Here is a 112,503-nt window from a genome sequence, read left to right on the forward strand (position 1 = left end):
CCGGCGGTGCCCGGGTGTTCGGCGCGCAGGCCGCGCTGTGGGCACCGCTGTGGGTGCTGGAGCGGGCCGTGACCTCATGGCTCGCCGTGGGCTGGCGCTTGGCGGGCGGCGTGCCGTATTCCGGCCGACGGCTGCGGAGCGCGGCCAGCAGCCCGGCATCACTGCAGCGGCGGTTCAGCCACTTCAACGCTTCGATAGGAGAAATGTATGACGAGCCAGGAACCGACCGAGATCGTCGTCTGCCCCGACGGGCCGCTGCTGGTGCGCGGTGACTTTGACCTTGTGGACGGCGACGGCGAGGCGGTGCCCCGTACGCGGGAGACGGTCGCCCTGTGCCGCTGCGGCGCGTCGGGCATCAAACCGTACTGCGACGGAACGCACAAGCTGATCGCGGCGAGGCGGAAGGCCGCGCAGTAGCGCGGTCGTGCGGCGCCGTAACGCGGTGGTGCGGCACCGCCGCTGAGGGGGCGTAATGCCTGACGAAGTCAACGACGACGCCGACGCGCCGTCCCGGCCGGTCGACGGTCCGCGCGAAGAGCGCTTCCTGGGCGGGCGGGACCTGACCCGGTGGAACACGCCACCGGGCAGGTTTTTGGCACGCGGGATGCACCGCCTCAGCAGCATCCTGGGTCCACACGCCGCGTTGATCCTCACGCTGGCCGCCGGGGCGCTGGTCGCCGTGCTGCTCACCGTCGCGTCGACCGAGATCTACGAGGCGGTGACCGACGAAGACGGCGTTGCCGAATTCGATCAGCCGGTCCTGGACGCTGCACAAACCGTCCGGTCACCCTGGCTCAATACGGCGGTGACCGCGTTCACGAACATCGGCGGGCCCATCGGCATGCCGATCCTCGCGTTGCTGGTCATGGGTATCCTGACCTTCCGCCGGCGGTCCTGGACACCGGCCATCCTGATCACCACCGCCGCCGCCGGGTCGCTGTTAATGACGGTTGCCGCCAAGCAGTTTATCGGACGGGCCCGGCCGCCGCTGCGGGAGGCGGTGCCGCCGTTCGAATATTCGGCGTCCTTTCCCAGCGGGCACTCCCTCAACGCGGTCGTCATCGCCGGCGTGGTGGCCTACCTGCTCATCCTGCGCCAGGCCAAGCGGCGGTCGAAGATCCTCACCGTCGGCGCCGCTGCCCTGTTCGCGGTGGCCATGGGATTGAGCAGGGTCTTTCTGGGCCACCACTGGTTCACCGATGTCCTGGTCGCCTGGACCCTCGGTGCCGCGTGGCTGGTGCTGGTCATCACCGCCCACCGCCTCTACCTGACCGTTTGGCACCGCGGGGGTGCACGGGGTCCCGCCCAGAGGAGATCCCCGCCGGCGGCACCCTAGGGCGGCACCCTGGGCAGATGCCCTCAGGCGGGTTCGACCGGGACACCTGCACGGTTGCCGAGCACCCCGCCGGCGAGTGGGCGCGGATAGTCTGGAAGTCCCGACGTCCAAGGAGATGCCCATGAGTTCCGTCCTCCCCACCCTGCTCACCAGCACCGGCCTGCTCGGCGGTTTCAAGACCGGCCAGGCGACCAAGAACCGCCCGCTGGCCGGCGCCGTGCTGGCCGCCGCGGGGGCCGGAGCCTTCGCGATGTGGCAGCGCAACGCCGGCACCGGGCGGGCGGCGGCACTGACCGGTGGCTATCTGGCGGCCTTTGGCGTGTCCCATCCGCTGGCCAAGAAGATCGGCGCCTGGCCGGCGGTGTATACGGTGACGGCGGCGACGGCGCTGGCTTCGCTGGTCTTCGGCCGCAAGCGCTGACCGCCACCGGCGCGCGGGCCACCAAGGCTCTATTCCGAAGCCGCGGCTCGGTTCCCCGGCGCCGTGGTTTATTGCGTACGACTGCGCTCGGTTCCCGAACGGTGGTTTATCGCCCGGGCGTCATGCCGCCGGCAGGTCCCAGTACAACCGGCCGGCTTCGGTTCGCGCACCCGCCGCCGGCTCGTGCAATGATTTCTTGCCGCCGGGCAGCAGGTGCACGACCTCGAAGGCGTGCAGCAGCACCAGGACGTCCGAGATGATCCGGCGGTGGCAGCGCCACCACACGCTCTCGCTGCACATGATCGCCACGTCGGCGGCCTCGGCGTCGGTCAGCAGGCGTCCCAGTCCCTTGGCGAATTCCGGGGTGCGGGTGTAGGCGGCATAGGCCCGGAACGCAGCGACTTGCCACCAACTGTCCGGCTCAGGCTCGCCGGCGGGAATCCGCCGTCGGCCGCCCAAGTCTTCTTCCCAGCGGTAGCCGAGGCCCGCGGTCGGAAGCCATTCGGCGAGCGCGTCGCGACCCATGTCCGGATGCTTGCGGCTGCCCGGGAACCGGCGGACATCGACGACCTTCTGCACGCCGGCGCCGTGGAGCAGTTCGGCCAGCTCTTCGGGCGTGCTGGTGCCGTGACCGACCGTGAACAACCGGCGATGTACGTCCTGTGCCATCTGCGAATCCGAATTAACGCGGGGCAGAACCGTTCTTGCGGCTCACGCGGGTGCGGTAGCGCAGCTGGATGATGCGGGCTGCCCCGGCGGCGGCGACAAAGATTCCCCCGGCGACCGACGCCACGAACAGCGCCAGCCCCAGTGCGACTTGCCCCTCGAAGCCGAAATAGCGCAGCAGGACCTGGTCCTGGTTCTGCGCGATGAACACAATCAGCAGCACCAGCAAGAGCAGTGCAACGACCACCGACGTCCAGATCATCCCCAGCCGGGTGCCTTGTTGCCTCGCCTCGCGCCCGTCAAGCGCGTCCCGGCCTGTCCCGCCGGTTTTGGGCCCAAGATCGCCGGATTTGCCCTGCCCGGAGCCACCGGACGGCCCCGCTCCCGATCGGCCGGTGTGGGTACCCCCGGCTTCGGCTCCGTCCCGTCCCGTGCCCTGCGGATTGGAAGTCATTGCTGTCCTGCCTTTCGCCGCGGCGCCTTTTCCCTCAGCGTAGACGATGCATCAGCGCAGCAACACCGGCGTCAAACCGCAAACACGTCGTGCGCCACGACTTCGTGCACTTCGATCTGCCCACCTGGCAACTTCCAGTCATCAGGGGACGGCCTGCCGCACGGCCGCCCATTCAAGGTCCGCTGCCGGCCCTTGCTACTCCGCGAGGTTGCTGCGCAACAACTTGAAAAAGCGCTTCTGGTAGTCCGGCCATTCGTCGCTCACCAGGACGCGTTCAATCCCCTGCCGGACCCACTCGGCGTCCCAGTAGCCCAGCTTCACCAACTGCGGCAGCAGAACCGACAGCTTGCGGTTCTCCCAGGGATTGCCCTCATCGAACTGCATGGCGCTGGCACCTTTGATTCCCGGTACGTGGAACAGTTCCTTGAGCGTCACGTCGATTAATCCCGGCCGCGCCCGCAGGAACTTGAGAAAGTCGATGGCTTCAACCTGCGTCTGGCTCAACAGCAGGAGCATCGCACCTCGGTGCGCCGGGGCCGGCACGAGGCCGTCGCGGACCCAGTCGAACATCGCGTCAATACCGCGGTTGCGGTCCCAGCCTTTGGGATTGCGCAGATAGCGGGCAGCCCATGCCTCGACGAACAGGTCAAGGTGGCCCGGAAACAACACCGGCGGCACGTCGCGCGCAACTTTTAAGTCGGTGTAGGACAGGTCGGCGGACCGCTCGGCGCCGATGCAGGCCATGTGGGCGATGTCCGCGGCGGCCCAATGGTCGGGCTTCAGCAGGCCCTGCCACCACCCGTCCGGCGAGCGCTCGCCGGTCGGCTCTGCCGAGACCACCGTCCGGAACCTCCGGACCATCGACTTCTGGCGCCGCTTTTCGCTGTCCGGCATGGCTGCCGCGTAGCCAAGGACCCCGGCGCGATCACCGGCGCCCAGCAAGTCGAACAGCGGGTTGTCGGCGGCCGGCACCGGCCCGGGATCGGTCATACCGCCAATCTAACCCGGCGGGCCCCGCAGCCCGGCTTTCCGGCATGATCGGCACCTCGGCGGCTCGCTCGCCGGGCATGGCCCGTGGGGCCGGGCCCTGGACCCGCCCCGTTGGTTGTACGTTCCTGCCACCCCATAGGCTGGCATCATGGACTCCCCTATCCAAAGCTATCTCCGCGCCCTGCACGCCGAGCTCGCCGGCCTCAAGGACGGCAAGCCGTACGGCGGGATTCCCGCGATGGCCGGCGCGGACCCGGACAACTTCGCCATCTGCCTGGCCACCGTGGACGGCTATGTGTACGAGGTCGGCGATTCGAACGAAGAGTTCACCATCCAGTCCATATCCAAGCCCTTCACGTACGGGCTCGCGCTCTCCGACCTCGGCCTCGACGCCGTGGACCAGAAGGTGGACGTAGAGCCGTCGGGCAACGCCTTCAACGAGATCTCCCTGGCTCCGGGCACCGGCCGCCCGGCCAACGCGATGATCAATGCCGGGGCACTGACCGCCACCTCCCTGATCAAGGGCAGCGGCGGCAAGACCGGTTTCCGCCGCATCCTCGAGCACTATTCCGCCTTCGCCGGCCGCGACCTGTCGGTCAGCGAACGCACGTTCCAGTCGGAGGCGCGGCACGGCTACCGCAACCGGGCGCTGGCCCACCTGCTGCGCTCCTTCGAGATCATCGAGCAGGATCCGGACCCGGTGGCCGAGGACTACTTCCGGCAGTGCTCGGTGCTCGTCACCTGCCGCGATCTCTCGGTCATGGCGGCCACCCTGGCCAACGGCGGCACCAACCCGCTCACCGGAAAACAGGTGCTGGACCTGGAGGTGGAGGAACGGGTCCTCTCCGTGATGGCTACCTGCGGCATGTACGACGACGCCGGTGCCTGGCTCTCGGACGTGGGCATGCCGGCGAAGTCCGGGGTCGGCGGCGGCCTGCTCGCGGTGCTGCCGGGCCAGTTGGGCCTGGCCGTTTATTCGCCGCCGCTGGACGACCACGGCAGCAGCGTGCGCGGCGTGGCGGCCAGCCGGCGGATCTCGCACGACATGGGGCTGCACTTCGTCCGGGCCGCGCGCACCGGCCGCAACGCCATCCGCGCCAGCTACGACATCACCGACGCCCCGTCCGGGATCCGCCGCAACGACGAGGCCGCCGAGGTGCTGCGCGCCAACGGGCACCGCGCCCGCGTCATCGAGCTGAACGGCGACCTGCTGTTCGCCGGCACGGAATCCATGGTGCGCGAGGTCAGCGACCTGGACGATTCCGTGGAACTCGTCATCCTGGACATGCGCCGGGTGGACGAAACCGCCCCGGTCGCCCTGGACATGCTGGAGCAGCTTCGCGCCTCGCTCGCGGACGCCGGGCGCGAACTGGTGATGATCGACGGCGAGGGCGCCTTGGCCCAGCGGTTCGAGGAATCCGGGCGGCCGGTGCCGTCGTTCGCCACCCGCAGCACCGCCGTCGAATTCGCCGAAAACCGGCTGATCGCCGGATACGGCGATCAGCTCTGTATGCCCGCCACCGTGGATGTGGCCGACTCCCCTGCGCTCAGCCCGCTCGACCGGGAGGACTCCGCCGCGCTCGCGGAGCTGATGGAAGAGCGCAGCTATGACGACGGCGAGCTCATCCGCCGGGTTGGCCAGCGCTTCGCCGGCGTCTATTTCATCCTGTCCGGCCGCGTCACCACCACCTCCACCGGGCCGGAGAACATCAGGGTCAAACTCACCACCCTCAGCGCCGGCATGACGTTCGGCGAAATGGCGCTGGGCAGCGCGGACCGGCAGGAAACCACCGTGCGCGCCGATGGCCCGGTTCGGGTCAAGCTCCTCCCGGCCGAAACCATGAACCGGCTGGAGAGCGAAAACCCGCGCCTCGCCGTCGAGCTCTGGAAAGCCCTGACCCGCGACGCGTACGCACACGTGGACCGCTACATGCGCGAAACGGCCGTGCGCATCCGCGACTGACGGCTCAGAACGGGTACTGCGCGTGCCCGTTCTGCTGGATGGTGATCCAGCGCTCCTCAGTGAACGAATTGATGCCGGCCTGCCCGCCGAACTTTCCGTAGCCCGACTCCTGGATGCCGCCGAACGGGGCCATCGGTTCATCCAGCACCGGCTGGTCGTTAACGTGGCCAATGCCGGTCTTGAGCCGCTGCGCCACCTCGATGCCCTCGGCCAGGTTCTCCGTGATGACACCGGAGGTAAGGCCGTAGTGCGTGTCGTTCGCCAGCCTCACCGCCTGTTCCGGGCCGTCCACCTCCATCACCGTGGTCGCCGAACCGAAGATCTCCTCGTCGTAGATCCGCATCTCCTCGGTGATCCCGGAGAGCACCGTCGCGGGCACCACGGCCTGGGCAGCCTTCCCGCCGCCGGCCAGCACCGTCGCGCCCTTGGACACGGCGTCGTCGATCAATGCATACTGCCGGTCCGCCGCGGCCTGCGTGACCTGCGGGCCTATCACCGTGTCCTGCTTCCTCGGGTCCCCGGTGGGCAGCGTGGCGACCTTCTCCGCGAAGCGGCTCGAGAACTCCTCGGAAATGCTGCGGTCCACGATCACGCGATCCACGGACATGCAGATCTGCCCGGCGTTCATGAACGAGCCGAAGGTCGCCGCCTGCACGGCGTAGTCGACGTCGGCGTCCTTGAGCACCACCAGGGAGTTTTTGCCGCCGAGCTCAAGCACCGCAGGCTTCAGGTTCTGCGCAGCCAGCGTTCCGACGATGCGTCCCACCTTGGTGGAACCGGTGAAGTTCACGTTGCGCACGCGGGGGTCGGAGATCAGGGTGCTCACCACCTCGTTCGCGTCCGCCCGGTCATTCGTGATGACGTTCAGCACTCCGGCGGGCAGGCCCGCATCCAGCAACGCGTCGGCCAGGAACAGGCCGCAGGAAAGGGGCGCGTCCTCGCTGGGCTTGAGCACCACGGTGTTTCCCACGGCCATCGGGATGGCCATGGCCCGCATGCCCAGGATGAAGGGCGCGTTCCACGGAGACAGCGCCGCCACCACGCCGTAGGGCTGCCGGACGGAGAACGAGAATTTGCCGGGCAGGTCGGTGGCCAGCACGTCGCCGCGCGGCGCGGTGGTGGCCGCGGCGGCCGAGCGCAGGATGTTGGCGGCCAGCTGGACGTTGAACCCGGCCCAGACCGCCACGCCGCCCACCTCGCCGGCCATCAACTCGATGCCCTGCTGCATCCGTTCTTCGAACAAATCTGCAGCTTTTAGGAAAATCTTTGCCCGCTGGGTGGGAGGCGTAGCGGCCCAATCGTCGAAGGCCGCCGACGCCGCGTCGACCGCTCGCGTGACATCTTCCGGCCCGGCGGCAGCGACGGTCGCGAAGGGTTCGCCCGTGTAGGGGCCGATGTCCTCGGTGGTCTTGCCGGAGGCTGCCGGGACGTGCTCGCCGTTGATGATCAACTCACGCGTGATGGGCATGGCGCTCATTCCTTTCCGAAGTGGCTGGGCCACGCCGCCGGCCACAGCCGAAGCGCCGGCCGTCCCCGCGGCCCGGATAAGGCGGAGCCTACTCCCGCCGCCGTGCCCGGACAATGGCACGGACGCGGATGAGGATCGCCGGCAGAGGATCGCCGGCAGCCGAACGGGCCGGCCACGTTATAAGTGAAACCGTTTAAGTAGGTCGGTTATTACCGTTTTACGAAAGTGTTTGTGAGCCGCATCATGGGATTCAGGTTCCGCCGGCACCACAGGCGGAAAGACTTCCGAGGAGCTCGACCCATGACCCATTCCCTCAAGCCGCACGTCGTCACGCTGGGCACCGCGGGCGGTCCCCGCTGGTGGACCGGTGAGAATGCAGGCCGCCGGACCGGCATCGCCACCGCCGTCGTCGTCGGCGATGCCGTCTATCTGGTGGACGCCGGCAACGGCGTCGGACGCCAGCTGATGAAAGCAGGCCTGCAGGTTTCGTCGTTGCGCGGGATTTTCCTGACCCACCTGCATTCCGACCACACGATCGATCTGGCCGGGCTGGCCATCTTCGGATTGTTCACCCTCACGCCCGGACAGCGGAGCATCCGCATTCTGGGACCCGGCGACCGGGGAGAATTGCCGCCGGCTTCACCCCGCGCCACGGTTCCGCCGTCGCCCGTTTTCCCGCAATTGCCGACGCCGGGCACCCGGGACATGTTCCACCACCTGATGCAGGCGTACGCCACCGACCTCAACGACCGGGTCATCGACGCCCTGCGCCCCTCGCCGCTGGACTATTTCGTGGCCGAAGACATCGTGGTCCCCGACGCGATCGGCTACCACCCGAACCAGAACCCGACGCCGGCCGGCATGGAGCCGTTCGAGATCTACCGCGATGAGCTGGTCACCGTGACAGCGACCCTGGTGGAGCACCCGCCCGTGGCACCCGCCTTCGCCTTCCGGTTCGACACGGCCGAAGGGTCGGTCACGATCTCCGGCGACACCGCCCCCTGCCAGAACCTGGTGCGGCTGGCCCGCGGCACCGACCTGCTCCTGCACGAGGCCATCGACTTCGACTGGGTGCAGCGGGCGTACGGCAGCATCGATTCCGACGAAGCCCGGGCCTCAATGGACCACCACCGCAGGTCCCACACCTCGCCGCAGGACGCCGTCGCGATCGCGCGGCAGGCCGGCGCCCGCACCTTGGCGCTGCACCACCTGGTGCCGGGAACCACTCCGGACGCCGTCTGGCAGGCACACGGCAAGGACTTCAGCGGCACGTTCCTGATCCCCGACGATCTGGACGTTATCTCCTTCTCTTCCAGCGACCCGGAAGCCACCGGAGTCGCCGATCATGACGAAATGGCGGTTGCACCATGAGCAATAACACGACGACGGCGTCGGCCCCTGCGGCGAACGACAGGCAGCCCGGGGACCTGAAGGTCCCCAGCCTCAACACCCCGGAGATGCGGCGCATCCTGGCGTCCAGCTTCCTGGGCAGTGCCATCGAATTCTACGATTTCATCCTCTACGCCACCGCGGCGGCGCTGGTTTTCAACACGGTGTTCTTCGTGAACCTGGACCCCGCGGTGGGGATCTTCGCCTCCTTCGCCACGCTGGCGGTCGGCTACATCGCCCGGCCGCTCGGCGGGATCATCTTCGGCCACTTCGGTGACCGGCTGGGGCGCAAGGGCGTGCTGATCACCTCCATGGTGCTCATGGGCGTGGCCACTACCCTGATCGGCCTGCTGCCGACCACGGCGCAGATAGGCATGGCCGCTCCGTTGGCGCTGATCGTCCTGCGCATCGTCCAGGGCTTGGCCGTCGGGGGCGAGTGGGGCGGTGCCATGCTGATGGGCCTGGAACACGCGCCGAAGGAACGCCGCGGGTTCGCGGCCAGTTTCGCCAACATGGGAGGTCCCGCCGGTGCGGTGTTGGCCACCCTGGCGGTTTCGGCCGTGTCCGTGCTGCCGGACGAGCAGTTCCTGACCTGGGGCTGGCGGCTGCCGTTCCTGATCAGCATCGTCCTGGTGGGCATTGGCCTGATCGTGCGCCTCAAGGTCGCCGAGTCCCCGCTGTTCCTTGCACTGGAGGACAAGGCCGAGGAGAAAAAGATCCCGATTCTCGAGGTGCTGACGAAGTACCCGAAGAACGTGATCATGGGCACGCTGGTGGGGATGAGCTCCTACACCGTCCAGGGCCTGATGACCGTCTGGGCCATCTCCTATGTGGTGGACGAGGTCGGCCTGGACCGGACGAGCGTCCTCAACGTCAAAGCGTTGGGCGCGGCGCTGACCGTCGTCGCCATCTGGTTTGCGGCCCGGCACAGCGACAAGCTCGGCCGCCGGCCCGTGATGCTGATCGGCATCGCCGCCGGCGCGGTACTGGCCTTCCCCATCATGTGGATGCTGGAGCTCGGGACGCTGTGGCTGTTCGCGATCGGGCTGTTCCTGGCCAACGGCGTCATCCAGGGCACGATCTTCGGACCGTTCGGGGCGTTCACCGCCGAGCTGTTCCCGACCCGGATGCGCTACACCGGCGCCTCGCTGGTCTACCAGCTCTCCTCGACGCTGGGCGCAGGTTTTACCCCCATGATCGCCAGCGGGCTGGTGCTGGCGGCCGGCGGCGAGCTGTGGCTGGTGGCGACAGTCTGGGCCGGCGCGTTCGTCCTCGCAGGGCTGTGCATCCTGGCGATCAAGGAAGGAAAGGACCAGGACCTGACCGCGGAGAACATGTAGTTCCTCCAGCCGTGCCGTAACCGGCATGCGGCGGCCGTTGCCCGGGGCAGCGGCCGCCGTCGCGGTTAAGCGGGATCACGCCGTCGGGTGTTCATCCCAGCCGCTCGCCGCAGCGCCGCCAGGGTGGGTCACGCCGTCGTGTGCTCATCCCATCCGCTCGCCGCAGCGCCGCCGACCTCTGCGCAAAAGTCCAGGAATGCCCGCAGCCTGAGGCTGGGCCGGGTGACGCTGGCGTAGGCCACACAGACATCGCTGTGGCCGACCGGCCCGTCGATTTCCACCGTGGCCAGGGGAAGCCCGTCGTAGCTGTAATTGCCCGGCGGCCTCTGCACCAGCACGGTGTAGCCGAGGCCGCGCGCCACCATGCCCCGCACCGCCTCAAAACTTGACGAACGCCAGGCGATCTTCGGATCCAGCCCGGACAGCCGCAGATTGACCAACTGGTTATCGCGCACGGTGGGGATGTCCAGCGAGACGAAGTCTTCTTCGGCCAGCTCGGCGAGCCGGACGCTTTTGCGCGAAGCCAGCGGGTGGCTTGCAGCAAGCAGGACGTAGGGCCGGCCTTCCTTGACGGTGCGGGCCTGCACGCCGGGCAAGAGGTGCCGCGTATGGGTCAACACCGCATCCAAATAGCCCTCTTGCATCCGGTGCTGCAGCTCGGCGGCCTCGCCTTCCTCCATGGTCACGGTGAGGCGCGGATGCGGCTTGATGAACCGTTCGCTGATCACCGGAACCCAGAAGGCGGACAGGGTGCTGTAACAGCCGATGGCCAGCGGGCCGACCAACCCCTGCTGGCGCTCGATGATGCTGTTCTGCACGTCGTCGGCGTGCCGGACCAGGCTCCGGACGTCGCGCAGGAACTGCTGCCCGACGCCGGTCAGGGCGATTCCGCGGGACCGGTGCCGCACCATCAGCTGCGCGCCGACGATCCGCTCCAGCTCTGTCAGCGCCTGGGACATCGCCGCCTGTGAGATGTGGCTGGCGGCGGCGGCGGCCGAGATTGAGCCGTGGTCAGCGACTGCAACAAAGTACTGCAGCTGTTTAAGCGTGAAGTCCACCACTCTGCCAGCGTACAAGTTAGCCCGCAGCGACTGCTTAATCGGCCGATTGTTGCGCCCGATGTATCGTGACGGACGCGTGCAACGGCCGCCTGGGGGTTGCTCGCTCCTGACCGCAAGATGGCTCTCAGGTTATCCACAGGTAAATTTCAGGGCTTGGACAGTTACCGAACCGTTATGTAATGTTTTCAGCACGTCGGCGATCATGCGCCGATGTCCTCGGAGGGTATTGCCTAGCTCTGCCAGCCTTTCCGAGTTCGTTCGCTAGACATCTGGCAGAGGCGGGGGACCCACATTCTGGGCCCCTCTTGGGGCTCTTGGGGTTAAGTCGTACGGAGTGCTTACCGCGCTGCCGCACGGCCGGGTGACTCCCACCCGAACCCGACAGCTTACCTCGCAGGCATTGGGAGAGGTATCTTCTTGCTGCTCAAAAACAATCGCGCACGCCACCGTGCCACCCCGGTCCGCAACACCACCGTGGCCGGTCTGTCCCAGGCTGTCTCGTCCCGCGCCGGAACCGTCGGCCGCGGCGCCGCCGTCGTCACAGCCGCCGGTGGTTTGATGCTGGGTGCCGGCCTGCCGGCCAATGCCGCCGCCGATGTCACGGTCCCGACCTACGGCGCTGCCAATGCAACGGACACCGTTGCCGCCCCGGCCAACGCCGGTTTCGAGGTGGAGCGCGCTTCCGTTACCAGCTCGGCCGCCGACGCCGGTGCCGCTACCGGTGCCACCACCCACACCGTGGTCGCGGGCGACACCGTGGGCACGATTGCCGCCCAGTACGGCAAGAATGTGCAGGACGTGCTGGCCATCAACGGCCTCGGCGCGTACTCCATCATCTACCCGGGCGACCAGATCGCGCTGACCGGATCCGCACAGTCCGGTGGCGGACAGGCAGCGCAGGGCGGCGGCGGAGCCGCTACGACCCTGGCTGCGTCGACCGACGCCGCTACTGTCTCGCTGGCCAGCGCCGACATCAAGCCGGCCTCCACCGGCGGCAACCAGAGCATCGTGGACATCGCCCTGTCCGCCCAGGGCACGCCCTACGTCTGGGGCGGCACCTCCACGGCAGGCTGGGACTGCTCCGGCTTCACCCAGTGGGTCTACGCCCAGGCCGGCGTGGACCTCCCCCGCCTCAGCCAGCACCAGGGCGGCGCCCTGACCCCGACCAGCAACCCGCAGCCGGGCGACCTGGTGGTGCAGAACGGCGGCGGCCACGTGGGCATCTACCTGGGCGGCGGCAAAATGATCAGCGCCCTGAACCCAAGCCAGGGCACCATGGTGCACGACGTGAACGCCATGCCCGTTACCGGTTACTACACGATGTAACCACCCCCAAAACTCCTGGACCGGCTATTCCCCCAACGGCCGGTCCGGGATCACAGGGAAGCCTCGTCGGCCTTGCGCCGGCGGGGCTTCTCCTCTTTTAACCCGTAAGCGCGACTTTCCCTCCACTTCAACTACGGCGGGAGTGCTCCTCTTAGAGGGGACCGGTGGGGGAACCATCCGCGCGCACCCCTCCCCCACAGATGCCGGTTCCCGCCCGGCGGCGAGCACCGGCGTCGTTGTTTATTCGAGGTTGACCGCCGGGAATAGGAGTCAGCGGGGGCAGGTTAAGCTGTTACTCCGCCTGCGCCCGGCCTTCTTGGGCTGTTTCCGGCCGCCCCCAACAGCACGATTTCCACGCGAGGATCTCCCCGTGAATAAAAATATGTCGACGAACAGAGCCTCGGCACGGCCCGGACCCGCCCGCGGCAGCGGGCTGACGGCTGATGAGTCGCGCCGGAACCGCCGCGTGATTGGCATCCTGTTGATGTCTGCGTTCGTGGTGGTCCTGAACGAGACCATCATGTCCGTGGCGCTGACCGACCTGATGGACGACCTGGGCATCAGCGCCCGCGCGGCGCAGTGGCTGACCACGGCGTTCATGCTGACCATGGCCGTGGTCATCCCGGTGACCGGATTCCTTTTGCAGCGTTTCACCACGCGCCAGGTTTTCACCGCTTCGATGGCGCTGTTCTCCGCGGGAACGCTGCTGGCCGCGCTGGCTCCGGGGTTCGAGGTGCTGCTGGTGGCCCGCGTGGTCCAGGCGTCGGGCACCGCGATCATGATGCCGCTGCTGATGACCACGCTGATGAACCTGGTGCCGGCCGAGGACCGCGGCAAAACGATGGGCAACGTCTCGATTGTCATATCAGTGGCGCCGGCCATCGGCCCGACCATCTCCGGCATCATCCTCAACACCTTGTCCTGGCGCTGGATGTTCTGGCTGGTGCTGCCGATCGCGCTGGCCATGCTGGCGGTCGGCAACCGGCGGATCCAGAACGTGACCGAGCCCCGGCCGGTGCCGCTGGACCTGCCGTCCGTGGCGCTCTCCGCCATCGGCTTCGGCGGGCTGATCTACGGCCTCAGCCAGGTCGGCGCCGGGCACGGAACAACGACGGCGGGGCCGGGCACGGGTGCCGCCATGTGGGTTGCATTTGCGGCCGGCGGCGTGGGGCTGCTGGTATTCCTGCTCCGTCAGGTTCGGCTGCAGCGCTCGGACAGGGCGTTGCTGGACCTGCGGACCTTCCGCTCCGGCAACTTCTCCGTGTCCGTCGGGCTGATGGCTGTCAGCATGGCCGCACTGTTCGGCACCATCATTCTGCTCCCTATATATATGCAGCAGGTTCTGGGGCTCGAGCCGCTGCAGGTCGGGCTGATGCTGCTGCCGGGCGGGCTGCTGATGGGCCTGCTCGCCCCGGCCGTCGGCCGGCTCTATGACAAGTTCGGCCCGAGGGTGCTGCTGGTGCCGGGAACGGCGGTGGTCAGCACCGTGCTCTGGTTCTTCTCTACGGTCAGCGAGGACACCGCCGCGCTGACGCTGCTGGCGGCGCACATCGTGCTCAGCGTGGGCCTGGCGCTGCTGTTCACGCCGCTGTTTTCCGCTGGTCTCGGGTCGGTGCGGCGGCAGCTGTACTCGCACGGAAGCGCCGTCATCGGCACGGTGCAGCAAGTGGCCGGGGCAGCGGGCACCGCCATGTTCGTCACCGTCATGTCCATGCAGGCGGCCGTTCTTTCCGCCGAAGGTGCGGCAACGACGACCGCGGTGGCAGGCGGAGTGCGGATGGCTTTCCTGGCCGGAGCCCTCATCTCCATCGTGGCCGTGGCGGCGGCGTTCTTCATCCGGAAACCGGTGGAGGAGCCCGCCGGCGAACCGGCTTCAGTGGAGGGCGCGCCGGTCGCCCGCTGACGACGGGGTTTGGGCGGGCCCGGGAGGGCGGGCCGGTCGCGCGCTGACGGTGCTTGCGGAGCCCAGCTGCACATAGCCGGCCGAGCTCCTTCCACCCCAGCCGGTCGAGATCCGGTTGCTTGAGCCGTTGATGTCGGGACTGCACACATCGAGATCGCTTGACTCTCGACGCCCGTGCCTGAGCACCCATCCACTTCTTCTCCACAGCCAGCCCCGCGCGCTTGCTCATCCACATGCCGACCCTTGGTTCCCCTACCCTGTTCGAGGGCTTCATAGGCTGTATTTATGGCGATCGAGGTGCTGGATGAGGCTGCGGGGGCAGGGCAGGACGATTCCGTCCTGCTGGCCCGGATCCGCGCCGAGGTCAGCGAACTGAATAATCGCCTTCGGAACGACGGGCTGACACGCAGTACCAAGTCGGTGGCCCGGACGGCGGCAGAGGTTGAAGAGCTGGCCAACATTGTTGGTCAAACCCAGCTGATTCTGGCGGGCATCATCAAAGAGCAAAACATCGCCGCCGTTGGGGAAACAGACAAGCCTCATGACCCCGAGGCACCGAATCATCGTATGCGCGGCGCCTACAAATCGAACGAAGACTATCTGCGGGCGAAGTTGGGCATTGCCCGGCAGGAGGCTGCACGACGCTTCCAACTCGCGGAAGCCACCGAAGTCCGCCCAGCGCCCCCGGGTAAGCCTGTTGTGTCGCCCAGGCTGCCGGTGCTCGCCCGTGCAATGGATGATGGAATGGTCTCTGGTCAGGCCGCAACCCTGATCCGAAGGGCTGTCGATGGGCTGCGTCGCACCGCCGAGCCGGAGCAGCTCCGCAAGATGGAAGAGGCACTGGTTCAGCATGCCTCCGATTACGACACCGACTCGCTCAGGCTGCTGATCCGGCATTGGGAAGGCGGCCTCAACCCAGCCGGCGCCGATCTCGGGCCAGCCGAGCTCAAAGCACGCCAGGGCCTGTTCTATCGCGGGCGGCGCAATGGCCTACATTGCTACGAAATCAACGCCACCGACGAACAGAATGAAGTTCTTGCAACCGTCTACAACACCGCCACCAACCCTCGTTTGAGGGAAGGGACGGCCACGGCCGGGGCAGTAGGATTTGACGCGGTTGACGCACCAAATGCGGCCTCCCGATTGAACGGCGCTTCCGATAACGACGACGAGGTCTTAACCCCGGACACGGATGCTCGAGACAGCGGAGCGGATGCTTTAGTTGATGCGACGGTAGAGGACGGGCGTACCCGGCAGCAGAAGCAGCTCGACGGCCTCATTGGTGCCTGCAAAATCGCTCTCACCACGGATCTTCTACCAGCGGCCGGCGGTCGACGGCCGCAACTGCTGGTCACCATCGACTACAAGGATTTGGCCTCCGAAGTCGGACGTCCGGGAACCAGCATCTTCTCCGGGCCGCTGAGCGCCAAGGCAATACGGCGGATAGCTTGCGATGCCGACATCATCCCGGTGATCTTCTCCGGCAGGGGTGCGGTTCTGGATGTCGGCCAGTCCCAGCGGTTGTTTCCGAAGTACATGCGGCTGGCCATCATCGCCAGGGATGGAGGTTGTGCCTTCCCCGGCTGTACTGCGCCCTCTCCCTGGACCGAAGTGCATCACATCCAGTGGTTTGAAAAGGGTGGTCCGACCTCTGTCGACAATGGCGTTTTGGTCTGCGGGCACCACCACCATTTGCTGCATCAGGGAGATTGGCGGGTCACCGTGAGCAAGGGCGTGCCTTGGTTCCTACCGCCGCTCAGCGTCGACCCGGCTCAAAGGCCGCTCCGCAACCACGTGTGGTTGAAAGACGCGCCGCTGCCCGAACGCCTGCCGGAGCCGGCCGAAGTAGGTTTAGAACCCTGTCGGTCCGGCAGCCCTCCCCCGGACGGAGGCCCATTAGACCCTGACGCGACGGTCCGCAGGACGCCGTTCGGCCACTTAGGTCCGCCGAAGGTCCCGATGCAGTCGGAACTCGATATCGGGGCGGACAGCGCCGCGGGAGCCACGGCGCCGCCCGGCAGAAGTTCCAGTCCATTTGACGGTTGGCCGGCCCAGCCTGAAACGCCGCCGTTCTGAAAGCGGCGTTCCCGCCGGTCCCCCGGCTGCCCTGGCGCCCCACAGGCTTTCCCATTCCGCGCAAGAGCGGTTTGGGAGTGGTCAGTTGGTTGCCTAACTACCCCGCGCCGTTGTTGTCGCAGGCTTGCTGCATGGAGGCCAGGGCGTCGGCCGGGATCTGGTCGCCGGACTCGGCGATCTGCGACATCGGCCCTGTGATCTCCGCGGGAACACCGGCTGCGTCGGCGGCAGAAACCAGACCAGCGAGCATCTCCTGTTCATTTTCACCGATGCTGCCGTCCTGAATCGGGGCACACACCTGCTTGACTGCTTCCCCGACCGCTGCGTTGGCCAAGTTGGACGCGGCCTGGTTCACGGCCTCGGAAGCGGAATTGGCGGCCTGGTCGACGGCGTCGGAGGCGGCCTGTTCGACCTGCGCGCAGCCGGTGGCAAGCAGGGCGACGAGTGGCAGCATGAGCAAGGCGGAGTTTCGGCGAATCACCCTGCAACTTTACTATGCCGCGGTAGCGTTCCCGATAACGCGTCCGCGTCGCCGGGCCGTTCTCTAGCGGTACGCCGTGGACTTGTCGGTCGCGCCGGGCCGTCCCTAGCGGTCCGCCGTGAACTCGCCGGCCGCGACGGGCCGTCCCTGTGGTTCTTCATGGATTCTTCCGGTGTACTGCGTAGGCCTAGCGCGGATTTCACCGGCAGAAGCCCTACGCGATGGGGCAATCCCAGCGCCCGGAAGATGGCCGATCCGGGCCGGCCAGAAATAGACAAGAACGCAGCAGTTCGGCCGATCTATGGCTACGCCTGGCGGTCATACGGTAGCCAGGCCGCACTCCCGGGCCTTCCGCCCGTCAAAGGTAGTCAGCCAGCGGGGCCGTGGCTACGCTGGCAAAGAGGCACAACCTCACGGAGGAATCCAGATGGGCTTTGACCAGTACCACGAACCCGCCGCAGAGCTCTCCGCCGAGACGCGGACCTTTGCGCGTATGTGCGCCAACCTGACAGAGGAGGCCGAGGCCATCGGCTGGTACGCACAACGGATGTCGCTGGAGAAGGACCCGGAATCGGTCGCCATCATGGAGGATTCCCTGGCGGAGGAGTTCAAGCACTTCAGCATGGACCTGGAGTTTCTCCTGCGCAGGAAACCGAAATGGCGCCAGATCGCCCGGGGCACCCTCTTTCAGGACGGCGACATTGTGGCCAACGGCGGGGCGGCCGAGGCAGCAACGGCTGCCGGCACCGCTGCGGGCACCGACGAAACTGCAGTCCCTGCATCCGGGCCGGTGGGCCGCTCTCCGTCGGGTGCGGCACGTCGTACGGACCCTCGCCGGTGGCGAGCCGGTTCTGATTCGTCCCTGGGAATCGGCAGCCTCAAGGAGGACTTCTCATGACCATGGATCACCTGCTGCGCGAGCACGCCCCCATCTCCGACGGTGGTTGGGCGCTGCTGGACCGGGAGGCCAGGGAGCGGCTCACCGTTGCGCTCGGGGCCCGCAAAATGGTGGATTTCGCTGGTCCATTCGGCTGGGAGTATTCGGCGACAAACCTTGGCCGCACCGAAAGCATCACGGGTCCGGCCCTGGCCGACGGCGTGGCGACGCGACGGCGCGGGGTGCTGCCCCTGGTGGAGATGCGCGCACCGTTCAAGGTTTCGCGGCTGGAACTGCTTGACCATGACCGGGGTGCGGCCGATGTGGACCTCACGGACCTGGCCGAGGCAGCAATGCAGATTGCCATTGCGGAGAACGCGGCCGTATTCCATGGCTGGCGCCAGGTGGGCATTGAGGGGGTCACGAGCGCGACCCCGCATTCGCCGGTGCCCCGCGTGACTGACTTCAATGACTACCCCAAGCGTGTTGCCAAGGCCGTCTCGGCGCTGCTCCAGGCCGGCATTGGAGGTCCGTTCGGCCTGGCCCTCGGCCCCGGACACTACACCGCCGTGGTGGAGGCGACCGAGCGGGGCGGGTATCTGCTGTCCGAGCACCTGCGCAAGTTGCTGGGCGGTCCGATTGTCTGGGCGCCGGGAGTCCGCGGGGCCATCGTGATGAGCCTGCGCGGCGGCGATTTCCTGTTCGAATCGGGCCAGGACCTCTCGGTGGGCTACGACCGGCATGATGAAGAGTTCGTCTACCTGTACATCGAGCAGTCCTTCAGTTTCCGGGTGGCCACGCCGGAAGCCGGTATCCATCTCACCGGCAGCGACGGCTAAGACGGCGGAATCGGAGGGCCGGGCTCGCGGCGGCCTAACCAGCGGACCAACCCGCCGAACGCACGTCAACGGGGAGCCAGCGCGGCGACGAGCAGCCACCGAATCAGGCCGGGCGACGGCTGGGCGCCGTCACCGTCAAGGACGCCGGCCATTGGCCGCCACCTGACTCCGTGCCTAGATTGGGATGGACGACACCGAAAGGAACCTTATGTCACGCATTGCCATTTTCGGGGGCCACGGGAAGGTCGCGCTGCACCTGTCCCGCATCCTCACCGCGCAGGGCCATGAAGTCAGCTCCATCATCCGCAATCCGGACCACGTCGCCGATGTCCGGGAAACGGGTGCGGTGCCGGTGATCGCCGACGTCGAGAAGACAACCACCGACGACCTGACAGACCGACTGCGCGGCCACGACGCCGTCGTCTGGTCGGCCGGCGCTGGCGGAGGCAATCCAGCCCGGACCTATGCAGTCGACCGGGACGCGGCCATCCGGTCGATGGACGCAGCCGTGGCGGCCGGGGTGCAGCGCTACATCATGGTGTCTTATCTGGGCGCCGGCAAGAACCACGGCGTGCCGGAGGACAACGCGTTCTTCCCCTACGCCGATGCCAAGGCCGCCGCGGACGACTACTTGAAGTCCACATCACTGGACTGGACGATCCTGGGGCCGAGCTCGTTGACGTTGCAGCCCGCGACCGGGAAGATCCAAGCCGGACCGGGTACTCCTGGCGGTGAAGTGAGCCGCGAAGACGTTGCCATGGTGGCGGCCGAAGTGCTGGCCGTTCCTGCCACTGCAGGCAAGGTGATCGAGTTCATCAACGGCGGCACGCCGATCCGCGAGGCCGTCCGAAGCGTGTGATTTAACCACAGAACCCCGCGCTGGTCCCAGCGCGGGGTTCGAAAGATTGGGGATTTAGCCTTCGCAGTCGCGGCAGTACTTCTCGCCGTTCTTTTCGCGGGCTACTTGGCTGCGGTGACGGACGAGGAAGCAGGAGCCACAGGTGAATTCGTCCTCACGGGGAGGAACAACCTGAACCACCAGTTCTTCACCGGAGAGGTCGGCACCGGGCAGATCGATGCCCTCGGCGGTGTCCGAGTCTTCGACGTCGATCAGCGCGGTCTTCGCACCACCGGAGCGCTGAGCCTGAAGGGCTTCGAGCGACTCATTATTGTTGTCGTCGTCCTTGTTGCGCGGTGCGTCGTAATCGGTTGCCATGCGGGTTTAAAACTCCTGAAGTTCTCGTTGTTTTGACCTATCTGCGAGCGCCCATCATAGCTGCTGTTCCACAGATTTCAACATCGGTCAACAACGTCTCACACACGGCGATAATTCCCGTGCACCGACGCGGTCCCTTCGGACCCCAAGGCGAATGACATTGCTGTGAGCAGGGCCACTCCAGAAGGCCGAGGGGACCGGGAATCCGTTACAGAATCGCCAGCGGGACGACAGCGGCCGCGGTCGCCACGGCAGCCGCCCAGCACAGCAGGATGACCACCGCGAACCCGGCCAGCCAGAGCGCGGCCGGGACCCCGGTCCGGCGCGCCATGATGAAGGCGTCGGAATTGGCCAGCTGGTGCCGGCGCCGGGTGTGCACGCTCAGCAGATTCAGCCAGTCCCGCACGGCCCCCACCAGGAGCCCGACGCCGATGGCGAGCGTCAGGTGCCCTAGCCACTCCACCGGCGCGAACCACACCAGCAGCTGAGCACCTACCGCCAACCCCACGGCGATGACGACGCCCTCGAGGTTCCGGATGAACAGGAGCGTGGCCAGCAGCAGCAGCGCGCTGACGGACAGGGCGGCACCGGACCAACCGCTGAAGGCGGCCCACACCAGCGCCGCCCCGACCAGCGCGGGCACCGGGTAGCCCCAGAACCCGGTCCAGGCCGCTGATGCCCGGCCCGCCCCGCGGCTGATCATGGCGCCGGACTGGTCGAACCGCAAATGGATTCCGCGCACCAGCCGCCCCGTGGCCAGCGCAGCGAAGGCATGTCCAAGTTCATGGACCGCCGTGACGAACAACCCGAAATACCGCCAGCTTGCTCGGGGCACCGACAACAGCAGCGCCGCGGCCAGGATGACCGCCAGCTCCAGCGCTCCGGCTTGGAGTGGTTCACCGCGCATGAAACCGGCGGTGATCCTGGTCCACCATTCGGCGGCGAATTGCTGCAGCATGTTCCTCGTTTCATCCGTGACTACGCGATATAACTAGACCACATTGCCCGCTGCCCACCACCGGAAAGCCCCATGGACAAGCTGGATTTCAAGAAGGACCAAAAGGAGCTGTACGCCCCGGGCAAGGATTTCCAGCTGGTTACCGTGCCGCCCATGCAGTTCCTGCAGGCGGACGGCCACGGCGATCCGAACACGGCGGACGGGTACCTGCGGGCGGTCGAGGCCCTATACGCAGTGTCCTACACGCTGAAGTTCACCAGCAAGAAGCAACTCGGGCGCGACTATGTCGTCGGCCCGCTGGAAGGCCTCTGGTGGGCGAAGGACATGACCGCCTTCACCCGGCGGGCCAAGGACGAGTGGTCGTGGACGATGATGATCCGCCAGCCTGACTGGCTGCAGCCGGAACACATCGAAGACGCGATGCGGCAGGCGGCAGCCACAAAGGGTCTTCCCTCGGTGGGATCGCTCCGGCACGGATGGCTGGACGAGGGACTAAGCGCCCAGGTCATGCACGTGGGTGCGTACGACGACGAAGGACCGGTCTTGACCCGTCTGAGGGATGAGTTCCTACCGGCCAACGAGTTGGAACCGAACGGGCACCACCACGAGATCTATCTCGGCGACCCGCGCAAGACCGAACCGGCCAAGCTCAGGACGATCCTGCGCCAACCGGTCCGCCGTGCCTAAGTGTTCGGCCACCGCGGCATCCCGTGGGGGTTCGGGACGGCGAGCCGGTGCGGTCCGGCCAGCTGGGGCTTGGGACGGCCAGCCCGTGCGGTCCGGCCAGCTTGGGCTGCTGCCCGCCTCGCACCGTCAGACACGGGACCAAAAGTTGACACTTCAACATAATTGCTGTCAATATTTGATTGAAGCGTCAAGTTATTGATGCTTATCGCTCGTTCCAGACGGCCGATCCTCTGACCATTGAAACGGTGAAAACATCATGACTAACTCCGCTTTGACCACCACTGCACGCACAGTTCTTCGCGTCGTCCTGGGCTTCCTGTTCGTCGCCCACGGCTGGCAGAAGTTCAACGAATGGACCATCGCCGGCACCCAGGCCGCCTTCGGCCAGATGGGCGTCCCGGCCGCCAACATCGCCGCACCGATCGTGGCCGGCCTGGAGCTCGCCGGCGGCATCGCCCTGATCCTCGGCCTGCTGACGCGGCTCGTGGCGGCCCTGTTGACGCTGGACATGCTCGGCGCCCTGGTGCTCGTCCACGCTCCCGCCGGCGTCTTCGTGGACGGCGGCGGCTACGAACTGGTGCTGCTGCTCGGCGCCGCAGCGCTGGCGCTGGCACTGGTTGGCCCCGGCCGGATCTCGGTGGACCGCGCCGTCTTCGGCAAGACCAAGCTGGCCCCCCTGGCTTAAGTTCCCAGGCGGCCCGGCCGAACCTCGCCGGGTAACCCCCGGCACGGGCGGACACCCCAGCGGGCAACCGCCGGAACAGGCGGAAACCGCAACGGGCAACCCCGGATCAAGTGGACGTCCGAACTAAAACGGGCAGGCGCAGCCGAAAGGCTGCACCTGCCCGTTTTTCCTGTCTCCGGCCGCAGCCGTTGGCGCATAACCAGCGCAACCGGTGGTGGCGCAGAACCGGCGCGACCGGTGGCGCAGTTCCGCCGCAGACGCTGGGGCAGGATAGGAGGCGAGCAGCGGGCGGCGGGTTCGTTGTCGGAACACGTCAGGCCGCGTGGCCCCTGTGCACGGCGACCCGCGCCGGGCGTGCAGCGGCGTATAGCGTCAGGCGGCCATCAGAAGCGGCGGCGGCCCGCCTTGAACGCCCGCGCCCAGTTGGCGGCACGCGTCCGCCGGGGCGTGCGGGGCCAGGTCCCGGTTTGCCAAGCCCACAGAAAGCAGATCAGCAGCATCTGCATATTCCTGCCGCGCGCGGCCAACGGGCCGGGAGTCCGATGGCAGGGACTGAAGATGCAGCACAGCCCTTCCTTCGACCGCCGCCATCTCACGGTGAACTGCCGCCAGGAAGGCGGCCAGTCCCGACCCCAGCGACGCACAGACTGCCGCGAGGATCTCAGAGGAGGCCTCCTTACGGCCGCGTTCGATCTCCGAGAGGTACTGGAGTGACACGCCGGCCCGGCTGGCGACGTCGTCGAGGGTGCGCCGCTGGCGACGACGCTCCCTGCGCAGCACCGCCCCATAGACGTCGCGGAGCAAAGGCGGAGGCGCTGAACTTGGACCGCGATGAAGCTTCTGAAGTTCGAGCACGGCGGAACTCCCTTCTGGCTGCTTCCATCGTAGGAAGCGGCGCCGTCGGCGTCAGCAGGGTCTGCTCAGGGCAGAAAGCTTCCCCGTCTGCGTCGGGTCCAACCGCGCGCCCGTCAGGAACCGGCCACGCAGGCCCCGGGGTGCCTTTGCCTTCGGCGCGGCGGCGTGTCCGGCAATTTCAGTCGATCGGCCGCGCGGACCCTTGTAGGGTGGCGGCATGGCACCTCTACGACCTATCGGTTATTGGCTGAAGCTCGTTGACCGGCTGCTCGACGAGCAGTTCATCGAGACCATGGAGGAACACGGCATCACCCGCCGGCAGTGGCAGATGATGAACCTGCTCGCGGACAAGCCATCCACCGCCGACGAGCTCGCGGAAGCCCTAGGGCCTTTCATTCCGGAGGAAGAGGGCGAAGGGCCCCAGGAACCGGTCGAAGAACTTGTGGAAAGCGGCTGGGTCAGCGCCGAGAACGGCCACTATGCGCTGACCGACACCGGGCGGGCCAGCCTGGCCTCCCTCGGTGAGGTGGTCGATCGCACGCGCGCCCGCATGGCGGACGGCATCAGCGAGGAAGAGTACACGGCCACCCTCGACGTGCTGGAGCGGATTGCCCGCAACCTGGGCTGGGAGGGCTAGGCACGACGGCGGCCCATCGCCGTCGTCGTCTCAGCGGAAGTTGGACTCTCCCAGGTAGGGTGCCAGGATCGATCGCTGGCGCTCATTCAGGCGCAGCAGCCGCCCTGTATCCGTGTGGAAGAACGCGAGCGTGGTTTCGGCCAGCACGCACTGCTCGGCGGTTACCGGGTCCATGATCCGGTAGGCGATGGTCAGGCTGGCGCCCTTGATCGCACTGATCCAGACCTCCACGTGGGCCGGGATGTTGCGGTAACTGAGCGGCCGGACGTACTTCACCCGGTGCTCCGCCACCAAAGCCTGGGTGGATTCGGGCAGGTCGGAGAAGACCGGCAAATCCACCTCGAGCCCGGGACCGCCGGTGCCGGCCGGAGGCCCGAACGCGTGGATGCGTGCTTCCTCCAAAATGCGCAGGATTTCCACGTTGTTGATGTGCCCGTAGGCATCCATGTCTCCCCAACGCATCGGCACGTTGCAGGTGAGGCGCTGGGCGGAAGGTGTCTGAGTCATCGCCCGATTCACTTTACCGGCCGTTTAGGCTGGGGAAACCGTTTGGCATTCCGCATGGTGAACCCTATAGTGGGAGGGCGCCACAGGGTGTGACGCGCAACACAGGTTTCGTGATGAACACATACAAAACAGAAGATACAGCCAGCAGCACTGTGGGATTCGACGTTTGGGTGGACGTCGAACTGCACGTAGATACCGAGTTGGGACTCATCCAGTTCTGCCTCGAGGGGGAACGCGTTCTGGGGTGGTCCGGCGATATTGACGCCATCGCCGCAGCTGCCGCGGATTCCGGCGGCGCCGCCCAGTGGTGCGAAAAATACTCCAAACTCCTGGTGCCGAGTTCACACAAGGGGGCGGGCAACCGCTTCTTCACCGTGGCCCGCATGGACCAGGACAACGACGACGACCGGGACCGGCCGGCGGCCTGACGTCTGGCATGTGACGTAAGGCGGCGCCGCGCCTACCGCGGACTTGGTTACCATGAAGCCGTGCCTACCTCTTCGCCCTCGCCCAGCCCGGAACGCGGCAAACTCGCCGACAAACTGCTCCGCGGCGGCACCGAGCCCGACCCGCGGTTCACGCTGGCCAACGAGCGTACCTTCCTGGCGTGGATCCGCACCTCGCTGGCACTCCTGGCCGGCGGCATCGCGGTGGAGGTCTTCACCGGCGGCGTCTTCGTCCCGGAAATCCGCAAGACCATCGCCATCATCCTCCTGGTCCTGGCCATGGCGATCGGCGGCGGCTCGTTCTTCCGCTGGCTCAACGTCGAGCGGGCCATGCGCCACAAGACTCCCCTGCCGCTGCCGCTGATAGCCCCGATCCTGGCGGTAGGCGGCGGTGTGGTGGCGGCCTTGCTGGTGGTCTTCGTCGTCCTGCGGCCGTCCTGATGCGACGCGCCCGCGCCGTGCCGGAGCCGGAACATCACGACGCCGGCCTGCAGCCCGAACGCACGTCCCTGGCCTGGAGCCGGACCACCCTGGCCATGATCGTGGCGACAGCCATGTTCCTGCGCTGGATGCCGGAATACGGCTGGTTCACCGGGACTCTGGTCGCCGTGGCGCTGTGCACGGCGTTCGGCATCTACATCACGCAGAAACTCCGGTACCGCCGGGCGGTCTCCGGCGTGGCCGACGAGAGGATCCACGCCGACGCCGCCGCTGCCGCCTGGGTTGCCGGCAGCGTGGTGGTGCTCGGCGCGCTCGGGATCTACGCCGTCCTGGCCCTGGACTGAACAACGACGACGGCGCCCCCGTGCTCGCGCGGCGTGATGCCGGGCGCGCGGGCGACTGACGGACGCCCCGGGGTGGTGCACCGCCGCCGCCCATCTCGGCCGGGTGCGCTCAGGCTATGGCGTCGCGGTAGACCCAGCGGCCGTCCTCGCGCACGAAGGTGCTCTTCTCCTGCTGCGTGCGATCCAGGCCGCCCTCGCGGTAGCCGGCTCGGAACTCCACGGTGCCCGCACGGTCGGTTACGCCGCCGCGGACGGTCTTGAGGATTTCCAGTCCGGTCCAGTGCAGCGCGGGGTCCAGCTCGAGCTGCGCGGGCCGCGTTTCCGAATGCCACGTGCGCAGCAGATAGGCGGCATCCCCGGCGACGAACGCCGTGTAGCGCGACCGCATCAGCGCTTCCGCCGTCGGCGGCTCGGCCTCGCCGCGGTGGAACGGCCCACAGCACTCGCCGTAGGCCCGGCCGCTCGGGCACGGGCACGGCGTCGTCGTCGTAAGGGCCGGGGTTCTTGTGTTTCGCATGGTCAGTGGGACAACTGCAGGGCAGCCGCGTAAATGTCCGGCAGGTTGTCGTTCCGGCCGGCTTCGCGCCGGGCCACCCACACCTCGAACGCGACCCGGACCACCGCCGCACAGGTCTCGAACGCCAACCTGATCTGCAGGTCGCTCACCCCGTCGCGGCCGAACCGGTCCATCAGGGCGTCCACCAGCCCGGTTGTCCGGGTGGCATTGTGCTTGAGCATGGCGGCCTTAAGCAGGGGCTCCTTGCGGATGAGCTGGTTGACGAGCAACATGCGGCGGGCCGCCGGAGCGTCGTTGTCCGCATACCCCTGCATCACCTCTTGGTAGACGCGCTCAAGCTCTTCGCGCGGGTTGCCGGCCGGATCGATGGTGAGCAGCCCGGCCTCGAGCGCGGCGTCAAAATCCTGGTGTGCCGGCAGCGCGGCTTCTTCCTTGCTGGTGAAGTACCGGAAAAACGTGCGCTGGGAGATCCCGGCGGCGTGGGCGATGCCGTCCACGGTGGTGGCATCCACGCCGTGTTCCTGGAACAGATGCAGCGCGGCCTCGCTGATTTCCGTCCGGGTCTGGCGCCGCCGCCGCTCCCTTAATCCGGGTGCAGCGACAGGGAGCTCAGCCGTGGTCGGGCCGGGCACATCGGTTCTGGAAGCGCCGCTGGTCGGCGTTTTCTGTGGCATAGCAGCTTCCAAGATACCCCATATTTGAGTATTCGCTGCCAATGTGGCAGTATCTGCCATAATGGCATGAAAGGGCATCAATGAACATTAAAGTTGGCGACACCCTCGTCTATCCCCCGCACGGCGCTGTTACCGTGACCGATCTCCGGACCCGTCCGTTCAAGGACTGCCAGACCAAGTTCGTACAGTTCCGCGCTCATCACGACGGCCTGCTGATCGAACTGCCGCTGGGCAACGCGGAAACGGTCGGCGTACGCAAGGCCATCAGCAAAAAAGGCGTTAAGGAAGTTTTTGCGATCCTGAAGGCGAAGGTGCCGGAGGATCAGGAGAACTGGTCGCGCCGGTTCAAGGCCAACCAGGAAAAGATCAACAGCGGCGACATTTACCGGGTCAGCGAAGTGGTCCGCGACCTCTCGCTGCGGGCCATCGAACGCGGCTCCTCGGCCGGTGAAAAGCACCAGCTCGAACAGGCCATGCGGATCCTGTCCTCGGAGCTTGCGCTGGCCGAAAAGACTGACAATGAAACGGCGCGGGCCATGATCGAAGCCGTTTTCGGCCCGCTGGAGGCCGCCGTTTAACAGGCCGCGCCCGCAGGAACGACGTCCGGGCACTGCCGCTTGACGGCGCCCCGCTCCATCAGGAGCGGGGCACCGTCGTCGTTAGAGGATTCCCAGCGGTGGCCGCCGTCGTCGTTGAAGGGTTCCCAGCCGGGGCGCCGTCGGCGTTAGAGGATTCCCAGCTGCTGAAGCTGGTTCGCCAGGCCTTTCCCGTCGGAGGCGTAGATCCACGGGATGCTGCGCGCGGGTCCCACCGGGCCGTCCTGGGAACGGCCGCCGGCCAGCACCGCTTCGCTCACCGACAGCTGGCGGATGGCGATGGCCGCCACGTGGTCGGGATAACGCAGCGCAAAGCCGGCGTAAATGGCTTCGTCGTGCTGGCCGTCGTCGCCGATCAGCAGCCACTTGATCTTCGGGAATTCTTCGGCCAACCGCCGCAGCTGGTCCACCTTGTGCATCTGACCGCTGCGGAACCAGCGGTCCTTCGTCGGCCCCCAGTCGGTGAGCAGCAGCGCACCGTCCGGGTACATGTTCCGGGACAGGAAACGCGTCAACGTCTGCGCAACGTTCCAGGCACCGGTGGATAGATACAACACCGGGCTGCCCGGATGCTCGCGCGTGACCCGCTCCAGCATCACGGCCATGCCCGGCGTGGCGTTGCGCGCATGTTCATCCAGCACGAACGTGTTCCAGGCCGCGAGCATCGGGCGGGGCAGCGCCGTGACCATGACGGTATCATCGACGTCGGACACCACCCCGAACCGGGTGTCCGGCGGCACCACGTAGACCGCGGCTTCCACCGGTTCAGAGTCCTCGCAGCGCAGCGTGACGGTGTGCCAGCCCGGAGCCAGACTCACCGAAACCTTGGCGTCCACCACTCCGCCGCGGTCGGCCACCACTTGGTGCTCAATGCCGTCGGCGTGGATCACCACCCGCGCGTTGGCCACGGGCGGGCTGATGAAATTGCGCCAGCCGCGGATGCCGTCGGCCACCAGCTTCGAGGGCATGCGGCCGTTGTCGAAGGCACCGGGCCGCGCCATCACTACCCGGGCCAGCACGCGGATCCAGCCGTCGGTGCCGTAGCCGGTAAACGGCATGACGGTGGCCACGTCACCGCGCTGCCGTGCCCGCCGTTCCCGGACCGCCTGCCAGCGGTCTTCAAGGCGCATGCCGATGTGGGCTGCCTTCTCATGGAGATCGTCGCCGTTGCCGGTAAGGGATGCCATGGTCCAAGTCTGTCATGCACACGCTAACCGGCTCGAACCTGCGGCAACGCGCGCCGCCGCGCGCCAACCACAGACCCTCCCGACGGCATCGCGAGCCCGCGGATCCTCCCGGCGGTGCCGGGCGCTCCGCGGGTCTTGCCCGCGTCGGAGCGAACCTGAAGACTGGCCACATGACGTTTGCATCGCGGCACATCAGCATCGCCATCAACCGACCCGTTGGAGAGGTCTACGAGTTCGCCGCCAAACCCGAGAACATGCCGCAGTGGGCCGCCGGACTCAGCTCCTCCATCGGAGTGGTCGACGACGCCTGGGTCGCCGAGACCGACAGTGGACCGGTGCGGGTCACGTTTACCGAGCGCAACGACTTCGGCGTGCTGGACCACTACGTGACCTTGCCGTCGGGCGAAGCTGTCTACAACCCGCTGCGTGTGCTCGGCAACGGCGACGGGACAGAGGTGGTGTTCACCCTCTACCACCGTGACGGCATGGACGAGGCGGCGTTCGAAGCCGATGCCGCCGCCGTGGACCGGGACCTGCACACGCTCAAGAGGCTGCTCGAGGCCTAAACCGCCCCCGGTTCCGGACCACCCGGGCAGCCGCGCCGACAGGACCGGACCGCCCACCGCCGTCGTCATTTTTCCGTGCCGCCGCGGCCAGGCGGACGTAAACTGAAAGCGCTGGTTCTGACGTCAGATGCGCCCCTACCAACAGCCGAGTTGTTACTCGACGAAGTTTCGAACTCATTGTCTGGGAGGAGAAATGACTACCGCATCACCGCATGCGCATCACGCACACGTCTCGCGCGGAAATGTGCGAAATGCCGCGATGACTTCGGGAATTGTTCTCTTGGTGATCGGTGTGCTGGGCTTCATCCCCGGCATCACCATGGAGTACGGAGAAATGGCTTTCGCCAGCGGCTCCGGCGCCATGCTGATCAACGCGTTCCAAGTGTCCATGCTGCTCAACATCGTCTACCTGGTGGTAGGCGTGGTGGGCTACATCATGAGCCGCACCACCAGCGGTGCCCGGGACTTCCTCATGGGAGCCGGCATCCTGTACCTGGCGATGTGGCTGTACGGCCTGATCGTCGGCCCCGGCGAATCAGCGGCCAACTTCCTGTCCACCAATGCAGCCACCACCTGGCTCAACTTCGTCCTTGGCGCCGTGATGCTGGCCCTGGCCATCGCCTACATGGTGCGCCACCGGGACGAGGCGCGCGAAACACGCTAACCGAAGCCGTCCCGCCGGTTTCCGGCGGACGGTTCGCTGCGGACCCCAGTCGACATGACTGGGGTTCGCTGGCTTCCGGGGCCGTCGGATACTGGCTCCGTGACACTCATGATCCTGTGCGGCGTGCTGGTGGCCGCCGGGCTGGCCGCGGTGGCCTTTCGGGGCGGGGAGCGGTTCCAGCCTCCGCCGGGCCGTGACGAGGCCCTGCGTCGGGACGACGGCGCGCTCGTGTTCGACAGCGGCACCCACGAGAACGACGACGGGGCCCTCGTCCTCGAGCGCGGCACCCCCGGGAACGATGAGGGAGCCCTCGTGCACTACGGCACAGGCGTGGACGACGACGGTGTGCTCGTCCTGGACGGCGGCGCCCCCGGGAACGACGACGGGGGGCTCGTGCTCGCAGGCGACACCCACGTGGACGTCGACGCCCAGGTGCCCGAGGGCGGCACCCCCGGGAACGACGACGGAGCGCTTCTGCTTCGCGGCCGCGCCCTGCCGAGCGGCGGCGGTGCACTCCTGGCGCACGTTGCGCGCAGGGTGCTGTGGTGGGCGACAGTGCTGCTGGTCGCCGGCGGGGTGGCCGGGCTGTGCATGGCGGGCGCCGGCGGGCGGTTGATCATGCGCCTGTTGGCGGTGACGTCGCCGGAGGACGACGGAAGGCTGACCGATAACAACCAGACCATCGGAGAGATTAGCCTGGAAGGGACCGGGAGCTTCGTCCTTTTCGGCGTGGCCATCGGCTGCGGGACGGCACTCCTCTACGGCTTGGTGCGGTGGTGGCTGCCGGCCGGCCGGGCCGGCGGAGCGGCCTTCGGGCTGTTGCTGTTATTAGTACTCGGTACCGTGCTTGGGCCGTTGCAGCCGGACAGCCGGGACTTTGAGGTGGTGGGCCCTGGCTGGCTCTCGATCGCGGCCTTCTCCGCGCTGGCCATTGCCCACGGCATGCTCGTCGCGGTGGCCACGGCTTGGCTGTCCCGTCGCCTCCCGCTGCTGCGGACGGCCAAGGACCTGCAATGGTACCTTCCGCTGCTGCTCCTACTGGTCCCGCTGGGCGGCGCCAGCGTGGTGGTCGCGGCCTGGATTGTCGCCGCCGTCGTGGTGGGCTGGGCACTTGCGGCCCTCAGAGTGAAGCTCTTCGCAGACTGGCGCGCCGGGCGGCCTGCGGGCCCGGGACGTCGGGAAGAACTGCTGCAGCGGAGGGTACTGCTGGGCGGACGCATCGCTTTGGTGGTGCTGGCTTCGGCCTGCACGCCCGGTTTCATCATCTCCATGGCCACCATCATTGCGGCCGAGCGCGGGTAGTCCACCTACTGCTGCGGCGGGTTCAGCCGACGGAACGGTGCCGCACCGATTTGCTTCGGCGGGTTCAGCCGACGGCGCCGTGCCGCACCGAAGCTTCGGCGGGTTCAGCCGACGGAACGGTGCCGCACCGATTTGCTTCGGCGGGTTCACCGACGGAACGCCCCAGAGAACAGCACCGCCCCCGCCGGATGGGGAAACGGCGGGGGCGGTGCTGGCCGGCCCGAAGGCCGGCGGCAGGACAGCCCGCCGAACGGAGGCGGCGGGCGTGCCGGGCTTGGGGTTCTAAGCGGCGGCGTTCTGCGGAGTGCGGATGGTGGCGAAGCCTTGTGCCCACAGCACAAGCTGGTCGGCCATCGGGGCCAGCGTTCCGGCATTCTGCTCGGTCGGCTTGAACTCGGAGAAGTTCTCGAAGTCGGTGAACAGCGAGAACATCACCTGGTTGCGGACCACGGCCACCTGCAGCTCGGCCAGCATATTGCGCAGGTGTTCGGCAGCGCGGACGCCGCCCATCGAGCCGTAGGAAACGATGCCGGCAGCCTTGTTGTTGAACTCGACGTTCAGGTAGGACAACGCGTTGGCCAGGGCGGACGAGACCGTGTGGTTGTATTCGTTGGCCACGAAAATGTAGCCGTCAAACTCGCTGATCTTGGCCGACCAGGCCTTGGTGTGGTCGGCCTGGTAGTTCTGGTACGCGGCCGGGTAGGCCTCGTCCAGCAGCGGCAGATTGAAGTCGGCGATGTCGACGACCTCAAAGGTGGCGTCCGTCCGAGCGGCCAGTTCGGCGGCGACCCAGTTGGCGACGGAGTCATTGACCCGGCCGGGGCGCGTGCTGCCGGTGATGATGGCGATCTTAGGGAGGCCGGCGGCGGCTTCGCTGCGAGCGGCCTCGGCCGGCTGGGCGACGGGTGCATCCGTGCGGGGCTCCGCAGCGGAGGCCGCAGGGTTGGCGGCAGACCGGCGGGCGCTGGACTTGCTGAAAAGATTCTTAAACCAGGACATTGCAGCCTTCGATAGATTGCTTGAGCTTTCAACTATCCTATCCGGCCGAAGAATGACATGTCAACAAAGGGCAAGGCTGCCCGCTCCGGGGCACGGGCGAGCGACTGGAATCGCCCTGAATCCGGGCCGGCGCGGCGGAGAAGCGGGCCCCTTCCGGGGTTCCGCAGCCAGGGTACGGGCGTGCCCATAGAAGCCGGCTCCCCAAATAGGGAGCGAGACACGCCTCCGGGCAGCCCTCCCCCGCCAACATGGCGAGACCGAACCCCCACAAGGGCACTCTCTCCCCCATCAGGGAGCGAGCGAACTGCCGGGCGGGCGGACGTGTTCGAAGATGACCGTGGTATTCGTGCCGGCAACCTCGGGGCGGACGCTGAGGTTGTTCGCGACCAGGTCGCGCAGCGCGTTGGAGTCCGCCACGGCGACATGGATCAGGAAGTCGCGGTCGCCGGTCACAAAGAAAATCCCCTCCACCGCGGGCAGGCCTGACAGGAAGTCCTTGAACTGGGTCAGGTTCGACCGCGCGTGCGCCTGCAAGCGGATGGAGATCAGCGCCTGCAGGCCGCGCCCCACGGCCGCAGGGTCCACGTCGGCATGGAAACCGCGGATCACGCCGCGTTCGCGCAGGGAGCGGATCCGGCTCAAGCACGTCGAGGGGGCGATGCCGGCCGCCGCCGCGATCGCGTTGTTGGGGGTTCGGGCGTCGGCTTGGAGCATCTCGACGATCAACCGGTCGATGCGGTCCAGCCCCGAACCCGCAGGAGCCCCGAACGGGCGTCGAAGATCATTCGATTCGACCATGTGATCACCACCACTTTCTGAACTTACTGCCTGTATGCCTCACTCTTACAGAATCTTCTCCTAACGGCTTGAGAAACGGGTAAACATTCTTCAGGATGGGTCCGAGAGAAGAGTCGACCCGAGGAGCACACGATGTACTCTCGCGCACACGCCCCGAGCACCGCCGTCGTCGTGGGTGCAGGCATGGTTGGCTTGGCCACCGCCTGGCATCTGCAGGAACGCGGCGTGGAAGTCACCGTTCTGGACCGATCAGGCGTCGCCGCCGGCGCCTCGTGGGGCAATGCCGGCTGGCTCACGCCCGGCATGGCCATGCCGTTGTCGGACCCGACCATCTGGACCTACGGGCCCAAGGCGCTGGTCGACCCGACGGCGCCGCTGCACATTCCCGCCCGCCTGGACCCGCAGCTGTGGAAGTTCCTGGCCCGCTTCGCGCTGCACGGCACGCAGAAGGCCTGGGACCGGACCATGGCCGCGCTGACGCCGATCGACAAGATGGCGCTGGAGAGCTTCGATGAGCTGACCGATAACGGCGTCGAATCGTGGACGCGCAAGGGACCCTTCATCGTCGGTTTCGAGGCGGAGAAGGAAAGCCGCCACTTTGTCCACGAGCTGGCCAACGTGGAGAAGGCGGGCCAGTCCGTCCCGCTGAGCCGCCTGGACAACCCCCAGGTCAAGGTGCCGCAGCTGTCCGCCGGCGTCTCGACGGTGTTCGAACTGGAAGGCCAGCGGTTCCTTGAGCCCGGCCCGTTCGTCGAGGCCCTTGCCGCATCCGTCGTGGCACGCGGCGGGAAGATCATTTCCGGCGCCGAAGTGCGCTCCCTGCGCCACGGCCACACCGGGATCTCGGTGGAGACCTACGCGCATGAGCCGTTCCACGCCGACGTCGTGGTCCTGGCCACCGGCGCCTGGCTGCCCGATCTCGCCAAGCCGCTGGGTGTTCGCACCATGGTGCAGGCCGGGCGCGGATACTCGTTCAGCGTGGCCACCGACCAGCCGGCCGAGTTCCCCATCTACTTCCCGGCGCGCCGCGTGGCCTGCACCCCGTACCAGGGACGGCTGCGCATCGCCGGAACCATGGAGTTCCGCGGCCCGGACGAACCGCTGCAGACCGGGCGGATCGACGCGATCCTGGCGGCCGTGCGGCCGTTGTTCACCAACATGGACCTGGAGAACCTCGAGGATATTTGGGTCGGCCCGCGCCCGGTCACACCCGACGGGCTGCCGCTGATCGGCGCCACCCGCTCCCCCGGCGTGTACGTGGCCGGCGGGCACGGGATGTGGGGCATCGTGCTGGGCCCGGCGACCGGCAAGCTGCTGGCCGAACAGATTGTCACCGGCCGGGTGCCCGACGAGATCCGGCCGTTCGACCCGCTGCGCTAACCCCCGCGGGCGGCCCGCTGACCGCCCGCTGACAGCTCGCTGGGACGGGACTAATATGGGCGGCACGTGGGGCGCAATGCTCCGCGGGAAGGTGACTGTCATGGAATCGCTCACGGTGCCCGGGTTGGACGCGCGGACCATGGAAGGACTCCGGATCCTGGCCGATACGCACCATCGCTCACCCGAAGCTGAGGCCCGGGCGATCCTCGTGCAGGCAGTCCGTGGGCTGGGCGAGGCGGACGAACTCCTGGCCTCGATCGTCGGCGACGACGATTCGGCCGACGACCGCAAACGCCGGACCGGCCGGCAGTAGGCGGGCCCGTCGCCGCGCGGCCCCCGACCGCGCGGGCAGTCGACGCGCAGGCAGTCGACGCGCTCAAAACCGCGCGCACCGCCGTCGTCGTTGTTAAACAAGCGCTGCCCCGCACCGAAACGGTGCGGGGCAGCGGAGCCTGCGGGAAATCAGCCGCCGAAGAGCGGCGAGACGGAGTTCCACAACTGGTAGACACCGAGGACCACGAACAGCAGGGCACAGATGCCCAGCGCGATGTTCGTGTGCAGGCGGTTGGCCCATTCCTTCGGGATCCGCTTGCCGTTGAGCAGGCCCAGCAGCGTCAGTGCCAGGAACGGCATGAACAACGACCCCAAGGCACCGTACAGCAGGATCAGCGCGATCGGCTTGCCCAGCATGAACAGCAACATGGGCGGGAACGTCAGCCAGAGGACGTAGAACTTGAAGTACTTGCCGCCCACGCGCGTGTCCGGGTGGCCGGACTCCTTCTTGCGCATGTTGCCCCAGAAGTCGGCGAACATCAGGGACACGCCGTTCCAGACGCCGATGATGGAGGAGAAGGAGGCGGCCCAGAAACCGACGAGGAAGCCGGTGCCGACCACGTCTCCGTACTCATCCTTGAGTACCCCGTACAGGTCCAGCAGTCCTTCGTCGCCGGCGCTCAGTGAAACACCCGCGGTGCGGACTACTTCGGCGCCGACAATCAACATGGCGATGACGAAGATGCCGGTCATGACGTAGGCCACGGAGTTGTCGATGCGCATGACGCGCATCCACTTGGGTGTGTGCCAGCCCTTTTCGCGAAGCCAGTAGCCGTAGGCCGCCAGCGTGATGGTGCCGCCCACGCCGCCCGCGAGCGCCAGGGTGTAGAACACCGCGCCCTCTTCCTGCGGGATCATGGGCACCAGGCCGCCGATCATCTCCGGGATGTTGGGCACGGCGATGATGGCCAGCCCGACGACGGTAACGAACATCAGCCCGACGAAGAAGGCGGTGATCTTCTCGAAGGTGGCGTACTTGCCGAACCAGACCATGACAAATCCGGCCAGGCCCATCAGGATCGCCCAGGCCCACAGCGGCAGCACCGGGAACATCGCGGCCAGCGGCAGCGCTGCCGATGACATTGCCGTGGCACCGTAGACGAAGCCCCAGATCATGATGTACGGACCGAAGTACCAGGTGGTCCAGCGGCCCAGCGAGCGCCAGCCCTCGAAGATCGTCTTGCCCGTTGCAAGGGTAAAGCGTCCGGCACCTTCAACCAGGATGATCTTCAGGATGACGCCGACGATCACCGCCCAGAACAGCCCGTAGCCGTACCGGGAGCCCGCCACCAGCGTGGCCACCATGTCCGCGGCGCCGACGCCTGTGGCGGCGACAACGAGACCGGGACCGACGATCTTCCACTTGGCGGGAGCGCCGCCGTCGTTATCCACCCGTGCAGCGGCATCGAGCGTGCCCGGGGCATTGTTCTCAGTGGCCATGAGCCATGTATTCCTTACCGTGATGGAGCTTGTCCGCAGAAAGAGGCGGCAAGAGTGCCGCCCGTCACCGGACCCCGTCTAGTTTCTCACGCGTTCTGAACGCCCGGTCGGTAAATAGCCGAGGGGGCCACTCGCGGAACCGTTCGGCGCAACACAGGCACTCTTCGGCGGGAAAGTGGCGTGCGATTGTGGTCGTTCGCATACCCGCTGCGGTTGGTCGCAGGGGTCGGTGGTGCGGTCCTCAAGGTGCGGTTCTGGGGGCGCGGGCGCTGCGGTTGATCACGGGGGTCGGTGGTGGCGTCGGACGGGGTCGGTCCTCGGGGTGCGGTGCTGGGGGTGCGGGCCGCGGTGTGCTCGGGGTGTGCTGCTCCCGCCCGTGGACGCTGCAGGCCCTAGCGCCGGGCCGGCACCCAAGGGTCGCAGGCTTCAACCGCAAGCCGCCGATAGGCCTCGGCGTTGCCGGACACCACGGTCAGGCAGTGCCTGGAGGCGGTCGCGGCGATCAGCGACTCGACGGCCGGCACGTCTTGAATGGCCAGCGGCGCCCAGGCCTCGGCCACCTGCTGGTCAACCGGCAGGATAAAGGCCGAGAACCGCGCGGTCAGCTCGACCAGCCACGCGTCGGCCTGCCCGGTCAGCGCGGAGTCCTGGGTGCTCAGCGCCCGCAGCTCCCCCAGGGTCAAGGCGGAGATGTAGACCCGGGAGCGGCGGCGCCGCCGCAGGAAGTCGACGACGGCGGGGTCCGGGCTTTCGCGCCTGAGCTCAACCACGACGTCGGTGTCCAGCAGCAGCCCGCGGGCCCGCCGCGGGCCGGAAGCTGCGGTGGGCACCTGCGCGGCCGCGGGAGTCTGAGACGCGGGCGCGGCCGGCGCCTGCGCGGTGGCGTGGGCCTTCGGTCCGGGTCCGGTCTGCGCGGCTGCGTGGGCCTTTGCTGTCGGCACGGTCCGCGTGGTCATTGCGCCGCGGCGATGTCGCGCTGCTGCCCGCGGGGCTGCCGGGCGGCATCCAGCAGGAAGTCTACGAAGGCCTCGCGCGCTGCGGAAACCTGTTCATAGTCGGCCAGGCTCAAGACCTGCAGTTGCGGGGAGTGAGGGATGTCCATGGCAGCCGGCGCCGGGCGCCGCGTCCTTTCGCGTGCTCTTGCCCGCATCGGTAGCCGAGGCTGATGCGGGCCGCTTCGTCATCCGAACCACCCAACGAGCGTGGGGTTGGTATGTGGCCAAGTCGGAGCTTGGCGGCCACAGTTCTTGAAGCTGTTGGCAGTATAGCCAGAGCGGCCGCCAGACCGCCGGAGACCGCGGTCACATCGCGTAACAGGAATCCCGGGCCGGGCGCCCATGCCCCATTCGCGAAAATGTCGGTGCCGGACGGTAGACCTGTAACTGCCGGCAGGCACCGGCTGGTGGCGGGATATCGTTGGGGGGACCCGCCGCCCGCCGGGTTGGCACCTGCGCACCTGTTTAAAGGAGGCACCGTGTTTCTGCTCGACTCCGAAGTCGACGGGGCTGACCGCGACCTGGTCTACACAGCCAGCGACCTCGTCGTCGCCGCCCAGTGCGAGTACCAGCTGCTGCGCAAGCTGGACGAGAAGCTGGGGCGCTCCCCCGTGGCGGATTTTGGCCGCGACGAGATGCTCGAGCGCACGGCGGAGTTGGGCGATCTGCACGAGCACCGGGTCTTGCAGCGCTTCCGCGACACCTTCGGCGCCGGCGTGGCGGAGATTGCCGAGACCCGCAGCTACACGCGGCAGGATTTGCAGGCCAAGCACGACGAGTCGATCGCCGCGCTGCGCTCCGGCTCAGACGTGGTGTTCCAGGCGTCCTTCTTCGACGGCCGGTTCCATGGACGGTCCGATTTCCTGGTCAAAACCCACAACGACGGCGGAGCTGCCGCCTACGCGGTCTATGACACCAAGCTGGCCCGACACGCCAAGGTCACCGCGCTGCTGCAGCTGGCCGCGTACGGGGACCAGCTCCTCCAAGCCGGCATCGCCGTGGCTCCCACCGTGACGCTGGTGCTGGGCGACCGGCGGCACAGCAACCACAGCCTCACCGACCTGCTGCCGGTTTTTCGCGAACGCCGCACCAGGTTCCTCAACCTCGTTACCGCACACCGCGAACAGCCAGACCAGGTCCGTTGGGGGAACGAAAGGGTCACCGCGTGCGGACGCTGCAACTACTGCTCCGAACAGGTTGAGCTGCACCGGGACCTGCTGCTGGTCGCGAACATGAGCACGCTGCGCCGGCGCAAGCTGCGAGCGGCCGGGATCTTCACCATCGACCAATTGGCCGCCCTGGAACTTCCACCCGGTGAACCGAGAGACGGCGCGCTGGCCCGGCTCCGCGACCAGGCACGAATGCAGACCGGCTCCGCCACGCCGGACGGCCGGGTGACCTACCGCAAGGACGGCACGGAACACGAGGTTTCGTACCGTGTGCTGGAGCAGCACACACTGTCCCGCCTGCCTGCGCCCAACCCCGGCGACATCTACTTCGACTTCGAGGGCGACCCGCTGTGGCAGGACGAGGACGGCGAGTGGGGGCTGGAGTACCTTTTCGGCGTGGTGGAAAATGCGCCGGCTGCCGGCACGGCCCCGCCGTTTAAGCCCTTCTGGGCGCACAGCCGCGCCGGCGAACGGCAGGCGCTGGCGGATTTCCTGGAATATGTCTCCGATCGGCGGCGCCGGTATCCGGGGATGCACATTTACCACTACGCCAACTACGAGAAGGCCGCATTACGCCGGCTGTCGCTGCAGCATCTGGTGGGTGAGGAAACCGTGGACGGTTTGCTGCGCGAGGGTATCCTGGTGGACCTCTACGACACGGTCCGGCACAGCCTGCGGATCTCGGAAAACTCCTACAGCATCAAGAAGCTCGAGCCCTTGTACATGGGAGATAACCTGCGGTCCGGCGACGTCAAGGACGCCGGAGCTTCCGTGGTCGCATACGCCCGCTACTGTGCGGCCAGGGACGCCGGCAACGACGCCGAGGCAGAGACGGTCCTGAAAAGCATTGCCGACTACAACGAGTACGACTGCCTCTCCACGCTGGAACTGCGCAATTGGCTCCTGCGGTTGGCGGCCGAACGCGGAGTCGTGCCGGGACGCACGACCACCGCGGCGGCCGCTGCCTCTGCCGCGAGTGGGACGTTGGCCACCGACGACGAACCGCTGCCGCCGGAGGAGCGGCGGCTGCACGACTACGTCGAGGCTGCCGCCGACAGGGCCGCCCGGCGAAACGAAACGCTGTCCGCCGATGAACAGGCCGTCGCCATGGTCGCGGCCGCGGTCGGCTACCACCGGCGGGAAGCGAAGCAGTACTGGTGGGCCCATTTCGACCGGCTCGACGCCCCGCTGGAGGACTGGGCGGATACCCGCGACGTCTTCACCGTGGATTCCGCGCGCGTGGTTTCCGGGTGGGAGAAGCCCACGTCGCGCAGCAACCCGGTCCGCGTGCTGCGGCTCACCGGCAGACTGGCGCCCGGATCCACCATCAAGGAAGGCAGCCTGCTCTGCCGGCTCTACGACCAGCCCTTCCCGGCGTTCCTCTGCGACCAGAACGACGGCGTCAATCACCGCGCGTACTGGTTCGGCGCCGAAGTGCTGGAACTGGGGGCCGACGGCGAGAAGGACACGCTCCTGGTAAAGGAGCGGCTGCCCCGCGGTGCCGACGAGTACAACGAGCCGCCGGTGGCGCTCACACCCGACAAGCCGCTGCCCACCACCTCCATCCGGCAGGCCCTCGCAGACCTCGCCGCTGCGGTTGCCGGCACACTTCCCGGCTTCCCGGCCGAACCGGCGCTGGACCTGCTGCGCCGTCGCCCGCCGCGGCTGGCAACGCTGGCGCGGCTGCCCGAGGTCCAAGACCACCCCGACGGCTACGTGGACGCGATCACCGCCGCCGTCGCCGACCTGGACGATTCCTACCTGGCGGTTCAGGGACCGCCGGGTACCGGCAAGACCTATGTCGGTTCGCACGCCGTCGCCCGGTTGGTGGCCCGGGGCTGGAAGGTCGGCGTCGTCGGCCAGTCGCACGCCGTGGTCGACAACATGCTGCGCGCCGCCATCGAGAAGGCCGGCGTGCCGCCGGAAGTCGTTGCCAAAAAACCCAACGGCGACCACGACCTGCCGTGGACCAACCGGAGTACGGACGATGTGGCCCGGTTGCTCGCCTCCCCCGGGGGCGCGTTGATTGGCGGCACGGCATGGACCATGACGGGGTCTGCCGTCCCGCCGAAGTCGCTGGATCTGCTGGTCATCGACGAAGCCGGTCAGTTCTCGCTGGCCAACACGCTGGCCGTCTCCCGGGCCGCCAGGCGCCTGCTGCTGCTGGGTGATCCGCAGCAGCTGCCCCAGGTGACCCAGGGAACGCATCCGGAACCGGTCGACGAGTCGGCACTCGGGTGGCTCTCTGACGGCCATGCCACGCTGCCGCCGGAGCTGGGCTATTTCCTCGCCCTGAGCTGGCGCATGCACCCGGACCTGTGCCAGGCCGTCTCCGTCCTGGCTTACGAGGGGCGGCTCAAGTCGGCGCCGGCCGCCGCGCTGCGGCGGCTGGAAGGAGCTCCGCCCGGGGTGGAATGCGTGTACGTGAACCACCACGGCAACGCGACGTCGTCGCCCGAAGAAGCCGCCGAGGTACTGGCCCAGGTCCGCCGGCATCTGGGCCTGCCCTGGCGTACGGACGGCACGGCACGGCCGCGCCCCCTGGCCGGAACGGACATCCTCGTGGTGGCACCCTACAACGCCCAGGTCCAGCTGATCCGTTCCGTGCTGGACGGCGCCGGGCTGGCGGAGGTCCGGGTGGGCACGGTGGACAAGTTCCAGGGCCAGGAAGCGCCGGTTGTGATCGTTTCCACCGCGGTGTCCGCCGCGTCCGAGGCGCCGCGCGGAATGGAATTCGTGCTTAACCGGAACCGGAACAACGTGGCTGTCTCGCGCGGGCAGTGGCGGGCGGTTATCGTGCGTTCCCGCGCCCTCACGGACTACCTGCCGGCACGGCCCGCCGGGCTGGAGGAGCTGGGGGCGTTCGCGGGGCTCTGCGACTGCACGAATTGACCTCACCGCGCCCGCTCTCTGGATGTGGAATGTCGTCTCAGGGGTCAAACCGCCCGACAGGCTGCGGATGCGCGGCTACGTCAGTGGCGAAATTCGCTACGGTGCCAGCCTCGGTCATGTTTGAATGAGGATTGGCAGCTTGGCGGGCCAACCACCGGTTGTCCGTGCCGGCTGGAAGTGTGCACTGAGTAGTTTCCGCACAGTAATTCCGACGAGAGGAAGAACATGAGCAAGTACGAACTGCCCCAGCTCGACTACGATTACGCGGCCCTGGAGCCGCACATCTCGGCGAGGATCATGGAGCTGCACCACTCCAAGCACCACGCCACCTACGTGGCCGGCGCGAACACCGCGCTGGAGCAGCTGGCCGACGCCCGCTCAAAGGGCGAATTCGGCAACGTGCCGAAGCTGTCCAAGGACCTGGCCTTCCACCTCGGCGGGCACACCAACCACTCGATTTTCTGGAAGAACCTCTCCCCGGAAGGCGGCGACAAGCCCACCGGCGAACTGGCCTCCGCCATCGATGAGTACTTCGGTTCCTTCGACGCGTTCCGCGGCCACTTCGGCGCCGCAGCGCTGAGCCTGCAGGGCTCGGGCTGGGCCGTGCTGGCCTACGAACCCCTGGGCGGCAACCTGGTCATCGAGCAGCTCTACGACCAGCAGGGCAACATCCCGGTAGGCACCATTCCGCTGCTGATGCTGGACATGTGGGAGCACGCCTTCTACCTCGACTACGTCAACGTCAAGGCCGACTACGTCAAGGCGTTCTGGAACATCGTCAACTGGGCCGACGTCGCAGCCCGCTTCGACTCCGCCCGCTCCGGCGCTTCCTCGCTGATCACCCCGGCCAAGTAACACTGGCCAACCGTGCTCGGGCACGGAGATGACCCAGGCACCGCCGCTGAGCCGGACAACCGGCTCAACGGCGGTGCCTCATCGTTAAAGATGTGTGTCGATGACTTCCTTTGGCCGCCCCGACAGCAGGCTCGTCCTGCGCACGGCGCCGGGCACCAAGCCGACCTAATCGACGGTCAACGACCAGGACTTGTTCGAGGCCGACGGCATCAGCAGCGATGACCAACCGGAACGTTTTTAGCCACGGCAAAGGCCCGGTCGGGGTGGTGACGCTGCGCGGGTGCGCATCGCTGGACCACTCCCGACCGGGCCTTCGTCTTGCTCAGCGGTAGGCGCTCATTCAGTGGCCGACGCTGGCGAGGATCTCCTCGAAGCTTTTGGATTCGACGCCGCCACGGCCGCGCTCGGTTACCGGAGCGCCCTCCACCAGGTCGACCAGTTCGGCGGCCGCCCGGTCCGAGCGCTCCGACAGCCCGCCGGTTCCCGCCTCGCCGGCGCCCCAGTCCTCCGGTGCGGCAAAGACCGTGGTTTGTACCGTGCGGGCACGGAGGTAGCTGAACAGCGGACGGACGGCGTAGTCCAGGGCCAGCGAGTGGCGGGCGCTGCCACCGGTGGCGCCCATCAGCACCGGTTTGCCGGCGAGCGCGCGCGGCTCGACCACATCGAAGAAGGACTTGAACAGCCCGCTGTAGGAGGCGCTGAAGACCGGGGTCACCACGATCAGCGCATCGGCTGCCACGGTTGCCTTGAGCACTTCGTCCAGCTTCGGCGCGGCGTAGCCGGTCACCATGTTGTTGGCGATATCGACGGCGTGGTCACGCAGCTCCACCAGTCGGACCTCGGCCTCGACGCCCTTCAGGCGGAACTGGTCCACGGCAGAGGCAGCCAATTGGTCAGCCAGCATCCGGCTCGAGGACGGAACGCCGAGTCCGGCGGAAATAACAACGATCTTGCGCTCTGACACTGAGACCCTCCTGGTTTGTTCATGCAATCGCATCTAGATGGGTCAACCAAGGCATCGTGAAGATTATTCCGGGGCGAGCCGACGTCGGAGGGCGGGGCGCCACGCTTCGGCGGCGGGCGTCGGCCCGCAAGAAGCACACGAGCCGCCTTCAACGGGCCACAAGAGGTGTTGGACTGCGGGGGCGAGGCTGCCTCAACCCTAGCCAGCCCCCATCCAAGAGGGCTACCGTGGCACCCACCATCCATGACTTCCGCATCAGAGGAATCCCCATGAGCAGCAATCGAGCAGTGGCTTACAAGGAACCCGGCAAGGTCGAAGTGATCGACATCGACTATCCAAGTTTCACGCTCAAGGATGGTCCGGGGGTCCACCCAGACAACGTGGGCCGGCAGGTATCGCACGGAGTCATCCTGCGCACCGTTGCCACCAACATCTGCGGCTCCGACCAGCACATGGTCCGGGGCCGTACTACTGCCCCGAAAAACCTGGTCTTGGGCCATGAAATCACCGGCGAGGTCGTCGACGTCGGCTCCGACGTGGAGTTCATCAAGGTCGGCGACATCGTCTCCGTCCCTTTCAACATCGCGTGCGGACGCTGCCGGAACTGCAAGGAGCGGAAGACCGGCATCTGCCTGAACGTGAATCCGGAGCGCCCGGGCAGCGCCTACGGCTACGTGGACATGGGAGGCTGGGTGGGCGGCCAGGCCGAGTACGTGCTGGTCCCCTACGCCGACTGGAACCTGCTGAAGTTCCCGGACAAGGACCAGGCGCTCGAGAAGATCATGGACCTGACCATGCTCTCCGATATCTTCCCCACCGGCTTCCACGGCGCCGTCACCGCCGGCGTGGGGGTTGGATCCACCGTGTACATTGCCGGCGCCGGCCCCGTGGGGCTGGCCGCTGCGGCCAGTGCCCAGTTGCTCGGCGCCGCCGTCGTGATTGTCGGGGACATGAACGAGGGCCGCCTCGCCCAGGCGCGCAGCTTCGGCTGCGAGACCGTGGACGTCTCCCAGGGCCATCCCAGGGACCAGATCGAACAGCTTTTGGGCGTCCCGGAGGTGGATTGCGGCGTGGACGCGGTGGGTTTCGAGGCCCGCGGGCACGGCAAGGACGCCCAAGAGGCGCCAGCCACCGTGCTGAACTCGCTGATGGAGGTTACTGCGGCCGGCGGGGCGCTGGGCATCCCGGGGCTGTACGTCACCGGCGACCCGGGCGGAATCGACGAGGCCGCGCAGAAGGGCTCGCTCTCGCTCTCGCTGGGCACGGGCTGGGCCAAGTCGCTCTCCTTCACCACGGGGCAGTGCCCGGTGATGAAGTACCACCGCGGCCTGATGATGGCCATCCTGCACGACAGGGTGCAAATAGCGAAGGCCGTGAACGCCACGGCCATCCCCTTGGAGGACGCGCCGAAGGGCTATGCGGAGTTCGACGCCGGTGCCGCCACAAAGTACGTGCTCAACCCCAACGGTTACATCAGCTAGGCCCCGCGACGGGGCCTTGAACCTAGGAGCAAACATGGACACCGTCACCTTGGAAGACGCCCGCCGGGTCATTGCCGCCGCCGAGGCCAAAGCCGCCGACATCGGCCAGCCGATGAACATCGCCGTCGCCGATGCGGGCGGGAACCTGGTCTCGCACGTGCGGATGGACGGGGCGTGGCTGGGCAGCATCGACATCTCGATCAACAAGGCCTTCACCTCGCGGGCGTTCGACATCCAGACCAAGGACCTGGGCGACAACTCGCAGCCGGGCAATCAGTTCTACGGCATCCATGCCAGCAACCACGGCCGCATCATGATTTTCGCCGGCGGCATCCCGCTCTCCCGCGACGGCCAGGTGGTCGGTTCGATCGGCGTCAGCGGCGGCTCCGGGGAGCAGGACCAATCGGTGGCGGAGGCCGGAGCGGCGGCACTCTAGTTTTGGCTCCGGAGCCGGTCAACACCTGATTATCGGCACCGGGCCGCGGACCCGAGTCCGGGTCAGCGCCTGATCGTCGGGACCGGGCCGCCGGCCGGGATTCGGCGTCTGCTCGCCGGGTTTGGCCTGCTGCGCCAGCCGAACTGACCGGTACGCGGCTACATCCGGATGCCTGCCCCTGCTTGTTGCGTTCATCACGGCAGGCCTTCACCGCTTCCGCAGTCTGCGCCGCCACGATCCACTGCTCACTTCCCCGAGAGCAGCACTGCGAAGGCTTGGTGCGCGCCGGGCCGCCAATGCTAACTGGAGGCTGCCCGGCGGAGGCGTTACTCCCGGGCGGGGGTCCGATAACGGCCGGGGAACGGCGTGTAACCTCCGAACACTCCCGGCGCGGGGCCCGGATAACGGCCCGGGAACGGCGTGTAACCTCCGAACACTCCCCGGCGTGTAACTTCCGCTCACTCCCCGGCGCGGGGGCTCCACTAACGGCCCGGGAACGGCGTGCAACCTCCGATCACTCCCCGGTAATCCAGCCGAGTATGCATCCATCTGGAGTTCGCGGCGCTGCCGGGCCGTTAGCGGAGCCCCGCAAGGAATCACCTTAGACCGAGGCACTTCTGGTGACAAGGAACACGGATAACGAATTTGTAACGCCGCGTGTCGCTCCGGTAATTTTGAATTTGTTCCTATCTATCTAGGTAGGCATCCGGTCCGCACGTCTAACCCTGCCAGCGGACCAGAAGAATCGAGCTTTACATCGAAGGCAGGGGCGGAGGAACCACTTACGGTGCTTGGGGGCACCTCGGGGTGAAGTCCTCACCGGCACAGTCCGACACTGAGTTCCGACTGCCGGCAGGACCGAGTGAACTCTCGCTCGAATCCGACAGCTAACTTCGCAGGCGCAAGAGAGGAAACCCTGTGAACAACCCTGTGCGCGGTCGTCGCCGTTCCGACACCCCCACGAATTCCCTGTCCAAGATCTCGCGTTCCGCCCTGGCTAAGATCTCCCGTTCCAGCGAGGGCTCCCCTGCCCGCCGCGAAGGGGAAGCATCCCCGGCGGCCTACTCCCTCGCCCGCAAGACCGGCTTGGCTGCCGTTGCCGCCGGCATCCTGGCCGCGGCAGTGGTCCCGGTGGCCCAAGCCGGCGGCACTACCGACGTAGGTTCCGACCGCGCCTCCGAGCAAAGCCCCGTGCAGATTCAGGCGGCCCAGGAGGCCGAAATCCGCTTTGACCGGGCCAAGGTAGCCAGCAAGGCTACGTCGGAGGAAGCCCAGGTTGCCGCCGAGGCCGCCGAAAAGAAGAAGGCCGACGAAAAGGCGGCGGCCGCCAAGAAGGCTGCAGCCGAGAAGAAGGCGAAGGCCGAAGCTGCGGCCAAGAAGGCTGCAGCGGAGAAGAAGGCAAAGGCCGCGGCCGCAGCCAAGAAGGCCGCCGCAGCCAAGAAGGCCGCCGCAGCCAAGGCGAAGACCGTCGGCTTTGCCACCGGCAAGCTGGCCGCTCCGATCCCGAACATGAACCAGACCTCCGGCTTCGGCTACCGCCAGAACCCGATCACCGGTGCTGCCGGCGAGCTGCACACCGGCATTGACTACGCCATGGCCTGCGGCACCCCTGTCCACGCGGCCGACGGCGGCAAGGTCGTCGAGGCCGGCTGGCAGGTTGGCGGCGGCGGCAACCGCATCGTAATTCAGCACGGCAGCGGCCTGAAGACTACCTACAACCACCTGCAGTCGATCGGCGTTTCGCTGGGCCAGAAGGTGGCCAAGGGCCAGGCCATCGGCCAGCTGGGCACCACCGGCAACTCCACCGGCTGCCACCTGCACTTTGAGGTTGTCAAGGACGGTCAATTGGTGGATCCGGCCGGCTGGCTCTAACCCACCCTTGACGACGGCGGAGCTTCCGCCACCAACGACGGCGATGCCCACCCGGCATCGCCGTCGTCGTTAAGGGCCGGTCAGGCGAAGGGCCTCGACGCCCGGTCCAGGGCGGCGACTTCGTCGGCGGTCAACTCCACGTCCGTGGCGGCCATCAGCTCCGGCAGCTGTTCGGGCGTCCGGGCGCTGGCCAGCGGAGCGGTAATGCCGGGCTTGGTCAGCAGCCAGGCGAGCGCGGTTGTCGTGAGGGAGATGCCGCGCGACTGGGCGACGGTCTCCAACGCGTCGACGACCGCGAAGCCCTCCATCGTGAGGTAATCACGGAGCATGCCGCCGCGCGGGCTGCTGTCGGCGTCATCCGTCGAGTGGTACTTGCCGGACAGGAAACCGGCGGCCAGCGAGTAGTACGGGAACACCGAGAGGTTGTGTTCGCGGGCCAACGGAGCATAGCCCTGTTCGTAGTCTTTGCGGGCCACCAGGTTGTAGTGCGGCTGCAGCGCGACCGGCAGCGCAAAACCGTTCTGCTGGGCGATGTTCATCCACTCGGCGATCCGCTCGGGAGACAGGTTGGACAAACCGATCTGGCGGACCTTGCCCTCCCTCACCAGGGCGTCGAACGCGGCGGCCGCCTCAATCAACGGGGTGCCCTCGTCGTCGTAATGGGCGTAGTACAGGTCGATGTATTCGGTGCCCAGCCGCTGCAGTGAAGCCTCGGCGGCAGCAGCCACGTTCACCGCCGACAGTCCCTGGAGTTCCGGATGACCGCCCACCTTCGTAGCGATGACGACCGATTCGCGGTTTTTCCGTTCGGCCATCCAGCGGCCGATGATCTCCTCGGATTCGCCCCCGCGGTTACCCGGAACCCACGCGGAGTAGCTGTCCGCGGTGTCAATGAAGTCGCCGCCGGCCTCGGTGAAGGCATCCAGCACCTGCTGTGAACCGGACTCGTCCGAGGTCCAGCCGAAGGTGTTGCCGCCCAGAGCGAGCGGGAAGATCTTGATGTCCGAAGTGCCGATCAAGCGCATCGAAGGTCCTTTCAAAGGTAAGGCGCGGCCTTCGCATGCCGCTTACGTTTAACCTAGCAGCGGCGGACGCGTTCCCCGGACGCGGTAACGGCGCCGCCGGGCGGCCGGCGGCCCGCCGGGCAGTACCGTGCTCCCCTAGACTTTACGTATGGCCGACTCGCTGACCCCGCAGCAGCGCAGCGCCAACATGGCCAAAATCCGCGGCAAGAACACCAAACCCGAGCTGTTGGTCCGGAAACTGCTGCATGCCAAGGGATACCGCTACCGCCTGCATGGCAGCGCACGCGGCGGGAAGCTGCCGGGCAAACCGGATCTGGTTTTCGCCGGACGGCGAAAAGTGATTTTCGTCAATGGCTGCTTCTGGCATGCCCATGACTGCAGGGTCGGCCGGCATGCGCCGAAGTCCAATGCCGGCTTCTGGGAAGCCAAGCGGACGCGTACGGCTGCCCGCGACGAAGCCCAACGGTCGGCGCTGCAGGCGGCCGGCTGGCAGGTCCTGACCGTCTGGGAGTGCGAGTTCAAAAAGACCGGCGATCTGGCCGCGCTCGAGGACAAACTGGTCGCTTTCCTCGCCTGAGCCGGCCCACTGGCCAACAGCCCCTCCGCCCGAGGAGAAAACCCGGGGTGGAGAGGCTGTTGGCCGGGCGGCACGCGGCGACGTGGCTGGAGCCCCGCCGGCGTTGCGTCAGAGGTGCGTGGGGGCAAACATCTTCAGCAGTGTCTGGACGACGACGACGTTCGGTCCCTCGGCGGCGAAGCTCTCCCGGAGTGCGGGGCCGACATCCTCCGGCGCCACCCGGCGTGCCGGCACGCCAAAGGCCTGTGCCAGGGCCACGAAGTCCGGCCGCGCCAGTTCCGTTGCCGTCGCCCGGCCGAACGCGCCTTCCATGTATTCGCGCAGGATGCCGTAGCCGCCGTCGTCCACAATCAGCCAGGTGACCGGAAGGTCATGCTGTCGGACGGTGGCCAGCTCGCTAATCGAATACATGGCCGAGCCGTCGCCGGAGACGGCCAGCACGCGTGCGGGCTTTCCCTGGCTGGCCAGGCCGACGCTGCCGCCGATGGCGCCGGGAAAACCGTAGCCCAGGCCGCCGGCGCCCTGCGCCGAGTGGAATTCGCCGTCGCGCGAGTCCCAGCAGCTCCAGGCCCAGTACGCGGAGATGGTCATGTCCCAGAAGGTTTGCATGTCGTCCGGCACGGCCTCGCGGATGTCCGCCATGAAGGTCCGCTCCTTGGCCAGGTCCTGGCTCTCCAGGCGGGCCTGGACCTTGGCCAGGGTGTCTTTGACCAGCTGCTCGGGCGTTTGGCCGTGCCAGTCGGGTCCGTTATCCGGATCGCCGGAGAGGGCAGCGTCCAGCGCCTGCAGTGCCTGGCCGGCGTCGGCGCGGATGCCCAGGGCCGGGCCGTTGGACTCCAGGACGCGGGGTTCGGCGTCGATCTGGATGATCCGGCCCCGCGGTTCCATGGTGAAATAGTTGCTCGTCACTTCACCGAGCGACGAGCCCACGACCAACAGGACGTCCGCATCTTCGAGGAGGTCGGTGACGTACCGGTCCTCGACCCAGGACTGCAGCGAGAGCTCGTGGTTCCACGGGAACGCGCCGTTGCCGCCCGGCGAACAAACCACCGGGGCACGCAGCTTTTCCGCGATGGAGCGCAGCCACGGTTCTGCCTTGCCCCGGCGGGCGCCGCCGCCGGCGATGATCGCCGGCCGCTTGGCCTCGGAGAGCCAGTGCACGGCCTCCTTAACCAGCTCGGTCCGCGGCGGGTTGTCGAATGCCTCGGCCAGCGCGTCCTCCACCGGCGGCACCATGATCGGGTCCAGCAGCACGTTTTGCGGCACCTCCACCCAGACCGGTCCCTGCGGCGACGAGATCGCTTCGGTCCACGCGTCCTGAATGGCCGACGGGATGCCGGACGCGTGCTGGATCAACCGCTGGCTTTTGGTGACGTTGGCCGCCGATGCCTTCTGGTCATCGAGCTGGTGCAGCATGCCCTTGCGGCGCGCGCCCAGACCTTCCAGTGGAATCTGGCTGGCAATGACCACCATCGGCACGCCGGTGGCATAGGCCTCCTGCAGCCCGGCCAACGAGGTCAGGGCGCCGGGGCCGGTGGAGAGGAACAGCACGCCGACCTCGCCGGTGGCACGCGAGAACCCGTCCGCCGCGAAGGCGGAGTTGTTCTCCACCCGGGATGAGACGAAGCGCAACGGCGAACGGGACAACGCGTCGAACAATCCCAAGGCGTGCTGCCCCGGGATCCCGAACACCGTCGTCGCGCCCAACGCGCTGAGGGTTTCGACGACGAGGTCCCCGCCGTTGCGAACGGTCGGTTCGGCCGGTGCCGTGGAGTCGGCTTTGCCTGCTGCTGTCATTCGAAGGACTCCTGATCCGATCCCTTGCCGCCGCCGACTGGCGCGCCCGCGCGCTTCAGCGCCTGGGCGCTGTAGCCGTTGCCGGACCCGCCTGCCGCGGTATCGGCCATCAGCGAGACAAGTTCGTACGCCACGTGGCTGCCGGCAACCCCTGTCATCTCCGCGTGATCATAGGCGGGGGACACTTCCACCACGTCGGCGCCGACGAGGTTCATGCCGCGGAACCCGCGGATGATTTCCAGCAACTCGCGGCTGGTGATCCCGCCGGCCTCCGGGGTGCCGGTGCCGGGTGCGTGGGCCGGATCCAGTACGTCGATGTCGACCGAAATGTAGAGCGGGGTGTCGCCGATCCGGTCGCGCAGCTTAGCCACCACCTCGCGGACGCCCTCGTAGTAAACGTCCGAACTGGTGACGATGCCGAAACCGAAACGATGGTCGTCGTCGAGGTCCTTCTTGCCGTAGAGGGGGCCGCGGGTGCCCACGTGGCAAATGGCCTCGGTGTCCAGGATGCCTTCCTCCACGGCCCGGCGGAACGGAGTGCCATGCGTGTACTCGGCACCGAAGTAGGTGTCCCAGGTATCGAGGTGCGCATCGAAATGCAGCATGGCGACCGGACCGCCGGCACGCTCGGCGGCCGCGCGGAGCAGCGGCAGGGCGATGGTGTGGTCACCGCCGAGGGTGACCAGCTTGGTGCCGGCGGCGGTCAGGTCGAGGGCGTTCTGCTGAATGGTCTCGATGGCTTCGTTGATGTTGAACGGGTTCACGGCCATGTCGCCGGCGTCGGCCACCTGGACCTCTTCGAACGGGCTCAGGTCCCATGCGGGATTGTACGGCCGCAGCAGCCGCGAAGCCTCGCGGACGTGGTTGGCGCCGAAGCGGGCGCCGGGGCGGTAGGACACGCCGGAATCGAAGGGTACGCCGACGACGGCGATGTCCGCCTGCTGCACCTGGTCCAGGCGGGGCAGCCGGGCGAAGGTGGCGGCTCCGGCGTACCGCGGGATGCGGGACGAATCGATCGGGCCAAGATGGCCGTTGGCTTCCACACGTAGCTCTTCCATGGTTCTCCTCTGAGGGGTGCGGGCGGCGGGCTGGGGGTCGGTCATTCGGAGCCGCGGATGGCTGCGTGCCGTACTGGAACGACCGACTGACGGTTGCCTCATGTGCAACATCTGTTGCCTGTGATGTTATTTGTGGTGGGGGTAACAGTCAAGGCCGCGGTCCGGGCGGCAAGGCGGCAGGGCGGCCAACGCGGAACGGCGCGGCGGCTATCGCGGCACGGACGCCACGGCTACACGGCACTGGCGGCTACCGCGGCACGGACGGCAGCGCAACACGGGCACTAGCGCGCGGCCGCCGGGACCAGCGTCCAGGTGACGATGGCCTCTTCGTCGGTCTCGTTTATCCACGTGTGCGGCTCCCGCCCGGAGAAGGAGATGGTGTCACCGGCGTCGAGTTCGTAGCGCTCGGAGGTAAAGACCAGCGTGATTTTGCCGGCGATCACGTGCAGGACATCCACGTCGCAGTCCACGGAGTAGAGATCGGCCTCCCCGCGGCCCCGCGGTTCGATCACGGCACGGATGATTTGCAACCGGCGCTCGTGCCGGGCGGTCAGCAGCTCCTCCTTGATGCCTTCGCCGCCCAGATTGATCCGCGGCCCCTCCCCCGCGCGCGAGACGTGCGTTTCCGGCATCGAGAAGAGGTCACCGATGGAGATGGACAGCACCTGGCACAGGGTGACCAGCGAGGCTACCGACGGCGAAGTCAGGTCGCGCTCCACCCGGCTGAGAAATCCCTTGGTGAGCCCTGTCGAATCTGCCACCTGTTCGATGGTCATGCGCTGACCTTGGCGTGCGGCGCGGATCCGCGAACCTATGGCCACCGGGTCATTGCTGGGCTCGACTGGCAGTGCCTTCACTAATCATCCTTCTCGGTGCAGAGTTGACGGAGGTGGCATGCAGGGGTGGCCGAACCACCCCTGCGGAACCAGCGGCAGCGTGGCCGAGTTGACCTGTGCCGCGTGCCACATTTAGCTTAACACTCAACACTTGTTGCCCCACAGGCAATTTTCGGCATGTGTTCCGCGCTATTCTCCCCTGGAGTCTCCCTTGGACAATCAAATCGTCAACGTCGTGATCGTGGTGGCCTATCTGGCCGCCATGCTGCTCTTCGGATGGTGGGGCAAAAGCCGCACCAAGAACACCAGCGACTATCTGGTGGCCGGCCGCCGTCTCGGCCCCGTCCTCTACACCGGCACGATGGCCGCCGTCGTTCTGGGCGGAGCCTCCACCGTCGGCGGGGTGGGCCTGGGCTACAAGTGGGGCATCTCCGGGATGTGGCTGGTCGTCGCGATCGGCTCGGGCGTGCTGTTGCTGAGCCTGCTCTTCGCCCCGACCCTGCAGAAGTTGAAGATCTACACCGTGGCACAGATGCTCACACTGCGGTACGGCGTGCATGCCACCAAGGTGTCGGGCATCGTTATGCTGGCGTACACGCTCATGCTCTGCGCCACGTCCACCGGGGCGTACGCCACCATCATGGTGGTGCTCTTCGGCTGGGAGCGCTGGCTGTCCATCGCCGTCGGCGGCGCCATTGTGCTGATTTACTCCACGGTCGGCGGCATGTGGTCCATCACGCTGGCCGACATGGCACAGTTCATCATCAAGACTGTCGGCGTCTTCCTGCTGATGCTGCCGTTCACCTGGTCGGCCGCCGGCGGCCTGGACGGCATCCGCTCGCGCGTCGATGCGGAGTTCTTCTCGCTGACCGGCATCGGCGTCCAGACCATCATCACCTACTTCGTGGTCTACACGCTGGGCCTGCTCATCGGTCAGGACATCTGGCAGCGCGTCTTCACCGCCCGCAACCCGGGGGTCGCCCGCTGGGGCGGCGCGACGGCCGGCATCTACTGCATCCTCTACGGAGCCGCCGGCGCCCTGATCGGCATGGCGGCCTCCGTGGCACTGCCGGCCATCGAAGTCGAGGACGACGTCTACGCGGACGTGGCCATGAACCTGCTGCCCATCGGCATCGGCGGCATTGTGCTGGCCGCGGCCGTGGCCGCGATGATGTCGACGGCGTCCGGCTGCCTGATCGCCGCGGCGACGGTGGCCCGCGCCGACGTGGTGCCGTTCGTGGCCTCCTGGTTCGGCAAGCACGTCCATTACGACCACGAGAACACCGAACACGATGTGGCCGGCAACCGGTGGTGGGTCTTCGGCCTGGGTGCTGTCTCCATCCTGCTGGCCATCGTGGTGCAGGACGTGGTCGCCGCGCTGACCATTGCGTACGACATCCTGGTGGGCGGCCTGCTGGTCGCGATCCTGGGCGGCCTGATCTGGAAGCGCGGCACCGGCCTGGGCGCCGCGTGGTCCATGGCGGCCGGCACCATCGTCACGCTGACCACCATGATCGTGCTGGAGATTAACGCCGAGGAACAATATGCCGGCGTTTACGCCAACGAGCCGATCTACTACGGCCTGATCGCCTCCGCGCTGGTCTACGTGGGAGTGTCGCTGCTCACGAAGCCCACCGATGCCGCCGTGCGCCAGGCGTGGGACCGCCGGGTGGCGGGGCAGGCAACGGAGGAAGTCCCGGTCGAGGGCCCCGACGAGGTCGCCACGCGCTGACGCGGTGCGCTGCCACATACGTCTGCTGGCGTGGGCTCTGCCCCGAACGGCAGCTGAGGCTGGCGCCTTGCCCGAACGTCTGCTGACGCTGGTGCCTGGGTCCGGCTAGGAGACGGTGACGGCAGGGCGGTCCTCAAGGGACCGCCCCGACCGGCTACAATGGAGGTTGCGAAGGGGAGTAGCTCCACCGCCGCGCGGTTAACGCGCACTGGGCGTGGAGGCCTGTCGACACACTGGCCAGCGTTAGCGGCCCGGCAGTCCACCTGAGCGCAGGGCAGGTACCGCCTGTTCCGCTGCGCCCGGGCGAGCGAGACCTTCGGTCAGTTGATGGTTAACTGACCGGAGATCGTCGAACCGTCTCCGGTCCGACTCAGGAGCAGCGTGACAACGAGCCCCGATCCAGCCGGCCCCGACCCTATGGACGCCCACACCGACGGCAAGGCATCGCCGTCGAAATCCGACATCCGGCTGTGGCGCCGCTATCTTGCCGACGAACGCGCCGAAGCCGCCATCTACCGCGATCTGGCAAGGCGCCGCGAGGGCGAGGAACGCGAGATCCTGCTGGCCCTGGCCGACGCCGAGGGCCGGCACGAAAAACACTGGCGCGATCTGCTGGGCAAGCATGCCGGACAAAGGCTGCGGCCCTCGTTGCGCCGGACCGTGCTGCGGTTCCTGGCCCGCAGCTTCGGCTCGGTGTTCGTGCTGGCCCTGGCGCAACGGGCCGAGAGCCGCTCCCCCTACGGCAGTGAGCCTGCGGCCACCGAGGCCATGGCCGCCGACGAACTGATTCACGAAGAGGTCATCCGCGGCCTGGCCACCCGCGGCCGAGCCCGGCTCTCCGGCAACTTCCGTGCGGCGGTCTTCGGCGCGAACGACGGACTGGTCTCGAACCTTGCCCTGATCATGGGCATCGGTGCCACCGGGGTCTCCAGTGGATTCATCCTGTTCAGCGGCTTCGCCGGCCTCCTCGCCGGCGCACTGTCCATGGGCGCCGGTGAGTACGTGTCCGTGCGCTCCCAGCGCGAGTTGCTCTCCGCCACCCGCCCCACCCAGATCACCCTGCAGGCAGCGCCGGACCTGGACCTGAACGCGAATGAACTCGTGCTCGTGTACCGTGCGCGGGGCATGACCCAAGAAGCAGCCGAACACCGTGCCGCCGAACGGATGGGCTACCTGGACTGCGACTGCGATCCGAGCCTCTCCCTGCAGCCGCCGGAAACGTACATTAACGATTATCAGGAGATCGGCACCGGCTGGAATGCCGCCCTGTCCAGTTTCCTGTTCTTCTCGAGCGGGGCGCTGATTCCGATCCTGCCCTACATCTTCGGCATGCAGGGTACCGCGGCCGTGGTAGTCGCGCTCGTGCTGGTCGGCGTGGCACTGCTTGTCACCGGCGGAATCGTGGGGCTGCTGTCCGGGGCCTCGCCGCTCAAGCGGGCCCTGCGGCAGCTGGCGATCGGCTTCGGTGCGGCGCTGGCCACCTACCTGCTGGGTTCCTTGTTCGGCACCACAGCGCTCTGACCCCGCTGGCCGCCCGTCCTGTTCACCCGCGGGTTACCGGACAGACCCCTACCGTTTGTCTCACGGCTTGGTTACCCTGAGGCAAGCGGTGCAACGATGCACCGCCGTCCGCCATGCCGAGGGGGACCATGAATTGGCCGCCGACCGAGGGCCCGGGCCATGCGCCGGGCGGGGCCCGGCCTGTGCCGGAAGCCGGGACGGGGCAGGAACCCCGGCGGGTCGCCACCGACGCCGCCGAGCCCCGGAAGCCGCAGCCCGACCAGGGGCAGGTCTGGATCAACCCGACGGCGCGGCCGGCGCGCGCTCCCGTGCAGATGCCCACACTGACACGGGTCCCGCAGGCCCCGGCCGCCCGGAGAGAACCGGACCACCGGGACCCGTCACCGTTCGGCAAATTCATCCTGCTGGCCGCCGCTGCGTCGCTGGCGGCGTGGGCCGTCATCTGGATGGCCCAACCGGGGCCCGCCCCGGCTGTGCAACCCGGCGGGGCCGCCGCCCTGAATGGGGTACCGTTCGATGCCGGCTCCACTCTCAAGGGTCCGGGCCATGGCGGCTTTCCGCCGTCGGGAGTCGACGCCGCGGACGAACCGCTGGGAGTGCCCGCACCCCTCAATGAGGAGAGCAGTTCCTACCGATTCCTGCCCTCGCCGTCCAAGCAGGACTACCTCGCCTACGACCCGTGCCGCCCGATCCGGTATGTGGTCCGCACTGCCGACTCCCCCGCGGGCAACATCGAGCTGGTCCATGAGGCGGTGGACCACGTCTCGGATGCCACCGGCCTGCAGTTCATTTACGAAGGAACCACGACCGAACGGCCCGCCGAGCGGCGCCGGTCCTACCAGCCAGAACGCTACGGCGAGCGCTGGGCGCCGGTGCTGATCGCCTGGTCGGACCCGGAGCAGAGCCCCTCCTTGGCCGGTCCGACCATCGGCTTGGGCGGCAGCGGCTGGGCATCGCGGGGCGGGGTTTCCGCTTACGTATCGGGTCAGATCGAACTGGACACCCCGCAGTTCCGCCAACTGCTGGGTGCCCCCGATGGCAAAGGCGCCGCCCGGGCGATCATCATGCACGAGCTGGGCCACCTGATCGGCCTGGACCACGTTGAGGATCCCAGCCAGCTGATGTACGCGCAGGCCTCGCACGACATCCTCACCTTTGCCGACGGCGACCTCACCGGCCTGGCGTTGCTGGGCCAGGGCGAGTGCGTGCCCGAGCTATAGAACCTCGAGGGCCTGCTCCACGGTGTCCACGAGGTGCACGGATCCCTCCATGGACCGCCCGCGCGCCAGCGCCTGCAGCAACGGCCAGGCAGGCATTTCCTCGGTCCAGTACTTGCGCCCGACCAGCACCATCGGCGCGAGCGCTTCCGGGGTGGCGTAGTAGTTTTCGCAGGCGTCCTGGAAAATTTCCTGCACCGTGCCGCCGGCGCCGGGCAGGAACACGATTCCGCCGTCGCAGCGCTGCAGCAGCACGGCCTCTCGCAGGGCGTTGCCGAAGTACTTGGCGATGTGGGTGGCAAACAGGTTCGGCGGCTCGTGCCCGTAGTGCAGGTGGGGATGCCCAGATTCGCGACGCCGGGTCCGGCTTTGGCGAGCACGTCGGCCGCCGCGCGGGCCCAGTCGGTGACGGACGGCCGGAAGCCGGGGACCCCGGCCAGCCGGTCCAGCGCGTCGGCAAACTCGTCATCGCCGGACGCGGAGAGTCGCGCTCCCAGGTTGGCGGCCTCCATCGCGCCCGGGCCGCCGCCGGTCGCCACGGCATACCCCTCCCTGGCGAGCAGCCTGCCCAGCCGGGCGGCGCCGTCGTAAATGGTGCTGCCCCGCTCGGCAGCGTGCCCGCCCATCACCCCCACCATCCTCCGGCCGGCGAACACGGTGGAGAACAGCGCCTCCATGGCATCGCCGATGGCATGGTCGTGCAGGCTCGCCGCGAGCGTGGAGTCCAGGTCATGGCGGGTGGCGGACCGCGACGACCAGGCGTAGACCTGCGCGTCCAGCGTCCCTTCGTAGGGTCCGGTGTCCAGCCCGCTGTAGAGCTCGGCGGCGGTGTAAACCTGGCCGCGGTACGGGTCGAACGGGACGCCGGGCAGCGTGGGGAAGATCAGCGCGCCGTTGCGGTGAAGCCAGTCCTCGGTGGCGGCCTCGAACGTGCACCCAAGGAACACCGAGCCGGCCGGGTCCATGCTGAGCAGGGCCTCCGTGCGGCCGCTGAGATCCACCGATTGGAAGTGCCAGCCGTTCATCGACGGCGGTCCCCCGTCCGTCGCCGAATGCCGGTCGGGTCGCGGCCCGCGGTCTGGCCTCAGGCCGGCCGGTCCCCCGCCTGGCTGTGGTTCGCCGGATGGCCTCGCATGGCTGGCGGGCCGGCGTCCGCCGTCGCCCGCTGCCCCGGCTCGAGGAGCCTGGGCGACGAGCCGGTCGAAGTGCTCGAGCGACTCAATCTCGACGACGCGCGGTTCCTTGTGCAGTGCCGCTGACGCTCCCATGCAGCCAGCATAACCGTCGACTCGAAGCTGCCCGCGGTGGTCCGGGCGCTACCTGTTGCTGGCTTCGGTTTGGCGCAGGTCCGTGTTCGCCGGCGGGTTGCCCTCGGTCGCGGAGGTGATCGCGAGATTCCCCTCCGAGGCCGCCTCGGCCAGGACGTCCGGCTCCAGCGAGGTGGCCAACGGCTTTTCCACCACGAACATGCACAGCACGGTGGCGGCAATGGCCATCGGCACCATGAACAGGAACAGCGGCATCAGGGCTTCGTTGTAGGACTCGACAATAACGTCGTGTACCGGTGCGGGCAGGCCGGCGACCATGTCCGGCGTCAGCGAGTTCCCGCCTCCGGTGGCCGCGACGGCGGCTGCCGGCAGGCGGTCATTGAGGAGGTTGACCAGGCGGTGGGCGAACAGGCTTCCCACGACGGCCGAGCCGAGCGTGGCGCCGATCTGGCGGAAGAAGTTGTTGGCCGCCGTCGCCGTGCCCACCTGCCGCAGCGGGAAGGAGTTCTGCACGATCAGCACCAGGATCTGCATGTTCAGGCCCAGGCCAAGGCCCAGCAGGCCCAGATAAACGCAGAGCACCCAGACGGGCGTGTCCGCGCGCACGAAGTACATCAGCAGCAGGGCCACAGCCATCACCGCCGAACCGGCCACCGGCATCCACTTGTAACGGCCGGTCCTTGAGACCAGGATTCCGGAGGTCATGGACGACGCGAGCAGCGCGGCCATCATGGGAATCATCAGCATCCCGGCCGCCGTCGCCGACACGCCGGCAGCCATCTGGAAGTAGGTGGGCATGTAGCCGAGGGCCCCGAACATGGCCACGGAGATCAGCAGGCCCGCGATGGTGGTCATAATGAAGTTGCGGTCACGGAACATGGACATGGGAATGATGGGTTCGGCGGTCTTGCGCTCCACCAGCACGAACCCGACGGCGGCCAGCACGGTGCCTGCAATGAGGGCGATGAGCACCGGGTCGGACCAGGCGAAGGTGCTGCCGCCCCAGCTGCTCACCAGGACCAGGCCGGTGGTCGCGGCCGCCATCAGCAGCATGCCCCAGAGGTCGAGCTTCGGCCGCACCTTGACGGGACGGGACTTCAGGAAGAACAGCGCGCCAATCAAGGCCAAGACGCCCACGGGAAGGTTGAACCAGAAGGCCCAGCGCCAGCCCGGTCCCTCGGTGAACCAGCCGCCCAGCAGCGGTCCGACCACGGAGGAGAACGCAAAGACTCCGCCCATGGCGCCCATGTACTTGCCGCGTTCGCGGGCGGGAACCACATCGGCAATGATGGCCTGCGACAGGATCATCAGTCCGCCGCCGCCCAGCCCCTGCACCACACGGGAAGCAATGAGCCAGCCCATGTCCGGCGCCAGGGCGCCGATGACCGAGCCGATCAGGAACATAATGATCGCCGCGACCAGCAGGTATTTGCGGCCGATCTGGTCGCCCAGCTTGCCGTAGATGGGCATCATGACCGTGGCGGCCAGGATGTAGGCGGTGATCACCCAGAGCATCAGGTTGGCGCCGTTGAGCTCGCCCACGATGGTGGGCAGTGCGGTGGCCAGGATGGTCTGGTTCAGGGCGGCCAGCAACATGGCCATCATCAGCGCAACGAATACCAGCAGCAGGTTGCCATGGCTGTGGCCATGGTGCTCCGGCCGGGACGTCGCGGATGCCGGTGGGCGCTGTAGCGCCTGTCGGCTTTCGTTGTTCATTCGGATTCCTTCAGAACTGCGCGCAGCAAGGCCAGGCTGTGTTCCAGGGCCTCGGTCTGCGATTCCAGGGTGGGTTGGGACATGGTTTTTTGCATGGCAAAGCGGATTGCTGCGCCTGCCGTCATGACCAGCATGCGGGCGGCGTCTTCGGCGGTGTACTGCCCGCCGACGGGATGGGCGGCCAGGATTCGTTCAGCGTCCGCAAGCCGGTCGGAGCCGGCGAGCAGTTCGGAGACTGCGGTGGTGACCAATTGCTCCACCTTGACGATGTACTGGACTCGGCGGTGCAGCAGGTGCGGGTGCTTGCGCAGGATCAGGTGGCGGGTGGCATCGTCTCCGCCGTGGATAGAGCGGGTGACCGCCAGCATCAACTTGCCGACTTCGTCCAGCAGATTGGCGTGGACGTCGAATTCGGCCAGCATGGCATCGTCAAGCACCGGCTCGCGCAGGCCCAGCACCGCGTCTTCTTTGCACGTGAAGTAGTTGAAGAAGGTGCGCGGGGAAACTCCGGCGGAGACCGCCACCGCATCCACGGTGACGGCCTCGATTCCGTCTTCCAGAGCCGCTTCCGCCGCGGCGTCATGCAGGGCGGCCCAGCACTCGGCCCGCTTGCGCTCACGCAGGGAATTTAGTTGACTCACCGAACCAGTGTGCCAGCGCTCCCGCTCTTGCACAAGTGCAAACATTCATTCCTGCAAGAATTGGAGCAACGTCACACCGGCAAACGAAGGAGAGGATCGGTGGCATCCGTGGCAGCTCAGCGGTAAGAAAGCAACCAACCGCGCGCTCCTACCGCAGCACCACGGTGCGGTTGCCGTGCAGGATGACCCGGCCCTCGCAGTGCCACTTGACCGCGTTGGTCAGGGCCTTGCACTCGGTGTCGCGGCCGGCGGCGACCAGGTCCTCCGGCCCGAAGGTGTGGTCGACTTCCACCGTCTGCTGGGCGATGATCGGGCCTTCGTCGAGTTCGGCGTTGACGTAGTGCGCGGTGGCCCCCACGGTTTTCACTCCCTTTTCGTAGGCCTGGTGATAGGGCTTGGCCCCCTTGAAGCTGGGCAGGAAGGAGTGATGGATGTTGATGGTGCGCCCGGTCAGCTCGCGGCTCAGGTGGTCGCTGAGGACCTGCATATAGCGGGCCAGCACTACCAGCTCCACGTTGTGGGCATCGATCAGTTGCAGCAGCTCGGCCTCGGCGGCCGGTTTCGTGTCCGGCGTGACCGGCACGTGGTAATACGGGACCTCATGCCATTCCACCAGCCCCTTGTGGTCCAGATGGTTGGACACGACGGCGACAATCTCCACCGGCAGCTCCCCCATCCGGGAGCGGAAGAGCAGGTCGTTCAGGCAGTGCCCGAACTTCGACACCATCACCAGCACCCGCCGCCTGCGGCCCTTGGGTTCCAGCTGCCACGCCATGCCGTACTGCTCGGCCAACGGGGCAAACGCCTCGCGCAGCCGCTCCGTGGAGTTGGTTCCGCCGTTCTCCCCGGCGAAGTCGGTGCGCATGAAGAAATGCCCGGCCCGCCGGTCGTCGAACTGCTTGAGCTCCTGGATGCTCTGGCGGTGCTCGACCAGGAAACCGGAGACCGCGTGGACGATACCCAACCGCTCCGGGCAGTCGAGGGTCAGGATGTGCTCGTGGTGGATCGGCATGGTTGCTACCCCGTTTCGGTCTGGCTTTTCGTGCGGCGGTCTCGTCGGGACTGCCGTGCGGCTGGCGGTTCAGCGCTGGCTGTTCAGCGCTGGCTGTTCAGCATTCGACGACGTTGACGGCCAGGCCGCCGCGCGACGTCTCCTTGTACTTGGACATCATGTCCGCCCCGGTCTCCCGCATGGTCTTGATGGCCATGTCCAGGGACACGCGGTGGTCGCCGTCGCCGGCCAGTGCCAGCCGGGCGGCGTTGATCGCCTTGACGCTGGCGATGGCGTTGCGTTCGATGCAGGGAATCTGCACCAGGCCGCCCACCGGATCACAGGTCAGGCCCAAATTGTGCTCGATTCCGACCTCGGCGGCGTTTTCCACCTGCTCCGGTGTCCCGCCGAGCACCGCGCACAGTGCACCGGCCGCCATCGAGCAAGCTGACCCGACTTCGCCCTGGCAGCCGACCTCGGCCCCGGAAATCGAGGCGTTGGTCTTGAACAGGATGCCTATGGCTGCCGCTGTGAGCAGAAAATCCACCACCGCGTCGTCGTCCGCGCCGGGCACGAACCTGGTGTAGTAGTGCAGCACGGCGGGCAGGATCCCGGCCGCCCCGTTGGTGGGGGCTGTGACGATCCGCCCGCCGGAGGCGTTTTCCTCGTTGACCGCCAGCGCGTACAGGTTGACCCATTCCATCGCCCACAGCGGGTCGGCGTTGGGCGTGCCGTCCGCTGCCCGTGCCTCCTCGGCGGCACGCAGCCTGCGCCGCAGCCCCGGGGCACGCCGGCGGACCAGCAGCGACCCGGGCAGGGTCTCCTCGGTGCGGGTACAGCCGTTTTCCACACACTCCTGCATCACCGCCCAGATGCGCAGGAGGTCCGCCCGCAGTTCGGCTTCGCTGCGCCAGGTGAGTTCGTTGGCCAGCATCACGCCGGCTATCGACGTTCCGGCCTCGCGGCAACGGGCGAGCAGTTCCGCGGCACTGGAGAACGGGTACGGGAGCCGTTCCCCCTCCCCGGCAGAGCTCGCCGCACCGGCGTCGCGCGCGGTGGCGCCGCCGTCGCGCTCCCCCGCCCCGGCGTCGCGCGCAGCCTCTTCCGCCGCACGTTCGGCCTCCTCGGCGGTGACGACGAACCCGCCGCCCACCGAGTAATAGGAGGACGCACGCAGCGGTGAGCCGCCGGCGTCGTACGCCGTGAAGGTCATCCCGTTCGGGTGCGCCGGCAGCGAGCGGCGGCGGTGCAGCACCACGTCGGAAGCAGGGTCGAACTCCACCGGGTGCGTGCCGGCGAGGCTCAGCTTCCGCGCGGCCGCCGCCTCCTGCACCTGCGCGTCCGCGGCATCCGGATCAACGGTTTCCGGGTCCTCGCCCTGCAGGCCCAGGATCACGGCCTTGTCCGACCCGTGGCCGGCCCCGGTGGCACCGAGCGAGCCGAACAGCTCCGACTTCACCCGGGCCACCGACTCCAGCAGCCCGTCCGCGGCCAGTGACGCGGCAAACTGCCGGGCGGCCCGCATGGGGCCCACCGTGTGAGACGACGACGGCCCGATGCCGATCGAAAACAGGTCCAGCGCGCTCAGTGCCATCTCAGTCCACCTCGGGCGAGGCAAACTCCGTCATGGCGTCCAGCAGCCAGCGCGCGGTGTAGTCCGCGAACGAGGCCCGCGGCATGATCCGGTAGACCTGGCCGCCGTCCCGCTCCGCGGTCTGCCACAGCAGCACCGGCACCGGGCCCAGCTGGGTGGTGATCGCCGTGCCCGGACCGAACGCCCGCGGGTGCAGGTCCGCGTGGCAGCCCTTCTCCAGCACCAGCCTGGCCGAGGGTCCGGAAAGTTCCAGCGTGGTGCGGTTCGCGGACAGGTCGACGACGGCGCCCGGCTCCCCGCCGAGCGCGGCGGTCAGGTCAGCCGTGGCGTCCGTGCCTTCGGGGCCGACCAGCAGGAACTCGTCCGGCCCCAGCCACAGGATGGCGGTCGAGTCCGCGCTACCGGAAACCTGGCCGTGGCCGGCCGGCAACGGCAGACCGGCGGCGGCCTCCAGCGCCTTGGCGCCGGCCGATCCGGGCTCCGCCCGCAGGGCGACCATGTTCAGGAACGGGATTTCACGCAGGCTGACGCCGCGTTCGCCGGCCACGGCGCCCTGGCTGATTGCCTCGGTCAGGTGCGCCAGCGGGCTGCGGCGCAGTGCTTCGATGTTGGTCAAGACCTGTTCAGCCATCACGACGGCTCCCTTCGGGGTCGTAGAGTACGGGTTCTGCGATGACGACGTCCACCAGCTGCCCGTTGAGGGGTGCCTGCAGCGTCTCGCCGATGCGGTTGCGGCCGTTTTTGATCAGGGCCAAGCCGAAACTGCGGCCCAGCGCGGCGCTGTGGTAACTGGAGGTCACGTGCCCCTCCATCGGCACCGGCGCCTCGGCCGGCGCGATCCGCGTGCCCTGGTTGACCAGCTGTGCGCCCTCCGGCAGGCGGAACGACTTGTCCACCGGCAGGACCCCGACCAGCTGCTTGCGGTCCTCGCGCAGGTTGTCGGCGCGGGTGTAGGAGCGCTTGCCCACGAAGTCCTTGGCCTTGGAGACCACCCAGTCCATCCCGGCGTCCTGCGGGGTGACCGTGCCGTCCGTGTCCTGGCCGACGATGATGAAGCCCTTCTCGGCGCGCAGCACGTGCATGGTCTCGGTGCCGTACGGGGTGATGTTGAACTCCGCGCCGGCCTCGGCCACGTCTTGCCAGACCTTCAGGCCGTACCAGGAGGACACGTTGATCTCGAACGCCAGCTCGCCGGAGAACGAGATCCGGCAGATGCGGGCCGGGATGCCGGAGGCCAGCGTGGTCTCCCGGAACGCCATGAAGGGGAAGGCGTCGTTGTCCAGGTCCAGCTCGGGCGCCAGCTTGGCGATGACCGCGCGTGACTTCGGGCCCACGACGGCGACGGTGGTGTACTGCTCGGTGACCGAGTTGCACACGACGTCCAGCTCCGGCCATTCGGTCTGCAACCACTCCTCCAGCCAGTCCAGCACCTTGGCGGCACCGCCGGTGGTGGTCGTCATGAAGTAGCGGTCCTCGTCCAGGCGCAGCGTCACGCCGTCGTCGAAGATCATCCCGTCCGGGGTGCACATCAGCCCGTAGCGGCCGAGGCCGGGCTTCAGTTTCTTGAACGCGTTGGTGTACATCCGGTTCAGGAATTCGCCGGCGTCCTTGCCGCGGATCTCGATCTTGCCCAGGGTGGTCGCGTCCATGAAGCCGACGGATTCGCGGACGGCAGCGCATTCGCGCAGCACCGCGGCGTCCATGTCCTCGCCCGGCTGCGGGAAGTACCAGGGCCGCTTCCACTGCCCGACGTCCTCGAACAGCGCGCCGTGGGCGACGTGCCAGGGGTGGATCGAGGTTAGCCGCGCCGGGTCGAAGAGCTCCCCGCGCTGCCGGCCCGCCAGTGCGGCGAATGCCACCGGCGTGTAGGGGGCGCGGTAGGCGGTGGTGCCGATGCTGCCGACGTCCGGGTTGTTTAGCGCCGCGGCGATGACGCCGATGGCGTTGACGCCGGAGGTCTTGCCCTGGTCGTTGGCGGTGCTGATCGATGTGTACCGCTTCACATGCTCCACGCTGCGCATTCCGGCCCCGGTCGAACGCAGCACGTCGGCGACCGTCTGGTCGCGTTGGAAGTCCACGAAGTGGTTCTTCCAGCCGGCGGCCTCGCCGTCGAGGGCGGGAACCAGCCACAGCGGCCGGATCGGGGAGACGGTTTCGGCGGCGGCCGCGGGGACCTGCGGGTCCACGCCGAAGCCGGCACGGGTGGCCGCTTCAGCGCCGGCGGCGGCGCCTTCCCGCAGGCTGCCGGCCAGATCCAGGGTTCCGTTGCAGGCGCCGGCGGTCTGCTGGTCCTTGACCGCGTGGCCGGGCACGAAGGCCGCCAGCTCGTCGTTCCAGGACAGGCGGCGTTCGCGCTGACTGTGCAGGTGCACCACCGGGCTCCAGCCGCCGGAGACGGCCAGCAGGTCCGTCTCGATGGTCTCCGGTTCCCCGGTCAGCTGCCCCTCGTCATCCAGACCGCTGACGACGACGGCGCTGATCCGTCCGCCGTCGTTCCGGCCTTCGGTGTCCACCACGGCACTGCCCGTGATCAGGCGGGTGCCGGCCGCGCGGACCGTCTCGGCCGCGTCGCCGCCGATCTCGGTGCGAGCCTCCACCACGGCGGCTACGGTGATGCCGGCCGCGGACAGGTCGGCGACCAGCTGGTACGCCGAGTCGTTGTTGGTGGCGACGACCACTTCGTTGCCGGCGGCCACCGCGTACCGGTTGAGGTAGCTGCGGACGGCGGAGGCCAGCATGATGCCGGGGCGGTCGTTGTTCGCGAAGACGATGGGACGTTCGTGCGCACCGGTGGCGAGCACCACCTGCTTGGCGCGGACGTGCCAGATGCGCTCGCGGGAGACACCGGCTCCCAGCTCGCCGGCCAAATGGTCGGTGCGGCGCTGGACGGCGACGATGAAGTTGCTGTCGTAGCTGCCGAATGCCGTGGTGCGGGCCAGGTAGGTGAGCTCTTCGGCGGCGGACAACTCGGCGGCGGTCCGGTCCACCCACTCCTGCGCGGGCAGGCCGTCGATGGTCTCGCCGCGGCCCGACAGCAGGGAGCCGCCGGCCTCCGGCTGCTCGTCCATCAGGATCACGCGCGCACCGCTCTTGGCTGCCTCGCGTGCCGCGGCCAGGCCGGCCGGGCCGGCACCGACCACCAGCACGTCGGTATGCACGTACTTGCGGTCGTAGACGGCCTCGTCCGTGCGGGGATCCAGCTGGCCCAGGCCGCTCAGCAGCCTGGCGTCCATGCCGTCCGTCAGCTCCAAAGCCGTCGCCGGCAGCATGGACTCGTCAACGTGCCCGGTGTAGCGGGCACTGACCTTGACCAGGGCGTTGGGCTCTTCCACGCCGGCCGACATGATGCCGCGCGGGCGGCCGAGATAGAGCGAGTCGCCCACCGTGACCTTCCCGGCGGCGAGCAGTGCGGAGGCCAGCGTGTCCCCGGCGTAGCCGGTGTAGGTGTCGCCGTCGAGCGTGAAGTTCAGCGGCTTGTTCCGGTCGATCCGGGCAGCGGCGCCGGCGGGGGCGGCAAGCCGCTGGGACTGGTTGGCGATGTTGCCGGTGGCGGTCATTTCGCTCCTCCTTCGGCCGGCTGGGCCTTGGCACCCGCGAGGCTGCCGAGTTCGATCGGTGGTTTCTCGCCGGGCTTGTACACGGCTTTGAATTCGTAGCTGACGGTGTCGCGCACCGCGTTGAACCAGCGCCTGCAGCCGGTGCTGTGCACCCAGCGTTCGGCGAACAGGCCCTTGGGGTTGGCGCGGTAGAAGAGGAACTTCGCCCATTCCGCGTCGCTCAACTGGTTCGGGTCCGCCGGGTAGGCGACGTGGGCCTGGCCGCCGTAGTGGTATTCGGTCTCGTCGCGCGGCCCGCACCAGGGGCATTCGATCAGAAGCATCTCGGTCTTCCTTCCTAGTGGGCCACGGCGGCGGCGCCGTGTTCGTCGATGAGGTGTCCGGTCTCAAACCGGTCCAAGGCAAATGGCGCGTTCAGCGGGTGCGGTTCGTCCGTGGCGATGGTGTGGGCGAAGGTGTAGCCGGCGCCCGGCGTTCCCTTGAACCCGCCGGTGCCCCAGCCGCAGTTCACGTAGAGCTGGTCGATCGGCGTCTTGGACACGATCGGCGAGGCGTCCATCGTGGTGTCGACGATGCCGCCCCAGGTCCGCAACACGTGGGCGCGGGCGAAGATCGGGAAGAGCTCGACGGCGGCCGCCATCTGTTCCTCGATGACGTGGAAGGCGCCGCGCTGGCCGTAGCCGTTGTAGGTGTCGATGCCCGCGCCCATGACCAGTTCGCCCTTGTGTGCCTGGGAGACGTAGACGTGGACGTGGTTGGACATGACCACCGTGGGGTGGACCGGCTCGTGCAGCTCGGAGACCAGCGCCTGCAGCGGGTGCGACTGGATGGGCAGCTCGAAGCCGGCCAGTTCGGCGAGCACCGAGCTGTGTCCCGCGCCGGCCAGGCCGACCTTGCCGGCGTTGATCCGGCCGCGGCTGGTTTCGACGCCGACAACCCGGTCGCCGTCCTTGAGGAATCCGGTGACCTCGCAGTTTTGGATGATGTCCACGCCCATCTCGTCGCACTTGCGGGCGAAGGCCCAGGCCACGTGGTCGTGCTTGGCGATGCCGGCGCGGGGCTGGTAGGTGGCACCCATGACCGGATAGCGGATGTCGTCCCCGGTGTTGATGATGGGGCACAGTTCCTTGATCTGGTCCGGGGTGATCCACTCGGCATCCACGCCGTTGAGCTGGTTGGCGTTCACCCGGCGGATGCTCTCGCGCACGTCCTGCAGGGTGTGCGCCAGGTTCATCACGCCGCGCTGGGAGAAGAGGAAATCGTATTCCAGTTCCTCCGGCAGCTGCTCCCAGAGTTTGAGCGAGTGCTCGTAGATTCCCGCGCTCTCGTCCCAGAGGTAGTTGGAGCGGATGATCGTGGTGTTGCGGGCCATGTTGCCGCCGGCCAGCCAGCCGCGTTCCAGCACCGCGATGTTGGTCATGCCGTGGTTTTTGGCCAGGTAGTAGGCGGTGGCCAGGCCGTGGCCGCCGCCGCCGACGATCACGGCGTCGTACGAGGATTTCGGCTCCGGATTCCGCCAGAGGAAGTCCGGGTGCTCGGGCAGCAGATCGGCCATTATTCGGCTCCGTTCGGCTCGGCGTTCAGGTTGGGGTAGAGCGGGAACTTCTCCGCCAGCAGGGCCACGCGGCCGCGGAGCTCGGTGAGCAGCTCCTCGTCCGGTGCACGGGTCAGGGCGGCGGCAATGATGTCTGCCACCTCGGTGAATTCGGCGGCGCCAAAGCCGCGGGTGGCCAAGGCAGGGGTGCCGATCCGCAGGCCGGAGGAAACCATCGGCGGGCGCGGATCGAACGGGACCGCGTTGCGGTTGACGGTGATGCCGATGGAGTGCAGCCGGTCCTCGGCCTGCTGGCCGTCCAGTTCCGAGTTGCGCAGGTCCACCAGGACCAGGTGCACGTCGGTGCCGCCGCTGACCAGGCTGATGCCGGCGGCCGCCACGTCGTCGGCCAGCAGCCGCTGGGCCAGCAGCCGCGAGCCCTCGAGGGTCCGCTGCTGGCGGTCCGCGAACTCGTCGGAGGCGGCAAACTTGAAGGCCACGGCCTTGGCTGCCACCACGTGCTCCAGCGGGCCGCCCTGCTGGCCGGGGAACACCGCGGAGTTAATCTTCTTGGCCAGCTCCTGCTTGGACAGGATCACGCCCCCGCGCGGGCCGCCCAGCGTCTTGTGCGTGGTGGTGGTGACGACGTCGGCGTACGGCACCGGGTTCGGGTGCAGTCCGGCGGCCACCAGGCCGGCGAAGTGCGCCATGTCCACCATCAGGTAGGCGCCGACCTCGTCGGCGATCCGCCGGAACTCCGCGAAGTCCAGCTGGCGGGTGTAGGCGGACCAGCCGGCCACGATCAGCTTGGGCTTGTGCTCGACGGCGAGGCGCTCCACCTCTGCCATGTCGATCCGGTGGTCGGACTCCGAGACCCCGTAGGGCACGACGTTGTAGAGCTTGCCGGAGAAGTTGATCTTCATGCCGTGGGTCAGGTGCCCGCCGTGTGCCAGGTTCAGGCCCAGGATGGTGTCTCCCGGGGACAGCAGCGCGAACATGGCCGCGGCGTTGGCCTGGGCACCCGAGTGGGGCTGGACGTTGGCGGCTTCCGCACCGAACAGTGCCTTGACCCGGTCGATGGCCAGCTGCTCGATCACGTCCACGTGCTCGCAGCCGCCATAGTAGCGCCGGCCCGGGTAGCCCTCGGCGTACTTGTTGGTCAGCACCGACCCCTGGGCCTCCATCACCGCGGTGGGGGCGAAGTTTTCCGACGCGATCATCTCCAGCGTGGACTGCTGGCGTTCCAGCTCCCGCGCAATGGCACCGGCCACCTCGGGATCGGCCGCAGCCAATCCGGTTGTCAGCGTGTTCACCATCCGACTTCTCCTTCAAAGAACCTGATCAATCACAACTAATGTTTGACTGATATATCAGAACTGATTGCAATAGTATGGGGGAGATCACACCCCGTCAAGAGGTTCCTTCCGGCATCGAATTCCCGGCCGGCAGGACCCCGACCAGGTCAGCGGACCATTAGGAGCATCATGAGCATCACCGCGGAACCCGATGCCGGAACCGAGCCGCTGTCGCTGGCCGAGCAGGCCTACCGTGCGGTGCGGGACAAGCTGATCATGTTGGATATCCGCCCCGGCGCCCCCATCAATGACGGGCAGCTGGCGGCGGAACTCGGCTTTGGCCGCACTCCGGTGCGCGAGGCCCTGAAGAAACTGGAGGTCGACCACCTGGTCATCTCCTATCCGCGCCGCGGCACCTTCGCCACCATCGTGGACATCACCGAACTGGCCGCTGTGTCGGAACTGCGCCGCGTGCTGGAACCCCTGGCGGCCCGCAAGGCAGCGGAGTCGGCCGGGGAGGCAATGCGCGCAGAACTGTCGCAGCTGGCGCGGGACATCGGGAAGCTCGGCGACGCCCGGCCCGACAAACACGACCTGATGCGTTACGACCTCAGCGTGCACCGCGCCATCTATCGCGCCGCGGGCAATCCCTACCTCGAGGACACCCTGATCAGGCTGGACAACCTGGCCACCCGCATCTGGTGCCTCGTGCTGGATAAGGTGCCGTCCGTCGCCGGCCACATCAGCGAGCACGTGGAACTGCTGGACTCGATTGTCGACGGCGACGCGGACCACGCTGCCGGCCTGGCCCTCGAGCACATCACCGGCTTCGAAAAGGCCATCCGCGCGGTGTTGTAACGCGGGGAAGGTGTCTTTGGCGGAACCGTTCAGCCGCCGATTTCGGCGGGCGAGGGGTTCTTGGCCAGGCGGACCGCCAGGTTGAGCCCGGACATCTTGGGCGTGCCCCGGGGGTCCTCGCCGATGAGGTCGAAAATCTTGCGCAGCCGCTTATGCAGCGTTTGGCGTTCCACGAACAGGATCCGCGCAGTCTCTGCGGAATTGCAGCCGCTCATGAGCCAGGCGTCGAGGGTGTCCAGCAGCCGCGTCCCCCGCTTCCGGTCATAGTCCAACAGCTCGCCGAGCAGTTCCTGGGTGATTCGTCCGGCGACCGGTCCGGAGAGCTCGCGGGCCGCCAGCCGCTCCAGGACAAAGTCCTCGCAGTCGCGGATGTTGCTTTCCAGGTCGTCCGGGGGCCCCACCGCTTGGGTCAGCCTGGCCTCGACCAGGGACGAGTGGGCATGCAAGGGCGTGGCAACCGTCGGCCCGATCGCACCAGCCACCGCCAGGCCGCGGAAGTCCTCACGCAATCCGGCCAGGATTTCCCGCCGCTCCTGGCGCGTGCCGCTGATGCTGAGCTGGACCAGGGCGCACAGGCTCTCGCCGTCCAGATAGGTCCGGGCATCGGGACACCGGTTTTTGAGGATCCTTTCGGCCACTCCGCGTACGCTGGTCAGCCCAATCCGGCGAAACACCATGACGAAGGCCGGTTGTACGGTCGAGAGGCCCGCGGCGGTGCACAACTCGTGGATGTGGGAGGCGCCGGCGCCGCTGATGACGGCCCGCATCAGGGCGGTGTGGGCAATCTGCTGCGCCGTCGGCCTGTGCTGCTGCGACACGGCGAGCGCCAGAATGCCGCCGATCCGCTCTCCCACCGTCTTCAGCAGCTCCGGGGCAACATCCCGGCGGCTTTGCAGCCGCAGGCGCGCCGACACCAGGCTGCCAACGAAAATGTCCGATTCCACATTTACGGAGGTGGGATCGGGCGGGAAGCCGCCAACGAACTCCAAGACGGTCCCGCTGGGGTCCAGCAGCGCCGCCTCGATCCGCAGCGACTGCGAGACAATCTCGATCAGGGGGCTCAGTGCCGGACCGGAAGAAGCCAGGTGTTCCGCCAAGCGCTGCGAGATGGAATCGGCGGTTTGCAGGGCCGTGACATGTTCAGACACGACTTTCCGGTTGACTTCTTCCGCGATCTCCACGAACGGGACCACGCGCCGCAGCTCGATCAGCGGCAGCCCAACCTCTTCGGCTGCCTCCACAAGCTCGGCCGAGAGCGAGCGGCCGGAGCCCGCGGTTTGGATCGCCAAGGCCGTCACATGCCGGGCCGCCAGGCTGCGGATGTACTCGTGTTGTGCGGCGGGCCGGAGGTTTAACAAGGCGTCCCCGCCGCTCAGCAGCAGCTCCTGGCCGCGCAGCAGCGGCGCTATTTCCAAAACTTCGCTCGAATGCACCCATCTGACCTTGCCGCCGGGAATCTGGCTTTTGCCGGCCCGAACCAACGGACTGGCGCGCCGCATCAGTTCAAGCCCAAGCACATCCGACAACATCACGACCATGGATAATCCCGCCTCTGAGCAGCCCGATCCGGTGTAGGGGGGACAGTCCGTCACCCTCCATGCATCTAAGTGGTTACGGTCCGACTATACGCTGTGAGCTGCATCACCTCCTAGTCTGGGTGAAGTCCTGCTCCGCCTCGCGTTGCAAATCGTCAGGAGACCCGCCATGAGCCAGAGATCCGCCACGAAATCCGAACAGGCCACCCAACACGTAGAAGACATCCTGCAGCCGGTTCCCGAATCGGCCCGTACCACCAAGCTGTCAGGCCAGTTCTGGATCTGGGCCGGCGCCAACGTCGCCCCGATCAACTGGATCCTGGGTGCCCTGGGCATCCACCTCGGATTGAGCCTTGCCGATACCCTCACCGTGCTCATTGCCGGCAACGTCATCGGCATGCTTGGCTTCGGCTTCTTCGTAATCCTCGGGCAGCGCACCGGAGCTACCGGCATGTTGCTGGCCCGCGGAGCGTTCGGCCGCAGGGGCGCCTACCTACCCGCAGCCATCCAGGCCGTGATCGCCATCGGATGGTCCGCCGTCAACACGTGGGTCATCCTGGACCTGATCATGGCGCTGTTCGGAATGATCGGCTGGGTTGATCCTGCGGCCACCAACTTGGGGTGGCGCATCGGCACGGCTGCCGTCATCATGTCGATCCAGGTGGCCATTTGCTACCGCGGCTACCGCGCCATTTCCCGCTTCGAGCGGATCACCATGCCGCCCACCGTCCTGGTCCTCATTGCCATGTCGATCGTGGCCTGGACGCAGCTGGACATCGACTGGAGCTACCAGGGACCCGTGGGCGAGGTTCTCACCGGCATGCCGCGGATCGCTGCCATGTCCTCGATCATGACCGCCATCGGCATCGGCTGGGGCATCGGCTGGTTCACCTACGCTCCCGACTACTCCCGCTTCGTGAGCAAGAAGATCCGGCCCGCAAAGCTCTATGTGGTCAGCGTCCTCGGGCAGTTCCTCCCCGTGGTCTGGCTCGGCGTCCTGGGCGCCAGCCTGGCGACAAAGAACGGCACGGCCGATCCCGGCCAGCTGATCGTGGAAAGCTACGGAGCGTTCGCCATTCCGGTGATCCTGCTGGTCATCCACGGACCCATCGCAACCAACATCATCAATATGTACACGTTCGGTGTCGCCACGCAGGCCCTGGACATCCAAATCTCCCGCAAGAAGCTGTCCATCGTCGTCGGTGGCCTGGCAATGGCGGCGGTCATCGGTTTCATGTTCGCGACTGACTTTGCCCACATGCTGCACAACTGGATCATCGCGATTGCAGCGTGGGTCGCGACCTGGGGCGGGATCATGGCCGTTCATTACTTCGTCTTCGAGCGCCACCACAAGAACTTCAGCTACCTCTTCCGCTCGCCGTCCGACACCCAGCTCAAGGCCTTCAACCCGGCGGCTTTCATCGCCTTCTTCGCCGGCATTTTCATGACCTGGATGTGCATGTACGGCTCGGTTCCGGTCCTCCAGGGACCCATCGCGACCGCGGTCGGAGGCATCGATTTCTCGTGGCTGGGCGGGACCATCACCTCGGCCACGGTGTACTTCCTGCTCGGATACTCCCGGTTCCGTTCTCGGATTGCCGCCGGCATTCCGCTCGGCTTGAAGCAGGACAGCTCCGACGAGGAATTCCTGAAGGATCACGGCGACTGCGAAACAGCGTTGGTCGAGGCCGACCATCCCGCAGGCTCCGTTGCCGCGCTGGCACCGGAGGCCCCGGATGCCCCGGAGGACCGCACCCCCGCACCCACGGCCTAGCCGGCGGACCGACGCATCAACATGCGTGGCCGCACCAACCTCAAAGCCACCTTTCCCGCACACAGAAACACCACGAAGGAGATCCAATGACCATCGCCCCCGCCTCCCCCTCCGCCAACAGCGTGTCCGAGCTCGAGCGCCTGAAGGTCCTGCACAACGGTGAGAAGCAGCAGCTGACCTTCTCCGATGCGGAATTCGAACGCCGTCTGGCCGGACTGCGGCAGATTATGGCCGCCAAGGAGCTCGACGCGGTCATCCTGACCAGCTACCACGGCATCAAGTACTACTCGGACTTCCTGTACACGACGTTTGGCCGCAACTACGCCCTGGTCGTCACCGCAGACGACTCGGTCACGGTCACCGCCAACATCGACGCCGGAATGCCGTGGCGCACCAGCTACGGCGAGAACATCGTCTACACGGACTGGAAGCGCGACAACTTCTACTTCGGCCTGCAGGAAGCCCTGCGCCAGCGCGGCGTCAGCGCACGCCGCCTCGGTGTCGAGGACGATGCCCTGCCGCTGATGACCCGCCAGCGCATCCAGGCCGCCTTCGACGGCGCCGAACTGCTCGACGTCTCGCAGGACGCGATGCGCCAGCGGATGATTAAGTCGGCCGAGGAAATCGAGGTCATCAAGCACGGTGCACGGATCGGCGACCTGGGCGGCGAGGCCATCAAGGCGGCCATCCGGGAAGGCATCAGCGAGTACGAAGTGGCACTGATCGGCACCGAGGCCATGGTTCACGAGATTGCCCGCACCTTCCCGCACCGCGAAGTCCGTGACACCTGGGTCTGGTTCCAGTCCGGCATCAACACCGACGGTGCGCACAACTGGGCCACCACCCGAAAGCTGCAGCGTGGGGACATCCTGTCCCTGAACTGCTTCCCGATGACCTCCGGTTACTACACCGCGCTGGAACGGACCCTGTTCCTGGGCGAGCCGGACGAACGCTCGCTCGAGCTGTGGAACATCAACGTAGAGGTGCACCGCCGCGGGCTGGAACTGATCAAGCCCGGCGCCGTCTGCAAGGACATCGCCGCCGAGCTGAACGAGATCTACATCGGCCACGGGCTGCTGGCGAACCGCACGTTCGGGTACGGCCACTCGTTCGGCGTCCTCTCGCACTACTACGGACGCGAGGCAGGCCTGGAACTGCGCGAGGACATCGACACCGTCCTGGAACCGGGCATGGTCGTTTCCATGGAGCCGATGATCACCGTCGCCGACGGCGAACCCGGTGCCGGCGGCTACCGCGAACACGACATCCTCGTCATCGGCGAAGACAGCGTGGAAAACATCACCAAGTTCGGTTTCGGCCCCGAGAACAACATCATCCAGGCCTGACCCGACCTGCCGGGGCGGGGCCGTCCGGTCCCGCCCCGGCAGCACCACCTGCAATCCACCGCTCATCGCGAATGAGCCGCACAACGATCGTTTGGAGCAAGCATGCCTGCCAGCGTGTACATGGAAGAACTCGACGCCTTTACCTATCGGGAACGCATCGCCGACGACAACGCCGTCGTGCTGATCCCGGTCGGCTCCATAGAGCAGCACGGGCCGCATATGCCGCTCAACGTGGATGTTCTCCTGTCTACGGCGTTGGCCGGTGCGACGGCGTCATCCATCGGTGGTGTTGTCGCCGCTCCCGTCGTCTACGGGTACAAGTCCCAGCAACGCTCCGGGGGCGGCAACCACCTCCCCGGCACCACCAGCCTCGACGCCGCGACGGTCATTTCCATCGCCAAGACGCTCACCCTGGAATTTGCCCGGCACGGTGCCCGGAACATTGCCTTCATCAACGGCCATTTCGAGAACTACCAGTTCCTGTACGAAGGCGTCGACCTGGCGCTCCGCGAACTGCACCAAAGCGGCGTCCAGGACGTCAAGGTAGTGCTGCTCTCCTACTGGGACTTCGTTGACGAGCGGACCATCACCGAGCTGTACCCGGATGGCTTCACCGGCTGGGACCTGGAGCACGGCGGCGTGCTGGAAACCTCGCTCATGCTGCACCTCTACCCGGAGCGCGTCCGCATGGACAAGGTCGTCGACGCTCCCCCCGCCGTCCTGCCGAACTACGATGTCCTGCCCGTCAACCCCGAACTGACACCGGCCTCCGGCTGCCTTTCCTCCGCGGCCGAGGCGACCGCCGGCAAGGGCAAAATCCTCCTCGAGCGGGCATCGGCCGGCATGGCTGCCGCCCTGTCCCGCGAATTCTCCCCTGCCGTGGCGCAGGCACGCGCCGCCGACCCTGAATCCGTCGCGGCACTGTAGGACCAGCTTCGCCGTGCGGGCCCACCCCGCCCTGCCGCAATGAGATTATGGTCCTATGGCCGATCCTGAAGAGTTCGACGACGAGGCGTCGCCGGAGAACCTGAACCGCGGCGTGCAGTCTGTGGACCGCGCCATCACCGTGCTCGAGATCCTGGCCCGACGTGGCGCCGCCGGCGTCAGCGACATCGCCGAGGAAATGGGCGTGCACAAGTCCACCGCGTCGCGGCTGCTGGCGTCCCTGGACCAGCGCGGCATGGTGCAGCAGAACAGCGAGCGCGGCAAATACCAGCTCGGCTTTAGCATCCTGCGGCTCGCGAACTCGATCCCGGGGAACCTGAGCCTGGTGCGCGAGGCACGGCCCGTGCTGGAGCGGCTGGCGGAGCAGTACAAGGAAACCGTGAACCTGGCAGTCCTGCGTTCCAACTATGCCGTCAACGTGGACCAGGCGCGGGGCACCTCCACTCTGGCGATGTCCGACTGGATCGGCAGTCTGACGCCCCTCCACGCCACGTCCAGCGGTAAGGTCCTGCTGGCGGGGCTCACCTCCGAAGACCGGCTCAAGATCGTGAAGCAAACCCGGTTGCCGGCGCAGACCGCGAACACGATCACCTCCCGGCAGAAACTGGAAAAGGAGCTGCTCCAGGTCTCCGCCCAGGGCTACGCCGTCGTCAAGGAAGAATTCGAGATCGGCCTGAATTCCATTGCTGTTCCGGTATGGGACCACCTGGGAACCGTTATCGGATCCGTCAGCATTTCGGGCCCGGCCTTCCGGTTCAAGCCCGAGCAGATTGACGGGCTGGTCGAGGACATCAAGCAGGCCGGGCAGGACATTAGCGCCCGGATGGGCTACTCCCGGGACAGCTGACCGCCGCCGGCTACCCAATGACGACGCCGGCGCCCGGCTGTCATTTGACGACGGCGGCGGCGGGCTCTCCGGCCAGTCGGGCCGTGACCCACTCGTGGAACGCGCTGATGTGGTGTTCGCTGGGAACCAGCACGCCGCCGTTGGCGTAGATCTTGGAGCCCATCGCCGGCTGGCAGCGTTCGCACGCGTCGAAGTCCTGCTGGTTCACCCGGTGAAAGAGCTCGACGGAGGCCGTGAGGTCCTTTCCGGCTTCCACCACGCCGGGCATGTACAGCCAGTCGCACTCCACCACTGTCCGGTCCGCGGCCAACGGAAACATCCGGTGGATGATCACGTGGTCCGGCACCAGGTTCAGGAAGACCGTGGGTCTGATGGTCACCGCGTAATAGCGCCGGTCCTGGTCGTCGGCGATGCCCGGAATCCGTTCCAGGCCTTCCGACCCGTCCACCGTGAAGCCCTTAACGTCCTCGCCGAATTCGGCGCCGTGGCCCACAAAATACTGCGCGGCCAGTCCATCGGCGAACTCCGGCAGCACTTCCGTCAGCTCCGGATGGATGGTCGCGCAGTGATAGCACTCCATGAAGTTCTCGATAATCAGCTTCCAGTTGGCCTTCACGTCGTACCTGATCCGCCGGCCCAGGCTGAGGTTGGCGATGTCGTAGCCGTCGATCGCGCCGGCGTCGCCCAGGCGCTCTTCGATCGCCCCCACCACGTCGTCGTCGAACGACGGCGGTTCCTCCGCGAGGCACAACCACACGTAACCCAGGTATTCGCGCACCGGAACATCCATCAACCCGTACTTTTGCCGGTCGATATCGGGCATCTTGGTGAGATTGGGCGCCGCGATGAGCTTGCCATCGAAGTCGTATGTCCAGGCGTGGTAGGGACATTGGAACGCACGTCCCGCCTCACCGCTCTCTTCCATGCAAAGTTTGACGCCGCGGTGCCGGCAGATGTTGTAGTACGCACGGACGGTGCCTTTGCGGTTGCGGGTCACGATGACCGATTCGCGGCCAATCTGGACCGTCCGATAGGCGCCGGCTTTGTCAAGGTCGGCGGACCTGACCGCACAGAACCACATCTGCTCGAAGATGCGTTCCTGCTCGGCCCGAAAGACGTCGTCGTCAACATAGGTATGGCCGGGCAGGGTGGCGATCAGGCTATCCGAAACCATTTCGGCGGTCATGCGAACTCCTTTGAACAGAACTGGCAGCGGGAGAATGGGTGCGTTGCTCAGGATGCGGCGGCGAATTCGGCTGAAAGTACGCCCAGGTGCCGTTCGGCTTCCCGGTTGAGGAATTTGCGCCACCTGGTGAACTGGCGGACCTGGTTGACACCCAGCACGGCAACGGGGTCGGCTCCGGCGTAGTAGACGGCGAGGAAGCTGTTGTCTTCGAGGCAGCCGTGTTCAATTTCAACCCGGTCGTGGCCGTGCACGTGGCCGGCAAACTGAATGCGCGAGCCGTATTGGTCGGACCAGAAATAGGGCGGATTGACCGGCGGCAGGGTCGCGGTGTCCTGCAACAGCGCTGCCACTGCAACGGCAGGTTGCTCCAAGGCCCCGGTCCAGTGCTCAACCCGCTGGTGCGCCCCTGCCCGCGGGTTCCACCAGGCCGCGCAGTCCCCGACGGCCACCACTGAGGAGACGCTGGTGCGGCCCGCCGAGTCGCAGAGCACGCCGTTGCCCAACTCTATTCCGGAGCCGAGCAGCCAGTCGGTGTTCGGTTGCCCGCCGATGCCCACCAAGACGATGTCGGCGGGAAGTTCCCGCCCGTCGTCGAGCACCACGTGGCTGACGTTTCCGCCGCTGGTGCGGAAGGACCGGACAGATGTGCCGCACAGCATCTCCACCCCGCCGGCCGAGTGCAGCCCGGCGACGGCCGCACCCATCTCGACGCCCAGGGCGCCGGACAGTGGGGCAGGAGACCGCTCCACCACGGTGACGTCGAGGCCCGCGTCACGGGCGGTCGAAGCGGTCTCGGCGCCGATGAAGCCTGCCCCGATCACCACCATTTTCCGGCCGGGAAGCAGATGACCGCGGAGCGCACGGGCATCGTCCAACGTGCGGAGGGTGAAAACGTTCGCGCAGCCATCGACTTCGGGGAGTACCCGGGCGGAGGACCCGGTGGCCAGGACCAGTCCGTCCGCGGCGAGGCTCCGTCCGTCGCTGAGCGACACGGTCATCGACTCCGGGTCGAGGCCTATGGCCGTCACACCCAAAATCCATTCCGCGGCCAACTCGTCGTCCCCGTCGACTAATGCCAGGTCCGCCTCCGAGACCCGGCCCGCCAGGAAGTCCTTGGACAGCGGCGGACGGTCGTAGGGCGGATGCACTTCCGCTCCAACGACGATCAGGCGGCCGGCAAAACCTTGGTTCCGTGCCGCCCGGGCCGCAGAAAGCCCGGACAGCGAAGCTCCGATGACAACAAGGGTCTGCATGGATAGGGCCTTTCACAGCATGAGGGTCCACGTTTTCCGAAGAAGCAGCGCCTGACGCAACACGACGCGCTATGTGAAACAGCGTGAAGACGGATTCCGCGTGTGTCAAGGGGTAAGGACCCGCAGAAAAGAATTTCTCCAAACCCTTGACAACGGAATGTGACCCGGCACACTGTTGCCTATCGTGAACGCCGTTGTTCACGACGGAACTTGGCACGCTGTGTCGTTGCGAAAGAAGGCGCCCCCATGCATCAGGCCTGCCCCTTAAGCCAGCTAACCCCCGGCGACGCCATCCGGCTTGACACTTCGCCTCCCATCGCCGTCTTCCACACGGAAGAGGGCGAGCTCTTTGCCATTGACGACACGTGCACCCACCAGGACGCCTCGCTGGCGGACGGCTGGGTAGAGGGCTGCGAAGTCGAGTGCCCGCTGCACGCGTCGAAGTTCAATCTGCGTACCGGCGTCGTTGACGCGCCGCCGGCAAAACTCCCGGTCCGCGTCCACGGTGTCTCCGTCGTGGACGGCATCATCATGGTCCAGGAATCAGAAGAGGCCCCGAATCTCCCGCCCGGCCTGCAGGTCGACGGGTTCGTGTAGCCGGGCCTTCGTCATCCACCAAAGGAACCAGATGTCAGTGAACAACGATCTTGCAGTTGATGATGGCCCACCCGACCACGAGGTGCAGCGGGTGCTGGCCCAGGAGCCCTCCGACAGACCGGCCAATGCGCCGCCGGATCAAGCGGGCACCGAGGAGGACGCCCGGATCCTGGCCGAGCTTCGGGAGAGCGAGAACGAGCAGGCGCTGGCGGGCCGCCAGCGGACGAGCGGAGGCTTGGACAAGACAGTCTTCGCCGTGGCCGGCGCCCTCGCCGTCGCTTTCGTAGCCTGGGGTTTTCTGGCCACCGAGCATCTCGGCACCACCTCGGTCACCGTACTGAACTGGGTGATGGAGAATACCGGTTGGCTCTTCATCCTGCTGGCCTCGCTCTTCGTGGTTTTCGTGCTGTGGCTGGCGATCGGCCGGTTCGGCAACATCCCGCTGTCCAAGGACGGCGAAAAGCCGGAGTTCCGCACCATCTCCTGGATCTCCATGATGTTCGCCGCCGGCATGGGCATCGGCCTGATGTTCTACGGCGTGGCAGAACCGATGTACCACTACATCGCCCCGCCGCCCGGCACCGTGGACGGGCAGACGCCGGAGGCAATCCAGACGGCGATGGCAACCTCGCTGTTCCACTGGACGCTGCACCCGTGGGCGATGTACGCCGTCGTCGGCATCGCCATGGCCTACGGCACCTACCGGCTGGGCCGCAAACAGCTGATCTCGGCAATCTTCACCTCCCTGTTCGGCAGCAAGACGGTGGAGGGACCGGCCGGGAAGTTCATCAACATCCTGGCCATCTTCGCCACCCTCTTCGGCACGGCCGCGTCGCTCGGCCTCGGCGCCCTGCAAATCGGCAGCGGCTTGGCGTTCAACGGGTGGGTGGGCGAGCTGGCCACCGGCGTGCTCGTGGTCATCATCGCCGTGCTCACGGCCTGCTTCATCGCCTCGGCCGTCTCCGGAATCCGCCGCGGCATTCAGTGGCTGGCCAACATCAACATGGTGCTGGCCGTTCTTCTGGCGCTGATCGTGTTCCTTGCCGGCCCCACGCTGTTCATCCTGAACCTGGTGCCGGCCGCCGTCGGGGATTACGCCCGCGACCTGGCCGAGATGGCCTCCCGCACCGAAGCGGTGGGCGACGAGGCGCTGCGCAGCTGGATGTCCGGCTGGACGGTCTTCTACTGGGCCTGGTGGGTGTCCTGGACACCGTTCGTCGGCATGTTCATTGCCCGGATCAGCCGCGGCCGCACCATCCGCCAGTTCGTCACCGGCGTGCTGCTGGTGCCAAGCGTTGTGAGCGTCGCCTGGTTCGCGATCTTCGGCGGCGCCAGCTTTGGAGTGCAGGCCGCGGCAGACGCCACACCGGATACCGGCGACGGGCTGGTCGACATGGTCGACGGCGAACCGACCATCTCCTTCGACGGCGCCCTCTTCGATCTGCTGCAAAACCTGCCGTTGCCGAACATCCTGGCCGGCGCGGTGGCGATCCTGGCGATGGTTCTGGTAGGGATCTTCTTCGTCACGGGCGCCGATTCGGCCTCGCTGGTGATGGCTTCCCTCAGTTCCAACGGGGCCGAAGAGCCCTCCCGCGGCGTCGTGATCTTCTGGGGCGCGCTGACCGGCGGAGTCGCTGCGGTGATGTTGCTGGCCGGCGGGGACCAGCCGGCCGAGGCCCTGAACGGGCTCAAGAACATCACCATCGTGGTCGCGCTGCCGTTCGTCCTGGTGATGCTGCTGATGTGCATTGCGCTGGCCAAGGACCTGCGCCGTGATCCGCTGGCGCTGCGCCGCCGGTTGGCCGACTCCGTCGTGGAACGCGCCATCCGATCCGGGGTGGGCCAGCACGGCGGCAGCAGGTTCGACCTGGTCACCAAACACGAATGCGACGACACCTGTCCCGAAGGGAAGTGCCCGGCAGCTGCTCCACCGCCCGCCTAGGCTGCCCTGCGGCGGGCGGCCGGGGCAACCGGGCCACCCGCCGCACCCCAAACTCGCCGCCCCACAACGCATGACGCACATCTACAACGCATGGCCCCGCATCTCTTGCCCCGCCCTGCTACCTGAAGGAGCATTACCGCATGAGCACTTCCCCGCGCATCGTCATCATCGGAGCAGGGATCGTCGGCGCCAATCTGGCGGACGAACTGGCCGCCCGCGGCCGCACGAACGTGACCGTCCTGGAGCAGGGCCCGCTGCATCTGGCCGGCGGGTCGAGTTCGCACGCACCCGGGCTGGTCTTCCAAACCAATCCGTCCAAGACCATGACCGAATTCGCCCGCTACACCGTGGGCAAAATGCGCTCGCTCTCGGCCGACGGCATCTCCTGCTTCAACCAGGTGGGCGGGCTGGAGGTGGCCACCACGCCCGCCCGGTTCGAGGAGCTCAAGCGCAGGGCCGGCTTCGCCGCCTCCTGGGGCGTGGAGGCCCGGCTGATCGACCCGGATGAATGCGAAAAGCACCATCCGCTGCTGCCGGCCGGCAACGTGCTCGGCGGCCTGCACATCCCCTCCGACGGGCTGGCCCTCGCGGCCCGCGCCGTCCGGCTGCTAATCGCCCGCGCCTCCGCCGCCGGCGTCGAGTTCCGCGGTTCCACCACCGTGACGGGCATTGAGCACGACGGCGGGCGGGTCACCGCGGTGGAGACCGACACCGGGAGGGTGCCCGCCGACGTCGTGGTCTGCTGTGCCGGGTTCTGGGGGCCGAAGATCGGCGCCATGGTCGGCATGACGGTGCCGCTGCTTCCGCTGGCGCACCAGTACGTCAAGACCTCGGCGCTGCCGGCGCTGGCCGGCCGGAACGAACTGCCCAACGGCGCCCGGCTGCCGATCCTGCGCCACCAGGACGCGGACCTGTACTTCCGCGAGCACGGCGACCGGCTGGGCATCGGTTCCTACGCGCACCGGCCCATGCCGGTGGACCTGGACGGGCTTCCGGCTGTCGCGCCGGCGGACGTCTCCGACGACCGCATGCCCTCGCGGCTGGGCTTCACGCCGGCGGACTTCGAACCGTCCTGGCGGGAAAGCCAGCGGCTGCTGCCAGCCCTCCGCGGCGCGGGCATCACCGACGGCTTCAACGGCGTTTTTTCCTTCACCCCCGACGGCGCCCCGGTGATCGGGGAGTCCCCGGACGTCGCCGGTTTTTACCTGGCCGAAGCCGTGTGGGTCACCCATTCGGCGGGAGTGGCCAAGGCGGTTGCAGAGCTGCTGGTGGACGGGCGGTCGCAGACGGACCTGCACGAAGGCGATGTGCGCCGGTTCGAAGACGTGCAGCTGGCCCCGGAATACATCAGCGAGACGTCGCAGCAGAACTTCGTGGAGATCTACGACGTGCTGCACCCGCTGCAACCGCGCGAATCCCCGCGGAACCTGCGCACCAGCCCCTTCTTCGGCCGCCAGCAAGAGCTCGGCGCGGTCTTCCTGGAGTCCGGCGGCTGGGAGCGCCCGCACTGGTACGAGGCCAACGCGGCCCTGCTGGCGACGCTGCCGCAGGACTGGCGGGAACCGGAGCGCGACGCCTGGGCCGCCCGCTACCACTCCCCCATCGCCGCGGCCGAAGCGTGGAAGACGCGCACCGCCGTCGCCATGTACGACATGACGCCGCTGAAGCGGGTGGAGGTGTCCGGGCCGGGCGCCCTGGCCCTGCTGCAGCGGCTGGGCACCGGGCAGCTCAACAAGAAACCCGGGGCGGTGACTTACTGCCTGTTGCTGGATTCCGGCGGCGGCATCCGCAGCGACATCACGGTGGCGCGGCTGGCGCCGGAGCGGTTCCAGGCCGGCATCAACAACAACGCCGACTACGAGTACCTGCGCGGCGAGGCGGCCGCGCAAGCGCAGGCCGACCCGGCCCAGTGGGTCCGGGTCGAGGACATCACCGCCGGCACCTGCTGCATCGGGCTCTGGGGGCCCTTTGCGCGCGGCGTGATGGCCAAGGTCAGCAGCGACGACTTCAGCAACGACTCGCTCAAGTACTTCCGCACGGCCCGGGTGCGCATTGTCGGCCTCTCCGTCACCGCGATGCGGCTCTCCTATGTGGGCGAGCTGGGCTGGGAGCTGTACACCACGGCCGACCAGGGGCTCAGGCTCTGGGACGCGCTGTTCGACGCCGGGCAGGAGTACGGGATCGTCGCCGCCGGCCGGGCCGCGTTCAACAGCCTGCGGCTGGAAAAGGGCTACCGGCTCTGGGGCACCGACATGACCACCGAGCACACGCCGGAGGAGGCGGGCCTCGGGTTCGCGGTCAAGGCGGACAAGGGCGAATTCGTCGGCGATGCCGCACTGGCCGCCGCGGGCGCGCCGGCCCGCCGGCTGCGCTGCCTGACCATCGACGACGGCCGCTCGGTCGTGCTGGGCAAGGAGCCCGTGTATGTGGACGACGTCCCGTCCGGCTACGTGACCAGCGCGGCCTTCGGCTACACGGTGGGACGGCCGGTGGCGTACGCGTGGCTCCCTGCGGACATCGGGGAGGGAGACGGCGTCGAGATCGAATACTTCGGCCGCCGCATCCCGGCCACCGTCGCCGCCGAGCCGCTGGTCGACCCCGGCATGGAACGACTGCGCGGCTAGCCGTCGGCGCTGACGGGGCGCCTGCGCGGCCGGCCGTCCGCGCTGGCGGGACGCCCGGCCCCGGCTAGGGCCGCAGCAGCACCTTGATCGCGCGGCGCTCGTCCATCGCCCGGTAGGCTTCCGCGGCGTCGTCGAGGGGCATGACCGCGTCGAACACCTTGCCGGGGTTGATCTTCCCGGACAAGACGTCCTCGAGGAGTTCGGGAAGGTATTGGCGGGTGGGCGCGGCGCCGCCGGCTACGGCAATGTTCTTCGAGAACAGCACGCCGATGGGCAGTTCGGCGCCGCCGGCGGGGACCCCCACGAAACCGACGGAACCGCCGGGCCTGGTGCAGCGCAACGCCTGGTCCATCGACTCCGCCGTGCCCACGCACTCGAGCACGGAGTCGGCCAGCACGCCGCCGAGCAGCCCCTTGACCTTCTCGGCGGCGGCCTTCCCGCGTTCTGCCACCACATCGGTCGCCCCGAATTCGCGCGCCAGTGCCGCCCGGTCGTCGTAGCGGGACATCGCGATGATCCGCTCGGCGCCCAGCCGCCGGGCTGCCAGCACTCCGCACAGCCCGACGGCGCCGTCACCCACGACGACGACGGTGCGTCCCGGGCCGACCTTGGCGCTGATGGCCGCGTGGTGTCCGGTCCCCATCACGTCGGAGAGCGTGAGCAGGCTCTTGGCCAGTTCCTCTCCCGGTTCGGTCACGCCGGGCACCGCAACCAGCGTGGCGTCCGCGTGGGGCACCCGCACCGCTTCGCCCTGCCCGCCGTCGACCGGCAGGCCGTGTTCGTCCCGGCCTCCCCAACTGGCCCGGCGTTCGCAGGAGGTTTGCACGCCGTTGCGGCAGGGCGGACACTCGCCGCAGCTGATGGCCCACGGGGCAATGACGAAGTCGCCGGCGGACAGCGCCTGCACCGCGTCGCCGGTGGCCTCGACCACGCCGATGAGTTCGTGGCCGATGGGATGCGGCCTGCCCGGCTCGCGGATGCCGCGGTAGGGCCACAGATCGGAGCCGCAGACGCAGGTGGCGCTCACGCGCACGATCGCGTCGGTGGGGGCAAGGATTTCCGGGTCGGGTCGTTCCTCGACCCGGATGTCGCCCGGTCCGTGGATGATGGCAGCGCGCATTAAGCCTCCTGTGCAGTGGTGGTGCTTTCCAGCCTAACCGCGTCGCCGCGGCGGCCGGGAACGGGCGAAGCCCGCCACCTTGTGCAGGTGGCGGGCCTCGATGCCGTAGGCGGAGGGCCTAGAGGCTGGACGGTGCCTCGTGGTCCGGGTAGACCTCGCGCAGCAGGTGCGCGGTCTCGGACGGGGTCTTGCCGACCTTCACGCCCGCGGCCTCGAGGGCCTCCTTCTTGGCCTGGGCCGTGCCGGAGGAGCCGGAGACGATGGCGCCGGCGTGGCCCATGGTCTTGCCCTCAGGCGCGGTGAAGCCGGCCACGTAGCCGACGACCGGCTTGGTGACGTTGGCCTTGATGTACTCGGCGGCGCGCTCCTCGGCGTCGCCGCCGATTTCGCCGATCATCACGATCGCCTTGGTTTCCGGATCGGCCTCGAACGCGGCCAGGGCGTCGATGTGGGTGGTGCCGATGACCGGGTCGCCGCCGATGCCGATGGCGGTGGAGAAGCCGAGGTCGCGCAGTTCGTACATCATCTGGTAGGTCAGCGTGCCGGACTTGGAGACCAGGCCCACGCCGCCCTTGCCGGTGATGTTCGCCGGGGTGATGCCCACCAGCGACTCGCCGGGCGTGATGATGCCCGGGCAGTTCGGGCCGATGATGCGGGTGATCTGGTTGCCGTCGGAGTCCTTCTTGGACTGTGCCAGCGCCCAGAACTCGGCGGAGTCCTGCACCGGCACGCCCTCGGTGATCACCACGACGAGGCCGATTTCGGCCTCGATGGCCTCGACCACGGCGTCCTTGGTGAAGGCCGGCGGGACGAAGACGATGGAGACGTCGGCGCCGGTCTCGGTGACGGCTTCCTTGACGGTGCCGAAGACCGGCAGGGTCTTCTCGCCGTGGGTGACGGTGGTGCCGGCCTTGCGCGCGTTCACGCCGCCAACGATGTTGGTGCCGGCGTGCAGCATGCGCGCCGTGTGCTTGGAGCCTTCGCCACCGGTGATGCCCTGGACGATGACCTTCGAGTCCTTGTTGATGAAGATAGACATGTTTTAGTTCCTCGGTCCTTAGGCGTTGGCCAGCTCGGCGGCCTTGTCGGCGCCCTGGTCCATGGTCAGGGCCAGGGTGACCAGCGGGTGGTTGGCGTTGAGCAGGATCTGCCGGCCTTCGTCGACATTGTTGCCGTCGAGGCGGACAACCAGCGGCTTGCTGGCCTTCTCGCCCAGGATTTCCAGGGCCTTGACGATGCCGTTTGCCACGGCGTCGCAGGCGGTGATGCCGCCGAAGACGTTCACGAACACGCTCTTGACCTGCTCGTCGTTGAGGATGACGTCCAGGCCGGCGGCCATGACCTCGGCCGAGGCGCCGCCGCCGATGTCCAGGAAGTTGGCGGGCTTGACGTTGCCGTGCTTCTCGCCGGCGTAGGCGACGACATCCAGGGTGGACATGACCAGGCCCGCGCCGTTGCCGATGATGCCGACCTGTCCGTCAAGCTTGACGTAGTTCAGGTCCAGTTCCTTGGCCTTGGCCTCGAGCGGATCCGCGGCGTCCTTGTCCTCGAGCTCCTCGTGGCCGGGCTGGCGGAAGGAGGCGTTCTCGTCCAGCGAGACTTTGCCGTCCAGGGCGACGATGTCGCCGGCGCCGGTCTTGACCAGCGGGTTGACCTCCACCAGGGTGGCGTCTTCCTTGATGAACACGTCCCAGAGCTTGACGATGACCTCGGCGACCTTGGGGCGAAGGTCTTCGGCGAAGCCGGCCTCGGCAACGATTTCGTCGGCCTTGGCCTGGTCGATGCCCACGGCCGGGTCGATGGCAACCTTGGCCAGGGCGTCCGGGCGCTCCACGGCCAGCTGCTCGATCTCCATGCCGCCCTCCACCGAGCACATGGCCAGGTAGTTGCGGTTGGCGCGATCCAGCAGCACGGAGAAGTAGTACTCCTCGGCGATGTCGGCGCCCTGCGCGATCATGACCTTCTTGACCGTGTGGCCCTTGATGTCCATGCCGAGGATGTTGGAGGCGTATTCGAATGCCTCGTCCGGGGTCTTGGCAACCTTGACGCCACCGGCCTTGCCGCGGCCTCCGACCTTCACCTGAGCCTTGACGACAACTACGCCGCCAATTTTCTCAGCAGCTGCCTTGGCTTCTTCTGGGGTGTACGCAACGATTCCAGCCAGCACGGGTACTCCGTGTGCCTCGAAGAGATCGCGCGCCTGGTATTCATACAGGTCCACGGGTTGTGTCCTTCTACGTCGAAGTCGTTTCTGACTCGGAGCGGCGTCCGCGGTTGGCCGTGGCGGTGACCACGGACGGTGAGCGGATGCCTGCAGTGCTCCATGGGGAACTCTAGCCCCTTTGGCCTCGGGCGCCGGTCCCAGAGTACCGCTTTAGTGGGCAAGGGCACACTTCTACGACTTGTAGAAGTGTCCGGCTTTGAGGTATCGGCGCCGTGAACCTAATTCTTGCCGCCGGCTCCCGTCTGATCCACGACGGCGGTGTTCCCGCCTTGGGCGGCCGGCCCGCCCTGCGCGGCAGCGTCCCCGCCCTGCGCGGTGCTTCCCCCGCCCTGAGCTGCGGCTGCTGCCGGTGCACTGCCCCTGATCACGGTCTGGTTCAGCAGCGGAATGCGCAGGCCTTCCTCGGCCAACGCTTCCTTGAGCCGGGCCCGCATCTTGCGCGCGATTGCCCACTGTTCCAGCGGCTTCGTGCGGATGGCCAAACGGATCACCACGGATTCGCCGGTCAGTGCCTCCACACCCCAGACCTCCGGATCGTCCAAAATCAGCCTGCGGTTGTCCTCGTCCATGCGCAGTTCCATGGCTGTCTTGAGGATCAACTCGGAGACCTTCTCCACATCGGAGTCGTACGGCACCGGGATGTCCAGCACCGCCCGCGCCCAGCCCTGCGAGGAGTTACCCACCCGCAGGATCTCCCCGTTGCGAACGTGCCACAGCGTGCCGTCCACGGCGCGCACCTGCGTGACCCGCAGACCGACCGACTCCACGGTGCCGGAGGCCTCGCCCAAGTCGACCACGTCACCGATGCCGTACTGGTCTTCGGCCACCATGAACAGCCCGGACAGGTAGTCCTTGACCAGGGTCTGGGCGCCAAAACCAATGGCGACGCCGGCAATACCGGCACTGGCCAGTACCGGGCCAAGATTGAATTCCAGCTCCGTGAGCACCATCAACGCGGTGACGCTGGCCAGCACGATGGTGGTGATCGAACGCAGCACCGATCCGATCGTCTTCGAGCGCTGGGCGCGGCGCACCGCGGCAATCGGCGAGTCCTGAATCAGCCAGTAGCGCGGGTCTTTCGTGTTCTTGGGCGCTGCAGGGTCGAATTTGTCCAGCTTGGCGGTCTCGCCGTCGGCGATCTTTCCCGTGACGCGTTTGATCACCATCCGCAGCACAATGTTCAGCAGGAATCCACCCAGCAGGATCAGCGAAACGCGCAGCGGCTTGTCAAGCCAAAAATCGGGGGTTGCCAGCCGTTCCAAAGTCCTGATGTCCACGTGGTCCATGGATAAGAACGGTAAGCGCCCCGTCATGCCGCTGCCAAATGCGCCGACGCAAACGTGGCGCATCTCCCAGCGGGGATCAGCCCATCTTGGTCAGCGGCGCATAGCGCAGCAGCAGCCGCTTCTCGCCGGCGTCGAATTTGACCTTGGCCACCGTCTTGTCGCCGGCTCCTTCGAGGCCCAGGACGGTCCCGTTGCCGAAGCTCGCGTGGTTGACCTTGTCGCCGATGGACAGCGCGATGACTTCCTTCTGCGGCTGCACCCGTCCAGCCCGGGTCTTGGCGCTGGTGATCGACGGCGCCGATCCCCGCATGTTGCTGATGTCCTGGCTGCCCGAGGTCCCGGCACCCCAGTGCGATCCCGAGTAGCGGCTGGACCCGAAGCTGCCCGCGGAGGCAAAGGTCGGGCGGGCTGTGCCTTCGCGTTTCCAGTCGATGAGTTCGGCCGGCACCTCTTCGATGAACTGGCTGGCCGGATTGAACTGGCTCTGGCCCCACATGCTGCGGGACTCGGACCGGGTCAGGTACAGCCGCTGGCGGGCGCGGGTCAGGCCGACGTAGGCCAACCGGCGCTCTTCGGCCAGCTCCGTCGGGTCGGTCATGGAGCGCTGGTGCGGGAAGATTCCGTGTTCCATGCCGGTGAGGAAGACCACCGGAAACTCCAGTCCCTTGGCGGTATGCAGCGTCATCAGCGTCACCACGCCCTGGTCCTGGGCCAGCCGTGCCGCCTCGCTGTCCGGGGCGTCTGGCACCTGGTCCGCGTCGGCCACCAGCGCCACCTGTTCCAGGAATTCGGACAGCGACCCTTCCGGGTTGTCCCGTTCGTATTCGCGCACCACGGCCACGAGTTCGGCCAGGTTTTCCACGCGGGATTCATCCTGCGGGTCGCTGCTCTGGCGCAGCATCGCCAGGTAGCCGGTCTGCTCCAGCACGGCCTCCAGCGCGGCCGCCGCACCGGACCCGGCGGCCACCTCGGCCAGGTCGTCGATGAGCTTCACGAAGCCGGCGACCGCGTTCACCGACCGGGTGGCCATGCCGGGCGCCTCCTCCGCCCGGCGCAGCGCGTCCATGAACGAGATCCGGTCCCGTTCCGCGAGCGCCGCGACGGCGTACTCGGCCCGGTCGCCGATCCCGCGCTTCGGTTCGTTGAGGATGCGGCGCAGGTTGACGACGTCGTCCGGGTTGGCCAGGACCCGCAGGTAGGCCAGCGCGTCCTTGATCTCCTTGCGTTCGTAGAAGCGGGTGCCGCCGACTACCTTGTAGGGCAGCCCCACCCGGACCAACAAGTCCTCGATGGACCGGGACTGGGCGTTGGTCCGGTAGAAAATGGCGATGTCGCCGGGGCGGATGCCCTCGGAGTCCTGCAGCCGGTCGATCTCCCCGGTGATGAAGCGGGCCTCGTCGTGCTCGTTCTCGCCCACGTAGCCGATGATCTTCTCGCCGTCGCCCTCGGCGGTCCAGAGCCGCTTGGCCGGGCGGTCGGGGTTCCGGGAGATCACCGAGTTGGCCGCGGTGAGGATGGTCTGGGTCGACCGGTAGTTCTGTTCCAGCAGGATGGTGCGCGCGCTGGCGTAGTCCTTCTCGAAATCGACGATGTTGCGCACGTCGGCCCCGCGGAAGGCGTAGATGGACTGGTCCGAGTCGCCCACCACGGTTAGTTCGCCGGCCGGAACCGACCCGTCCTCGGACTCCCGGGTCAGCTCGCGCACCAGCCGGTACTGGGCATGGTTGGTGTCCTGGTATTCGTCCACCAGCACGTGGCGGAACCGCCGGCGGTACGAGTCCGCAATCGCCGGGAACGCCTGGAAAATGAAGACAACCTGCGCGATCAGGTCGTCGAAGTCCATGGCGTTGGCCTGGCGCATACGCTGGGTGTAACCGGTGTAGACCGAGGCCACCGCCTGCTCGAACGGATCCGAATAGTTGGCGGTGGAGGCGAAGGACTCGTCGTCAATCAGTTCATTCTTCAGCGCCGAGATCTTGTGCTGGATGGACTTGGGCGGGAAGCGCTTCGGGTCCAGGTCCAGCCCCTTGGCCACCTGGCTGACCATCCGCAGCGTGTCCGCCGAGTCGTAGATGGAGAAGTTGGAGTTCAACCCCACGTGCTTGGCTTCGCGGCGCAGGATCTTCACGCAGGATGAGTGGAACGTGGAAATCCACATCCGCTTGGCCGAGTCCCCCACCAGCGACTCGATCCGCTCCCGCATCTCCGCGGCGGCCTTGTTCGTGAAGGTGATGGCGAGGATCTCTCCCGGCCGTGCGCGGCGGGTGGCGAGCAGGTACGCGATGCGATGGCTGAGCACCCGGGTCTTGCCGGATCCGGCGCCGGCGACGATCAGCAGCGGGGAGCCGGCATGCTTGACCGCCTCTTCCTGCTGCGGGTTCAGCCCCGAGAGCAGCTCTTCGGCGCCGGGCAGATGCGGAGCGGGCGGAGAGGCAACATGCGGGTCGAACGCCGGGTCGGTGAGGAAATCCATGGTCCCCTAAGTCTATTAGCCACCACCGACACTGCGGGACGCCGGCGGCGACTTCCGCCCACGGCCGACGCAGGAGCGCCCCGGCATAATGGTTGTATGTCCAAAACCCCAGCACAGCGCGCGAAGAAACACGGTGCGGCGGCGGCCCCAGCCCCCGGCAGCAGCGCCGCCGCGAGGCCTGCCGTTCCCGGCAGCACCCGGTCGCCCCAGCGCGCTGCCGGCAACGCGAACCTGATCGTCATCGCCGGGGCCGCGGCCTCGGCCTTTCTGTTCGGCTACTCGTTCCTGCTGGTGATGCCGCAGTTCTCCCAGCTGACCGGGGGGCTGGCCATGCCGGACACGCTCATCGGCGGATACTCCACCGAGTACGTCCAGCAGGTGCGCACCGCGTTCGGCGAAGACGGTGCCGGGCAATACAACTACTGGCACAAGACAGCCGACACCCTCTTCCCGCTGCTGTTCGGCTTCACGTGGCTGATCCTGCTGGGGCAGCAGATCCGCCGCCCCGGCTGGCGCTGGCTCGCCTGGTCCGTCGTCGTGCTTTACGTGGCAGCGGATCTGGGGGAAAATCTCGCCGTCGACGCCATGCTGGCCACGGACCCGGTCGGCGACGCGTCACTGGCGAGCTTCCTCACCGTCGCCAAGTCCGTCCTGTTCGGGCTGAGCCTGGTCGCCGCCGTCGTCGCGGTCTTCACCCGTAAACCCCGGCCTGCCGGAGACTCGGCCGCCGCACCGGCGGGCGGCGCCGTTTAAGCTAAGCTTTTGGCGTTGCCCCCGTAGCTCAGGGGATAGAGCACCGCTCTCCTAAAGCGGGTGTCGGCAGTTCGAATCTGCCCGGGGGCACTTCACCGCCGGCCCTGCCGGCGAAATGCGGCGGACGTGCCCGGCCCGTTAATCAGGGCAGCCGACCGCCGCCTGTGCAACCCCCCACGGAAGCACAGACGGTAGCCGGCTGTAGTGCCTTCCACCAAAGCGGCCGGGAATTCCCGTCAGCCGGGACCGCCGGTTCCGGTTCTTCCCGTTCGCCGGAGCCAGCAGCATCTTCCCGCCGCCTGTTGGCCGACGGCCGAGCCGTTCCCCTGAAGCACGTGAGCCGATGAAGGGACCGTTCATTTTCCCGCAGCGTGAGCACTCCAGGCACTGCCGTCACCATATATCTAAATCGATTGGATTTAATAAAGCAACTCCTGAACCGGTCAGGGCGGCGGCCCGGTCCGATGACGCCGACGTCGCTGTGTGAACCGCACCCCTGCCCGCGTCCGGCTAGCCCCCTAGGATCAACCCGCTGGCCTTGGGCGACAGCGCGTCATCCAGCACCAGGCAGGCGCCGCCGATGGCCCCCACCTCGAAGCCCAGCGGGGACGACACCACGTCAACCTCGTGGATCGCCCGCGACACAAACCGTTTGTTAATTTCCTCCCGCAGAATGGGCAGCGCAAGCTCGTCCAAGCCGTCCCACAGCGGGCCGCCAAAGATGACCCGGTCCACGTCCAGGATGTTGGCCACCTGCCCCACGGTTCCGCCCAGCAACCCGGCGGCCCGGCCGATGATCGCCGCGGCCGCCGGCTCCCCCTCGCTGGCCATGCGGCAGAGCGTGACGATCCTTTCGGTGGCCTGATGGCGGTCCCCCAGCTCGGCGCCGGCCGGGAAGATGCCGGCCTCCACGGCCTGCCGGAACAGCGTGCCGAAGTTCAGCGCCATGCCCACGCAGGTGCGTTTCCCGCAGTCGCACAGCGGGACCTCCGCCTCCACCGGAAAATGGCCGATCTCCCCGATATTGCTGGAGGCGCCGCGCAGCACCTGTCCGTCGAGCACGATGCCGGCGCCCAGGCCCGTGCCCAGGTAAACGAACACAAAGTTCTCGGGCTCCCGCCGTCCGCTGGCCCACAGTTCCGCCACCGCCGCGGCCGTCGTGTCCTTGTCCATCAGCACCGGCAGGCCCGTCAGGTCGCGCAGGGGTTCGCGCAGCGGCACCGAGGTCCACTCGCGCATCATCGGCGGATCCACCACCATCCCTTCGGCCGCGTCGATCGGCCCGGGCGCGGCCAGGCCGATGCCCAGGATGCGGTGGCGTTCGATCCCGGAAGCGGCGATGAGCGCCTCCGTCGCGGCGGCCATGGCGGCGGCCATCCCGTCCGGCTGGCCTGCGGCGGGGACGTCGTGCCGGGCACGCGCCACCACCTCGCCGTCGAGGTTCAGCATCACCAAGGTCATGACCACGGGGTCGAGGTGGATGCCGATCGCGAGCCGGCTGGAAAGTTCCAGCTGCAGGACGGTGCGCGGTTTGCCGGGCCCGCTGACCGTCTTGCGGTCCTCGCGCACCAGGCCCTCGTCCACCAGCCGGCGCACCACGTTGGAGATGGTCTGCGGGGACAGCCCGGTGCTCTCCACCAGTTCCACCCGGGCGATTCCCCCGCGGGCACGCCGAATGGCGTTAAGGATCACGGCCTGGTTGTAGCCGCCCAGGCGGCCCAGGTTGGTTCCGCGCTGCATTGCACCCGCTTTCCACTTCTTCGACGTGTGGGACCCAGAGCAACTCTAGTCATTGAACGGGCGGACCACACCCGCCACCCGGCCACCCTCCCGGCGCCGGCCGGACCGCCGCACTCAGGCCAGACCGGCCACCCGGGTATCGCTGAGGAACTGGGTCCGGTACAGCTCGGCGTAGCGGCCCTCCAAGGCCAGCAGTTCAGCGTGCGTGCCCTGCTCCGCAATCCGGCCGCCCTCAATGACCAGGATCCGGTCGGCGGAGCGCACGGTGGACAGCCGGTGGGCAATGACGACGGCGGTGCGACCCTCGAGTGCCTCGCTGAGCGCCGCCTGCACGGCGGCTTCGTTGGTGGAGTCCAAGGCCGCCGTCGCCTCATCCAGGATCACCACGCGGGGATGGCCCAGCAGCAGCCGGGCGATGGTCATCCGCTGCCGCTCGCCGCCGGAGAGGCGGTAGCCGCGCTCCCCCACCATGGTGTCCAGGCCGTCCGGCAGGGAACGGATCAGGTCCTGCAGCCGGGCGCGGCGCAGGACGTCCCATATCTCGTCGTCGCTGGCCTCCGGCCGGGCCAGCAGCAGGTTGGAGCGGATGGTCTCGTGGAACAGGTGTCCGTCCTGGGTCACCATGCCGATGGTTCCGCGCAGCGCCTCGAAGCTCAGGTCACGGACATCGGTGCCGGAAAGCTCGACGGAACCGGAGTCCACGTCGTACAGGCGGGCCAACAACTGGGCCATGGTGGATTTTCCGGCCCCCGAGGAGCCCACCAGCGCCACCGTCTGGCCCGGCTCCACCCGGAAGCTGATCCCGTGCAGCACCTCCTCGCCGCCGCGGGCGTCGAGGGTCGCGACCTCCTCCAGCGAGGCCAGCGACACCTTGTCGGCGGACGGGTAGGCGAACCGCACGTCCTTGAACTCGACGGAGACCGGGCCCGGCGGCACCGCAGCGGCGTCGTCCTTTTCGGTAATCAGGGGCTTCAGGTCCAGCACCTCGAAGACGCGCTCGAAGCTGACCAGGGCGCTGGAGATCTCCACCCGGGCGTTCGCCAGGGCCGTGAGCGGCGCGTACAGGCGGGTGAGCAGGAGCGCCAGCGTCACCACCTCGCCCGGATCCAGCTGGCCGATGATGGCGTAGAAACCGCCGAGCCCGTAGACCAGGGCCAGGGCCAGCGCGGACACCAGGGTGAGCGCCGTGACGAACACCCACTGCATCACCGCGGTCTTGATGCCGATGTCGCGGACCCGCTGGGCCCGGAGCTTGAACTCGCGGGATTCGTCGGCGGGCCGGCCGAACAGCTTGACCAGCGTGGCCCCGGGCGCGGAGAACCGTTCGGTCATTTGCGTGCTCATGGCGGCGTTGTGGTCGGCGGTCTCCCGGCGCAGTTCGGCGAGCCGGCTGCCCATCCGGCGGGCCGGCAGCAGGAACACCGGCAGCAACAGCAGCGCCAGCAGGGTGACCTGCCAGGAGGTGTTCAGCATGACGATCAGCGTGAGGATCAGCGCCACGAGGTTGCTCACCACGCCGGAAAGCGTTCCCGCAAAGGCCCGCTGCGCCCCGATGACGTCGTTGTTCAGCCGGCTGACCAGCGCGCCGGTGCGGGTGCGCATGAAGAAGGCGATCGGCATCTTCTGGACGTGGTCGAACACGGCGGTGCGCAGGTCCAGGATGATGTCCTCGCCCAGCCCGGAGGAAATCCACCGGGTCACCATGCTGAGCCCGGCGTCGGCGATGGCCACCAGGGCGATGACGACGGCGAGCCAGATCACTACCTCGACGCCGGTCCTGGCCACGATCGCGTCCACGACCCGGCCGGCGAGAACCGGCGTGGCAACGGCCAGCGTGGCGGTCACCACCGAGAGCAGCACAAAGACAGCAATCTTGCCCTTGTAGGGCGCGGCGAACGCAAAGGTCCGGCGGACAGTCTCCCGCGAGAAGGACTTCTGCTCCTTCGAGTGCGAAAGCCGGTACAGCGAACTCCAGGCTGCCCCTTCCATGGACATGATGGCTCCTAACGGCTGATGGTGCTACTGCCACCCTAGAACCAATCCGCACGCCCTGGTGTTCCTGCCCGCGGCCATGCGGCCGGAAGCTGTCCGGAATTGCGGGCGGGCAGGCAAAGGCGCCGGCCTGACGGGTGCAGGACCGGCGCCGCCCCCGGCCCGCCCGGCGCCGCCCCCGGCCCGCCCGGCCACGCCCGGCGTCAGCTGAGCTGCTTCTCCTCGTGCGGGACGAAGCGGACCGTCATCGCCTTAAAGCCCGGCGTGTTGGACTCCCGTGCCACCAGGTCCCGGTGCACCAGGGCGTTGGCCTCCGGGAAGTAGGCGGCCGCACAGCCCCGCGCCGTCGGGTAGGACACCAGGCGGAACTCGTCCGCGCGGCGCTCGGTGCCCTTGAACGTGCTGATCACGTCCACCAGGTCGCGGTCGGCGAAGCCCAGTTCGGCCAGGTCATCGGGGTGCACCAGGATGACCCGCCGTCCGTTGGAGATGCCCCGGTAGCGGTCGTCCAGGCCGTAGAACGTGGTGTTGTACTGGTCGTGGCTGCGGATGGTCTGCAGGATCAGGTGTCCCTCGGGCGCCTCCAGGTACTCCAGCGGGCTGACCGTGAACCGCGCCTTGCCGATGTCGGTGGCGAAGGAGCGCGTGTCGCGCGGCGGGTTCGGCAGCACAAAGCCGCTCTTGTTCCGGATCCGGGTGTTGAAGTCCTCGAACCCCGGCAGCACGCGGGAGATGTGGTCCCGGATCACGTCGTAGTCCTCGGCCATCGCCCGCCAATCCACCGGGTGGTCGTCGCCGAAGGTGGCCTGGGCCATCCGCGCGATGATCACCGGTTCGGCCAGCAGGTGCTCGCTGACCGGCTCCAGCCGGCCCTGGGTGGACCGGACGACGGACATGGAGTCTTCCACCGAGAGGAACTGCGCACCCTTCGGGTGCTTGTCGTCCCGGTCGGTGCGGCCCAGCGTCGGCAGGATCAGCGACGTCTTCCCGTGCACCACGTGGGAGCGGTTGGGTTTGGTGGAGACATGCACGGTCAGGCCGGCCTTCTTCATCCCGCTCTCGAGCAGCTCGGTCTCCGAGTTCGCCAGCGCGAAGTTGCCGCCCATGGAGACGAAGACGTCGACCTTGTCCTCGTGGAAGCGGTCGATCGCCTCGGTGGAATCGACGCCGTGCTCGCGCGGCGAGGTGATGCCGAACTCCTTGTCCAGCGCCGCCAGCAGCCACTCCTTGGGCTTCTCCCAGATGCCCATGGTGCGGTCGCCCTGGACGTTGGAGTGGCCGCGGACCGGGCAGGCACCTGCGCCGGGCTTGCCGAAGTTGCCCTGGAGCAGCAGCAGGTTCACGATCTCGCGCAGGGTATCGACCGAGTGCGGCTGCTGGGTCAAACCCAGCGCCCAGCAGATGATGGTGGCCTTGGACTTGGCCAGCAGCCCGGCGACCTTGGCGATCTCCAGCCGCGACAGCCCGGTGGCCTTCTCGGTTTCGGTCCAGTCGACGTGCCGGCGGGCTTCGACGTACTCCTCGAAACCTTCGGTGTTCGCGTCGATGAACGCTTTGTCCACGACGGTGCCCGGGGCGCGGCCTTCTTCTTCGAGCAGCAGGTGTCCCAGCGCCTGGAAGAGGGCGAGGTCCCCGCCCACCTTGATCTGCAGGAATTCGTCGGCCAGCGCGGTGCCGCCGCGCAGCAGCCCGTCCACCGACTGCGGGTCCTTGAACGCCATCAGGCCGGTTTCGGGCAGCGGGTTCACTGCCACGATAGTGCCGCCGTTGTCCTTGCACTCCTTGAGCGCGGAGAGCATGCGCGGGTGGTTGGTCCCGGGGTTCTGGCCGACCACGAAGATCAGTTCGGAGTGGTGGATGTCCTCCAGCGACACGGTGCCCTTGCCGATGCCGATGGTCGGGTTCAGGGCGCTGCCGGAGGATTCGTGGCACATGTTGGAGCAGTCCGGCAGGTTGTTGGTGCCCAGCGAGCGTGCGAACAGCTGGTACATGAACGCGGTCTCGTTGGCGGTCCGGCCCGAGGTGTAGAACACGCAGCGGTCCGGCGTCGTGGCCCTGATGCGTTCGCCAATCAGGCTGAACGCGTCCGCCCACGAGATCGGCGAATAGTGCGTCTCCCCCTCGCGGATGATGACCGGCTCGGTGATCCGGCCCTGCTGGCCCAGCCAGTACTCGGTCTTCGTCGAGAGCTCTTCGATGGAGTGGCGCGCCCAGAACTCGGGCGTGACGGTGCGCTTCGTGTTCTCCTCTGCCACCGCCTTGGCGCCGTTTTCGCAGAACTCGGCCGGCTTGCGCGGACCGGTGATGGATTCGGGCCAGGCGCACCCCGGGCAGTCGAAGCCCCCGCGCTGGTTGATCCGCAGCAGCGACCGGGCGGTGCGGGAGACGCCGGCCTGTTCGATGCCGCGCTCCAACGCAACCTTCACCGCCGGAATACCGGCGGCGACCTTCTTCGGTTCCTTGACCTTCAGGGTGCTTTCATCAATGTCATTCACGGGTGCCGGACGAGTCATGCCCCTAATGTATCCCGGCTCACACCGGTTCCCCGACTCACCCGGCGCGTCTCACACGAAATTCCCGACGGCGGCGCCCACCCGCCCCGGGTGGGCGTACACGTTAATGCTGCGGCCGCGGCTGAAGCCGGCCAGTGTCAGTCCCACCTTTTCCGCCAGCTCGACGGCGAGCGAGGACGGCGCGCTCACGGCCGACAGGACGGGGATCCCCGCGAGATAGGCCTTCTGGACCAATTCGAACGAGGCGCGCCCGGAGACCTGCAGCACCGTGTTGCGCAGCGGCAGCCGCCCCTCGCGCAGCGCCCAACCCACCACCTTGTCCACCGCGTTGTGCCGGCCCACGTCTTCGCGCAGGCAGAGCAGTTCGCCCGCGACGCTGAATAGCCCGGCGGCGTGGACGCCGCCGGTGCGCTCGAACACCTGCTGCCGTTCGCGCAGCCGGTCCGGCAACTGCAGCAGAATCTCCAGCGGCACTTCGCCGCCGGCACCGGTGCCGTCCGCGCCCGGGGAGGCTCCGCCGTCGTCATGGTGCAGCGGGAAGCGCGAGCGCTTCGTCACGGCGTCGATCGAGGCGGTGCCGCAGATGCCGCACGCGCTGCTGGTGACCACCTGCCGGTCAAGCCGCGGATCCGGCAGCGCCACCCCCGGCGCCAACTGGGCCTCCACCACGTTGAAGGTCTGCCGCCCGTCCTCGTCCTCGCCGGCACAGAAGCGCATCGAGACGAGATGTTCGGGCGACCAGATGACGCCCTCGGAGACCAGGAAGCCGGCCACCAGGTCGAAGTCGTCGCCCGGGGTGCGCATGGTGATGGAGAACGCGCGGCCGGCCAGCCGGATCTCCAGCGGCTCTTCCACCGCCATCACGTCCTCGCGGCGGCGCGCCGGCGCATCGAGACTGAGTTTGAGCACCTTGCGGCGCTGCGTCAAGCGGCCCATGAAGTTCTCCTCTACTGCCTGTAACAAGGGTAAGGCAGCCACACGGCTGCGCGCGGCGGGCGCAGCCGCGGGGCCGGCTGCGGGCGGGGAGCGCCGTTTACCAGGGCAGCTCGAGGGCCGGCAACTGCTCGCCGGGCTCTGCGCCGGCGGCCGGCACCACCATCACGCCGTCAGCGGCCGCCAGTCCCCGCATCATCGCCGAACCGATGCGGTCCGCGGGGACGGCACCGCCATCCGGCGACCGGCCGTAGGGCACCAGCCGGTCCTGGTCGTGCAGCGGTGGCATGGCTGTTCCGGCGGGCACGGTGCGCAGCGGGGCCAGCGGCCGGCCGGTCATCCCGGCCAGCAGCGGAGCCGCCAGGGTCAGGAGCGCCATCATGGCGGCCAGCGGATTGCCCGGCAGGCCCACCAGCAGCCGCCCGTCGGCCAGCCGGGCCAGCAGCGCCGGATGCCCCGGACGCATCCGGATGGACGGAATCAGGATCGTGGCCGCGTCCGCGTCCAGCACCCGGCGCAGATGATCGGCCGAGGAGTGGCCCGTTCCGCCGGTGGTGACCACGACGTCGCCGCCGCAGCCGGCGATGGCTTCCGCGGTGGCCGCGAAGTCGTCGGGCAGCCTCCGGCTGTCCATCACCTGGCCGCCGAGCCGGGCGATGATGGCCGGCAGCGTGGGCCCGAACGTGTCCCGGACCCGGCCCGGCGCGGGAATGCCGGAGGTGACCACCTCGTCGCCGGTGAGCAGCAGGGCTACCTGCGGCACGGGGGCAACGGGGAGCGCGTCGTGGCCGCACACAGCCGCGACGGCCAGATGCGCCGGGGTCAGCACGGTGCCGGCGGAGACTACAACGGCGCCGGCGGCGGTCTCCTCGCCAGCCGGGCGGATGTGCCGCCCGGGGGCCAGTTCCCGCGCGTCGGTACCCGCGCACAGCTGAAGCCGGCCAGTCGCCGCGGTGCCGCATTCGCTGCGCAGCACGCTGTCCGTGCCTTCGGGGATCAGCCCGCCGGTGACGACCGGGGCGGCCAGCCCCGGCCGCAGGTCGCTGCCGGCCGGCACCAACTGCCACGGCCCCGTGCCGGCAACGGCCCAGCCGTCCATGGCGGAGGAAGCGTAGTGCGGGACCGGCACCAGCGCCGTCAGGTCGTGGGCAAGCGTGCGGCCGGCACAGGCGGCCAGCTCCACCTTCGCGGGATCGGGCCGCCCCGCCTCCCGGCCCGCGGCATAGGCGGCTCTGCGGGCGTCGTCCCAGCGCAGTCCGGAGCCACTCACTCCTGCACTGCGCCGTGCCGGCGCGCCACTTCGTCGGCCACCCTGGATGCGGCGCGCATGGCCACCTCGGGTGTTGCCTGTCCGGTGGCGGCCGCCAGACCGGCCGCGTAGCCCACCACGAACGTGGTCAGCGGCGCCGCCGGTCGAATCACGCTGTGCGCCGCGACGCCGGCCAGCCCCAGCACCGCGTCGATGTCCACCGGCGTGTCTTCGATTTCCAGCGCCTGGAGCAGTTCGCTGACATACGGGGAGAGTAGTTCGTCCGCTCCGGACACAGTGGCCTCCGATCCGCCCGTGCGCGGGCTCGTACAACGTTTGCTTCAGGCTACGGGGCGGGCCGAACAATGCCAAAGCGGCCGGCGTCCTGCCACGTGTCGACGTCGGAGGTGTGGCCCCCTGACGGGCCCTCGAGCCTGATCTCGGCGGCGGACAGCCCGCCGAGCAGCCGCCTGACCGGCTGGCCGGCCAGCCCGGCCGCTCCCCCGGCGTTCCGCACCGCGGCCTCCAGCGCTGCGCTGTCCGCGCAGCAAGCCAGCGGCTGCTGTTTGCCGTCGGCGTCGACCGGGATCCAGAGCCTGGCCTCCGGCCGGCCGACGGCGTGGCGCAGCAGCAATTCCGGCAGCCCGGCCAGCATCGGCATGTCGCAGGCGAAGAGCAGCGTGAACGGCGCCCGCGCTGAGGCCCCGCCGTCGTCGTCCCGTAACAGCGCCTGGACGGAGGCACCGCCGTCGTCGTCCCGTAACAGCGCTTGAATCCCCGCCGCGATGCCCGCTGCCGGGCCGGAGAACGGCGGGTCCTCCCGGGTGAGCGTCAGCCGCAGCGGCTGCGGGACCAGGGTGCGGCGGAAAGCTTCCACTTCCTCGGACAGGTCGTCGGGGCCGACGACGGAGATCCGCCGGGCCCCCCGGACGGCCTCCAGCGTGCGGCGCAACAGGGTGGACCCCTCGAGCCGCAACAGTGCCTTGGGGCTGCCGCCCAGGCGCGAGGACCGGCCGCCGGCCAGCACGACGGCGTCGAAAAGCGGAGCGGTCACGCGGCGGTATGGGTGTCGAGGAACTGGCTCCAGGCCGGGGCTGGACGGTCCAGGTCGCGGATCCGCCAGCGGGCGCCGCTGGGCGGCCGGGGCGTGAAGCGCAGGCTCCAGCCCATCTGGGCCAGCGTGCGGTCGCCCTTGGCGTTGTTGCAGCGCAGGCAGCAAGCCACCAGATTCTCCCAACTGTCTTCTCCCCCGCGGGACCGGGGCTTGACGTGGTCCACCGTGGTGGCTGTCTTCCCGCAGTAGGCGCAGAGGTGGTTGTCGCGGCGCAGGACGCCGCGGCGGGTCACCGCGGTGTCCTTGTTGTACGGCATCTTAATGTAGCGGTTGAGCAGGATGACCGAGGGGCGGCCCAGTATGTCGTTGGGGCCGACGACGGGGTCCCCGTCTTCGGCGATCACGCTGGCTTTGCCGGTGAGCACAAGAAGCAGCGCCCGGCGGAAGGTGACAACCGCCAGGGGTTCGTAACCAGCATTCAGAACGAGTGTGCGCATGCACATTCCTCTAGGTCTGGCCAACCCGACCGGTGCTTCAGATCCCGGTCCGGGACTGGATTTTCTGCACTGACAGTCAAAGAGTATGACGGCGAGTGCGTTCCGCGCTAACTTTTTCACCGCCCGTGGGCCATAGGAATGATGCCGCGGGCGGTCCGGTGGCGCGGCGACGGACACCCGCGGGGCCCACCTTGGGCCGTGGCGAGACCGGTCCGCGCAGGCGCCTAACCTCCTGACAACGCCGCCGGCCCCGGTGCGCGCGCTGGGCGTGCACCGGGGCCGGCGGGACGGTCGCTGTGGACCGGGAAGGCTGTTGCCTAGTTGACGCGGATGGCTACGTAGCCGGATCCGACGTCCGCGCTGGCCAGTGCCGTGGTGTAACCGGTCCAGCCGCCGTGGATGGCCTGGCCGTTGCCCACGTAGATGGCGATGTGCGCAACACCTGCTCCGCCGTCGGAGTAGTAGAGCAGATCGCCCGGCTGCGGGGTGGAAACCTGGGTGCCGTAGCTGAAGAACTGTGCGGGTGCGAGGTCCCCCACCGAGAAACCGGCGGCGCGCAGGGCCTTCTCCACCATGGCGGTGCAGTCCTGCGAGATGCCGATCTGGCCGTACGCGGAGGACACCAGCGTGGAGGCCACGCCGCTGGCGGAAGCTTCGGCCTTCGCCGGGGCTGCCTTGGCTGCGGGAACGGCGGCGGCTGCCTTGACCTCGACCGCGGGAGCGGCGGCCTGGACGGCGCCCTGTGCGGTGTCTGCGGCCTCCTCGACGACCGGGGCCACTTCCTCGGCCACGGCTTCGACGACAGGCTCGGGCTCCGGGGCCGGAGTGGACTTGATGGCGGGACGCGAGAAAGTCAGCTCCACGGCACTCGAAGCCTGGACGGTGTCCACCTGCACGCGGCTGGGTACGGACACGGTGGATGCGGTGCGTTCGATGGAGGTTGACTGCGCGGGAACCGCGGCGGTCAGGGCCAGTCCGGACGCGGCAGCGATCACGGCTGCCGAGCGACCCATGGATCCGGCATTGGACGAGACGGCTTTGGAAATCGTCTCCAGCGGGTTGGTGCGGACGGAAACGGCGCGGTGGCGCCCCGTAGCGGTGTCATTGAACACGTTAAAGGCCTCTCCCAATGCCTGCGAGGTGAGCTGTCGGATTCGGATGGGAGTGCATCCGGCCGCAGCCCTCCCCGGCAATGCCTGAGAGTGCTGGCGACTTAACCCCAAGGGTTCCTGTACGGAACCCGAATTTGGTTCCCCCGCCTCTGCCCGCGAAGTTTTTTGCGAACGGACTCCGGACGGTGGCAGAGCTCGGCAATCCACCCGGAGGTCCCAGCCGTTTGGCAACTGGCACGCGTTAGAGCGTATACGATCAATCACGCATTGTCACATTCTGATCACGGCGTGGTGATGTTTTGATTACGACAGCCCTCGGAGCCCTGCTTCCTGACGGTTCCGGGACGGGGCTGGTACGAAAGGTGCACCGTGCGTTTCGGGGCTGCGCACACGTTCCAAGCGCCGTTGTCGCGCGGGTCTTCCGAACGGGTCATCCGCGCCCGTTTCCGAGCAGAGGTTCCGCGCGGCTCCGGACCCGACTTCGCGCACGGGTCTTCCGCGCGCCGACCGGACCCCTTCTTCGCGCCACTCCTGGGCAGGTCTGCCGCGCGCTGTGTCCGCGCGCCGCTCCGGACCCGTCTTCGCGCGCCGGTTCCGTGCCGTCTTCGCGCGCCGCACCCGCGCCCCGTTTCCACCCAGGTCCTCCGCACGCCGTTTTTAACGCCCGCAGCGCGCCCCGAAGGACGCGCCGCGAGAAGGCCGTGACAGGAAGTGCTTAGCCCGCCGGACGGATGAAGACCGGGCCGGAGCCGATGTAGGCGCTGCCCAAGACAGTGCTGTAGCCCGCCCACCCGCCGTGGACCGCCTGGCCGTTGCCGACGTAGATGGCCACGTGGGCCACGCCGGCACCGCCGTTGGCGTAGTAGATGATGTCGCCGGGCTGCGGGGTGGCCACCTGTGTGCCGTAGGCAAAGAACTGCGCCGGGGCGAGGTCGCCCACCGCGAAGCCTGCCGCGCGCAGGGCGTTCTCGACCAGGGCCGTGCAGTCCTGGGCGACCCCGATCTGTCCGTAGGCGGCCGCGACGATGGCGCCGGCGGCTCCGCTGGCGGCAGCCTCGCCGGCCTTCTTGACGGTCTTGGTTTCGTTCGACCCGGCGTCGTTGCCGGTCGTGGGGTTGATCTCGTTGGAGACGGCCTGGACAACCGGCTCCGGTGCGGGGGTTGAGGTGATCCCCGCGCGTTCGAAGGTCAGCTTCACGGCTGCGGAGGCCTGCACGGCCTCCACCTGCACGCGGGCCGGGGCCTCGACCCCTCGGTCAGCGCTGACAGCCTGGGCCGGGATGGTACCGGTCAGAACCAAGCCGGTAGCGGCGGCGATCACCGCACCCTGACGTCCCATGGTTCCCGCATTCGCGGACACAGCCTTGGAAATCGTCTCAAGCGGGCTCGTGCGGACGGGGGTCGCACGATGGCGGCCCGCAGTAATGCTCTTGGACACGGTCTGTACCTCTCCCAAATGCCTGCGAAGTGAGCTGTCGGGTTCGGATGGGAGTTCATCCGGCCGGTCGGCTGCGGGCTGGTGGCCCAGGCCTGATCGGCTTTACCCCAAGGACACCGTGCGATGTCCGGGAAGTGGTTCCCCCGCCTCTGCCATGCGATTCGGTGCGAACGAACTTCGGGCGACGGCAGAGTTCGGCATTCCGCCCGAAGGTGCCAGCCTGTTGACGACTGGCACGGGTGAAACCTTATAACAGTTTGCGGGATGTGTCACGTTCCGATTACGGCGTGTTCATCACAGCCAGCCGGTGGGGTCCACCAGCTTGTCGTTGACCATCACTTCGAAGTGGAGGTGGCAGCCGGTTGAGGCGCCGGTGGTGCCGCTCTGGCCCACCATCTCCCCGCGCTGCACGGTGGCACCGACGGACGTGTCAATGGTGCTCAGGTGGTTGTAGGTGGTCTTCAGGCCGTTGCCGTGGTCCACCACGATCCGGTTACCGCCGCCGCCGACCTGGAAGCCCGCCTCGATGACGGTTCCGCCGGCCGCTGCGTGGACCGGGGTGCCGCAGGCTGCTCCATAGTCCTGGCCGGTGTGCAGCTCCCCGGCGTAGCCGGTGATGGGGCTGACGCGGTAGCCGAACGGCGACGTCATGGTCAGCTCGTCCATCGGCTGCGAGAGGGAGCCTTCGCTGCTGACGACCTTGGCATTGCTGCCCGAGGCGACCATGACCTGCTTCAGCTTCGTGTCCGGGTCGAATTTGCTGGTCAGGCCGGCACGCTCGAACGTCAGCCGGGCTTCGGTGGCGGCGGAGATGCTGCTGGCGGCCGGGGCATCCTGCGGGGCGTCGGCGGTGGCGCCGGCCGTCGTCGGCAGCATCACGGTCAGTGCCATCCCGGAGGCGGCTGCAACGATCGCTGTCTTATGCCCGACGTCGCGCGCGGCTGCTGCTACCGGAGACGGCGCCGGCTGGGCGCGGCGTCGGCCGGGCGTTGCGGCACGAGGGCGTGAGTGTTCGGCCGGGGCGGTTGAACGGCGCCGTCCCGAGGCTTTGTGTCCTGCCAAAATTCTGTTACCTCTCCCAAAGCGCCTGCGAAGTTAGCTGTCGGATTCGAGTCAAGAGAAAACTCGGCCACACCGCACAGAGCGCCGGTGGAACGATTCACCGAGGCTTTGCCCGCTGCGGCTTCACCCCAAGGCAGCGAACAAACTGCCGCTTGGTGGGTCCTCCGCCCCTGTCTCACGGATACACGCCTCCGCCGACAGGGTTCGGCTTGCGAAGGGTGTGGGAATCGATGTCTCGATGCCCGGGTCAACTATACGTAAAACTCCCCGAAAGTAATAAATCCGTTATCCGGGGTGCGTGTTTTCAAGGGTCAACGTTTCATCGCATTGATACAAAGATGTGCGCGGCGACTTCCGGCGGCAGCTCCAAGGCCCCTTCGATCCCCGGCACGCGCACGGAGATGTACTCGCCGGCGGTCTCCAGCTGAAGGCTGGCGCCCGGCTTCAAACCGCCCTCTTCCAGCTGGAGCAACAGTTCCGGTTCCACCTGGATGGGCTCCGCCAGCCTGACGATGCTCACCTCTTTGTCGGACGTGTAGCTGCCCATGGCCTGCGCCAGATTGAGCACGCCGGTGGTGAACTCTTCGGCCGGCTGGCCCCCGAGCGCTTCCAGGCCGGGGATGGGGTTGCCGTACGGCGAAACCGTCGGCCTGCCCAACAGTTCGTAGAGCCGCTGCTCCACCCGCTCGCTCATCACGTGCTCCCAGCGGCAGGCCTCGTCATGCACGTAGGCCCAGTCCAGTCCGATGACGTCGGAGAGCAGCCGCTCGGCCAGTCGGTGCTTGCGCATCACTTCGGTGGCTTTACGCCGGCCCAGCTCGGTCAGTTCCAGATGCCTGTCGCCGGTGACGACCACGAGTCCGTCCCGCTCCATCCGCCCGATCGTCTGCGACACGGTCGGGCCCGAGTGGCGCAGCCGCTCGGCGATCCGGGCGCGCAGCGCGACGATGTTCTCTTCTTCGAGCTCGAGGATAGTGCGCAGGTACATCTCGGTAGTGTCGATGAGATCAGTCAATGGCTTCTTGCTCCTCGGCGCGGTGAAAAGGCTGCTCCAGCAGCATGCATGAGGGTGTTTTCCCCTCCCCAGCCTAGCCTGTTTTCCTTGCCGGACCGGCAGCTTCGCCGCGGGCTGACGCGTCGGGCGCCCAACGCAACAATGGCCACTGCAACTAACGGCGGCCCTCGGCGTTGAGGCAGAATGAAACGGGCGTTCAACGGCGAACCGCCATCGAGATCATTGCCACCACGCCAGGAAAGGTATTCATGAGCGATACCCAGTCCATCAGCATTCCCGCCGACCTGCTGCCGAAAGACGGGCGCTTTGGCGCCGGGCCGTCCAAGGTGCGCCCGGAACAGGTCGACGCCCTGGTCGCCGCCGGCAAGAACCTCCTGGGCACGTCGCACCGCCAGGCACCGGTGAAGAATCTGGTGGGCAGCGTCCGCGAAGGGCTCAAGGAGTTCTTCAAGGCGCCGGAGGGTTACGAGGTCATCCTGGGCGTTGGCGGCTCGACGGCGTTTTGGGACGTTGCAACCTTCGGACTGGTCGAGCAGAAGGCCCAGCACCTGTCCTTCGGGGAGTTCAGCTCCAAGTTCGCCGCGGCCACCAACAAGGCTCCGTTCCTGGCCGAGTCCAGCATCATCACCTCGGAACCCGGCTCCCGGCCGGAGCCGCGGGCTGAGGCCGGCGTGGATGTCTATGCGTGGGCGCAGAACGAAACCTCCACCGGCGTGGCGGCTCCGGTGCAGCGAGTGAAGGGTGCCGACGACGGCGCCTTGGTCCTCATCGACGCCACCTCCGCCGCGGGCGGGCTCGACGTCGACGTCGCCCAGAGCGACGTCTACTACTTCGCGCCCCAGAAAAACTTCGCGTCCGACGGCGGCCTGTGGCTGGGCGTCTTCTCCCCCGCAGCGCTGGAACGGGCCGCCCGGATCGGTGCCACCGACCGCTGGATTCCGGACTTCCTCAATCTTGAAACGGCCATCGACAATTCGCTGAAGAACCAGACCTACAACACGCCTGCGCTGGCAACCTTGGTCACGCTCAACGCCCAGATCGAGTGGCTGAACGGCAACGGCGGTTTGGACTTTGCTTCCGCCCGGACCGCCGATTCGGCAGGACGGGTGTACCAGTGGGCGGAGGCTTCCGCCGTGGCGACCCCGTACGTGGCGAACCCGGAGCACCGCTCGAACGTCATCGCGACGGTGGACTTCGACGAGTCGGTTGACGCCGCGGCGGTCGCCAAGGTGTTGCGCGCGAACGGAGTGGTGGACGTGGAGCCGTACCGCAAGCTCGGCCGCAATCAGCTGCGCATCGCCACCTTTGTCGCCGTGGAGCCGGAGGACGTCAGCGCGCTGCTGGCCTGCATCGACTACGTGGTGGACCGGGTCAAGGGCTGATTCCCCCGACCTCGCGTCGTTTCGCAAAGGTCCGGCTACCGTTCGCGGCGGCCGGACCTTTCGCATTGGCAGCAGTTGCGTAGGGCGTTGCGCCAGCCGCGTCCCGCCGTCCAGCGAGCCTGAACGCTCGCCCCTCAAACTGTCGGAGGCAGCCGGTAGCGTGAGGATATGGAGGGCGAGGGCGACGAGCTTCGGTTCCCGGTTCCGGGACAGGGACTGGTGATGGACCTTGGTGTGCCTTCGCGTCCGGACAGTTCCCTGCTGGAAGCGCTGCTGCAGCACGTGGTGGCAGAAGCGTTGCTCCGCCGGTATGGCATCAGCTCTGATCGCGCCGGACTCTACTCGGCGGCCGCTGACCCTGGTGCGTCTGCCGCCGCCGAGGCGGCCGACACTGCAGAGATTCCCTCGCCAACCAAAGCCGACGGCGGCGGGCAGCCAACCGTATCCGAGGATCCCGGAGCATCCCAGGAATCTGGCGCCGGACAACCGACGGCCGGGACCACCGAGGAGGGGGTAGGACTGACCGTGGTGCCGGAGGACGCCGGTGGCGAGCCTGTGATGCCCGAGGGCGGGGTGGGGGTGCCTGCCGTGCTGGCCGGTTTGTTGGCGGTGGTGGAGCCGGCGGAACTGGATGACGTGCAGACCATGGATTATCTTTTGGCTGCCGCGCGGGTGGAGGCGTGGGTGCAGTCGTGCCGGGTGAAGGCGTTGGACCGCTTCGCCCGGCTGCGTCCCGGTGTGGGCGGGGACCGGGACCCGGAAGGCTTTTCCCGCTTCGCGCACCAGGAGGTCTCGGCGCATCTGTGCACCGGTGACGCGGCGGCGCGGGCCATGCTGGCCGATGCCCGGCAGATCTGCACGCACCTGCCGGGCACTCTTGAGGCGATGGGCCGCGGGGACCTGGACTTGCCGCGGGCGAAGGCGCTGGCCCGCGGCTGCGCGGACCTGCCGGCGGAATGCCTGCCGGATTTTGAGGCCGCGGTGCTGCCCGGCGCCGGGGACGTCACATTGGATACCGTGCGGTCCCGTGCCCGGCGGATGCGGGACCGGCTGCACCCGGAATCCCTGGAGCAGCGGCACCGGCGGGCGAACGAGTCCCGGGACGTGCAACTGACCGACCAGGACGACGGGATGGCCGAGTTGTGGATCCGGACCAGCGCGGACAAGGCGCATCTGGTCTTCGACCGGATCCAGGCCACAGCCCGCTCCCTCCAAGGCCCCGGCGAGGCCAGGACCCTGCCCCAACTGCGCGCCGACGTGTTCTCTGACCTCATGCTGACCGGCCGCACCTGCCCGGCCGGCGGGGCGGCCACGACGACGACGGACGACACGACACCGGCAGCCCCGGCCACGGCACCGGCAACCGCCGGTAGCGGCGCCTTCGTTGGATGCGAGGCAACCGCCGTCAGCGGCGGCGGCAACTGTGGTGGTGCGGGGCCGGGGACGCTGGTCACGGTGCCCCTGGCCACGCTGCTGGGACTGGGCGAGGAGCCCGGGGACTTGGCCGGGCACGGCCCGATCCCGGCAGACATGGGACGGGAACTGGCGCAGCTGGCCAGGTCTTGGCTGCCGGTGCTCACCGACGACCACGGCCAGGCGATCGCGGCCGCCCGGAAACTGCGGACTCCGCCCCAATGGCTCAAACGCCTGGTCCGTGTCCGGGACCGGCACTGCCGCTTCCCCGGCTGCCGCCGCGCGGCCAGATACTGCGAGATCGACCATGTCCGCGGGTGGGACGACGGCGGGCCGACTATGCCGGAAAACCTGCAGTGCCTGTGCAGCGCCCACCACGCGGCGAAGACCGGCGGGCACATCCAGGCCCAGGCCGGGCCACACGGTGAGATCACATGGACCACGCGCACCGGCCACCGCAAGACCACTTACCCGGACGAGGGCTGGGACACTCTCCTGCCCCGGCCGAAGGAGACGGAAGCGGCATCCAGCGGCGAAAGCGAAGAGAACACCGACGGGGCCCCAGATGCAGCCGGCGCCGCTGCCGCCACTGGAGACGGCGCCGCCCGCGATATCAGCGACCGCGGCGACCAACCACCAAAACGTACGCTCGGCGGCATCGAACTGCCCGACGAAAACACCGACCCCAACGCACCACCCCCATTCTGAGCTTCCCGCGGCACGAGCAAAAAATGTCGGCGGCGCCTGCGGAGAATGCTGTAACGCCAGCAGAAGATTCCGGGTGCGTGGGGCGCCTGCGGTCTCGGAATCTCTTAGGCGCGACGGTCCGGCACACCGTAGGTAATGGTGAGTTTCCGGGCCGCAGAGCGGTCGAAGCGCAGACGCATGTGGTGGGCACGCCAGGCCCATACGATCCCGACCGCGGCTGCAGCCACGCCGGACAGCGCGGCCACCCCCAGCCCCCAGCGCGGGCCGAAGCTGTTGGCCACCAAACCGACCAGAGGCGCACCGATCGGGGTCCCGCCCATCAGGATGGCCATGTACAAAGACATGACGCGCCCGCGCATCATGGGAGCAGTCGTGGTCTGCACATACGCATTGGCGCTGGTCATGATCGTGATGGCGGCAGCGCCGACCGGCACGAGCGCCAGCCCGAAGAGCCAAATTGTGGGGGCGAGCCCTGCCGCAGTACAGGCGATGCCGAAGGCCACCGAGGCGCCAAAGATATAGCGCAGCCGCGGCCGGTCACGCCGTGCGCTAAGCAACGAACCGGTGACCGAACCTGCGGCCATGACCGAGGAGAGCAGGCCGAAATCACCGGCGTGTCCGCCGAATTCGGTCCGCGCCATGGAGGCGACAAAGACGGAAAAGTTCAGGCCGAAAGTACCGATGATAAAGATGGCAGCGAGCACGACCACCAGGTCGGGCCGCTGCTTCACATACCGGAAGCCTTCGAGGATCTGCCCGCGTCCCTTGGCGGCCTTCTCCCGCAGGTGAAGCTCCTGCCGTCGGATGGCGAGCAGCGCCGCGATCATTGCCGCGAAGGTAGCGGTGTTAATCAGGAATACCGGTCCGGGACCAATGGCGACGGTGAGCACACCGGCAATGGCCGGCCCGACCATTCTGGCCAGGTTGAAGGACGTGCTGTTCAGCGCCACTGCGTTGGGCAGGTAATCGTCGCGCACCACGTCCGAGACGAACGTCTGCCGTGCCGGCGCATCCACCGCTGTCACCATGCCGAGTGCCAGAGCAAAGGCGTAGACATGCCACAACTGGGCGACGTCGGCGATCACCATCAACCCCAACGCCAAGCCCAGCACGGCCATCGAAATCTGGGTGGCCATCAGCAGCTTTTGCCGGTCAAAGCGGTCGGCAACGAGCCCTGCCCAAGGAGCCAGAACCAGTTGTGGCCCCATCTGCAGGGCCATCACGATGCCCATGGCAGCGGCGTCCTGCTCGGTCAGGATGTCGTAGACCAGCCAGTCCTGCGCCGTGCGCTGCATCCACGTACCGATATTGGAGACCAAGGCTCCGATGAACCAGATCCGGTAGTTGAACAACCTCAGTGAACGAAACACGCTTTACCGCCCTTTCCGGCTGCACACCTGCCTCGTCGATGGGTCGTGTCAGGACGTAGTTTCGGCGCCGTCCTTGGCCGCGGTGACGTCGGAGGCCTTGGTCGCGGTGCCGTCGGTGGCCTCGGTGCCGTTCCCTTCGGATACGTCCTCCGTGGCCGGGCGCAGGTCCTCGGCTGCAGCCACGCCGTCCGCGGCTACATCGGAATCGTCTGCCTCGGCCCGATCCGTCGCTGCCACATGGTCGGCAGGAGCGGCCTCGGTGCCGTCCGCCGCCTCCACATCATCGCCAGCAGCGGCCTCGGTGCCGTCCGCTGCCTCCGCCACGCCGTCCGCGGCTGCCTCGGCCCGGTCCGTAGCCGTCGCATCATCGGCGGCAGCAGGCTCGGAGCGTTCCGCCGCGTCCGCCCCATCGTTTGCAGCAGCAGCCTCGGAGCGCTCCGCAGCCTCTGCTTCCGCCGCAGCCGCGGCTTCTTCGGGCCGAACCCGGTCGGCCCACGGCACCCACTCGGGCGCCAGCAGCGACTTCTCGGAGGGAAGCAGGCCCACTTCGCAAACAGTTGCTTCCTTGCCCCGCGGCACCCGGGCCAGCGTGGCGAACCACTGCCAGCCCGCGTAGCCCGCCAGTTGGGCCTCGAACCGGTGGGTGGCCAGGCGGTCGCCGTCGGCAAACGTGCCTACGTGTGCACCGATCTGCTCCGACGGGGCGATCTCCAGCACACCGTCGCGCGCACGGTCCACCGCTTCGGCCAACACAGGGTCCAATTTCGGAGCACGCTTGGCGGGACGACGCCGGGGCGCCGCCTCGGCCTTCGGCTCGTCGGCGAGCGCCTGCCCCTCGTCAACCGTTTCAGCGCCGGCGTCGGTCATATTTTCAGTCATCGAGGCCGCTCTACGCGTCCAGGTCGTCGGCCACGCGGCGGAGCACCGCTGCAACCTTCGACGCGTGGGAGCGCTCCGGGTAGCGGCCCCGGCGCAGGCCGTTGGAGACCTCGTCCAGAAGCTTGATCAGGTCTTCGGTGATCACGGCCATGTCCTCGGCCGGCTTCCGCGTCGCCCGGACCACCGAGGGAGCGGCGTCGAGGATGCGCGCCGAGAGCGCGGAGGGGCCACGCCGGCCATCCGCTATACCGAATTCCATCCGGGTGCCTGGCTTGACGTCTTTGACGCCGGCCGGCAGCGCCGAGGCGTGCAGGAACACTTCCTGTCCGTCCTCGCTGGCCAGGAATCCAAACCCTTTATCCGTGTCAAACCACTTGACTTTGCCGATGGGCACTTTGCTTACCTCGTTCTGCTTCATGATGCAGCGGTACCGCACGCTGCTGCGTTCTTACCATGGGCCCCGCCGGTAGCACAGCGGTCGCACATGCGACCGCGCCGAATCGGGGAAAGTCTGTCTCTAGGTTATCGCGTTCCGCTG

101 protein-coding genes, 1 tRNA gene, 1 pseudogene and 6 riboswitches are annotated in these 112,503 nt (G+C 67.7%); of the genes and pseudogenes, 45 read left to right on the top strand and 58 right to left on the bottom strand.

Annotated features, from left to right (window positions below; all coding sequences use genetic code 11):
* Positions 1-187: hypothetical protein (locus AC5RUH_RS04835; protein ID WP_494128044.1), on the bottom strand; the 187-nt coding region annotated here is incomplete at its 3' end.
* 20 nt (positions 188-207) lie between these two features.
* Between AC5RUH_RS04835 and AC5RUH_RS04840 the strand changes: the two genes are divergently transcribed.
* The 3 genes from AC5RUH_RS04840 to AC5RUH_RS04850 all read left to right on the top strand — a co-directional run bounded on the left by AC5RUH_RS04840 (position 208) and on the right by AC5RUH_RS04850 (position 1,757).
* Positions 208-417 (top strand): CDGSH iron-sulfur domain-containing protein, encoded by a 210-nt coding sequence (locus tag AC5RUH_RS04840; RefSeq protein WP_494001678.1) that lies wholly within the window; start codon positions 208-210, stop codon positions 415-417.
* Positions 418-472: 55 nt separating this feature from the next.
* Positions 473-1,336 (top strand): phosphatase PAP2 family protein, encoded by an 864-nt coding sequence (locus tag AC5RUH_RS04845; protein WP_494128045.1) that lies wholly within the window; start codon positions 473-475, stop codon positions 1,334-1,336.
* Positions 1,337-1,457: 121 nt separating this feature from the next.
* The gene (locus AC5RUH_RS04850) at positions 1,458-1,757 is read left to right on the top strand and encodes a hypothetical protein (RefSeq protein WP_493987708.1); all 300 of its coding nucleotides are present in this window, start codon (positions 1,458-1,460) and stop codon (positions 1,755-1,757) included.
* Between the two features lie 120 nt (positions 1,758-1,877).
* On the opposite strand, the gene AC5RUH_RS04855 is transcribed toward AC5RUH_RS04850, so the two are convergent.
* From AC5RUH_RS04855 to AC5RUH_RS04865, 3 genes are all read right to left on the bottom strand, one after another.
* Complete coding sequence (locus AC5RUH_RS04855; protein ID WP_494102319.1) at positions 1,878-2,426, bottom strand: DUF488 domain-containing protein; 549 nt, start codon at positions 2,424-2,426, stop codon at positions 1,878-1,880.
* Between the two features lie 13 nt (positions 2,427-2,439).
* Positions 2,440-2,877 (bottom strand): LapA family protein, encoded by a 438-nt coding sequence (locus AC5RUH_RS04860; protein ID WP_494001682.1) that lies wholly within the window; start codon positions 2,875-2,877, stop codon positions 2,440-2,442.
* A 195-nt stretch (positions 2,878-3,072) separates the two neighbouring features.
* On the bottom strand, positions 3,073-3,867 hold the full coding sequence (locus tag AC5RUH_RS04865; RefSeq protein WP_494128046.1) for a hypothetical protein: 795 nt from the start codon (positions 3,865-3,867) through the stop codon (positions 3,073-3,075).
* A 148-nt stretch (positions 3,868-4,015) separates the two neighbouring features.
* Between AC5RUH_RS04865 and glsA the strand changes: the two genes are divergently transcribed.
* The gene (gene glsA, locus AC5RUH_RS04870; protein WP_494128047.1) at positions 4,016-5,830 is read left to right on the top strand and encodes a glutaminase A; all 1,815 of its coding nucleotides are present in this window, start codon (positions 4,016-4,018) and stop codon (positions 5,828-5,830) included.
* A 4-nt stretch (positions 5,831-5,834) separates the two neighbouring features.
* On the opposite strand, the gene AC5RUH_RS04875 is transcribed toward glsA, so the two are convergent.
* Positions 5,835-7,298, bottom strand: a complete 1,464-nt coding sequence (locus AC5RUH_RS04875) for an aldehyde dehydrogenase family protein (RefSeq protein WP_494128048.1) — start codon at positions 7,296-7,298, stop codon at positions 5,835-5,837.
* Between the two features lie 300 nt (positions 7,299-7,598).
* Between AC5RUH_RS04875 and AC5RUH_RS04880 the strand changes: the two genes are divergently transcribed.
* Both AC5RUH_RS04880 and AC5RUH_RS04885 read left to right on the top strand, forming a co-directional pair.
* Positions 7,599-8,669 (top strand): MBL fold metallo-hydrolase, encoded by a 1,071-nt coding sequence (locus tag AC5RUH_RS04880; protein ID WP_494128049.1) that lies wholly within the window; start codon positions 7,599-7,601, stop codon positions 8,667-8,669.
* Entirely contained in the window at positions 8,666-10,027 is a 1,362-nt protein-coding gene (locus tag AC5RUH_RS04885) for an MFS transporter (protein ID WP_494128050.1), read from the top strand. The genes AC5RUH_RS04880 and AC5RUH_RS04885 overlap by 4 nt, the downstream gene beginning before the upstream one ends.
* A 128-nt stretch (positions 10,028-10,155) precedes the next feature.
* Here the strand turns inward: AC5RUH_RS04885 and AC5RUH_RS04890 are convergent, their stop codons facing one another.
* Positions 10,156-11,088: a LysR substrate-binding domain-containing protein gene (locus tag AC5RUH_RS04890; protein WP_494101705.1), complete on the bottom strand. Its 933-nt coding sequence runs from the start codon at positions 11,086-11,088 to the stop codon at positions 10,156-10,158.
* Positions 11,089-11,337: 249 nt separating this feature from the next.
* Positions 11,338-11,502, top strand: a riboswitch (cyclic di-AMP (ydaO/yuaA leader).
* A gap of 3 nt (positions 11,503-11,505) precedes the next feature.
* Between AC5RUH_RS04890 and AC5RUH_RS04895 the strand changes: the two genes are divergently transcribed.
* From AC5RUH_RS04895 to AC5RUH_RS04905, 3 genes are all read left to right on the top strand, one after another.
* Positions 11,506-12,414, top strand: a complete 909-nt coding sequence (locus AC5RUH_RS04895) for a C40 family peptidase (RefSeq protein WP_494001689.1) — start codon at positions 11,506-11,508, stop codon at positions 12,412-12,414.
* A gap of 382 nt (positions 12,415-12,796) precedes the next feature.
* Entirely contained in the window at positions 12,797-14,317 is a 1,521-nt protein-coding gene (locus tag AC5RUH_RS04900) for an MDR family MFS transporter (protein ID WP_494128097.1), read from the top strand.
* A 285-nt stretch (positions 14,318-14,602) separates the two neighbouring features.
* Complete coding sequence (locus tag AC5RUH_RS04905) at positions 14,603-16,393, top strand: HNH endonuclease signature motif containing protein (RefSeq protein ID WP_494128051.1); 1,791 nt, start codon at positions 14,603-14,605, stop codon at positions 16,391-16,393.
* A 97-nt stretch (positions 16,394-16,490) separates the two neighbouring features.
* On the opposite strand, the gene AC5RUH_RS04910 is transcribed toward AC5RUH_RS04905, so the two are convergent.
* Entirely contained in the window at positions 16,491-16,847 is a 357-nt protein-coding gene (locus AC5RUH_RS04910) for a hypothetical protein (protein WP_494128052.1), read from the bottom strand.
* Positions 16,848-17,301: 454 nt separating this feature from the next.
* Between AC5RUH_RS04910 and AC5RUH_RS04915 the strand changes: the two genes are divergently transcribed.
* The 3 genes from AC5RUH_RS04915 (at position 17,302) to AC5RUH_RS04925 (ending at position 19,449) form a co-directional block, all read left to right on the top strand.
* Positions 17,302-17,772, top strand: coding sequence for a ferritin family protein (locus tag AC5RUH_RS04915; RefSeq protein WP_494023454.1), 471 nt, complete (start codon positions 17,302-17,304; stop codon positions 17,770-17,772).
* On the top strand, positions 17,769-18,590 hold the full coding sequence (locus tag AC5RUH_RS04920) for a family 1 encapsulin nanocompartment shell protein (protein WP_494128053.1): 822 nt from the start codon (positions 17,769-17,771) through the stop codon (positions 18,588-18,590). The genes AC5RUH_RS04915 and AC5RUH_RS04920 overlap by 4 nt, the downstream gene beginning before the upstream one ends.
* A gap of 208 nt (positions 18,591-18,798) precedes the next feature.
* Positions 18,799-19,449 carry an SDR family oxidoreductase gene (locus AC5RUH_RS04925; protein ID WP_494128054.1) on the top strand — a complete coding sequence of 217 codons (651 nt, stop codon included), beginning with the start codon at positions 18,799-18,801 and terminating at the stop codon, positions 19,447-19,449.
* Positions 19,450-19,503: 54 nt separating this feature from the next.
* Here AC5RUH_RS04925 and AC5RUH_RS04930 read toward each other — a convergent pair whose 3' ends face one another.
* Both AC5RUH_RS04930 and AC5RUH_RS04935 read right to left on the bottom strand, forming a co-directional pair.
* Positions 19,504-19,806: a DUF4193 domain-containing protein gene (locus AC5RUH_RS04930; protein ID WP_493979582.1), complete on the bottom strand. Its 303-nt coding sequence runs from the start codon at positions 19,804-19,806 to the stop codon at positions 19,504-19,506.
* Between the two features lie 208 nt (positions 19,807-20,014).
* A complete protein-coding gene (locus tag AC5RUH_RS04935) occupies positions 20,015-20,764 on the bottom strand; it encodes a M50 family metallopeptidase (RefSeq protein WP_494023451.1) in 750 nt (249 codons plus the stop codon).
* A 72-nt stretch (positions 20,765-20,836) separates the two neighbouring features.
* Between AC5RUH_RS04935 and AC5RUH_RS04940 the strand changes: the two genes are divergently transcribed.
* Both AC5RUH_RS04940 and AC5RUH_RS04945 read left to right on the top strand, forming a co-directional pair.
* Positions 20,837-21,451 carry a GyrI-like domain-containing protein gene (locus AC5RUH_RS04940; RefSeq protein ID WP_494128055.1) on the top strand — a complete coding sequence of 205 codons (615 nt, stop codon included), beginning with the start codon at positions 20,837-20,839 and terminating at the stop codon, positions 21,449-21,451.
* A gap of 256 nt (positions 21,452-21,707) precedes the next feature.
* A complete protein-coding gene (locus AC5RUH_RS04945) occupies positions 21,708-22,136 on the top strand; it encodes a DoxX family protein (protein ID WP_494023449.1) in 429 nt (142 codons plus the stop codon).
* A gap of 372 nt (positions 22,137-22,508) precedes the next feature.
* Here AC5RUH_RS04945 and AC5RUH_RS04950 read toward each other — a convergent pair whose 3' ends face one another.
* Positions 22,509-22,991, bottom strand: coding sequence for a helix-turn-helix domain-containing protein (locus AC5RUH_RS04950; RefSeq protein ID WP_494128056.1), 483 nt, complete (start codon positions 22,989-22,991; stop codon positions 22,509-22,511).
* Between the two features lie 217 nt (positions 22,992-23,208).
* On the opposite strand from AC5RUH_RS04950, the gene AC5RUH_RS04955 reads away from it, so the two are divergent.
* On the top strand, positions 23,209-23,628 hold the full coding sequence (locus AC5RUH_RS04955) for a MarR family winged helix-turn-helix transcriptional regulator (RefSeq protein WP_494023447.1): 420 nt from the start codon (positions 23,209-23,211) through the stop codon (positions 23,626-23,628).
* A gap of 30 nt (positions 23,629-23,658) precedes the next feature.
* On the opposite strand, the gene AC5RUH_RS04960 is transcribed toward AC5RUH_RS04955, so the two are convergent.
* On the bottom strand, positions 23,659-24,135 hold the full coding sequence (locus AC5RUH_RS04960; RefSeq protein WP_494001702.1) for an acyl-CoA thioesterase: 477 nt from the start codon (positions 24,133-24,135) through the stop codon (positions 23,659-23,661).
* Between the two features lie 152 nt (positions 24,136-24,287).
* On the opposite strand from AC5RUH_RS04960, the gene AC5RUH_RS04965 reads away from it, so the two are divergent.
* Genes AC5RUH_RS04965 through AC5RUH_RS04975 form a run of 3 tightly spaced genes read left to right on the top strand, consistent with a single transcriptional unit; the run spans position 24,288 to position 25,366 of the window.
* Positions 24,288-24,563, top strand: coding sequence for a hypothetical protein (locus AC5RUH_RS04965; RefSeq protein WP_494128057.1), 276 nt, complete (start codon positions 24,288-24,290; stop codon positions 24,561-24,563).
* Positions 24,564-24,623: 60 nt separating this feature from the next.
* Positions 24,624-25,022 carry a YidH family protein gene (locus tag AC5RUH_RS04970; protein ID WP_494001704.1) on the top strand — a complete coding sequence of 133 codons (399 nt, stop codon included), beginning with the start codon at positions 24,624-24,626 and terminating at the stop codon, positions 25,020-25,022.
* Entirely contained in the window at positions 25,022-25,366 is a 345-nt protein-coding gene (locus AC5RUH_RS04975) for a DUF202 domain-containing protein (RefSeq protein ID WP_494014628.1), read from the top strand. Before AC5RUH_RS04970 ends, AC5RUH_RS04975 begins: the two co-directional genes overlap by 1 nt.
* Positions 25,367-25,475: 109 nt before the next feature.
* Here the strand turns inward: AC5RUH_RS04975 and AC5RUH_RS04980 are convergent, their stop codons facing one another.
* Together AC5RUH_RS04980 and AC5RUH_RS04985 are read right to left on the bottom strand one after the other, a co-directional pair.
* Entirely contained in the window at positions 25,476-25,883 is a 408-nt protein-coding gene (locus AC5RUH_RS04980; RefSeq protein ID WP_494128058.1) for a YchJ family protein, read from the bottom strand.
* 2 nt (positions 25,884-25,885) lie between these two features.
* The gene (locus AC5RUH_RS04985) at positions 25,886-26,557 is read right to left on the bottom strand and encodes a TetR family transcriptional regulator (protein ID WP_493979572.1); all 672 of its coding nucleotides are present in this window, start codon (positions 26,555-26,557) and stop codon (positions 25,886-25,888) included.
* 80 nt (positions 26,558-26,637) lie between these two features.
* On the opposite strand from AC5RUH_RS04985, the gene AC5RUH_RS04990 reads away from it, so the two are divergent.
* The gene (locus AC5RUH_RS04990) at positions 26,638-27,135 is read left to right on the top strand and encodes a CarD family transcriptional regulator (protein ID WP_494128059.1); all 498 of its coding nucleotides are present in this window, start codon (positions 26,638-26,640) and stop codon (positions 27,133-27,135) included.
* 146 nt (positions 27,136-27,281) lie between these two features.
* Here the strand turns inward: AC5RUH_RS04990 and AC5RUH_RS04995 are convergent, their stop codons facing one another.
* Complete coding sequence (locus AC5RUH_RS04995) at positions 27,282-28,340, bottom strand: App1 family protein phosphatidate phosphatase (RefSeq protein WP_494076754.1); 1,059 nt, start codon at positions 28,338-28,340, stop codon at positions 27,282-27,284.
* Between the two features lie 170 nt (positions 28,341-28,510).
* Between AC5RUH_RS04995 and AC5RUH_RS05000 the strand changes: the two genes are divergently transcribed.
* From AC5RUH_RS05000 to AC5RUH_RS05010, 3 genes are all read left to right on the top strand, one after another.
* On the top strand, positions 28,511-28,906 hold the full coding sequence (locus tag AC5RUH_RS05000; RefSeq protein ID WP_494001710.1) for an SRPBCC family protein: 396 nt from the start codon (positions 28,511-28,513) through the stop codon (positions 28,904-28,906).
* A 259-nt stretch (positions 28,907-29,165) separates the two neighbouring features.
* The gene (locus AC5RUH_RS05005) at positions 29,166-29,570 is read left to right on the top strand and encodes a DUF4383 domain-containing protein (RefSeq protein ID WP_494073418.1); all 405 of its coding nucleotides are present in this window, start codon (positions 29,166-29,168) and stop codon (positions 29,568-29,570) included.
* Between the two features lie 99 nt (positions 29,571-29,669).
* Positions 29,670-30,872, top strand: a complete 1,203-nt coding sequence (locus AC5RUH_RS05010; RefSeq protein WP_494128060.1) for a hypothetical protein — start codon at positions 29,670-29,672, stop codon at positions 30,870-30,872.
* Positions 30,873-31,154: 282 nt separating this feature from the next.
* On the opposite strand, the gene AC5RUH_RS05015 is transcribed toward AC5RUH_RS05010, so the two are convergent.
* Together AC5RUH_RS05015 and AC5RUH_RS05020 are read right to left on the bottom strand one after the other, a co-directional pair.
* Positions 31,155-31,871 (bottom strand): NADPH-dependent FMN reductase, encoded by a 717-nt coding sequence (locus tag AC5RUH_RS05015; RefSeq protein WP_494101878.1) that lies wholly within the window; start codon positions 31,869-31,871, stop codon positions 31,155-31,157.
* 288 nt (positions 31,872-32,159) lie between these two features.
* Positions 32,160-32,669, bottom strand: coding sequence for an Lrp/AsnC family transcriptional regulator (locus tag AC5RUH_RS05020; protein ID WP_494014635.1), 510 nt, complete (start codon positions 32,667-32,669; stop codon positions 32,160-32,162).
* A 132-nt stretch (positions 32,670-32,801) separates the two neighbouring features.
* On the opposite strand from AC5RUH_RS05020, the gene AC5RUH_RS05025 reads away from it, so the two are divergent.
* Positions 32,802-34,049, top strand: a complete 1,248-nt coding sequence (locus AC5RUH_RS05025; RefSeq protein ID WP_494128061.1) for an NAD(P)/FAD-dependent oxidoreductase — start codon at positions 32,802-32,804, stop codon at positions 34,047-34,049.
* A gap of 100 nt (positions 34,050-34,149) precedes the next feature.
* On the top strand, positions 34,150-34,362 hold the full coding sequence (locus AC5RUH_RS05030; RefSeq protein WP_494128062.1) for a FitA-like ribbon-helix-helix domain-containing protein: 213 nt from the start codon (positions 34,150-34,152) through the stop codon (positions 34,360-34,362).
* 149 nt (positions 34,363-34,511) lie between these two features.
* On the opposite strand, the gene AC5RUH_RS05035 is transcribed toward AC5RUH_RS05030, so the two are convergent.
* The 3 genes from AC5RUH_RS05035 to AC5RUH_RS05045 form a co-directional block, all read right to left on the bottom strand.
* Positions 34,512-35,822, bottom strand: coding sequence for an Nramp family divalent metal transporter (locus tag AC5RUH_RS05035; protein WP_494026257.1), 1,311 nt, complete (start codon positions 35,820-35,822; stop codon positions 34,512-34,514).
* A gap of 392 nt (positions 35,823-36,214) precedes the next feature.
* Positions 36,215-36,778, bottom strand: coding sequence for a PIN domain-containing protein (locus AC5RUH_RS05040; RefSeq protein WP_494128063.1), 564 nt, complete (start codon positions 36,776-36,778; stop codon positions 36,215-36,217).
* Positions 36,775-36,924, bottom strand: coding sequence for a hypothetical protein (locus AC5RUH_RS05045; RefSeq protein ID WP_494001719.1), 150 nt, complete (start codon positions 36,922-36,924; stop codon positions 36,775-36,777). The genes AC5RUH_RS05040 and AC5RUH_RS05045 overlap by 4 nt, the downstream gene beginning before the upstream one ends.
* 29 nt (positions 36,925-36,953) lie before the next feature.
* Positions 36,954-37,075: riboswitch (SAM riboswitch) on the bottom strand.
* 221 nt (positions 37,076-37,296) lie between these two features.
* Here AC5RUH_RS05045 and AC5RUH_RS05050 point away from each other — a divergent pair.
* Positions 37,297-40,878, top strand: a complete 3,582-nt coding sequence (locus AC5RUH_RS05050) for a TM0106 family RecB-like putative nuclease (RefSeq protein ID WP_494128064.1) — start codon at positions 37,297-37,299, stop codon at positions 40,876-40,878.
* A 225-nt stretch (positions 40,879-41,103) separates the two neighbouring features.
* Positions 41,104-41,733, top strand: a complete 630-nt coding sequence (locus tag AC5RUH_RS05055) for a superoxide dismutase (protein ID WP_494128065.1) — start codon at positions 41,104-41,106, stop codon at positions 41,731-41,733.
* A 340-nt stretch (positions 41,734-42,073) separates the two neighbouring features.
* Here AC5RUH_RS05055 and AC5RUH_RS05060 read toward each other — a convergent pair whose 3' ends face one another.
* Positions 42,074-42,697: an FMN reductase gene (locus tag AC5RUH_RS05060; protein ID WP_494128066.1), complete on the bottom strand. Its 624-nt coding sequence runs from the start codon at positions 42,695-42,697 to the stop codon at positions 42,074-42,076.
* A 269-nt stretch (positions 42,698-42,966) separates the two neighbouring features.
* Here AC5RUH_RS05060 and fdhA point away from each other — a divergent pair, with 269 nt between their 5' ends.
* From fdhA to AC5RUH_RS05075, 3 genes are all read left to right on the top strand, one after another.
* On the top strand, positions 42,967-44,178 hold the full coding sequence (gene fdhA / locus AC5RUH_RS05065; RefSeq protein WP_494001723.1) for a formaldehyde dehydrogenase, glutathione-independent: 1,212 nt from the start codon (positions 42,967-42,969) through the stop codon (positions 44,176-44,178).
* A 34-nt stretch (positions 44,179-44,212) separates the two neighbouring features.
* Entirely contained in the window at positions 44,213-44,614 is a 402-nt protein-coding gene (locus tag AC5RUH_RS05070; RefSeq protein ID WP_493979553.1) for a GlcG/HbpS family heme-binding protein, read from the top strand.
* A 738-nt stretch (positions 44,615-45,352) separates the two neighbouring features.
* A riboswitch (cyclic di-AMP (ydaO/yuaA leader) is annotated at positions 45,353-45,529 on the top strand.
* 3 nt (positions 45,530-45,532) lie between these two features.
* Positions 45,533-46,486 (top strand): M23 family metallopeptidase, encoded by a 954-nt coding sequence (locus tag AC5RUH_RS05075; RefSeq protein WP_494128067.1) that lies wholly within the window; start codon positions 45,533-45,535, stop codon positions 46,484-46,486.
* Between the two features lie 80 nt (positions 46,487-46,566).
* Here the strand turns inward: AC5RUH_RS05075 and AC5RUH_RS05080 are convergent, their stop codons facing one another.
* On the bottom strand, positions 46,567-47,511 hold the full coding sequence (locus tag AC5RUH_RS05080) for an aldo/keto reductase (protein ID WP_494128068.1): 945 nt from the start codon (positions 47,509-47,511) through the stop codon (positions 46,567-46,569).
* A gap of 148 nt (positions 47,512-47,659) precedes the next feature.
* On the opposite strand from AC5RUH_RS05080, the gene AC5RUH_RS05085 reads away from it, so the two are divergent.
* Complete coding sequence (locus tag AC5RUH_RS05085) at positions 47,660-48,088, top strand: very short patch repair endonuclease (RefSeq protein WP_494128069.1); 429 nt, start codon at positions 47,660-47,662, stop codon at positions 48,086-48,088.
* Positions 48,089-48,196: 108 nt separating this feature from the next.
* On the opposite strand, the gene AC5RUH_RS05090 is transcribed toward AC5RUH_RS05085, so the two are convergent.
* From AC5RUH_RS05090 to AC5RUH_RS05100, 3 genes are all read right to left on the bottom strand, one after another.
* A complete protein-coding gene (locus AC5RUH_RS05090) occupies positions 48,197-49,885 on the bottom strand; it encodes a thiamine pyrophosphate-binding protein (RefSeq protein WP_494128070.1) in 1,689 nt (562 codons plus the stop codon).
* Positions 49,882-50,943, bottom strand: a complete 1,062-nt coding sequence (gene speB / locus AC5RUH_RS05095; RefSeq protein WP_494128071.1) for an agmatinase — start codon at positions 50,941-50,943, stop codon at positions 49,882-49,884. The genes AC5RUH_RS05090 and speB overlap by 4 nt, the downstream gene beginning before the upstream one ends.
* A 281-nt stretch (positions 50,944-51,224) precedes the next feature.
* On the bottom strand, positions 51,225-51,800 hold the full coding sequence (locus tag AC5RUH_RS05100) for a helix-turn-helix domain-containing protein (protein ID WP_494128072.1): 576 nt from the start codon (positions 51,798-51,800) through the stop codon (positions 51,225-51,227).
* A gap of 241 nt (positions 51,801-52,041) precedes the next feature.
* Here AC5RUH_RS05100 and AC5RUH_RS05105 point away from each other — a divergent pair, with 241 nt between their 5' ends.
* From AC5RUH_RS05105 to AC5RUH_RS05115, 3 genes are all read left to right on the top strand, one after another.
* On the top strand, positions 52,042-53,511 hold the full coding sequence (locus tag AC5RUH_RS05105) for a sodium:solute symporter family protein (RefSeq protein WP_494128098.1): 1,470 nt from the start codon (positions 52,042-52,044) through the stop codon (positions 53,509-53,511).
* Between the two features lie 417 nt (positions 53,512-53,928).
* Positions 53,929-55,032 (top strand): VIT1/CCC1 transporter family protein, encoded by a 1,104-nt coding sequence (locus AC5RUH_RS05110; RefSeq protein ID WP_494128099.1) that lies wholly within the window; start codon positions 53,929-53,931, stop codon positions 55,030-55,032.
* Between the two features lie 128 nt (positions 55,033-55,160).
* The gene (locus AC5RUH_RS05115; RefSeq protein WP_494128073.1) at positions 55,161-56,252 is read left to right on the top strand and encodes a matrixin family metalloprotease; all 1,092 of its coding nucleotides are present in this window, start codon (positions 55,161-55,163) and stop codon (positions 56,250-56,252) included.
* Here AC5RUH_RS05115 and AC5RUH_RS05120 read toward each other — a convergent pair.
* From AC5RUH_RS05120 to glyA, 11 genes and pseudogenes are all read right to left on the bottom strand, one after another.
* On the bottom strand, positions 56,247-56,504 hold the full coding sequence (locus tag AC5RUH_RS05120; RefSeq protein WP_494128101.1) for a hypothetical protein: 258 nt from the start codon (positions 56,502-56,504) through the stop codon (positions 56,247-56,249). The two genes, AC5RUH_RS05115 and AC5RUH_RS05120, sit on opposite strands and share 6 nt — an antisense overlap.
* Positions 56,505-56,794: 290 nt before the next feature.
* Positions 56,795-57,517: pseudogene (locus AC5RUH_RS05125) on the bottom strand (hypothetical protein); the annotation flags it as partial.
* Positions 57,518-57,565: 48 nt separating this feature from the next.
* A complete protein-coding gene (locus AC5RUH_RS05130; protein ID WP_494001732.1) occupies positions 57,566-59,233 on the bottom strand; it encodes an MDR family MFS transporter in 1,668 nt (555 codons plus the stop codon).
* Positions 59,230-59,919 (bottom strand): TetR/AcrR family transcriptional regulator, encoded by a 690-nt coding sequence (locus tag AC5RUH_RS05135; RefSeq protein ID WP_494128074.1) that lies wholly within the window; start codon positions 59,917-59,919, stop codon positions 59,230-59,232. The genes AC5RUH_RS05130 and AC5RUH_RS05135 overlap by 4 nt, the downstream gene beginning before the upstream one ends.
* Positions 59,920-60,022: 103 nt before the next feature.
* A complete protein-coding gene (gene purU / locus AC5RUH_RS05140) occupies positions 60,023-60,886 on the bottom strand; it encodes a formyltetrahydrofolate deformylase (protein WP_494001734.1) in 864 nt (287 codons plus the stop codon).
* Positions 60,887-60,983: 97 nt separating this feature from the next.
* Positions 60,984-62,459 carry an L-serine ammonia-lyase gene (locus tag AC5RUH_RS05145; RefSeq protein ID WP_494128075.1) on the bottom strand — a complete coding sequence of 492 codons (1,476 nt, stop codon included), beginning with the start codon at positions 62,457-62,459 and terminating at the stop codon, positions 60,984-60,986.
* 1 nt (position 62,460) lies between these two features.
* On the bottom strand, positions 62,461-63,090 hold the full coding sequence (locus AC5RUH_RS05150; RefSeq protein ID WP_494026273.1) for a sarcosine oxidase subunit gamma: 630 nt from the start codon (positions 63,088-63,090) through the stop codon (positions 62,461-62,463).
* The gene (locus tag AC5RUH_RS05155) at positions 63,083-65,998 is read right to left on the bottom strand and encodes a sarcosine oxidase subunit alpha family protein (protein ID WP_494128100.1); all 2,916 of its coding nucleotides are present in this window, start codon (positions 65,996-65,998) and stop codon (positions 63,083-63,085) included. Before AC5RUH_RS05155 ends, AC5RUH_RS05150 begins: the two co-directional genes overlap by 8 nt.
* A 14-nt stretch (positions 65,999-66,012) precedes the next feature.
* Complete coding sequence (locus AC5RUH_RS05160) at positions 66,013-66,339, bottom strand: sarcosine oxidase subunit delta (protein WP_494001737.1); 327 nt, start codon at positions 66,337-66,339, stop codon at positions 66,013-66,015.
* 14 nt (positions 66,340-66,353) lie between these two features.
* The gene (locus AC5RUH_RS05165; protein WP_494128076.1) at positions 66,354-67,571 is read right to left on the bottom strand and encodes a sarcosine oxidase subunit beta family protein; all 1,218 of its coding nucleotides are present in this window, start codon (positions 67,569-67,571) and stop codon (positions 66,354-66,356) included.
* The gene (gene glyA / locus AC5RUH_RS05170; RefSeq protein ID WP_494128077.1) at positions 67,571-68,866 is read right to left on the bottom strand and encodes a serine hydroxymethyltransferase; all 1,296 of its coding nucleotides are present in this window, start codon (positions 68,864-68,866) and stop codon (positions 67,571-67,573) included. Before glyA ends, AC5RUH_RS05165 begins: the two co-directional genes overlap by 1 nt.
* 168 nt (positions 68,867-69,034) lie before the next feature.
* Here glyA and AC5RUH_RS05175 point away from each other — a divergent pair, with 168 nt between their 5' ends.
* Complete coding sequence (locus AC5RUH_RS05175; RefSeq protein ID WP_494128078.1) at positions 69,035-69,703, top strand: GntR family transcriptional regulator; 669 nt, start codon at positions 69,035-69,037, stop codon at positions 69,701-69,703.
* 29 nt (positions 69,704-69,732) lie between these two features.
* Here AC5RUH_RS05175 and AC5RUH_RS05180 read toward each other — a convergent pair whose 3' ends face one another.
* Complete coding sequence (locus AC5RUH_RS05180; RefSeq protein WP_494128079.1) at positions 69,733-71,241, bottom strand: PucR family transcriptional regulator; 1,509 nt, start codon at positions 71,239-71,241, stop codon at positions 69,733-69,735.
* A gap of 166 nt (positions 71,242-71,407) precedes the next feature.
* Between AC5RUH_RS05180 and AC5RUH_RS05185 the strand changes: the two genes are divergently transcribed.
* The 4 genes from AC5RUH_RS05185 to AC5RUH_RS05200 all read left to right on the top strand — a co-directional run bounded on the left by AC5RUH_RS05185 (position 71,408) and on the right by AC5RUH_RS05200 (position 76,150).
* On the top strand, positions 71,408-73,012 hold the full coding sequence (locus tag AC5RUH_RS05185) for a purine-cytosine permease family protein (protein WP_494001742.1): 1,605 nt from the start codon (positions 71,408-71,410) through the stop codon (positions 73,010-73,012).
* Positions 73,013-73,098: 86 nt separating this feature from the next.
* Complete coding sequence (locus AC5RUH_RS05190) at positions 73,099-74,358, top strand: M24 family metallopeptidase (protein WP_494001743.1); 1,260 nt, start codon at positions 73,099-73,101, stop codon at positions 74,356-74,358.
* Between the two features lie 102 nt (positions 74,359-74,460).
* Positions 74,461-75,285 (top strand): creatininase, encoded by an 825-nt coding sequence (locus AC5RUH_RS05195; protein ID WP_494128080.1) that lies wholly within the window; start codon positions 74,461-74,463, stop codon positions 75,283-75,285.
* Positions 75,286-75,340: 55 nt separating this feature from the next.
* Complete coding sequence (locus AC5RUH_RS05200; protein ID WP_494014659.1) at positions 75,341-76,150, top strand: IclR family transcriptional regulator; 810 nt, start codon at positions 75,341-75,343, stop codon at positions 76,148-76,150.
* Positions 76,151-76,190: 40 nt separating this feature from the next.
* On the opposite strand, the gene AC5RUH_RS05205 is transcribed toward AC5RUH_RS05200, so the two are convergent.
* Both AC5RUH_RS05205 and AC5RUH_RS05210 read right to left on the bottom strand, forming a co-directional pair.
* The gene (locus AC5RUH_RS05205) at positions 76,191-77,336 is read right to left on the bottom strand and encodes an aromatic ring-hydroxylating oxygenase subunit alpha (RefSeq protein WP_494128081.1); all 1,146 of its coding nucleotides are present in this window, start codon (positions 77,334-77,336) and stop codon (positions 76,191-76,193) included.
* Between the two features lie 47 nt (positions 77,337-77,383).
* Positions 77,384-78,589 carry an NAD(P)/FAD-dependent oxidoreductase gene (locus AC5RUH_RS05210; protein ID WP_494050303.1) on the bottom strand — a complete coding sequence of 402 codons (1,206 nt, stop codon included), beginning with the start codon at positions 78,587-78,589 and terminating at the stop codon, positions 77,384-77,386.
* A gap of 246 nt (positions 78,590-78,835) precedes the next feature.
* Here AC5RUH_RS05210 and AC5RUH_RS05215 point away from each other — a divergent pair, with 246 nt between their 5' ends.
* The 3 genes from AC5RUH_RS05215 to AC5RUH_RS05225 all read left to right on the top strand — a co-directional run bounded on the left by AC5RUH_RS05215 (position 78,836) and on the right by AC5RUH_RS05225 (position 83,752).
* Positions 78,836-79,186 (top strand): bifunctional 3-phenylpropionate/cinnamic acid dioxygenase ferredoxin subunit, encoded by a 351-nt coding sequence (locus AC5RUH_RS05215; RefSeq protein WP_494001748.1) that lies wholly within the window; start codon positions 78,836-78,838, stop codon positions 79,184-79,186.
* A 31-nt stretch (positions 79,187-79,217) separates the two neighbouring features.
* Positions 79,218-81,128 (top strand): BCCT family transporter, encoded by a 1,911-nt coding sequence (locus AC5RUH_RS05220; protein ID WP_494014662.1) that lies wholly within the window; start codon positions 79,218-79,220, stop codon positions 81,126-81,128.
* Between the two features lie 140 nt (positions 81,129-81,268).
* Positions 81,269-83,752, top strand: a complete 2,484-nt coding sequence (locus AC5RUH_RS05225) for a GcvT family protein (protein WP_494128082.1) — start codon at positions 81,269-81,271, stop codon at positions 83,750-83,752.
* 64 nt (positions 83,753-83,816) lie between these two features.
* Here the strand turns inward: AC5RUH_RS05225 and AC5RUH_RS05230 are convergent, their stop codons facing one another.
* The 5 genes from AC5RUH_RS05230 to pcrA all read right to left on the bottom strand — a co-directional run bounded on the left by AC5RUH_RS05230 (position 83,817) and on the right by pcrA (position 90,855).
* Positions 83,817-84,872 carry a zinc-dependent alcohol dehydrogenase family protein gene (locus AC5RUH_RS05230; RefSeq protein ID WP_494128083.1) on the bottom strand — a complete coding sequence of 352 codons (1,056 nt, stop codon included), beginning with the start codon at positions 84,870-84,872 and terminating at the stop codon, positions 83,817-83,819.
* Positions 84,873-84,990: 118 nt separating this feature from the next.
* A complete protein-coding gene (gene sucD / locus AC5RUH_RS05235) occupies positions 84,991-85,911 on the bottom strand; it encodes a succinate--CoA ligase subunit alpha (RefSeq protein ID WP_494001752.1) in 921 nt (306 codons plus the stop codon).
* Positions 85,912-85,929: 18 nt separating this feature from the next.
* Positions 85,930-87,093 (bottom strand): ADP-forming succinate--CoA ligase subunit beta, encoded by a 1,164-nt coding sequence (sucC, locus tag AC5RUH_RS05240; protein ID WP_494073387.1) that lies wholly within the window; start codon positions 87,091-87,093, stop codon positions 85,930-85,932.
* A 221-nt stretch (positions 87,094-87,314) separates the two neighbouring features.
* Positions 87,315-88,409 (bottom strand): mechanosensitive ion channel family protein, encoded by a 1,095-nt coding sequence (locus AC5RUH_RS05245; RefSeq protein ID WP_494128084.1) that lies wholly within the window; start codon positions 88,407-88,409, stop codon positions 87,315-87,317.
* A gap of 49 nt (positions 88,410-88,458) precedes the next feature.
* Complete coding sequence (gene pcrA / locus AC5RUH_RS05250) at positions 88,459-90,855, bottom strand: DNA helicase PcrA (RefSeq protein WP_494023414.1); 2,397 nt, start codon at positions 90,853-90,855, stop codon at positions 88,459-88,461.
* 96 nt (positions 90,856-90,951) lie between these two features.
* On the opposite strand from pcrA, the gene AC5RUH_RS05255 reads away from it, so the two are divergent.
* Both AC5RUH_RS05255 and AC5RUH_RS05260 read left to right on the top strand, forming a co-directional pair.
* Positions 90,952-91,608 carry a hypothetical protein gene (locus AC5RUH_RS05255; protein ID WP_494128085.1) on the top strand — a complete coding sequence of 219 codons (657 nt, stop codon included), beginning with the start codon at positions 90,952-90,954 and terminating at the stop codon, positions 91,606-91,608.
* Positions 91,609-91,625: 17 nt separating this feature from the next.
* Positions 91,626-91,698: transfer RNA gene (locus AC5RUH_RS05260), tRNA-Arg, on the top strand.
* A 420-nt stretch (positions 91,699-92,118) separates the two neighbouring features.
* On the opposite strand, the gene AC5RUH_RS05265 is transcribed toward AC5RUH_RS05260, so the two are convergent.
* The 12 genes from AC5RUH_RS05265 to AC5RUH_RS05320 form a co-directional block, all read right to left on the bottom strand.
* Positions 92,119-93,348: an ROK family transcriptional regulator gene (locus AC5RUH_RS05265; protein WP_494076786.1), complete on the bottom strand. Its 1,230-nt coding sequence runs from the start codon at positions 93,346-93,348 to the stop codon at positions 92,119-92,121.
* A 114-nt stretch (positions 93,349-93,462) separates the two neighbouring features.
* Positions 93,463-95,343, bottom strand: coding sequence for an ABC transporter ATP-binding protein (locus AC5RUH_RS05270; protein WP_494128086.1), 1,881 nt, complete (start codon positions 95,341-95,343; stop codon positions 93,463-93,465).
* Between the two features lie 200 nt (positions 95,344-95,543).
* Positions 95,544-97,853, bottom strand: coding sequence for an FdhF/YdeP family oxidoreductase (locus AC5RUH_RS05275; protein ID WP_494023410.1), 2,310 nt, complete (start codon positions 97,851-97,853; stop codon positions 95,544-95,546).
* A 51-nt stretch (positions 97,854-97,904) separates the two neighbouring features.
* Positions 97,905-98,789 carry a formate dehydrogenase accessory sulfurtransferase FdhD gene (gene fdhD / locus AC5RUH_RS05280; protein WP_494128087.1) on the bottom strand — a complete coding sequence of 295 codons (885 nt, stop codon included), beginning with the start codon at positions 98,787-98,789 and terminating at the stop codon, positions 97,905-97,907.
* Positions 98,790-98,886: 97 nt separating this feature from the next.
* A complete protein-coding gene (locus AC5RUH_RS05285; RefSeq protein ID WP_494128088.1) occupies positions 98,887-100,056 on the bottom strand; it encodes a molybdopterin molybdotransferase MoeA in 1,170 nt (389 codons plus the stop codon).
* Positions 100,053-100,331 carry a DUF6457 domain-containing protein gene (locus tag AC5RUH_RS05290; RefSeq protein WP_494128089.1) on the bottom strand — a complete coding sequence of 93 codons (279 nt, stop codon included), beginning with the start codon at positions 100,329-100,331 and terminating at the stop codon, positions 100,053-100,055. The genes AC5RUH_RS05285 and AC5RUH_RS05290 overlap by 4 nt, the downstream gene beginning before the upstream one ends.
* A 50-nt stretch (positions 100,332-100,381) precedes the next feature.
* Positions 100,382-101,089 carry a molybdenum cofactor guanylyltransferase gene (gene mobA, locus AC5RUH_RS05295; protein ID WP_494128090.1) on the bottom strand — a complete coding sequence of 236 codons (708 nt, stop codon included), beginning with the start codon at positions 101,087-101,089 and terminating at the stop codon, positions 100,382-100,384.
* Positions 101,086-101,586: an HNH endonuclease gene (locus AC5RUH_RS05300; RefSeq protein WP_493979388.1), complete on the bottom strand. Its 501-nt coding sequence runs from the start codon at positions 101,584-101,586 to the stop codon at positions 101,086-101,088. The genes mobA and AC5RUH_RS05300 overlap by 4 nt, the downstream gene beginning before the upstream one ends.
* A 317-nt stretch (positions 101,587-101,903) precedes the next feature.
* A complete protein-coding gene (locus AC5RUH_RS05305; RefSeq protein WP_494128091.1) occupies positions 101,904-102,698 on the bottom strand; it encodes an NlpC/P60 family protein in 795 nt (264 codons plus the stop codon).
* Between the two features lie 4 nt (positions 102,699-102,702).
* Positions 102,703-102,871, bottom strand: a riboswitch (cyclic di-AMP (ydaO/yuaA leader).
* Positions 102,872-103,413: 542 nt separating this feature from the next.
* On the bottom strand, positions 103,414-104,037 hold the full coding sequence (locus tag AC5RUH_RS05310; RefSeq protein WP_494026290.1) for an NlpC/P60 family protein: 624 nt from the start codon (positions 104,035-104,037) through the stop codon (positions 103,414-103,416).
* A gap of 103 nt (positions 104,038-104,140) precedes the next feature.
* Positions 104,141-104,313, bottom strand: a riboswitch (cyclic di-AMP (ydaO/yuaA leader).
* Between the two features lie 117 nt (positions 104,314-104,430).
* Positions 104,431-105,027: a M23 family metallopeptidase gene (locus AC5RUH_RS05315; RefSeq protein WP_494014679.1), complete on the bottom strand. Its 597-nt coding sequence runs from the start codon at positions 105,025-105,027 to the stop codon at positions 104,431-104,433.
* Positions 105,028-105,204: 177 nt separating this feature from the next.
* A riboswitch (cyclic di-AMP (ydaO/yuaA leader) is annotated at positions 105,205-105,418 on the bottom strand.
* A 99-nt stretch (positions 105,419-105,517) separates the two neighbouring features.
* Positions 105,518-106,213 carry an iron-dependent transcriptional repressor DtxR gene (locus tag AC5RUH_RS05320; protein WP_494001767.1) on the bottom strand — a complete coding sequence of 232 codons (696 nt, stop codon included), beginning with the start codon at positions 106,211-106,213 and terminating at the stop codon, positions 105,518-105,520.
* Between the two features lie 248 nt (positions 106,214-106,461).
* Here AC5RUH_RS05320 and serC point away from each other — a divergent pair, with 248 nt between their 5' ends.
* Both serC and AC5RUH_RS05330 read left to right on the top strand, forming a co-directional pair.
* The gene (gene serC, locus AC5RUH_RS05325) at positions 106,462-107,595 is read left to right on the top strand and encodes a phosphoserine transaminase (RefSeq protein ID WP_494128092.1); all 1,134 of its coding nucleotides are present in this window, start codon (positions 106,462-106,464) and stop codon (positions 107,593-107,595) included.
* 168 nt (positions 107,596-107,763) lie between these two features.
* Positions 107,764-109,716 carry an HNH endonuclease signature motif containing protein gene (locus AC5RUH_RS05330; RefSeq protein ID WP_494128093.1) on the top strand — a complete coding sequence of 651 codons (1,953 nt, stop codon included), beginning with the start codon at positions 107,764-107,766 and terminating at the stop codon, positions 109,714-109,716.
* A 104-nt stretch (positions 109,717-109,820) separates the two neighbouring features.
* Here AC5RUH_RS05330 and AC5RUH_RS05335 read toward each other — a convergent pair whose 3' ends face one another.
* Genes AC5RUH_RS05335 through AC5RUH_RS05345 form a run of 3 tightly spaced genes read right to left on the bottom strand, consistent with a single transcriptional unit; the run spans position 109,821 to position 112,359 of the window.
* Complete coding sequence (locus tag AC5RUH_RS05335) at positions 109,821-111,086, bottom strand: MFS transporter (RefSeq protein ID WP_494128094.1); 1,266 nt, start codon at positions 111,084-111,086, stop codon at positions 109,821-109,823.
* A gap of 48 nt (positions 111,087-111,134) precedes the next feature.
* Entirely contained in the window at positions 111,135-111,965 is an 831-nt protein-coding gene (locus AC5RUH_RS05340; protein ID WP_494128095.1) for a DUF3027 domain-containing protein, read from the bottom strand.
* 10 nt (positions 111,966-111,975) lie between these two features.
* On the bottom strand, positions 111,976-112,359 hold the full coding sequence (locus AC5RUH_RS05345; protein WP_494014722.1) for a cold-shock protein: 384 nt from the start codon (positions 112,357-112,359) through the stop codon (positions 111,976-111,978).
* Between the last annotated feature and the right edge of the window lie 144 nt (positions 112,360-112,503).

The sequence above is a fragment of the Arthrobacter sp. Y3223166 genome, from assembly GCF_059090935.1.

Bases quoted from the DNA above. Each gene is read 5' to 3' on its own strand.
- AC5RUH_RS04940 (WP_494128055.1), top strand. From the start codon at position 20,837: ATGGACAAGCTGGATTTCAAGAAGGACCAAAAGGAGCTGTACGCCCCG.
- AC5RUH_RS04930 (WP_493979582.1), bottom strand. From the start codon at position 19,806: ATGGCAACCGATTACGACGCACCGCGCAACAAGGACGACGACAACAAT.
- AC5RUH_RS05205 (WP_494128081.1), bottom strand. From the start codon at position 77,336: ATGACCGCCGAAATGGTTTCGGATAGCCTGATCGCCACCCTGCCCGGC.
- AC5RUH_RS05090 (WP_494128070.1), bottom strand. From the start codon at position 49,885: ATGACAGCAGCAGGCAAAGCCGACTCCACGGCACCGGCCGAACCGACC.
- AC5RUH_RS04975 (WP_494014628.1), top strand. From the start codon at position 25,022: ATGCGACGCGCCCGCGCCGTGCCGGAGCCGGAACATCACGACGCCGGC.
- AC5RUH_RS05165 (WP_494128076.1), bottom strand. From the start codon at position 67,571: ATGGCCGATCTGCTGCCCGAGCACCCGGACTTCCTCTGGCGGAATCCG.
- AC5RUH_RS04935 (WP_494023451.1), bottom strand. From the start codon at position 20,764: ATGCTGCAGCAATTCGCCGCCGAATGGTGGACCAGGATCACCGCCGGT.
- AC5RUH_RS04905 (WP_494128051.1), top strand. From the start codon at position 14,603: ATGGCGATCGAGGTGCTGGATGAGGCTGCGGGGGCAGGGCAGGACGAT.
- AC5RUH_RS05115 (WP_494128073.1), top strand. From the start codon at position 55,161: ATGAATTGGCCGCCGACCGAGGGCCCGGGCCATGCGCCGGGCGGGGCC.
- AC5RUH_RS04900 (WP_494128097.1), top strand. From the start codon at position 12,797: ATGTCGACGAACAGAGCCTCGGCACGGCCCGGACCCGCCCGCGGCAGC.
- AC5RUH_RS05215 (WP_494001748.1), top strand. From the start codon at position 78,836: ATGCATCAGGCCTGCCCCTTAAGCCAGCTAACCCCCGGCGACGCCATC.
- sucD (WP_494001752.1), bottom strand. From the start codon at position 85,911: ATGTCTATCTTCATCAACAAGGACTCGAAGGTCATCGTCCAGGGCATC.
- AC5RUH_RS05190 (WP_494001743.1), top strand. From the start codon at position 73,099: ATGACCATCGCCCCCGCCTCCCCCTCCGCCAACAGCGTGTCCGAGCTC.
- AC5RUH_RS05135 (WP_494128074.1), bottom strand. From the start codon at position 59,919: ATGTTTGCACTTGTGCAAGAGCGGGAGCGCTGGCACACTGGTTCGGTG.
- AC5RUH_RS05055 (WP_494128065.1), top strand. From the start codon at position 41,104: ATGAGCAAGTACGAACTGCCCCAGCTCGACTACGATTACGCGGCCCTG.
- AC5RUH_RS04850 (WP_493987708.1), top strand. From the start codon at position 1,458: ATGAGTTCCGTCCTCCCCACCCTGCTCACCAGCACCGGCCTGCTCGGC.
- AC5RUH_RS04875 (WP_494128048.1), bottom strand. From the start codon at position 7,298: ATGCCCATCACGCGTGAGTTGATCATCAACGGCGAGCACGTCCCGGCA.
- AC5RUH_RS05040 (WP_494128063.1), bottom strand. From the start codon at position 36,778: ATGACCACGCGGACCGTGCCGACAGCAAAGGCCCACGCAGCCGCGCAG.
- AC5RUH_RS05130 (WP_494001732.1), bottom strand. From the start codon at position 59,233: ATGAACAACGAAAGCCGACAGGCGCTACAGCGCCCACCGGCATCCGCG.
- pcrA (WP_494023414.1), bottom strand. From the start codon at position 90,855: ATGGATTTCCTCACCGACCCGGCGTTCGACCCGCATGTTGCCTCTCCG.
- AC5RUH_RS05070 (WP_493979553.1), top strand. From the start codon at position 44,213: ATGGACACCGTCACCTTGGAAGACGCCCGCCGGGTCATTGCCGCCGCC.
- glsA (WP_494128047.1), top strand. From the start codon at position 4,016: ATGGACTCCCCTATCCAAAGCTATCTCCGCGCCCTGCACGCCGAGCTC.
- AC5RUH_RS05275 (WP_494023410.1), bottom strand. From the start codon at position 97,853: ATGACTCGTCCGGCACCCGTGAATGACATTGATGAAAGCACCCTGAAG.
- AC5RUH_RS04845 (WP_494128045.1), top strand. From the start codon at position 473: ATGCCTGACGAAGTCAACGACGACGCCGACGCGCCGTCCCGGCCGGTC.
- AC5RUH_RS05270 (WP_494128086.1), bottom strand. From the start codon at position 95,343: ATGTCCATGGAAGGGGCAGCCTGGAGTTCGCTGTACCGGCTTTCGCAC.
- AC5RUH_RS05160 (WP_494001737.1), bottom strand. From the start codon at position 66,339: ATGCTTCTGATCGAATGCCCCTGGTGCGGGCCGCGCGACGAGACCGAA.
- AC5RUH_RS05175 (WP_494128078.1), top strand. From the start codon at position 69,035: ATGAGCATCACCGCGGAACCCGATGCCGGAACCGAGCCGCTGTCGCTG.
- AC5RUH_RS05315 (WP_494014679.1), bottom strand. From the start codon at position 105,027: ATGGCACTGACCGTGATGCTGCCGACGACGGCCGGCGCCACCGCCGAC.
- AC5RUH_RS05265 (WP_494076786.1), bottom strand. From the start codon at position 93,348: ATGCAGCGCGGAACCAACCTGGGCCGCCTGGGCGGCTACAACCAGGCC.
- AC5RUH_RS05105 (WP_494128098.1), top strand. From the start codon at position 52,042: ATGCTGCTCTTCGGATGGTGGGGCAAAAGCCGCACCAAGAACACCAGC.
- AC5RUH_RS05025 (WP_494128061.1), top strand. From the start codon at position 32,802: ATGTACTCTCGCGCACACGCCCCGAGCACCGCCGTCGTCGTGGGTGCA.
- AC5RUH_RS05110 (WP_494128099.1), top strand. From the start codon at position 53,929: ATGGACGCCCACACCGACGGCAAGGCATCGCCGTCGAAATCCGACATC.
- AC5RUH_RS05085 (WP_494128069.1), top strand. From the start codon at position 47,660: ATGGCCGACTCGCTGACCCCGCAGCAGCGCAGCGCCAACATGGCCAAA.
- AC5RUH_RS05210 (WP_494050303.1), bottom strand. From the start codon at position 78,589: ATGCAGACCCTTGTTGTCATCGGAGCTTCGCTGTCCGGGCTTTCTGCG.
- AC5RUH_RS05230 (WP_494128083.1), bottom strand. From the start codon at position 84,872: ATGCGCGCTGCCATCATCCACGGACCGGGCGACATCCGGGTCGAGGAA.
- AC5RUH_RS05020 (WP_494014635.1), bottom strand. From the start codon at position 32,669: ATGGTCGAATCGAATGATCTTCGACGCCCGTTCGGGGCTCCTGCGGGT.
- AC5RUH_RS04885 (WP_494128050.1), top strand. From the start codon at position 8,666: ATGAGCAATAACACGACGACGGCGTCGGCCCCTGCGGCGAACGACAGG.
- AC5RUH_RS05045 (WP_494001719.1), bottom strand. From the start codon at position 36,924: ATGGACATCCCTCACTCCCCGCAACTGCAGGTCTTGAGCCTGGCCGAC.
- AC5RUH_RS05340 (WP_494128095.1), bottom strand. From the start codon at position 111,965: ATGACTGAAAATATGACCGACGCCGGCGCTGAAACGGTTGACGAGGGG.
- AC5RUH_RS05300 (WP_493979388.1), bottom strand. From the start codon at position 101,586: ATGCGCACACTCGTTCTGAATGCTGGTTACGAACCCCTGGCGGTTGTC.
- speB (WP_494128071.1), bottom strand. From the start codon at position 50,943: ATGGAAGAGCTACGTGTGGAAGCCAACGGCCATCTTGGCCCGATCGAT.
- AC5RUH_RS04910 (WP_494128052.1), bottom strand. From the start codon at position 16,847: ATGCTGCCACTCGTCGCCCTGCTTGCCACCGGCTGCGCGCAGGTCGAA.
- AC5RUH_RS05145 (WP_494128075.1), bottom strand. From the start codon at position 62,459: ATGGCACTGAGCGCGCTGGACCTGTTTTCGATCGGCATCGGGCCGTCG.
- AC5RUH_RS04920 (WP_494128053.1), top strand. From the start codon at position 17,769: ATGACCATGGATCACCTGCTGCGCGAGCACGCCCCCATCTCCGACGGT.
- AC5RUH_RS05225 (WP_494128082.1), top strand. From the start codon at position 81,269: ATGAGCACTTCCCCGCGCATCGTCATCATCGGAGCAGGGATCGTCGGC.
- AC5RUH_RS04860 (WP_494001682.1), bottom strand. From the start codon at position 2,877: ATGACTTCCAATCCGCAGGGCACGGGACGGGACGGAGCCGAAGCCGGG.
- fdhD (WP_494128087.1), bottom strand. From the start codon at position 98,789: ATGGGCCGCTTGACGCAGCGCCGCAAGGTGCTCAAACTCAGTCTCGAT.
- AC5RUH_RS05195 (WP_494128080.1), top strand. From the start codon at position 74,461: ATGCCTGCCAGCGTGTACATGGAAGAACTCGACGCCTTTACCTATCGG.
- purU (WP_494001734.1), bottom strand. From the start codon at position 60,886: ATGCCGATCCACCACGAGCACATCCTGACCCTCGACTGCCCGGAGCGG.
- AC5RUH_RS05005 (WP_494073418.1), top strand. From the start codon at position 29,166: ATGACTTCGGGAATTGTTCTCTTGGTGATCGGTGTGCTGGGCTTCATC.
- AC5RUH_RS05310 (WP_494026290.1), bottom strand. From the start codon at position 104,037: ATGGGACGTCAGGGTGCGGTGATCGCCGCCGCTACCGGCTTGGTTCTG.
- AC5RUH_RS05000 (WP_494001710.1), top strand. From the start codon at position 28,511: ATGACGTTTGCATCGCGGCACATCAGCATCGCCATCAACCGACCCGTT.
- AC5RUH_RS04980 (WP_494128058.1), bottom strand. From the start codon at position 25,883: ATGCGAAACACAAGAACCCCGGCCCTTACGACGACGACGCCGTGCCCG.
- AC5RUH_RS05080 (WP_494128068.1), bottom strand. From the start codon at position 47,511: ATGCGCTTGATCGGCACTTCGGACATCAAGATCTTCCCGCTCGCTCTG.
- AC5RUH_RS05015 (WP_494101878.1), bottom strand. From the start codon at position 31,871: ATGTCCTGGTTTAAGAATCTTTTCAGCAAGTCCAGCGCCCGCCGGTCT.
- AC5RUH_RS04915 (WP_494023454.1), top strand. From the start codon at position 17,302: ATGGGCTTTGACCAGTACCACGAACCCGCCGCAGAGCTCTCCGCCGAG.
- AC5RUH_RS04840 (WP_494001678.1), top strand. From the start codon at position 208: ATGACGAGCCAGGAACCGACCGAGATCGTCGTCTGCCCCGACGGGCCG.
- AC5RUH_RS05200 (WP_494014659.1), top strand. From the start codon at position 75,341: ATGGCCGATCCTGAAGAGTTCGACGACGAGGCGTCGCCGGAGAACCTG.
- glyA (WP_494128077.1), bottom strand. From the start codon at position 68,866: ATGGTGAACACGCTGACAACCGGATTGGCTGCGGCCGATCCCGAGGTG.
- AC5RUH_RS05185 (WP_494001742.1), top strand. From the start codon at position 71,408: ATGAGCCAGAGATCCGCCACGAAATCCGAACAGGCCACCCAACACGTA.
- AC5RUH_RS05245 (WP_494128084.1), bottom strand. From the start codon at position 88,409: ATGACGGGGCGCTTACCGTTCTTATCCATGGACCACGTGGACATCAGG.
- serC (WP_494128092.1), top strand. From the start codon at position 106,462: ATGAGCGATACCCAGTCCATCAGCATTCCCGCCGACCTGCTGCCGAAA.
- fdhA (WP_494001723.1), top strand. From the start codon at position 42,967: ATGAGCAGCAATCGAGCAGTGGCTTACAAGGAACCCGGCAAGGTCGAA.
- AC5RUH_RS04990 (WP_494128059.1), top strand. From the start codon at position 26,638: ATGAACATTAAAGTTGGCGACACCCTCGTCTATCCCCCGCACGGCGCT.
- AC5RUH_RS05030 (WP_494128062.1), top strand. From the start codon at position 34,150: ATGGAATCGCTCACGGTGCCCGGGTTGGACGCGCGGACCATGGAAGGA.
- AC5RUH_RS04995 (WP_494076754.1), bottom strand. From the start codon at position 28,340: ATGGCATCCCTTACCGGCAACGGCGACGATCTCCATGAGAAGGCAGCC.
- AC5RUH_RS04925 (WP_494128054.1), top strand. From the start codon at position 18,799: ATGTCACGCATTGCCATTTTCGGGGGCCACGGGAAGGTCGCGCTGCAC.
- AC5RUH_RS04985 (WP_493979572.1), bottom strand. From the start codon at position 26,557: ATGCCACAGAAAACGCCGACCAGCGGCGCTTCCAGAACCGATGTGCCC.
- AC5RUH_RS04960 (WP_494001702.1), bottom strand. From the start codon at position 24,135: ATGACTCAGACACCTTCCGCCCAGCGCCTCACCTGCAACGTGCCGATG.
- AC5RUH_RS05035 (WP_494026257.1), bottom strand. From the start codon at position 35,822: ATGGCCACTGAGAACAATGCCCCGGGCACGCTCGATGCCGCTGCACGG.
- AC5RUH_RS05220 (WP_494014662.1), top strand. From the start codon at position 79,218: ATGTCAGTGAACAACGATCTTGCAGTTGATGATGGCCCACCCGACCAC.
- AC5RUH_RS05255 (WP_494128085.1), top strand. From the start codon at position 90,952: ATGTCCAAAACCCCAGCACAGCGCGCGAAGAAACACGGTGCGGCGGCG.
- AC5RUH_RS04855 (WP_494102319.1), bottom strand. From the start codon at position 2,426: ATGGCACAGGACGTACATCGCCGGTTGTTCACGGTCGGTCACGGCACC.
- AC5RUH_RS05180 (WP_494128079.1), bottom strand. From the start codon at position 71,241: ATGGTCGTGATGTTGTCGGATGTGCTTGGGCTTGAACTGATGCGGCGC.
- AC5RUH_RS04865 (WP_494128046.1), bottom strand. From the start codon at position 3,867: ATGACCGATCCCGGGCCGGTGCCGGCCGCCGACAACCCGCTGTTCGAC.
- AC5RUH_RS05150 (WP_494026273.1), bottom strand. From the start codon at position 63,090: ATGGCTGAACAGGTCTTGACCAACATCGAAGCACTGCGCCGCAGCCCG.
- AC5RUH_RS04880 (WP_494128049.1), top strand. From the start codon at position 7,599: ATGACCCATTCCCTCAAGCCGCACGTCGTCACGCTGGGCACCGCGGGC.
- AC5RUH_RS04955 (WP_494023447.1), top strand. From the start codon at position 23,209: ATGGCACCTCTACGACCTATCGGTTATTGGCTGAAGCTCGTTGACCGG.
- AC5RUH_RS04945 (WP_494023449.1), top strand. From the start codon at position 21,708: ATGACTAACTCCGCTTTGACCACCACTGCACGCACAGTTCTTCGCGTC.
- AC5RUH_RS05330 (WP_494128093.1), top strand. From the start codon at position 107,764: ATGGAGGGCGAGGGCGACGAGCTTCGGTTCCCGGTTCCGGGACAGGGA.